Here is a 114,201-nt window from a genome sequence, read left to right as displayed (position 1 = left end):
TGGAGCTGGAGGAGGGCACCCGCTTCCAGGTGCTCTCGCCGATCGTGCGCGAGCGCAAGGGCGAGTTCGTCGACCTGTTCGCCGAACTCCAGTCCAAGGGCTACAGCCGGGCCCGGGTGGACGGCACGGTGATCCAGCTCACCGACCCGCCCAAGCTGAAGAAGCAGGAGAAGCACACGATCGAGGTGGTCATCGACCGCCTCACCGTGAAGTCCTCCGCCAAGCGCCGGTTGACCGACTCGGTGGAGACGGCGCTCGCGCTCGGCTCCGGCATGGTCATCCTGGACTTCGTCGACCTGCCCGAGGACGACGCGCACCGCGAGCGCATGTTCTCCGAGCACCTCTACTGCCCCTACGACGACCTGTCGTTCGAGGAGCTGGAACCGCGCTCGTTCTCGTTCAACTCGCCGTTCGGCGCCTGTCCCGACTGCACCGGCATCGGCACCCGCATGGAGGTCGACCCCGAGCTGGTCGTGCCCGACGGGCAGAAGTCGCTCGACGAGGGCGCGCTCGCGCCGTGGAACGTCGGACACGCGTCGGAATACTTCGGCCGGCTGGTCTCCTCGCTCGCCGAGGAGATGGGCTTTCGGACCGACATCCCCTGGGACGGGCTGCCGCAGCGGGCCAAGAAGGCGCTGCTCAACGGCCACAAGACGCAGATCCACGTCAAGTACCGCAACCGCTACGGGCGCGAGCGCTCCTACTACACCTCGTTCGAGGGCGCGCTGCCCTACATCGTGCGCCGGCACTCCGAGGCGGAGACCGACGTCAGTCGCGAGCGCTTCGAGGGCTTCATGCGCGAGGTGCCGTGTGCCACCTGCCACGGCGCCCGGCTCAAGCCGATCGTGCTCGCGGTGACCATCGCCGACAAGTCCATCGCCGACGTGGCGGGCATGTCGATCAGCGACTGCGCCGAGTTCCTGAGCCGGATCAAGCTCGTGGCGCGGGAGAAGAAGATCGCCGAGCGGGTGCTCAAGGAGGTCAACGAGCGGCTGCGCTTCCTGATCGACGTGGGCCTGGAATACCTCTCGCTGAGCCGCCCCGCGGCCACCCTGTCCGGTGGCGAGGCGCAGCGCATCCGGCTCGCCACCCAGATCGGCTCCGGTCTGGTCGGCGTGCTCTACGTGCTCGACGAGCCCTCCATCGGCCTGCACCAGCGCGACAACCACCGGCTGATCGAGACCCTGGTCCGGCTGCGCGACATGGGCAACACGCTGATCGTCGTCGAGCACGACGAGGACACCATCCGGGTCGCCGACTGGGTCGTCGACATCGGCCCCGGCGCCGGCGAGCACGGCGGCGAGGTGGTGCACTCGGGCACCTACAAGGACCTGCTCAAGAACAAACGCTCGGCCACCGGCGACTACCTCTCCGGCCGCAGGTCGATCCCCACCCCGACCGAGCGCCGGGTGCCGGACAAGAAGCGCCGGCTCGTGGTGCACGGCGCCCGGGAGAACAACCTGCGCGACGTCGCCGTGGGCTTCCCCCTCGGCGTGCTCACCGCGGTCACCGGCGTCTCCGGCTCGGGCAAGTCGACCCTGGTCAACGACATCCTGTACACGCACCTGGCGCGCGAGCTCAACGGCGCGCGCAGCGTGCCGGGCCGGCACACCCGGATCACCGGGACCGACCTGGTCGACAAGGTCGTGCACGTCGACCAGGGGCCGATCGGGCGCACCCCGCGCTCCAACCCGGCCACCTACACCGGCGTGTTCGACCACATGCGCAAGCTGTTCGCGGAGACCACCGAGGCCAAGGTGCGCGGCTACCTCCCGGGCCGGTTCTCGTTCAACGTCAAGGGTGGTCGCTGCGAGAACTGCTCGGGCGACGGCACGATCAAGATCGAGATGAACTTCCTCCCCGACGTATACGTGCCGTGCGAGGTCTGCCACGGCGCGCGCTACAACCGGGAGACCCTGGAGGTGCACTTCAAGGGCAAGAACATCTCCGAGGTGCTGGACATGCCGATCGAGGAGGCCCTGGCCTTCTTCGAGGCGGTCCCCGCGATCGCCCGGCACCTGCGCACGCTCAACGACGTCGGCCTGGGCTACGTGCGCCTGGGCCAGCCCGCCACCACGCTCTCCGGCGGCGAGGCGCAGCGCGTCAAGCTGGCCTCCGAGTTGCAGCGCCGCTCCAGCGGCAAGACGGTCTACGTCCTCGACGAGCCGACCACGGGTCTGCACTTCGAGGACATCAGCCGGCTGCTCGGCGTGCTGACCAGCCTGGTCGACAAGGGCAACACGGTGATCGTGATCGAGCACAACCTCGACGTGATCAAGACCGCCGACTGGGTCGTCGACCTCGGCCCCGAGGGCGGCAGCGGCGGCGGGCTCGTCATCGCCGAGGGCACCCCCGAGGAGGTCGCCGAGGTGGCGGGCAGCCACACCGGCAAGTTCCTCCAGGACGTGCTCCAGGACCGACGCTGACGCGAGTGGCGCGGGGGCCGGGTGCGAGGATTGACCGGTCTCACGGTGGCGCGGCCGACGCCCGGCCGCGCCACCGGCGCCACCCGTCCACAAGGAGATCCCGCATGACCGCGCAGCACCAGCCCCGGCCCGAGCACCCGTCCGACACCGCGGGCGAGCCCGGACCGGATCGGCGCACGCTGCTGCGCGGCGCCGCGGTGGTGGGCGCGGTCGGCGTCGCCGGCGTGGCCGTGACCGCCTGTGCGACGGACAACCAGCCCGCGACGCCGCACGAGAAGAAGCTGCTCGACGGCCCGGTCACGGTGGGCCGGGCCGAAGACGTGGTGGTCGGCAAGGGCAAGGTCTACACCGACACCTCGATCGTGGTCACCCAGCCGGCCAAGGACGATTACAAAGCGTTCGACGCCCGTTGTCCGCACCAGGGCTGTCTGGTCACCAAGGTCGACCAGGGTGTCATCCAGTGCCAGTGCCACGGCAGCCAGTTCTCGATGAACGACGGTTCGGTCGTGCGCCGACCCGCCAAGCGCGGCCTGACGCCGCTGCCGGTCACCGTCGCGAACGGCGAGATCGTGGTGGGTTGACCGCGAAAATCTGTTGGAGCCAGCACATAGGGTGGAGAAATGGACCCGTCGTCGTACCGGCCCGCGCCCGGCCAGATCCCGACGTCGCCCGGTGTGTACCGGTTCAGCGACGAGCACCGGCGCGTGGTCTACGTCGGCAAGGCGAAGAACCTGCGCGCCCGGCTCTCGTCCTACTTCCAGGACCTGGCCAACCTGCACCCCCGCACCCAGACCATGGTCACCACCGCCGCCTCGGTGGACTGGACCGTGGTCGGCACCGAGGTCGAGGCGCTCCAGCTCGAATACTCCTGGATCAAGGAGTTCGACCCGCGCTTCAACGTCAAGTACCGCGACGACAAGAGCTACCCCTCGCTCGCGGTGACGCTGAACGAGGAGTTCCCGCGCGCCCAGGTGATGCGCGGTCCGCACCGCAAGGGGGTGCGCTACTTCGGGCCGTACGGGCACGCGTGGGCCATCCGCGAGACGCTCGACCTGCTGCTTCGGGTCTTCCCGGTACGCACCTGCTCGGCCGGGGTGTTCAAGAACGCCCGCCAGGTGGGCCGACCCTGTCTGCTCGGCTACATCGGCAAGTGCGCGGCGCCGTGCACCGGCAAGATCTCCGCCGAGGACCACCGCGCGCTGGCCGAGGACTTCTGCGAGTTCATGGCCGGCCGCACCGGGCCCTACGTCAAGCGCGTCGAGCGCGAGATGAAGCAGGCCGCGCAGGCGATGGAATACGAGAAGGCGGCCCGGCTGCGCGACGACCTGGCCGCGCTCACCCGCGCCCTGGAGAAGAACGCGATCGTCTTCGGCGACGGCACCGACGCCGACGTGATCGCCCTCGCCGAGGACGAACTCGAGGTCGCCGTCCAGATCTTCCACGTGCGCGGCGGCCGGGTGCGCGGTCAGCGCGGCTGGGTCACCGAGCGGGTCGAGGACGTGGACACCGCCGACCTCGTCGAGCACTTCCTCCAACAGCTCTACGGCGAACAGCGCGGCGAGGCGGTGCCGCGCGAGGTGCTGGTGCCCGCGCTGCCCGCCGACACCGCCGCGCTGAGCGAATGGCTGTGCGAACTGCGCGGCGCCAAGGTCGAGTTGCGGGTCCCGCAGCGCGGCGACAAGAAGTCGCTCCAGGAGACCGTGCAACGCAACGCCGCCCAGGCGCTGAACCTGCACAAGCTGCGCCGGGCGGGCGATCTGACCGCCCGCTCGCTGGCGCTGCAACAGCTGGCCGAGGCACTGGAGATGGACACCGCGCCGCTGCGCATCGAGTGCTACGACATCTCGCACCTGCAGGGCACCGAGGTGGTCGCCTCGATGGTGGTCTTCGAGGACGGGCTGCCGCGCAAGAGCGAGTACCGGCGCTTCGCGATCAAGACCTTCGAGGGCCAGGACGACCCGCGCGCGATGCACGAGGTGCTGACCCGGCGCTTTCGGCGGTACAAGTCCGACCTGGCGCGGGACGCGGCCGGCGACGCCGCCGCGGAGGCGACGGACGCGCAGGGCGCCGACGGCGCGGAGCACACCGGGCCGATCGACCCCGAGACCGGCAAGCCGAAGCGGTTCGCGTATCCGCCGCAGCTGGTCGTGGTCGACGGTGGGCAACCCCAGGTCGCCGCCGCGATGCGGGCCCTGGAGGAGGCCGGCGTGGTGGACGTCACCGTGTGCGGCCTGGCCAAGCGGCTCGAAGAGGTCTGGGTCCCGGGGGAGGACGACCCGATCGTGCTCCCGCGCAGCAGCGGCGAGGCGCTGCTGATGCTCCAGCGCATCCGCGACGAGGCACACCGCTTCGCGATCACCTACCACCGCGCCAAACGCTCCAAGGCGATGACGGCGAGCGTGCTGGACGACATCCCGGGCCTGGGCGAGACCCGGCGCAAGGCGGTGCTCGCGCACTTCGGCTCGCTCAAGCGCCTGCGCGCGGCCCGGATCGAACAGATCACCGAGGTGCCCGGCATCGGTCGGGCCACCGCGGCGGCGATCGTGGCGGCGCTCGCCACGCGGGCGCCCGCGGCTCCCGCCGTGAACACCGCCACGGGCGAGATCATGGAAGACGACGACGTCGCCGGCGGCGTCGACGCCGGTAGCGGTGCCGAGGTCGACGACGGCGGCGAAGGCGGCGCCGACGACGGGGTCGGCGCGGCGGACGAGGCGGTCCCGGTTGTACCCCCGAGGCAGGAACCAGCAGGAGGAAGCGTTGAACTCGCCCAGCCGTAGGTGCGGCACGCACCGGGGGGACGCATGAGTACCGAGAACACGAACGACGAGGTCGAGGGCACCCCGGAGCTGGTGATCATCTCCGGCATGTCCGGCGCCGGTCGCAGCACCGCCGCCAAGGGCATGGAGGACCTCGGCTGGTTCGTGGTGGACAACCTGCCGCCGTCGCTGATCCCCGCCATGGTCGACCTCGGGGCCCGCACGCAAGGGGCGGTCGCGCGGATAGCGGTCGTCGTCGACGTGCGCGGACGCACCTTCTTCGACGACCTGCGCTCCGCGCTCGGCGAGCTGGACGCGTCCGGCGTGGTGCGTCGGATCGTCTTCCTGGAGGCATCCGACGACGTGCTGGTGCGCCGCTTCGAGGGGGTCCGCCGGCCGCACCCGCTCCAGGACGACGGCCGCATCCCCGACGGCATCGCCCGCGAGCGCGAACTGCTGCGCGAACTGCGCGGCGAGGCCGACCTGGTGATCGACACCTCCGACCTGAACGTGCACCAGCTGCGGGCCCGGATGGACGACCGGTTCGCCGGCTCCGGCGAGCCGCAGCTGCGCGCCACGGTGATGTCCTTCGGCTTCAAGTACGGCCTGCCCGTGGACGCCGACCTGGTGGTCGACTGCCGCTTCCTGCCCAACCCGCACTGGATTCCGGAACTGCGCCCGCACACCGGCATGGACGAGGCGGTCAGCCGCTACGTGTTCGACCAGCCCGGCGCGAAGGAGTTCCTGGACCGCTACGCCGAACTGCTGCACATCGTCACCGAGGGCTACCGGCGCGAGGGCAAGCGCTACGTCACGCTCGCGGTGGGCTGCACCGGCGGCAAGCACCGCAGCGTCGCGATGGCCGAGCGCCTCGCCCGCCGGCTCACCGAGGACGGCCTGGACACCGTGCTCGTGCACCGCGACATGGGCAGGGAATGAGCGGCCCCAAGGTGGTCGCCCTGGGCGGCGGACACGGGCTCTCCGCCTCGCTGGCGGCGCTGCGCCGGCTCACCGACGACCTGACGGCGATCGTCACGGTCGCCGACGACGGCGGCTCCAGCGGGCGGCTGCGCAAGGACCTGGGCGTATTGCCGCCGGGCGATCTGCGGATGGCGCTGGCCGCGCTGTGCGGCGACGACGAGTGGGGGGTGACCTGGAGTCGGGTCATCCAGCACCGGTTCCGCCGCGAGGGCGAACTGAACGGGCACGCGGTCGGCAACCTGCTCCTGGTCGGCCTGTGGGAACTGATGGACGACCCGATCGCGGCGCTGGACTGGATGGGCCGCCTCCTCGGCGCGCACGGGCGGGTGTTGCCGATGTCGGCGGTGCCGCTCGACATCGAGGCGGACGTCGCCGGGCACGATCCGGCCCACCCGGAGCGGGTGTCCACGGTGCGCGGGCAGGCGCAGGTCGCGATCACCCCGGGCGAGGTGCGCGGGATCCGGCTGCTCCCGGCCGATCCGCCGGCGGTGCCCGAGGCGGTCGCGGCGGTGCGTGACGCCGATTGGGTGGTTGTCGGGCCCGGTTCGTGGTTCACCTCGGTACTGCCCCACCTGCTCGTTCCCGAGTTGGCGGCGGCGCTGGTGGAGACCAAGGCCAGGCGGCTGCTGGCGCTGAATCTGGCCCCACAACCGGGTGAGACGGCGGGTTTCTCGCCGCAGCAGCACCTGGAGGTGCTGGCCGCGCACGCCCCGGGGTTGACCTTTGACATCGTCCTCGGCGACCGCGACCGTGTGGAGGACGTACCGGGCCTGGAACGGGCCACGGCGGCGCTCGGTGGACACATCCATCTGGCCCCCGTGTCGGCGGTCGACGGCTCGCCGCGACACGACCCCGAACGGTTGGCCTTGGCCTACGGCCGGATCTTCGTCGATCGTGAAAGGATCGCTCCATGGCGATGACGGCAGCAGTGAAGGACGAGCTCAGCCGCCTCCCGGTCACCCGGTCGTGCTGTCGCAAGGCGGAGGTCTCCGCCCTTTTGCGCTTCGCGGGCGGACTGCACATCGTGGGCGGGCGAATCGTCATCGAGGCGGAGCTGGACACGGCGATGGCCGCGCGCCGGCTGCGCAAGGACATCCTCGAGGTATACGGGCACAGCTCGGACCTGGTCGTGGTGGCCCCCGGCGGGCTGCGTCGCGGCAGCCGCTACGTGGTCCGGGTCGCGGTCGGCGGCGATCAACTGGCCCGCCAGACCGGGCTGCTGGACGCGCGCGGACGACCGGTACGCGGACTGCCGCCCCAGGTCGTCTCGGGTGCCACGTGCGACGCGGAGGCCGCCTGGCGCGGTGCGTTCCTGGCCCACGGCTCGCTCACCGAACCCGGCCGCTCCTCGGCTCTGGAGGTGACCTGCCCCGGCTCCGAGGCGGCGCTCGCCCTGGTCGGCGCGGCCCGTCGGCTGGGCCTGGCGGCCAAGTCGCGCGAGGTGCGCGGGGTGGACCGGGTGGTGGTGCGCGACGGCGACGCGATCGGTGCGCTGCTCACCCGGCTCGGCGCGCACGAGAGCGTGCTGGCCTGGGAGGAGCGGCGGATGCGCCGCGAGGTGCGGGCCACCGCGAACCGGCTGGCCAACTTCGACGACGCGAACCTGCGCCGCTCGGCCCGGGCGGCGGTGGCCGCGGGGGCACGGGTGCAGCGGGCGTTGGAGATCCTGGGCGAGGAGGTCCCGGAGCACCTGGCGGCGGCCGGCAAGCTGCGGCTCGACCACAAGCAGGCGTCCCTGGAGGAGCTGGGCGGGCTGGCCGAGCCGCCGCTGACCAAGGACGCGGTCGCGGGTCGGATCCGCCGCCTGCTGGCGATGGCCGACAAGCGCGCGGGCGAGCTGGGCATGCCCGGCACCGACGCCGGACTGTCCGTGGACATACTCGTGTCCTGAGCGCTCCCGGGGCCGGCGGCGCGCGGGCGGTGCGAACGGCGGGCCCGGCACGCGCGTCCGCCGCGTGAGCGAAAACCCATTCGAAGGCGTCGATGCGCGAGGCATAGGGTCTCGGGATCGGCGCCTTCGTCCGTTGCCGCGGAGGGAAGGCCGCGCACGCGAGGGAAGGAACCACCACCGTGGACGTCCGCACGATCGACGAAGACGAGATCATCCCGTGGACCGCCGCCGTCGGCGTCGGCTTTCTCCGAGTCCCCGACGACTCCAAGGAGAACCGCGAGAAGCGGTTGGCCCACTGGCGCGAGCGGGCCGACCTGGCCAGGACGCGCGGGGCCTTCGACGGAGATCGTTGTGTGGGCACCTTCCGCAGCTTCGCCACCGGGCTGACCGTGCCCGGCGGCGCGATCGTGCCGGTGTCGGCGATCACCAACGTGACCGTCTCGCCCACGCACCGCCGGCGCGGGCTGCTGACCGAGATGATGCGGCTCGACCTGGCGGACGCCGCCGCGCGCGGCGAGATGCTGGCCATCCTGATCGCCGCCGAGTACCGCATATACGGGCGGTTCGGCTTCGGGGTGGCCACCGAGTACCAAAAGTTCACGCTCGACATGCTGCGCACCGACTTCGCCCCCGACGCGCCGGTCGAGGAGGGCGGACGGGTCGAGCTGGTCACCCCCGAGGAGGTGGCCGAGCTGGGCCCGCCGCTGCACGAGGAGTTCCGCGGGCTGCGCGCGGGCGCGATCGGCCGCACGGCGCTGTGGTGGGGCAACTACACCGGTCTGAACCCGTCCCCCGTGAATCCGGCGCCGCCCCGTTTCCACGCGATCTACCGCGACCCGTCCGGCAAGGTCGCCGGCCTGGTCTCCTACCGCACCGACGACCACTGGGACGAGTTCGTACCCAAGGTGACGCTGACCGTGGACTCGCTGCTGGCGCTGACCCCGGCGGCCGAGTTCGCGCTGTGGCGGTTCTGCGCGAGCGTGGACTACGTGGAGAAGATCGAGGCCGCCGACCGCAGCCCCGACGAACTGCTGCCGATGCTGCTCACCGACGCCCGGGCGATCACCACGCAGACCCGCCGGGACTTCGTCTGGACCCGGATCCTGGACGCGCCCGCCGCGTTCTCCGCGCGCACCTACGGCGCCCGGGACCGGCTCGTGGTCGAGGTCTTCGACGATCTCGGGTACGCGGCCGGCCGGTTCGCGATCGACGGCGGACTCGACGGCGGCACGTGCGTGCCGACCGGGGAGCCGGCCGAGCTGGCCCTGGACGTGGCCACGCTCGGCGCGTTGTACCTGGGTTCGGGGTCGCCGGTGCGGCTGGCCGTGGCCGGGCGAATATCCGAATTGTCACCCGGTGCCGCCGAGCGGGCCGAGGCATTGTTGCGGACGCCGCGCGAGCCGTGGTGTCCCGACTGGTTCTGATCACATCGTGGAATCTTTGCGCGTAGCTTCGACCGAATATGACCGTCAGTCAGGTCTCGTGTACCACGCGGTAGGTGCCGTAGCATGCGCAACACCCGGGCGCAGGAGTCACGTTCCATCCCTCGGGTGGTGATTCCGCGCCTTACCCGTATGCACGCCTAACCCACGACTGGGGGGTCGATGAGGCGTCATCGTTCCACGGGCACCACCAAACGAGTTCGGCTGGCCACGACGGGGATCGCGGCGCTTTCGCTGGCGCTGGGTCTGTTGACCGCAGCGCCGGCGAGCACCGCGGCACCCGCCGCCGGCCCCGGCTCCTATCCCGAAGTGACCAGCGCACCACCGGAAGCGAAGCTTCCTCCGGCGGGCGACAACGGTCCGCAGTCCTACACGATCAAGGCCGACGCCGCACAGGTGAAGCAGATCTTCGACCTGGGCGTGGACCGACACGAGACGAAGGCCACCAAGGGCGCCGACGGCAAGGCCGAGCTGGAGGTGGTCCTGAGCGATGCCCAGGCCGCCAAGCTGCGTGCCGCCGGTCTCTCGGTGGAGGCGAAGTCCCAGGCGCAGAACCGCACGGCGGCTCCGGCCGCGGCGGGCGTCTTCCGCAAGTACAGCGGTCCCGGCGGCCTCGGCGCCGAACTGGTGCAACTCGCCAAGGACCACCCGGACATCGCCAAGACCGTCAGCATCGGCAAGACCGTGCTCGGGCAGGACATCCTCGCGGTCAAGGTGACCAAGAACGTCCGCACCAGCCCCGACGGGTCCAAGCCCGCCGTGTTGTACATGTCCAACCAGCACGCGCGCGAGTGGATCACGCCGGAGATGACCCGCCGGCTCCTGCACCACTTCGTGGACGGCTACGGCACCGACGCCGAGGCGACCCGACTGGTCGAGGACAACGAGCTGTGGTTCGTGATCTCGGCCAACCCCGACGGCTACGACTGGACCTTCCAGACCGGTCAGCGGTTGTGGCGCAAGAACCTGCGCGACAACAACGGCGACGGGGTGATCACCGCCGGCGACGGTGTCGACCTCAACCGCAACTTCGACTACAAGTGGGGCTACGACAACGAGGGCTCCTCGCCCGACCCGCTGAACGAGACCTACCGCGGCCCCGCCCCGTCCTCCGAGCCGGAGACCCGGGCGATGGAGGGCTTCGCCGGGCACATCAAGGCCAAGTTCGTGGTCAACTACCACTCCGCCGCGCAGCTGATCCTGTACGGGGTCGGCTCGCAGGTGGCCACGCCCAGCCCCGACGACGAGATCATGATCGCGCTCGCGGGCGACGACGCGCACCCGGCCGTCGCGGACTACGACCCGGACCTGTCGGCCGAGTTGTACGTGACCAACGGCGACACCGACGGGCAGATGAACGAGGCGTACAAGACGTTGTCGTTCACCCCGGAGATGTCCACGTGTGCCACGGCCGCCGGCTATCTGCCGGACGATCCGTACACGGTGGACAACTGCGGCGGCATCTTCAGCTTCCCGAACGACGAGACGCTGATCCAGATGGAGTACGCGAAGAACCAGGCGTTCGCGCTGTCGGTGGCCAAGTCGGCCAAGGACCCGGACGACCCGGTCTCCTCGGTCGGGCGCAAGGCCCCCGACCTGATCGCCGACCGGTTCGAGCACTCCTACGCCGAGGACCACGACGACCAGACCGTCGCGGTGATCGCCAAGCGCGCGCTGACCAACCGCAAGCTCAACTACCGCGTCAACGGCGGCCCGGCCAAGACCGCGGGCGTCAAGGAGTGGAAGGGCGGCAAGCGGTACGGCGAGCAGGGCTCGGCCTACTACGCCGAATACCGGGGCGACATCAAGAACGTGCGCACCGGTGACCGGGTCGAGGTGTGGTTCACCGGCGAGAAGCCCGGCACCGGCAAGGTGGAGAGCGATCGCTTCACCTTCACGGTGGAGAGCGGCATCGCCGAGAAGACCGAGACGCTGGTCCTGGCCAACGAGGACTACAAGGGCGTCAACCCGACCTACCCGCCGAACACCGTCGGTCCCAAGTACGCGCAGCAGTACGTGGACGCGCTGGCGGCCAACGGCATCAAGGCGGCCGTCTACGACGTCGACAAGCTCGGCGCACCGCACCACCTCGGTGTGCTCTCGCACTTCAAGGGGGTGTTCTGGTACCTCGGCGACAACCGACTGACCACGGACGCGGCCCACGAGAACACCGACGTCCAGGGCGAGATCTACAAGGATGCGCAGGTCACCCCGCTGGTGCAGGATCTGACCGTCAACGTGCGCGACTACCTCAACGAGGGCGGCAAGCTCGCCTACCTCGGCGAGACCGCGGGCTACTACGGTCCCCTGCGCAGCGCCGCGGGCGGTGGCATCTACTACGGCTTGAACGGGCACCCGGACCAGCCGTGCAAGGTCACCTCCGACCCGACCAGTGACTGTCTGATCGTCTCCGACGACTTCAGCCAGTACTGGTTGGGCGCCTTCGACCGGTCGGCGACCAACGGCGCCACCGGCGTGGTGGGTTCGGCCGCGCCGTTCGAGGGGATCGACAAGGCGCTCCCGGGCACCGCGTCCAACCCGCTGAACGAGGCGGGCGGGTTCCTGCCCACCAGCGCGATCCTGACGCCGGACAAGTTCCCGATGTTCGACAGCCGTTCGGTGGCGACCTACTCGGGCAACACGTCCGGGCCGTACTCGCCGGCCGAGGGCAAGTGGTACATCAACGGTCTGCACACGGACAACGCGTACAAGCGCCTCGTCCGCACGATCGACCTCACCTCCGTCACCGCGGCGGACGCGGCGAAGCTGACCGCGCAGTTCTCGTACAGCACCGAGGCCAACTGGGACCACGCGATCGTGGAGGCGCATACGGTCGGCGCCGACGACTGGACGACGCTGCCCGACCTGAACGGGAACAGCAGTACCAAGCCGCCTGCCTCGTGTGAGGACGGCAGCTTCGCGGGCACCCACCCGCAGCTGCGGCACTACCTGACGGTGACCACTCCCAAGTGCCTGAGCAACGGCACCACCGGATCGTGGAACTCCTTCACCGGCAACTCGCAGGGCTGGAAGCCGGTCGCGTTCGACCTGTCCGCGTACGCGGGCAAGAAGATCGAGGTCTCGATCTCGTACGTCAGCGACGCGAACACCGGCGGGACCGGCCTGTTCGTGGACGACACCAAGGTCGTCAAGACGTCGGGCGTGGTCGACGCCGAGGGCTTCGAGACCGGACTGGGCCCGTGGGCCCTGGCCGGCCCGCCGCCCGGCGACCCGGCGCTGGTCGGATTCACCCGCAGCCAGGCCGTGTTCGGCTCGTCGGTGATCGCCACCGACGACACCATGCTCGTCGGCTTCGGCCTGGAGCAGTTGGCCACGGCGGAGGACCGCAAGGTCTTCGTCGACCGCATCCTGCGGGAGCTGTACAAGTAGGCGCGAGCACGGGTGATCGACCCACCGGTGAAAACCGGTGGCCGTGATACCGGCCCCCGGCGGAGACTTCTCCGCCGGGGGCCATTAACGTCTCTGCGCACATGCGGGTTCCCGCATGTGCACTTCTTTCGGGGGGATTTCTTCGTGAGCAACAACGCGCCCGGGCCGTGGGGCCCGCAGCAGGGTCCCGGCCAGTGGCCGCAACAGCCGGGTCCGCCCTCACCGTTCGGTTCGGGCCCGTACGGCGGACCCCCGCCGCAGCCGCAGCCGCCCCGCACCGGCAACGCGGGCCTGGCCGTGCTGGCCGGGGTGGGAGCGATGCTGGTCGCCGCCGGGGTGTACGGCGTGATCGTCAAGTCGTTGGAGATCCAGAGCACCTGGTTCGGCGTGGGCGTCGCGGCGCTGATCGCGCTCGCGGTGGGCCGGGTCGGGGGCGCCAACCCGGTGCTTCCGGTGGTCGCCACGGTGCTGGCGCTGCTCGGGGTCGTCCTGGGCCAACTCACCGCGCTCACCTTGTCCGGTGCCGACGAACTGAACATCTCGGTGCTCGACGTGCTCACCGATTACGGCAGCGACCTCATGCGGGGCTGGAAGGACGGTCTGGAGTTCTTCGACTTCCTGGTCTTCGTGTTCGCCGGGGTCGCGGCCTTCGGCATCACGAAGTCGGTCGGGGAGAAGTAACCCGCCCGGGATCGCACACTGATCTGCTTTGCGATGATCCGTCCCGCTCTGGGCCCCTTACGCAGCAAGCCTGCGTGGAGGTGCCCGGGGCGTCACGGTAGGGTCGGACATGGCCGGGGATATCGCAGATTCCACTGACCATCTCCTCGGCCATTCACCATCAGGGCATTCGGCGTTCGACAGAGGAGATCGGTTCGTGACGATCCGGGTAGGCATCAACGGATTCGGCCGTATCGGCCGCAACTTCTTCCGCGCGGCGCTGGCCTCGGGCGCGGACTTCGAGATCGTCGGGGTCAACGACCTCACGAACATCGCGACCCTGGCCCACCTGCTGAAGTACGACAGCATCCTCGGCCGCATCGGCCAGGAGGTCACCCACACCGACGACGCGATCACCGTCGGCGACAAGACCTTCAAGGTCATCGCCGAGCGTGACCCAGCCGCACTGCCCTGGGGCGAGCTGGGTGTCGACATCGTGATCGAGTCCACCGGCATCTTCACGGACGCCGAGAAGGCCAAGAAGCACATCGAGGCCGGCGCGAAGAAGGTCATCATCTCGGCTCCGGCCAAGAATGAGGACGTCACGATCGTGATGGGCGTCAACCACGAGAAGTACGACGCCGCCGCGCACACGATCATCTCCAACGCCTCCTGCACGACCAACTGCGTCGCGCCGATGGCCAAGGTGCTCCTGGAGAACTTCGGCCTGGTCAAGGGCATGATGACCACGGTCCACGCCTACACGAACGACCAGGTCATCCTGGACTTCCCGCACTCGGACCTGCGTCGCGCCCGCGCCGCCGCCACCAACATCATCCCGACCTCCACCGGTGCCGCCAAGGCCACCGCGCTGGTCATCCCCGAGCTCAAGGGCAAGCTGGACGGCATCGCCATGCGCGTCCCGGTCCCCACCGGCTCGGTCACCGACCTGGTCGTCGAGCTCGAGCGCGAGGTCACCCGCGACGAGGTCAACGCCGCCTTCCAGAAGGCCGCCGAGGGCTCGCTCAAGGGCTACCTCACCTACACCGAGGACCCGATCGTCTCCTCCGACATCGTGACCGACCCGTCCTCGTGCACCTTCGACTCGGGCCTGACCATGGCCCAGGGCAAGCAGGTCAAGGTCGTCGGCTGGTACGACAACGAGTGGGGCTACAGCAACCGCCTGGTCGACCTGGTCGGCTACATCGGTGGTCAGCTCTGACGGACCGGCACACGTGCCGTTAGTCGACGCTTGACGATGCGGGCCCGGGTGACACGTCGTCACCCGGGCCCATCGTTTCCTCGACATCCGAGCACGACCATCCCCACCGTTTCTTCGACATCCGAGGACGAGTCGAACTTGAAGACCATCGACGACATCGACGTATCCGGTAAGCGCGTCCTGGTGCGCGCCGACCTCAACGTCCCGCTCGACGGCGGACGCATCACCGACGACGGCCGGATCCGGGCGAGCGTGCCGACCATCGAGGTGCTGCGTGCTCGCGGCGCCAAGGTGATCGTGTGCTCGCACCTGGGTCGGCCCAAGGGTGCCCCCGAGCCCGAGTACTCGCTCGCCCCCGTGGCCGCGCGGCTCGGCGAACTCCTGGGCGCCGACGTGGCGTTCGCGACCGACACGGTCGGCGACAGCGCCCGGGCGACGGTCGGCAAGCTCGCCGACGGCGAGGTCGCGCTCCTGGAGAACCTGCGCTTCAACCCGGGCGAGACGGCCAAGGACGACGCCGAGCGCGGGGCGTTCGCGGACCGGCTCGCCGACCTCGCCGAGGTGTACGTGGGCGACGGTTTCGGCGCGGTGCACCGGAAGCACGCGTCGGTGTACGACGTGCCGGCCCGGCTGCCGCACGCGGTCGGCGGCCTGATCGCCACCGAACTGGACGTGCTCAAGCGGCTCACCGACGACGTGCAGCGCCCGTACGCGGTGATCCTGGGCGGCTCGAAGGTCTCCGACAAGCTCGGCGTGATCGACAGCCTGCTGGAGCGGGCCGACCGCATCCTGGTCGGCGGCGGCATGGTGTTCACCTTCCTGGCCGCGCAGGGCCACGAGGTGGGCAAGTCGCTCCTGGAGCGGGACCAGATCGACCGGGTCCGCGAGTATCTGGCCCGGGCCGAGGCCAAGGGCGTGGAGTTCGTGCTGCCCGTCGACGTGATCGCGGCCACCGCGTTCGCCGCCGACGTGGACCACGCGGTGGTCTCCGTCGAGGCGATCCCGGCGGACCGGCTCGGCCTGGACATCGGCCCGGCGTCCGGCGAGCTGTTCGCCGACAAGCTGGCCGACGCGCAGACGGTGTTCTGGAACGGCCCGATGGGCGTGTTCGAGATGGAGCCGTACAGCCACGGCACCCGCGCGGTGGCCCAGGGGCTGATCGACTCCGACGCGTTCACCGTGGTCGGCGGCGGCGACTCGGCCGCGGCCGTGCGCACCCTCGGCTTCGACGAGAACGCCTTCGGCCACATCTCCACCGGTGGCGGCGCGAGTCTGGAATACCTCGAAGGCAAGTCCCTGCCCGGCCTCGAAGCCCTGGAGGGCTGAATCCGATGTCCGTCGTGAAGAACACCTCCGGTCGTATCCCGCTGATGGCGGGCAACTGGAAGATGAACCTCAACCACATCGAGGCCATCTCCCTGGTGCAAAAGCTCGCGTTCACCCTGAACGACAAGGACTTCGACCGGGTCGAGGTCGCGGTCCTGCCGCCGTTCACCGACCTGCGCTCGGTGCAGACCATGGTCGAGGCGGACAAGCTCCGCTTCACCTTCGGCGCCCAGGACATCTCGCAGCACGCGGGCGGCGCGTACACCGGCGAGATCGCCGGGTCGATGCTGGCCAAGCTCAACTGCACCTACGCGCTGGTCGGCCACTCCGAGCGGCGCCAGTACCACCACGAGGACGACGCGCTGGTCAACGCCAAGGCGCACGCCGCCTACGCGAGCGGCCTGGTGCCGATCGTGTGCGTCGGCGAGGGCCTGGACGTGCGCAAGGCCGGCGAGCACGTCGCGTACACGCTCGCCCAGGTCGAGGGCGCGCTCAAGGGCATCACCCCTGAGCAGGCCGAGTCCGTGGTGATCGCCTACGAGCCGGTCTGGGCGATCGGCACGGGCGAGGTGGCCACTCCGGAGAACGCGCAGGAGGTGTGCGCGGCGATTCGGGGCAAGCTCGCCGAGCTGTACTCCGCCGACCTGGCGGACCGGGTGCGGGTGCTGTACGGCGGCTCGATGAAGCCGAACAACGTGGCCGGCCTGATGGCGCAGGCCGACGTGGACGGCGGCCTGGTCGGCGGCGCCTGCCTCCTCGCGGAGGACTTCGCGCGGATCGTGCGCTACCAGGAGCAGTAGGACCAAGGGTGGTCGGTCGGGCCCGGGGCGTACGTCGCCCCGGGCCCGACGCGTGTCCGAGATTGTGCGCCGATCGGTCATCGGGGCCGGAACCACTCGTTCCTCATAAACCCGACGCGAGTATTTCCAACCCGCTTGCCCCTCCCATAACCGGTACCTGACGATAAGTCATCGCCAAGTGGCCGGTAGTCGCCCCTCTGCGGCGACTGTGGCCGGCTGCCCCCAGGGGGTGCGGGTGTCCTTTCCAGACATGTCCAGAACCGGGGATACCGGAGCCACACGGTATCTGTGTACGGGTGCGGAGATCGACGAGCGCTTCGCCGCGCGGGTGATCGAGGAATTGTGGGAAAACGCGCACCGGGACCGCGCGCCGTCCTACGGATACAACGAACAGGCGGTCCTGGAGCACGCGTTGGCCGCCCGCAGGCGGCGGATCCTGCGTGATGTGATCGCGTTTTTGGTGCCGGTGATGATGGCCCTGATCGGCTTCGGCGTCGCGGCCGGGCTGACCTGGCTGGCGCTGGTGCTCTTCTTCGGTCTGGTGACGGTGCGCAGCGGCGTCGTCGGCGGGGGCGGTGTACGCGACCTCCGGAGCCGGGCGGCGGCGCAGGTGTCGTGGATGGCGGCGCTGCTGTTCGGGCTGATGTTGTACCTGGTGGCGGGCGGGACCGGGGAGCCGCCGGACTTCACGATGATCGCGCTGACGGTGCTGCCCGCCTACGCCGTGGTGGTGTTCGTGGTGTGGATCGAGCGTATGCAGCAGCGCGCCACGGTGGTCTCGGACCTGGGCCCCGGGCGCACCTGGGTGCCGACGCCGCCGCCGGCCGGCCCGGCGCCGGTCGGCGGGGGCGGGACGTTACAGGGGGCGCTGACCGAGGTGTTGCCGCCGCGCCCGACACACGCCCCGGTCGACGTCGCCGAGCCGCCGGGATCGGTGGTGCCGCCGCCGATTCCCTCCGCCGTGCGCTACAGCGGCTACGTGCCGTTCGTCGGCGCGGGCGAGTTGGTGGAGAGCTGGACCTTCCCGGTCGAACTGCGTGGGGCCGAGCCCTCCGTGCTGGACGCACCGCGACCGCGTACCGCCGACAAGAACGGATACACCCCGTTCACCGTCGACGAGCTGACCGGTGCGATCTGCACCGCGTTCGAGGGGTTGTCCCGGTCCGAGGAGGGCCGACACCGGTTGACCGGGCTGAGTGTGCAGATGCACGAATTCAGCAGCGGTATCACCGGCGGCGCGGTGCCGCCGCCGGCCGAGGCGACCCGACGCTACCTGTGTGTGCGGGTGGGCACGTGGTCGCAGGAGGTGGTCGTCTCGGTACTGATCCGCTTCACCCTGGACGGCCGCATGTTGTACACCGAGCTGCACGAGTTGGTGCTGCCGCCGATCCGGCCCGACTTCCACGTCGCCGACGAGTGGCTGCACGCCGCCGACGCGGCCACCCTGTGGGGGGCGTTCGGCCACGCGCTCGTGGAGGCGCCGGGGCTGATGGCCTCGGCGGCGGGCCGGCTGATGCGGGTGTGGACCTCGTGGTGGCGCCGGGCCGGCAACCTGCGCGCGGCGCACGAGCGCACCGCCCGCAACCTGCCGGTGGACCGGGGCGCGCGGGCCTCGGTGCGCGAGTTGGGCGCGTCGGCGAACTACGCCACGTTCTTCCAGAACTCGGACGCGGAGAAATACCTCAAGCTGATCGAGCGCAAGTTCACCGTATTCGTGCTGGACTTCCTCCAGCGCAGGAACGTGGACGTCACCGAGTATCGGCAGCGCAACGAGCTGGTCCTCAACAACGGGATCATCCAGCACGTCTCGGGTGATCTCAACAACAGCGGCGCGATCGTCGCGGGCCGCGGCAACCAGGCGTCCGTGCGCGGTTCCGGCGGGGTCGGCACCGGCGCACGATCAACAGCGGGAGGTACCTCGTGAACGCCGCCGAACCGAACGTGACCGGGCCGGAGCCCGAGGACCCGGACGCGGACGAGCCGCGCAACGACGGGATCAGCCTGTCGGGCGGCCCGGTGACCAACACCGGCGCGATCGTGGCGGGCGGTGACAACCGGGTCACGGTGCGCCGCACGGGCGCGGTGCGCGGCACCCGGGACGCCGGGCGGGGACACCCGCTGACCAGCACGGGTGCGCTGGTCAGCGGCAGCGGCCACGAGGTGGAGCTGGAGGACACCGGCGACGTCGAGCCGGCCGACGCCGCGGCGGCAGACGTCGGGGAGGGGCGGTCGCCGGGGGAGCGGAGCGGGCCCGACCAGCCGTAATACTATGATCCGCCGGATTAGCCGAAGGGCCGCACGGCTCCCACTTGCGGGGCGCGGCAGCGTACTCTGTCCGGTGGCCGGGAATCTCCGGCCTCCGCGTTCCGCCAGAAGGAGTTGGGCCCGGCCGTGATCACCGGTTTCTCGATCGCCCTGATCGTCTTCAGCCTGCTCATGGTGCTGTTGGTGCTGCTGCACAAGGGCAAGGGCGGCGGCCTGTCGGACCTGTTCGGCGGCGGCATGTCCTCCTCGCTCGGCGGTTCCTCCGTCGTGGAGAAGAACCTCGACCGCATGACCATCATCGTCGGCGTGTGCTGGATCACGACGATCGTCGTACTCGGTCTGCTCCTGAAGCACTCGTACTGACGACTCGTATCGACAAACGCGTACCGACAGGGCCGGTTCGGCCGCTGTTTCCACCCGCGCGGTGGCCTTTCTGACGGACTGTCGGAAACGGTCGGAAAAGGGCCACCGCTCGGTTCAACCTTGCGCGAGGCGCACGTACACTGGACGCCAAGCCGCGCAACGGGGGCGCGACCTCAAGGACCAAGGGGAGTTTTTACCGTGGCAAGTGGCAACGCCATCCGTGGGAGTCGGGTCGGCGCCGGCCCGATGGGGGAGGCTGAGCGCGGCGAAGCAGCCCCACGTCTCCGTATTTCTTTCTGGTGCGCGAACAAGCACGAGACCCAGCCGAGCTTCGCGACCGACGCTCAGGTCCCCGAGACGTGGGACTGCCCCCGCTGCGGTCTGCCCGCCGGGCAGGACCAGCACAACCCGCCGGACGCCCCGCGTACCGAGCCCTACAAGACGCACCTCGCCTACGTGCGCGAGCGGCGCAGCGACGCGGACGGCGAGGCGATCCTCGCCGAGGCGCTGGCCAAGCTGCGCGGCGAACTCTGAGTCCGGTTCCGGGCTCGACGAGCGTGTACCCGTACGGTCGGCCCTGGCGCGTGTCTTCAGACCCGCGCCAGGGCCGCCGTCGGGGGAGCCGCCGGGAGTGACGACCCACCTTCGGGTGCCGTCGTGACTTCCGGCGGCTTTTTTGTGCGCCGTTCCGCGGGCGCCGCGCGGGCCGGGGGTCAGTCGCGGGCGGGAAGTGCCTCCTGGGGGACCGGGCGGTGTACGCGGCGACGGTCGGCCTGGTGCGGGAGCGGGCGGCGCCCGCCGTGTTCGATCCAGGCAGGCAACTCCTCGCCGGTGGCCGCGAGCCAGCGGTTGCGCACCGCGTCGGGGTCGGCGTGGTGGGCCCGCACGAGGGTGTCGCCGGCCAGGTCGGAGACGCGGTCCAGGTTGAGCGCGGTGCCCACGCCCAGGGCCGCGGCGAGCGGCGGCACCGCGTCGGCGGGCCGGCCGGCGGCGACCAGGACGATGCCGTACAGCGCGTAGGTGACCGGTACTTCGGGGCGGCGGGCCAGCACGGGGTCGGCCCGCACCCGTCTCGCCCGCAGCCGGACCGCCTCCTCCAGCGCGTCCACCGCCTCGTCGTGCGCGCCGGCGGCGCTGTGCAGCAGGCCCAGACTCTGTAGCGAGGCGGCGAGTTCGTCCTCGCGGCGCCCGGCGGGGGCGTGCTCCGCGTTCGCGTAGCCGCGGCGCACCTCGACCGCCTCGGTGGCCAGTGCGATCGCCTCGGGGCCGCGGCCGAGGCGGGCGAGCAGGGTGGCGTGCCGGAGCAGCACGGCGGCCTGCCGGGCCTCGGGCGGGCCGACCCCGAGCAGTCGTTCGGCCTCGGTGAACGCGGCCAGCGCGGGTTCGCTCGCGCCGCCGGCGGCGAGTCGGCCGGCGAGTTCGTCCAGGGACAGGGCGAGTTCGACCCGGTGCCGCTCGGGCGTGCGGGCCGCGAGGGTGCGGAAGAGCTGTACCGACTCGTGCAGCGCGCCGAGCGCGGCCGACTCGTCGCCGTGGTCGCCGAGTCGGGCCCCCAGCTCGCGCAGGGTCAACGCGAGCAGCGGGCGGTGCGCGCGGTGGTCGAACGCGGCCAGTCTGCGGGCGTGTTCGGCGGCGCTCGCGGCCACCTTCACCGCGTCCTCGGTGCGCGCGTCGGCGGCCAGTACGGCGGCGAACGCGCGCAGTCCGCCGACCAGGGCGGGCCCGTGCCGGCGGTGGTCCCTCGCGGCGAGCGCGCCCAACATCCGCACCGCGGCGCGGGCGGGCGCGGCGGCGTCGGCGTGCCGACCGGCGCGGGTCAACTGCCGTGCCTTCTCGGTCAACATCTCGGCCCGGGTCGCCTCGGCGTCGTCGGCCTCGGCCGGAGCGCCCGCGCCGCCCGGCGGATTCGATTCCGGTTCGGCCGGATCATGCCCCTCGGTCCGCCCGGGTGCGGCGAAGGACGGCGCGGCGGGCGGGGTTTCGGGCGTGGCGAGGCCCGGACACGGCGATTGCAGCTCGCGCCGGTGCCGGTATTCCTCCAGGTGACGCTCATGGCGTCGCAGCCATCCGAACCGCACGGGTCCCACCTCGCCTCTGGTCCCGAAGACCTCCGCGTGACGCTATCGCGAGCGGGCCGCCGACGGGGCCGAACGGGTACGGATCCGGCCACGAACACCTGACCGGGACGACGGCGGGATGTCCGCGGCATGCCGTTTTGCCCGGCCCGGTTCACTCCTTGGGCTCGGCTTTGCCAACTCGGGGGCGGATCCCGGGTGCTCGCGTCTCAAGATCGCTAATGTGTTCGAGTTCCATCGAAGTACGGGCGCGCCGCGCCCGACGCACAGGGGGTTCGATGCATCCGATCACACGCAGGACCTTGGGCGGGATCACGGCCGTGACGATCGGCGCGCTCGCGCTGGTCGCCTGCGACGCGGACGACAAGAAGAAGGGCACAACCGAGGCGGCCGACAGCACGCCCTCGACGGCACCGGTGGTCGCGCCGCCGCCCACCGGCAGCCCCGGCGGCTCCGGTGCGCCGGGCACCCAGGCGCCGAAGTCGACCAAGCCGTCGGCGAGTCGGTCCTCGGCGGGCGACCCGGGCGACGACTGCGGCCCGGCGCCGGCCACCAAGCCCGGACACCGGATCGTCTACCCGAACAAGGCACCCAGCAAGGACTCGTTGTACTACCGCAACACCAAGTTCGTGTGCGACCCCAACGACGGCCACTACGAGCCGGTCGGCGCCGAGCAGATACCGCTGCACTTCGCGCCGCAGGCCACGGGCACGCTGTCCGGCCCGGCTCCGTGGAAGGCGGAGTACCTCGGCCAGGTGTGGGACCACATCGACAAGTGCCTCACCCACCAGACCGACCCCGGACACGCGTGCTCGTCGTTCGGGGCCTACGAGGTCACCCTGAACGCCGCAGGCGAGATCAGCGACATCAGGGAGATCTTCCACTCCTGACCCGTCGGCAGTGCCGGACTCTCCCGCCGAGGGAGAGTCCGGCACCACCCCCGGGGCGGGCGGGGGTTCAGCGCCTCAGCCGGGCTCGGCTCGCCCGTCAGCCCTGCGAGCCGCCCAGTTGCAGGCCCGCCATCCGGGACCACTCGAACTCGGTCGTGCGCACCTTCGCCGCGAGTTCGTTCGGGAACTCCTCGTGCAGCGTCACGCCCGCCTTCACGATCGCCGCGCGGGCGATGTCGCGGTTGCGCACGACCTGGTCGCCCCAGGCCCCGTCGGTGCCGACGAGCACGATCCGGGTCGCGTCGCGGCCGACGTACTCGACGACCGCGTCGCCCCCGCCGCCGTGCGCGGCGGTGAAGCGCTCGATGTGTTTGGCGATCCTGCGCACCTGTCGCTCGACCCGCGCATCCGGGGAACCCGGTTCCGGCGTGGCCGTCGTGGTCTCGGTGTCCGTCATGGCGCCCACATTACCGACGGGGCGTCACCGGATCCGGCGCAATCGCGCGTGGTGCGGATCACGTCGCGACGCACCGACGGCGGCACGGCACGGGCGCCGCGCCGGAACCGGCTCAGAACAGCAGCGGGTCGACCGCGACCGCGACGAACAGCAGCGTCAGGTAGGTGATCGACCAGTGGAACAGCCGCATCTCCTTGAGCTTGGCGCCGGTCACCTCGGCCTTGGCCCGACGCTGCAGCCCGTGCGCCTCCCACAACCAGGCCGCCCCCAGCACCGCTGCGGCGATCGGGTACAGCGGCCCGGTGTCCGCGGCCGGCCACAGCAGCATCGACACCCCGACCATGACCCAGCTGTAGAGCACGATCTGGTTCGCGACGACCTTGTTGCCCGCGACCACCGGCAACATCGGCACACCGGCATTGGTGTAGTCGTCGGTGAACTTCATCGACAGCGGCCAATAATGCGGCGGGGTCCAGAAGAAGACCACCGCGAACAACACCACCGGCGCCCAGTCCAGCGAATTCGTGACCGCGGTCCAGCCGATCAACACCTGCATACAACCCGCGATACCGCCCCACACGATGTTCTGCGGCGTACGCCGCTTCAGCAACATCGTGTAGACGACGACGTAATAGAAGATCGCGAAGACGGAAAGCGCCGCCGACAGCGGATTGACCAGGAACCAGAACCACGCGGTGGAAATCACCCCGAGGATGCTCGCGAACACGATCGACTCGCGCGGCGACACCATTCCGGTGACCAGCGGTCGCCGTTCGGTGCGGTGCATCAGCCGGTCGATGTCCCGGTCGATGTACATGTTGAAGGCGTTGGCGCTGCCCGCCGAGAGGTAACCGCCGAAGACGACCAGCAACACCAGACCCAGATCCGGCAGCCCGTGCGCCGCGAGGAACATCACCGGAATCGTGCTGATCAGCAGCAGTTCGATGATGCGCGGCTTGGTGAGGGCCACGAATGCGAGAACCCGGGCCATCGGCGGGCGGGCGCCGGCGGGCGCATTTCCCACCAGCCCGGCCGGTCGGGATTCGACGGCTGTCACGAACACCCCATCAGCAGCGTTTTCGGCCGGGCCCGGGTGCCGCCCGGAAGCCGGTTTGCTCGTCAATACGTAAGCGGAAGGCAAGCGGTGTCGAGACGTCGAGGCCCGGACCCACTAGCAGGAAACTGTAGTCCCTCACCAGGGGCACGAAGCCTCCGGGGCATGCCCGCCGCACTGCCGGGTAGCCGACCGGAAGGTCGCCGCGTGCGCCGTCCCGTGCCCACCACGCGTCGTGCCTCGTCCCGCGTGTCCCCGCGGTCCGTTCGACCACGTGGACATCGGGGTGAACCACACGGTGAACGTCACCACCCGGGTGGCCGTCCTCCGAGCGAGGGAACATGCCGCCCCCGGTAGGCTCGGCCACGTGCCTGAGGCGCCGGGGCGAAGGTCCCGAGCCGGCCGCAACCATTCGGCCTATCCCGGAAGACCCCGGAAGGAGCCCTGACAAGGGTGAGCACCAAGCCGACCCCCGACAACAGCTCTCTCGACTGGAGCGACCTCGACAAGCGAGCCGTCGACACCGCTCGTGTGCTCGCGATGGACGCCGTTCAGAAGGTCGGTAACGGCCACCCCGGAACGGCCATGAGCCTGGCCCCGGCGGCCTACCTCATCTGGCAGAAGTTCCTGCGCCACGACCCGACCGACCCGGACTGGACCGGTCGCGACCGCTTCGTGTTGTCCCCGGGCCACACCAGCCTGACCCTGTACACCCAGCTCTACCTGTCGGGCTACGGCCTGACCCTGGACGACCTGAAGTCGTTCCGCACCTGGGGCAGCCGCACCCCCGGCCACCCCGAGCACGGCCACACCGCCGGCGTCGAGACCACCACCGGGCCGCTCGGCCAGGGCGTGGGCAACGCGGTCGGCATGGCGATGGCGGCCCGCTACGAGCGCGGCCTGTTCGACCCGGACGCGGCCCCCGGCACCTCCCCGTTCGACCACACCATCTGGGTGATCGCCTCCGACGGCGACCTGGAAGAGGGCATCTCCGCCGAGGCCAGCTCGCTCGCCGGGCACCAGAAGCTGGGCAACCTCGTCGTGCTCTACGACGACAACCACATCTCGATCGAGGGCGACACCGAGACCGCGTTCAGCGAGGACGTCCTCGCCCGCTACGCGGCCTACGGCTGGCACACCATCCGGGTCGAGCCGCAGGCCGACGGCGACATCGACGTCGTGGCGCTGCACGCGGCCCTGGAGGCGGGCAAGGCGGAGACCGGCCGACCGACCATGATCGCCGTGCGGACGATCATCGCCTGGCCCGCGCCGAACGCGCAGAACACCGGCAAGGCGCACGGCTCGGCGCTCGGCGCCGACGAGGTCGCGGCCACCAAGCGGGTGCTCGGCTTCGACCCGGAGCAGACCTTCGAGGTCGCCGACGAGGTGCTCGCGCACGCGCACCAGGTGGTCGACCGCGGCCGTGCGGCGCACGACGCGTGGAAGAGCGCGTTCGCCAAGTGGGCCGAGACCAACCCCGAGCGCGCCGCCGAGCACGCCCGCATCTCCGCCCGTCGGCTGCCCGACGGCTGGGAGAAGGCGCTGCCGGAGTTCGAGGCCGGCAAGCCCGTCGCCACCCGCAAGGCGTCCGGCAAGGTGCTCGCCGCCCTCGGCCCGGTCGTCCCCGAGCTGTGGGGCGGCTCGGCCGACCTGGCCGAGTCCAACAACACCACCATCGACGAGGGCAGTTCGTTCCTGCCCGACGGCAACCCCCTCAAGGGCGCGAACCCCTACGGGCGCACCGTGCACTGGGGCATCCGCGAGCACGCCATGGGCTCGACCATGAACGGCATCGCGCTGCACGGCGGGACCCGCATCTACGGCGGCACCTTCCTGGTGTTCAGCGACTACATGCGCCCGGCCGTCCGGCTCGCCGCGCTGATGAAGCTGCCCACCACCTACGTGTGGACGCACGACTCGATCGGTCTCGGCGAGGACGGCCCCACCCACCAGCCGATCGAGCACATCGCCGCGCTGCGCGCGATCCCGGGCCTGGACGTGGTCCGCCCCGGTGACGCCAACGAGGTCTCGGTGGCCTGGCGCAAGATCCTGGAGACCACCGACCGCCCGGCCGGCATCCTGCTCACCCGCCAGGACGTACCCACCTGGGACCGCACCGAGTTCGGCTCGGCCGAGGGCACCGCGCGCGGTGGCTACGTGCTCGCCGAGGCGTCCAGCGGCACCCCGCAGGTGATCTTGATCGGCACCGGTTCCGAGGTGCAGATCGCGGTCGCCGCGCGCGAGGTGCTGGAGGCCGAGGGCGTGCCCACCCGGGTCGTCTCGCTGCCCTGCCTGGAATGGTTCAACGAGCAGGACCAGGCGTACCGCGAGCAGGTGCTGCCGCCGTCGGTCAAGGCGCGCGTGTCGGTCGAGGCCGGCATCGCCCAGGGCTGGCGGGAGCTGGTCGGCGACGCGGGTCGGATCGTCTCGCTGGAGCACTTCGGCGCGTCCGCGGACTACAAGAAGCTGTTCGCCGAGTTCGGGCTGACCCACGAGGCCGTCGTTTCGGCCGCTCGGGAATCCCTGGCGCACGCCGGTAGCTGAAGATCATGTGACCCGGTGGGCGGTGTCGAGTGGGAACACCCGCCCGACACCGCCCACGCCGGGCGTAGATCCGCCGCCCACGACGCGGCCGGATCCGGCCGCGCACTCGATAAGGAGCAAAGTGTCATGACGGAATCCCTGCGTCGCCTGTCCGCCGAGGGCGTGGCCGTATGGCTCGACGACCTGAGCCGGACGCGGCTGGAGTCCGGCAACCTGCACCAACTCGTCCGCGACCGCGAGGTCGTCGGCGTGACCACCAACCCGGCGATCTTCCAGAAGGCGATCACCGGCAACGACGTCTACGACGCGCAGCTGCGCGACCTCGCGGTGCGCGGCGTGACCGTCGAAGAGGCCGTGCGGATGATCACCTCGGCCGACGTGCGCCAGGCGTGCGACGTGCTGCGCCCGGTCTACGACGCGACGAACGGTGTCGACGGCCGGGTGTCGATCGAGGTCGACCCGCGCCTCGCGCACAAGACCGAGCCGACCATCGCCGAGGCCCGCCAGCTGTGGTGGCTCGTCGACCGGCCGAACCTGTTCATCAAGATCCCCGCCACCAAGGCCGGTCTGCCCGCCATCGCGCAGACCCTCGCCGAGGGGATCAGCGTCAACGTCACGCTGATCTTCTCGCTGGCCCGCTACCGCGAGGTGATGGAGGCCTACGTCGAGGGCATCGAGCGCGCCCGCGCCGCCGGCCTGGACATCTCGAAGATCGAGTCGGTCGCGTCGTTCTTCGTCTCGCGCGTGGACACCGAGATCGACAAGCGGCTGGCCGCGCTCGGCACCGACGAGGCCAAGGCCGCGGCGGGCAAGGCCGCGGTGGCCAACGCGCGACTGGCCTACCAGGCGTACGAAGAGGTCTTCGGCACCGAGCGCTGGCAGGCCCTCGCCGCCGCCGGGGCCCGGCCGCAGCGCCCGCTGTGGGCCTCGACCGGCGTCAAGGACCCGGCGTACCGCGACACGATGTACGTGGACGACCTGGTCGTCAAGGGTGTGGTGAACACCATGCCCGAGGCCACCTTGAACGCGGTCGCCGACCACGGCGCGATCACCGGTGACACCGTGCACGGCACCTACGAGTCGGCGCAGGCCGACCTCGACGCGGTGGCCAAGCTCGGCGTCTCCTACGACGAGGTCGTCGACCTGCTGGAGGAGGAGGGCGTCGAGAAGTTCGAGACCTCCTGGAACGAGCTGCTCGCGTCCGTACAGGGCGAGCTGGACCGGCTCGCCAAGGGCTGACGCCCACCTCGTCGAACGGCCGTTGCACCCGGTCGGCCTCCCTCGCCGACCGGCGCAGTACCCGCTCGTCCCGCCACCGCCGCGTGTGACCCGTTCGGCGGCGGCGGGACGGGTAATCCACGCAATCAGGGCATGATTTCAGCACACTCCCACCCCATTAATAGGAGGGCTGACCGCCCGTGGTACACGCAAACGACGAACGCGTGACCGCAGGCGGCGTGGACGTCACCGTTTCCGGTGACCTCGTTCACTCCGCCGCAGTCGCCGAAGTCATCACCGCCTGCGTCGTGGACAAGGTGCCCGCGCGCCTGGCTGCCTCCGACGCCACCCTGTGGGGCCCGGACGCCGAGTCGCTGGCCGCGATCCGCCTGGGATGGGTGGACCTGCCCGCCTCCTCGCGCGCGCTGCTGCCGCAACTCGCCGAACTGCGCGAGCGGCTGGCCGCCGAGGGCCTGGACCACGTGGTCCTGGCCGGCATGGGCGGCTCCTCGCTGGCACCCGAGGTGATCACCGCCACCTACGGCAAGCCGCTCACCGTGCTCGACACCACCGACCCCGCCCAGGTCCGCCGCGCGCTCGGCGACGACCTGGAGCGCACCGTCGTGGTCGTCTCCAGCAAGAGCGGCGGCACCGTGGAGACCGACAGCCACCGCCGCGCGTTCGAACAGGCCTTCCTCGACGAGGGGTTGACCAACGACCAGCTCGCCGGGCGGATCGTGGTGGTGACCGACCCCGGCTCGCCGCTGGAGAACACCGCGCGCAACGCCGGCTACACCATCGTGCTCGCCGACCCCAACGTCGGCGGCCGCTACTCCGCGCTCACCGCGTTCGGACTGGTGCCCAGCGCACTGGCCGGCGTGGATGTGGAACGCCTGCTCGACGAGGCCGCGGCGCTGGCCCCGACGCTGGCCGGCGATCGGGACAACCCCGGCCTGCTGCTCGGCGCGGTGCTCGGGGCCGCCGCCAACCACGGCCGGGACAAGCTGGTCCTGGCCAACAGCGGCGACATCGTCGGATTCGGCGACTGGGCCGAGCAGTTGATCGCCGAATCCACCGGCAAGCAGGGTCGGGGCATCCTGCCCGTCGTGGTCGAGGGCCCGACCGCGCCCGGGTTCGACCACGCGAGCGGCCCCGACGCGGTGCGCGTGGTCATCGGCGCCGAGGACATCGAGCGCCTCGCCGCCGACCTGCGCGTGTCCGGCCCGCTGGGCGCGCAGTTGCTGCTGTGGGAGTACGCGACCGCGGTGGCCGGCCGGGTGCTCGGCATCGACCCGTTCGACCAGCCCAATGTGCAGGAGTCCAAGGACAACACCGGCGCGCTGCTCGAGCGCGCGGGCGACGACGGACCGCTGCCGGTGGGCACACCCGCCTTCGTCGACGGCGCGGTCGAAGTACACGGCGACGCCGAGCTGTTGGCCGGCGCGAGCGACCTGACCGGGGCGCTGCGCGCGCTGCTGGCCGCGGTGCCCGACAACGGCTACCTCGCGGTGATGGCCTACCTGGACCGGCTCGGCGACACCGACGCGCCCAAGCTGCGCCCGCTGCTCGCCGAGGCGCTGGACGGGCAGCAGGTCACCTTCGGCTGGGCACCTCGATTCCTGCACTCCACCGGCCAGTTCCACAAGGGGGGCCCCGCCGTCGGCGCCTTCCTCCAGATCACCGGCGCCAACACCGAGGACCTGGACGTCCCGGCCAAGCCGTACAGCTTCGGCCGCCTGCAACTGGCCCAGGCCCTCGGCGACCTCGGCGCGATCACCTCGCGCGAGCGCCCGGTCCTGCGCCTGCACCTGACCGACCGCGCGGCCGGACTCGGGCAACTGCTCGACGCCGCCCGCGCCCTCGCGGACGGAGCGGCTCGATGAGCCCCAAAGCCGGCAAGAGCAAGCCGGCCGTCTGGCCGGAGAACCCGCTGCGCGACCCCCAGGACCGCCGACTCCCGCGCATCGCGGGCCCGTCGGGCCTGGTCATCTTCGGCGTCACCGGCGACCTGTCCCGCAAGAAGCTGATGCCGGCGATCTACGACCTGGCCAACCGCGGCCTGCTGCCGCCGGGCTTCGCGCTGACCGGGTTCGCCCGGCGCGACTGGGAGAACCAGGACTTCGCCCAGGTGGTCTACGAGGCGGTCAAGGAACACGCCCGGACCCCCTTCCGGGAAGAGGTCTGGCAGCAGCTGTCCGAGGGATTCCGGTTCGTCCAGGGCGAGTTCGACGACGGCAAGGCGTTCGACCAGCTGCGCCAGACGATCGACGAGCTGGACGAGCAGCAGGGCACCCAGGGCAACCACGCGTTCTACCTGTCCGTGCCGCCGAAGGCCTTCCCCGAGGTGGTCCGCCAGCTCAAGGAGCACGGACTCGCCGACCCCAAGGCCGACTCGTGGCGCCGCGTGGTGATCGAGAAGCCGTTCGGGCACGACCTCAAGAGCGCGCGCGAGCTGAACAAGGTCGTCGACGAGGTCTTCCCGCCCGAGTCGGTCTTCCGCATCGACCACTACCTGGGCAAGGAGACCGTCCAGAACATCATGGCGTTGCGCTTCGCCAACACCATGTTCGAGCCGCTGTGGAACCGCTCCTACGTGGACCACGTACAGATCACCATGGCCGAGGACATCGGCATCGGCGGCCGGGCCGGGTACTACGACGGCATCGGCGCCGCGCGCGACGTGATCCAGAACCACCTGCTGCAACTGCTCGCGCTGACCGCGATGGAGGAGCCGGTGTCCTTCGACGCCGACGCCCTGGTGGCCGAGAAGCTGAAGGTGCTCGGCTCGGTCAAGCTGCCCGACGACCTCTCGCGCGGCACGGTGCGGGCCCAGTACACCCGCGGCTGGCAGGGCGGCGAGCTGGCCAAGGGCTACCTCGAAGAGGACGGCATCCCGCCGGACTCGCGCACCGACACCTACGCCGCGATCAAGCTGGAGATCGCCAACCGCCGCTGGGCGGGCGTGCCGTTCTACCTGCGCGCGGGCAAGCGCCTCGGCCGTCGGGTCACCGAGATCGCGGTGGTCTTCCAGCGTGCTCCGCACCTGCCGTTCGACGCCACCGCGACCGAGGAGCTGGGGCAGAACGCCCTGGTCATCCGGGTGCAGCCGGACGAGGGCATGACGGTGCGCTTCGGCTCCAAGGTGCCGGGCACCGCGATGGAGGTGCGCGACGTCAACATGGACTTCGCGTACGGCGAGTCGTTCACCGAGTCGAGCCCGGAGGCGTACGAGCGCCTGCTGCTCGACGTGCTGCTCGGCGACGCCCCGCTGTTCCCCCGGCACGAGGAGGTCGAGCTGTCCTGGAAGATCCTCGACCCGATCGAGGAGCACTGGGCACAGCACGGCAAGCCCGAGCCCTACGTGTCCGGGACCTGGGGTCCGGACGCGGCCGACGAGATGCTCGCACGTGACGGACGGAGCTGGCGCCGCCCATGATGATCGATCTGACGGACACCAAGTCGAGCAAGATCAATGCCGCGCTGGTCGAGGCCCGCCGAGGAATGGGCAGCCCCACCCTCGGCATGGTGCTCACCCTGGTCATCGTCACCGACGAGGCCAACCAGTACGACGCGATGAAGGCCGCGAGCACCGCCGCCCGCGAGCACCCCTCGCGGATCCTGGTGGTGATCGGCCGCCCGGGCGCGGAGATCGCGCCGCGCCTGGACGCCGAGGTCCGGGTCGGCGACTCGGGCGTGGGCGAGACCGTACTGCTGCGCATGCACGGCGAGTTGGCCAACCACGCCGAGTCGGTCGTGCTGCCGCTGCTGCTGCCGGACGCGCCGGTCGTGGTGTGGTGGCCGGGGCGCGCGCCGGAGGTGCCGAGCAAGGACCTCCTCGGCGCGCTGGCCACCCGCCGGGTGACCGACGCCGCCGCGCCGCCGCGCCGGGCCGATGTGCTGCGGCTGCGGGCGAGCGCGTACACGCCGGGGGACACCGACCTGGCCTGGACCCGCACCACGCCGTGGCGCAGCCTGCTGGCCGCGGCGCTCGACCAGAAGTACAGCCGGATCCTGAGCGCGAAGGTCGGCGCCAAGGCGGGCAACCCGAGCGCGGAACTGCTCGCGCTGTGGTTGACCGACCGCCTGGAGGTCGACGTGGAGCGGGTGGAGACCGGCGGCCCCGGGATCACCGCGGTGACGCTGGTGACCGAGGACGGCGAGATCGTGATCGACCGCCCCGACGGGATGATGGCGTCGCTGTCCTCGCCCGGCCAGCCGGACCGGGTGGTCGCGCTCAAGCGGCGCGAGGCCTCCGACCTGGTCGCCGAGGAGCTGCGCCGGCTGGACCCGGACGACGTGTACGCGGCGACGTTGGCGCGGGCCGCGTTGGAGGCGGCGCGGGTGCCGTCGGCGGCGTCGTTCACCGAGTCGCCCGTGTCGCAGACGCCGGTGAGCGACGTGGAGAAGGCCGAGGAGGGCGAGGCGCCGCTCCGGAAGGCGAAGAAGGAGGTCGGTACGGCTCCGCCGGTCAAGCGCACGTCGAGCGCGGCGGGGGCGAAGCGGCCCTCCGCGCGGGGGCGGGTGGCGGACGAGGGCGCGCCCGCCGCCGCGCCGAAGAACACGGCCGATCGGGCGCCTCGGAAGAAGAAGGGCGACGGCGCGTGAGCCCGCACGGCCCGGTTCGGGTGCACGCCGACACGGCGCTGCTTGCCAAGGCGGCGGCGACCGGGCTGATCCAGCGGGTCGCCGACGCGCAGGCCGAGTTCGACGTGGCGCACATCGTGCTCACCGGTGGCCGCAACGGCAACGCGTTGTTGCACGAGTTGTCGCTCACGCCCACGCTGGGCGCGATCGACTTCGACCGGCTGCACGTGTGGTGGGGCGACGAGCGGTTCCTGCCGGCGGGCCACGCCGACCGGAACGAGACGCAGGCGCGCGAGGCGTTGTTGGACACCGTCCCGGTGCTGCCGGAGCTGGTGCACCCGATGCCGGCCAGTGACGGTCCGGACGGGGACGACGTGGAGGCGGCGGCGGCGCGGTACGCCGCCGAACTGGCCACCGCCGCGCCCGAGGGCGCGCCGGTGCCGGCGTTCACCCTGGCCATGTTCGGGGTGGGCCCCGACACGCACGTCGCGTCGCTGTTCCCGGGCTTCGCGGCGACGGAGGAGACGGGGCGCACGGTGGTCGCGGTCCGCGAGGCCCCCAAGCCTCCGCCGACCCGGATCACCCTGACCTTCCCGGCGATCCGAGCCGCCCACGAGGTGTGGCTGCTCGCGGCGGGCGAGGACAAGGCCGACGCGGTGGCGGCGGCGCGGGCCTCCACCGACCCGACCAAGACCCCGGCGGCCGGCGCCTACGGGGCCGCGTCGACACTGTGGCTGCTGGACCGAGCGGCGGCGGCGAAGTTGGCGGAACACTAGCCGGACCTGCCGAAGTCGAAAGGGCGGGGCGGGAGCCGAATCGGCCCCCGCCCCGCCCTTTCGTCATGCACACCCATGCATCATACGTGTCGTATGATGCATGGTATGACGACAAAAGAGCGGGTTACGGTCACACTTCCTGCCGACTTGCTGGCGGCGGCGAAAGCCGCGTCCGCCGGCAACCTGTCCGCCTATGTCGAGCGTGCCCTGCGCTTCGAAGCCCTGCGTGAAGCCGGGGACGCGATAATTGCCTGGCGCGGCCGGGATGCCGACGACATCGAGGAGTTCGCCGACGTGTTCGGCGAGGAGATCGCGTGAACCTCGCACGTGGGCAGGTCTGGGAGATTCCCCTGGCCACCAAGGTCCGAGCCGTCGTGATCATCGAATCCGATGCCGCAATCCGCGCTTTGCCGGGAACTCTCGTCTGCATGATGATCGACCAAACCGGGGGCGCTCCCGACACGGTGGTCACCGTGCCGATCACCGAACCGATCGAGGGCGCAGCCGTCGCCGTCGACCTGGTGTCACTCACCGACAAGCGCATTCGTTCCGGCGCATTCCTGGGAACCGTCGACGCTGCCGTCATGACCCGCCTGTCCGCGGCCCTGCGCGTCGTGCTGGAACTCACCGACTGACCGGCGACCTTCCCCTCCGGAGGAGGAATCGCTGCGTGCCCCGACGGCGCCGTTGCCGTCGGGGCGACTGTCGACGGCCCGATCATCGCGCCGCCCGCCCGTGACACACGGTTACCTTCGCGGCCGGGGAGCAGGTGCGTCCGGCAACCGGGCGGTCTTGCTCAGGGGTCTCATGGGCGTCATTCGGGCGTGGGGTCGCGTTCGCGGGGATGCGGGTGTTCCGGTCGTGATTGCCGGGTACAGCAGATCGGGAAAGTTACGGGAGGGCCACACTGGGGGCCACGAGTGGGCCCGGAATCGGGACCACGCGAGGGATCGAAGGAGTGCGTGCGATGGCTACCACTCTGCAGGAGGACGACGCACAGGCCCATGTACACGGCGTGTGCTTCAAGACCGGCCCGCCGGCGCGGGTCGGGATCGAACTGGAATGGATCGTGCACGACGGCGCCGACGCCCATCGGGAGGTGGCGCCGGAGCGGCTGGACGAGGCCCTGGCCCCCCTGGAGGCGCAGGGGCTGCCGTTCGGCAGCAGATTGACCCGCGAGCCGGGTGGGCAGGTCGAACTGAGTTCACCGCCCGCCGACACGCTCGCCGGATGCGCCCGAGACCTCCGCGCCGACATGACGGCCCTGGAGCAGGCGCTGGCCGCCGGCGGACTCGTACTCGCGGGCCACGGCCTGGAGCCGTATCGAAACCCGGCACGCGTGCTGGACCATCCGCGCTATCGGGCGATGGAGGCGTACTTCGACCGGGACGGCTCCTGGGGCCGGATGATGATGCGCGGCACCGCGTCCGTGCAGGTCAACCTGGACGCGGGCGACGAGAGCGCGGGCCTTCGCGGCTATCGATCGCGCTGGGAGTTGACCCACCGGCTGGGCCCGGTACTGGTCGCCGCGTTCGCCAACTCACCGCTGTGGCAGGGCAAGCCGACCGGTTGGCGGTCCACCCGGCAACTGGTCTGGGCCCGGATGGACCCCGGCCGTACCCGGCCGCCCGGCCCGCCGCCGGGCATCGACGGCGACCCGCGCGCCGCGTGGGCGCGCTACGCGCTGGACGCGCCGCTGTTGTGCCTGCGCGGTGCCACGGCGGACGGCTGGAACGCCCCGGAGGGGTTGACCTTCCGCTCCTGGCTGCGCGGTGTACCCGGGATGCGGCCACCCACCCTCGACGACCTCGACTACCACCTGACCACCCTCTTCCCGCCGGTGCGTCCGCGTGGCTGGCTGGAGTTGCGGATGATCGACGCGCAGTGCGGCCGGGACTGGATCGTGCCCGCCGCGATGGCCGCCACCCTGCTGGACGACCCGGTCGCGGCCGAGGCGGCCTGGGCGGCGACCGAGCCGCTGTGCGCCGACGGCGAGACCGTACCGACCGAGGCGGTCTGGCGGCGCGCCGCCCGGATCGGCCCCGCCGACCCGGTGCTCGGCAAGGCGATCCTCGCCTGCTTCGCCGCCACCGAGAATGCGCTGGCCGACGCCGACGCGCCCGGCCCGGTCCGTGCGGCCGTCGCCGAATTCACCCGGCGCTACGCCGAACGGGGCCGATGTCCCGCCGACGATCTGCTCGAAAGGACCTGTCGATGACGTCGCTGAAGCCGTCGGAAACCTCGACATCCGCGAAATCGATAGCCGAGGCCGCGCTGGCGCGGGCCCGGCGCCGGACGCTGGCCCTGACCGAGTGTCTGACCGACGAGGAACTGATCGCCCAGCACTCCCCGTTGATGTCGCCGCTGGTCTGGGACCTGGCGCACATCGGAAACCAGGAGGAGTTGTGGCTGGTCCGCCGGGCCGGCGGCCGCCCGGCGCTGCGCCCGGACCTGGACGCGCTGTACGACGCGTTCCGCCACCCTCGCGCGAACCGGCCGGCCCTGCCGCTGCTCGCGCCCGATCCGGCCCGGGACTACGTCCGCGAGGTGCGGGCTCGGGCGCTGGAGGTGCTGGAGGGCGCCGACTTCGACCCCGATGGTGATCCGCTCCTGGCGCACGGGTTCGTGTTCGGCATGCTCGCCCAGCACGAGCAGCAGCACGACGAGACCATGCTCGCCACCCACCAGCTGCGCGCCGGACCGGCCGTCCTGGACGCCCCCGAACCGCCCGCCGCGCCGCCGGACGCGGCCGGGTTGCCGCGTGAAGTGCTGGTCGCGGCGGGGCCGTTCGAGATGGGCACCGACACCGACGGGTGGGCCCTGGACAACGAGCGGCCCGCGCACACCGTCGAGGTGGCGGCGTATTGGCTGGACACCGTGCCGGTGACGAACGCGGCCTATCTGGAGTTCATCGCCGACGGCGGATACGACCGGGACGAGTGCTGGACCCCGGAGGGGCGCCGGCATCGGGACGAAGCCGGGCTGCGCGCACCGCTGTTCTGGTGGCGCGACGGTGACACGTGGCTGCGCCGGCGGTTCGGCCGGACCGAGCCGGTGCCGCCGGACGAGCCGGTCGTGCACGTGTGCTGGTACGAGGCCGACGCCTACGCGCGCTGGGCCGGGCGGCGGTTGCCGAGCGAGGCCGAGTGGGAGAAGGCGGCGCGGCACGATCCGGCCGAGGGGCGGTCGCGGCGGTATCCGTGGGGCGACGCCGAGCCCACGCCCGAGCACGCCAACCTCGGCCAGCGGCATCTGCGGCCGGCGCCGGCCGGGGCGTATCCGGCGGGCGCCGCGCCTTCCGGGGCACGGCAGTTGCTCGGCGACGTCTGGGAGTGGACCGCCTCCGACTTCACCGCCTACCCCGGGTTCGCGGCGTTTCCCTATCGGGAGTATTCCGAGGTGTTCTTCGGGCCCGGCCACAAGGTGCTGCGCGGCGGCGCGTTCGGGGTGGACGAGGTGGTCGCCCGGGGCACGTTCCGCAACTGGGACCTGCCGATCCGGCGGCAGATCTTCGCCGGATTCCGCACCGCGCGCGACGCGGCGCCCGGGGAGGCGGGCTGATGTGCCGTCACCTGGCCTATCTGGGGCCGGAGATCCCGCTGGCGTCGGTGCTGGTGGAGCCGACGCGCGGGTTGTACGAGCAGTCCTGGGCGCCGCGCCGGCAGCGGTACGGGACGGTCAACGTCGACGGGTTCGGCTTCGGCTGGTATCCCGACGCGGGCCCGGACGCGGATCCGGCGGACGTCGAACCCGCCCGCTATCGGCGCGCGTTGCCGATCTGGGCCGACCCGAACCTGCCCGACCTGGCCCGGACCGTGCGCAGCGGGGCGTTCCTGGCCGCCGTGCGCAGCGCCACCGCCGGCACCAGTCAGGAGGAGGCGGCGGCCGCGCCGTACCGGGACGGCGTGTGGTTGTTCAGCCACAACGGCGCCGTCCCGGACTGGACCCGGCTGCCGGTCGGGCCCGCGCTCGATCAGGCCGCCCTGCTGGAGCTGGAGGCGCGCTGCGACTCGGCGCTGATCTGGGCCCTGCTCGCGCGCCGGCTGCGGCAGCGCGAGCCGGTCGGCGGCGCGCTGGTCGACGTGGTCCGGCGGATCGCCGAGGTGCGTCCGACGGCCCGGCTCAACCTCCTGCTCACCGACGGCCGGACCGTGTTCGCCACCCGCTACGCGGACACCCTCTGGTACCGCACCGGTCCCGGCCGGGTCCTGGTCGCCTCCGAGCCCGACGAGCACCCGGACGCGACCTGGGGCCCGTGGCAGGAGGTACCCGACCACTCCCTCCTCGTCGCCACCCGCGACGGCGTCCGCATCGCCCCGATCCGTCCCGTGCGACCCGTCGCCGCACGTCCGTCATCCGCACCACAGGAACGGCGTCCCATGAACAGCCGATTCACCCTCGACCACCGGCTGCCGGCCGACTACTTCGACACCACCCTGCGCGCCGACGTGCGCCACGGACTGACCGCGCCGAGCAAGTCGTTGCCGCCCAAGTGGTTCTACGACGCGCGCGGCAGCGAGTTGTTCGAGGAGATCACCCGGCTGCCCGAGTACTACCCGACCCGCGCCGAGCAGGAGATCCTGACCCGACGCGCCCCCGAGATCGCCGCAGCGACGCGGGCCCACTCGCTGATCGAATTGGGCTCGGGCTCGTCCCGCAAGACCCGGCTGCTCCTGGACGCGCTCACCGCGGCGGGCACGCTGGAGCGCTATGTGCCGCTGGATGTGAGCGATTCGGCGCTGGTCCAGGCCGGTGAGGCGCTGTGCCGCGACTATCCGGCGCTGCGGGTCGCGGCCACGGTCACCGACTTCGAACACGAACTCGCCCTGGCGGACGAGCCGGGCCCGCGCCTGCTCAGCTTCCTGGGCAGCACGCTCGGCAACCTCGACCCCGCCCAGCGCACGGCCTTCTACCGCATCCTGCGCCGCGCGCTGAGCGCCGACGACACCCTGCTGCTCGGGGTCGACATGGTCAAGGACCCGGCCGTGCTGGTCGCCGCCTACGACGACGCCCAGGGCGTCACGGCCGAGTTCAACAAGAACGTCCTGCACGTGCTCAACCGCGAACTCGACGCCGACTTCGACCCCGACGCCTACGACCACGTGGCGCTGTGGAACGCGGCCGAGGAGCGCATCGAGATGCACCTGCGCTCCAGGACCGACCAGACGGTCAAGATCCCGCCCCTGGACCTGTCCGTCGACTTTGCCCGGGGCGAACACCTGCGCACCGAGATCTCCACCAAATTCCGCCGCGAGCCACTGGAAGCCGAACTCGCCGAGGCCGGCTTCACGATCCGCCAGTGGTGGACCGACCCCCAACTCCGCTTCGCCCTCCTCCTGGCCGTCCCGAGCAGCTGACCCGGGCGACGCCGCCAGAGAACACCGAGACGGACCGGACCCCGCCGGGGTCCGGTCCGTCTCCACGGGTGCGGCGCTCAGTAGCTGGTGGCGACCGGCTCGCGGGCTTCGGTTTCGGGCTCGGCGGCGGCCTCCCGGGGCTCGTCGCCTCGGGTGCGGAGGGCGAAGAGGGCTCTTGTTGCGGTGACCGCGGTGAGGGCGGCGCCGAGCATGTGGGTGAGGACCATCCACTCGGGGAGGCCGTTGAAGTATTGGATGTAGCCGATCAGGCCCTGGGGGATCAGGACGGCGAGCAGCCACCACACGCGCGTTTGGGCGGCCCGGGGGGCGTCGGTGACGCGCAGGGCCAGGGCCAGGGCGACGGCCGCGCCCAGGAGGAGGAAGGCCAGGTCGGCGTGCAGCCAGGCGATCTGGTCGATGTCCACGTCGAAGCGCTTGGCCTTGAGGTCGCCCGCGTGCGGGCCGGAGCCGGTGACCACGGTGCCGATCACGATCAGGGCACCCGCCAGGCCGAGGGTGCCGTAGCCGAACCAGCGGATCTCGGGGCGGACCAGGAATCGGGCCGGCGCGTCGCCCTCGCCGGAGCGTTCGTACAGCGCCACCGCCGACGCGATCAGCAGCATCGACAGGAGCAGGTGGCTCGCCACCGCCATCGGGTGCAGGTCGGTGAGCACGGTGATGCCGCCGAGCAGGGCCTGGCCGACCACCGTGCCGATCTGGATCCAGGCCAGCGTGGTGATGTCCTTGCGGCGCACGGTCATCCGGTACGCCGCCACCACGCACGCCACCGCGATCGCGCCGACCACGTAGGTCAGCATGCGGTTGCCGAACTCGATGTACGCGTGGTGGCCGACCGCCTCGTGCGGCGTCCAGTTGCTCGTGTCGCTGTCGCATCGGGGCCAGGTGTCGCACCCCAGGCCCGAGTCGGTGAGTCGGACGAGACCGCCCGTGACGACGATGCCGATCTGCGCCACCAGGTTCGCGAGGAACACGCGGCGCGCGACGAGGGGGGAGACGGCCTGCAGACTCATGCGCGACATGCTACGTCGTGAACGAATTCACAAGCGCACCAGGGGTGTCGGTCGGGGCACGCGGCCGACCCCCTCCGGGCGTCACTCCCAGCGGAAGAAGCGCGCCGCCGCGCCGAGGCCCAAAACCGCCCAGACCGCCAGGATGGCCAGATCGCCCAGCGGCAGACCCGATCCGTCCCGGAGCACGTCGCGCAGCCCGTCCGACAGCGCCGAGATGGGCAGCAGCGCCAACGTGTGCTCGACCCCGGAGGGGAACTTGTCCAGCGGCACGATCACCCCGCCGCCGAGCAGCAGCAGGATGAACACCAGATTCGCGCCCGCCAGGGTCGCCTCGGCCCGCAGCGTGCCGGCCATCAGCAGGCCGAGCCCGGAGAACGCCGCCGTGCCCAGGAGCAGCAGCAGGATCACCCACACGGGGTTCCCGTGCGGCGACCAGCCCAGCCCGAAGGCGATCGCCGTGAGCAGCGCCACCTGGAGGATCTCCACCACCAGGACACACGCGGTCTTGGCCACCATCAGCCCCCACCGGGGCAGCGGGGTCGAGCCCAGCAGCTTGAGCACACCGTAGCGCCGCTCGAACCCGGTCGCGATCGCCTGCCCGGTGAACGCGGTCGACAACACCGCCAGCGCGAGCAGCCCCGGTGCCAGGAAGTCCACCCGGTCGCCGTCCCCGGTGTCCACGAGGTCGGCCGAGCTGAACACCACCAGCAGCAGCGTCGGAATGATCACCGTCAGCAACAGCTGCTCGCCGTTGCGCAACAACATCCGGGTCTCCAGGGCGCTCTGCGCCAGGATCATCCGCCCCAGTGGCGCCGCGCCCGGCGCGGGCGTGAACGTACCGCGCGTCTCATCCTGCGTCGTCGCAGCCTTCGCCACCGCGCTCAACTCCGCAGCTCCCGTCCGGTCAGCTCCATGAACACGTCCTCCAGGCTGCGCCGCTCCACCGTCAGCCGCTCCGGCATCACCCCGTGCTGCGCACACCAGGAGGTGACCGTGGCGAGCAGTTGCGGGTCTATCTCGCCCTCGATCCGGTACGCGCCGCGCGAGACCTCGAACGCCTTGGCGCCCTCGGGCAGCGCGTTCAGCAGCGAGCCCATGTCCAGACCGGGCGGGCCGGAAAAGCGCAGCGAGTTCTCCGCGCCGTCGTGGCACAGCGCCTCGGGCGAGCCGGACGCGATCACCCGGCCGCGGTCCACGATCGCCACCTCGTCGGCCAGCTTCTCGGCCTCGTCCATCAGGTGTGTGGTGAGCACCACGCTCACCCCGTCGGCGCGCAGCTCGCGCACCAGGTCCCAGGTGGCGTGCCGGGCGTGCGGGTCGAGGCCGGCGGTCGGCTCGTCCAGGAACACCAGTTCGGGGCGGCCGACCACGGCGAGCGCGAGCGCCAGGCGCTGCTGCTGGCCGCCGGACAGCCGGCGGTAGGTGGTGCGCCCGCACGAGCCCAGGCCCAGGCGTTCGATCAGCATCGCCACGTCCAGGGGGTGTGCGTGCAGTTTGGCGACGTGGCGCAACATCTCCTCGGCGCGCGCTCCCGAGTACACGCCCCCCGACTGCAACATCACCCCGATCCGGGGCCGCAGCGCGGCGGCGTCGCGCACCGGGTCCAGGTCGAGCACCCGGACCTCGCCCGCGTCGGCGCGCCGGTAGCCCTCGCAGATCTCGATCGTGCTGGTCTTGCCGGCGCCGTTGGGGCCGAGCACGGCGGTGACCCGGCCGCGTTCGACGGTGAGCGAGAGCCCGTCCACGGCGGTCTTGTCGCCGTAGCGCTTGACCAGGCCCGTGAGCGCGACTGCCGGCGACGAGGAGTCCATGACGAGTCAGTCTAGAAAGCCCCGGGCACCCCTCGTGCCGGGGCCGGCGAGAACGGCCGGAACACCGCGGGGCTGACGGGACGTCAGATGAATCCGCAGGTCGAACGCCATGCCGAGAGGAGTGTGATGTTAGGTACACCTAAGTGATGGACTCCACGCGGACGCCGTTTGGCCTGGCGCACTATTAACGCAACAATGGTGTTGTGGAAAACGCGCGGACGAGCGAAGAGGCACCGAGGCGGGCGACCGTCCCGGGTGCCGGCACGCCCGAACACGACGGCCACGAGGGCACCCGGCACCGGGTCACCCGGTCGATCGTCGAACACGGCCCGTCCACCGCGGCGGACCTGGCCGAGCGGCTGGAGCTGACCCCGGCGGGGGTGCGTCGGCACCTCGACGCACTGCTCGCCGAAGGTGTGCTGGTGGCCGGCGAGCAGCGCGTCTACGGGCGCCGGGGCCGGGGTCGTCCGGCCAAGCTGTTCGCGCTGACCGACGCCGGCCGCTCCGGTTTCCACCAGGAATACGACGAGCTTGCGGCCGAGGCGCTGAGCTTCGTGGCCGAACGGCTCGGCACCGAGGCGGTGGCAACTTTTGCCCGCGAGCGGCTTGCCGCCCGTGAGGAGAGGTATCGTCCCTCGGTCGAGTCCGCGCCCACCGGGGAGCGGGCCCGAGCGCTGGCCGAGGCGCTGTCCGCCGACGGGTATGCCGCGAGTGCGCGGCCCGCACCCGGCGGAGAGCAGCTCTGCCAGCACCACTGTCCGGTGGCGCACGTCGCCGAGCGGTTCCCACAGCTCTGCGAGGCCGAGGCCGAGGTGTTCGCGCGCCTTCTCGGCACGCACGTGCAACGGCTGGCGACCATCGCCCACGGCGACGGCGTCTGCACCACGCACGTTCCTGCTGTACAGGCTGAAACGGCCGGTCCGACCGGTCGCAGGACCGGCTCGTCCGGTCCGCCGGCCGCACCCCCCGTTTCGAAAACCAGCGAAGACCAGAATCCGCCGCGCCGGGGCCCCTCCCGTTCGCGGGAATCGACCGCCGCCGACCCGGCTTCCGGGAGGACTACTTCATGACCACCGACGCTCGCCCCGAGCTCGAGGGCCTGGGCACCTACGAGTACGGCTGGGCCGACTCGGACACCGCCGGCGCCTCCGCGCGCCGGGGCATCTCCGAGGAGGTCGTCGCCGACATCTCGGCGAAGAAGTCCGAGCCCGAGTGGATGTTGAAGCAGCGCATGAAGGGCCTTCGGCTCTTCGGCAAGAAGCCCATGCCGACGTGGGGCTCCGACCTCTCCGGCATCGACTTCGACAACATCAAGTACTTCGTCCGCTCCACGGAGAAGCAGGCCGCCTCGTGGGAGGACCTGCCCGAGGACATCAAGAACACCTACGACCGGCTCGGCATCCCGGAGGCGGAGAAGCAGCGCCTGGTCGCGGGCGTCGCCGCCCAGTACGAGTCCGAGGTCGTCTACCACCAGATCCGCGAGGACCTGGAGGAGCAGGGCGTCATCTTCCTGGACACCGACACCGGGCTGCGCGAGCACCCGGAGCTGTTCAAGGAATACTTCGGCTCGGTCATCCCGACCGGCGACAACAAGTTCTCCGCGCTGAACACCGCGGTGTGGTCGGGCGGCTCGTTCATCTACGTCCCGCCGGGCGTGCACGTGGAGATCCCGCTCCAGGCCTACTTCCGGATCAACACCGAGAACATGGGCCAGTTCGAGCGCACGCTGATCATCGCCGACGAGGGCTCCTACGTGCACTACGTCGAGGGCTGTACGGCGCCGATCTACAAGTCGGACTCGCTGCACTCGGCCGTGGTCGAGATCGTGGTCAAGAAGAACGCCCGGGTGCGCTACACGACCATCCAGAACTGGTCGAACAACGTGTACAACCTGGTGACCAAGCGCGCGGTGGCCCACGAGGGCGCCACGATGGAGTGGATCGACGGCAACATCGGTTCCAAGGTCACCATGAAGTACCCGGCCGTGTGGCTGCTCGGCGAGCACGCCAAGGGCGAGACGTTGTCGATCGCCTTCGCGGGCGAGGGCCAGCACCAGGACGCGGGTTCGAAGATGGTGCACTGCGCCCCGAACACCTCGTCCAACATCGTGTCCAAGTCGGTGGCGCGCGGCGGTGGCCGCACCTCCTACCGCGGCCTCGTGCAGATCGAGGAGGGCGCGCACGGCTCGACCTCGTCGGTCAAGTGCGACGCGCTGCTCGTGGACACGATCAGCCGCTCGGACACCTACCCGTACGTCGACGTCCGCGAGGACGACGTGTCGATGGGTCACGAGGCGACCGTCTCGAAGATCTCCGACGACCAGCTGTTCTACCTCATGAGCCGCGGCATGACCGAGGACGAGGCCATGGCGATGATCGTGCGCGGGTTCGTCGAGCCCATCGCGCGCGAACTGCCCATGGAGTACGCCCTCGAGTTGAACCGCCTGATCGAGCTTCAGATGGAAGGGGCTGTGGGCTAGTCCATGGCTGCGAACACCAACACTCCCGGTAGCACCACCGCCGGATCGATCGCCGTGCGCGAGGCCGGGGCCGAGAACGTGCTCGCCGGCCCCGGCACCGGCCGCTCGGTCGCCCAGCCCGCCGACGCCCGCCAGGTCGCCGCCGCGTCCTACGACGTGGCCGACTTCGCCGTGCCGACCGGCCGCGAGGAGGACTGGCGGTTCACCCCGCTGGCCCGCCTGCGCGGTCTGCACGACGGCACCGCGGCCGCGGCCGAGCGCGGCGAGGTCACCGTCTCGGTGACCGCCCCCGAGGGCGTCACCGTCGAGACGGTCGACCGCTCCGACGCGCGCATCGGTCGGGCCGGCAAACCCGTCGACCGGGTCGCGGCCCAGGCGTACAGCTCGTTCGAGAAGGCCACCCTCGTCGTGGTCGGCAAGGACACGCAGCTCGCCGAGCCGATCGTGATCGACCTGCGCGGCGCCGGCGGCACCGCGTTCGGGCACGTCGCGATCGAGGTCCAGCGGTTCGCCGAGGCGACCGTGGTGCTCGACCACTCCGGCTCCACGACCTACGCGCAAAACGTCGAGTTCATCGTCGGCGACGGCGCGAAGCTCAAGGTCGTCTCGATCCAGGACTGGGACGCCGAGTCGGTGCACGTGGGCGCGCACCTGGCCCGGGTGGGCCGGGACGCGTCCTTCACCTCCGTGGTGGTCACCCTCGGCGGCGACCTGGTCCGGCTCTTCCCGCGCGTGGTCTACGACGCCCCGGGCGGCGACGCCGAGCTGTACGGCGTGTACTTCGCCGACGCCGGCCAGCACCTCGAACACCGCCTGTTCGTCGACCACGACGTGCCGCAGTGCCGCAGCCTGGTCACCTACAAGGGGGCCCTGCAGGGCGCCGACGCGCACACCGTGTGGATCGGCGACGTGCTGATCCGCGCCGCGGCCGAGGGCACCGACACCTACGAGCTGAACCGCAACCTGGTGCTCACCGACGGCGCCCGCGCCGACTCGGTGCCCAACCTGGAGATCGAGACCGGCGAGATCGCCGGCGCCGGACACGCCAGCGCGACCGGCCGCTTCGACGACGAGCAGCTGTTCTACCTCCAGTCGCGCGGCATCCCGGCCGACGAGGCCCGCCGCCTGGTGGTGCGCGGCTTCTTCGCCGAGGTGATCGCCCGGGTCGGCATCGCCGACCTCCAGGAGCGGCTGATGAAGCAGATCGAGGCCCGCCTCGAGGGCGGCGCCCGATGAGCTACCTGAAGGCGTGTGCCGAGGGCGACCTGCACGAGGACACACCGCTGCGCGTCGTGCTCGACGACGTCCCGGTGACCCTCGTGCGCACCGAGGGCGACGTGTACGCGATCAACGACGTGTGCTCGCACGCCAACGTCTCGCTGTCCGAGGGCGAGGTCGAGGACTGCGCGATCGAGTGCTGGCTGCACGGCTCGCGCTTCGACCTGCGCACCGGTCGCCCCTCGGGCCCCCCGGCGAACCTGCCGGTCCCCGTATACCCCGTGAAGATCGACGGCGGCGCCGTCTACGTCGAAGTGAACCAGGAGTCCTGAGTCCGTTATGGCAACGCTTGAGATCCGCGACCTGCACGTCAGTGTGGACGCCGAGAACGGTCCGCGCGAGATCCTGCGCGGCGTCGACCTGACCGTGAAGCAGGGCGAGACCCACGCCATCATGGGCCCCAACGGCTCCGGCAAGTCGACGCTGGCGTACTCGGTCGCGGGACACCCGAAGTACCGCGTCACCGGCGGCAGTGTGCTGCTCGACGGCGCGGACGTGCTGTCCATGACCGTCGACGAGCGGGCCCGCGCCGGCCTGTTCCTGGCCATGCAGTACCCCGTCGAGGTCGCCGGCGTCTCGGTGTCCAACTTCCTGCGCACCGCCGCCACCGCCACCCGCGGCGAGGCCCCCAAGCTGCGGCTGTGGATCAAGGAGGTCAAGGAGGCCATGGAGCGCCTCCAGATGGACCCCTCCTTCGCCGAGCGCAACGTCAACGAGGGCTTCTCCGGCGGCGAGAAGAAGCGCCACGAGATCCTGCAACTGGAACTGCTGCGGCCGAAGATCGCGATCCTCGACGAGACCGACTCCGGTCTGGACGTCGACGCGCTGCGCGTGGTCTCCGAGGGCGTCAACCGCGTGCAGGCCACCGGGCAGATCGGCACCCTGCTGATCACCCACTACACCCGCATCCTGAAGTACATCAAGCCCGACCACGTGCATGTCTTCGCGGGCGGCCGGATCGTCGAGTCCGGCGGTGCCGAGCTCGCCGACAAGCTGGAGGACGAGGGCTACGAGGCGTACACCGGCAAGGGGGAGTCTGCATGACACTGCACCTGCCGGGGCTGCTCGACACGGACACGATCCGCAAGGATTTCCCGATCCTCGAACGGCTCCTGCACGACGACCGACCGCTCGTCTACCTCGACAACGCGGCGACGTCGCAGACCCCGCGTCAGGTGATCGACGCCATGACGCACTACTACGCGAGCAGCAACGCGAACGTGCACCGCGGCGTGCACGTGCTGGCCGAGGAGGCCACCGCGCTGTACGAGGGCGCGCGGGACAAGGTCGCGGCGTTCATCAACGCGCCCAGCCGGGACGAGATCGTCTTCACCAAGAACTCCTCCGAGGCGATCAACCTCGTCGCCAACATGCTGACCTGGGCGGACGAGCCGTTCAAGGTCGGTGTGGGCGCCGACGTGGTGATCACCGAGATGGAGCACCACTCGAACATCGTGCCGTGGCAGCTGCTCGCGCAGCGCACCGGCGCCCAGCTCAAGTGGTTCGGGCTCACCGACGACGGCCGGCTCGACCTGTCGAACATCGAGCAGGTGATCACCGAGGAGACCAAGGTCGTCTCGGTGGTGCACACCTCGAACATCCTCGGCACGGTCAACGACCTGGATCCGATCGTGCGCCGCGCGCACGACGTCGGCGCCCTGGTCGTGGTCGACGCGTCGCAGGCCGCGCCGCACATGGTGCTCGACGTACAGGCGCTCGGCGCCGACTTCGTCGCGTTCACCGGCCACAAGATGTGCGGCCCGACCGGGATCGGCGTGTTGTGGGGCCGGCTCGGTCTGCTGGAGGAGCTGCCGCCGTTCCTGGGCGGTGGCGAGATGATCGAGACCGTGACGATGAGCGCGTCCACGTACGCGCCCGCGCCGCACAAGTTCGAGGCCGGCACACCGCCGATCGCGGAGGCGGTCGGGCTCGGTGCGGCCATCGACTACCTGTCGGCGATCGGCATGGACCGGATCGCCGCGCACGAGCACGCGCTCACGGGATACGCGGTCGACGCGCTGAACAGCGTCGAGGGGCTGAAGATCATCGGCCCGGCCGACAACGTGGCGCGCGCGGCGGCGATCTCCTTCACCTTCGGCGACATCCACCCGCACGACGTGGGCCAGGTGCTCGACGAACAGGGCATCGCGGTCCGGGTGGGGCACCACTGCGCCCGTCCGGTCTGCCTGCGCTACGGCGTGCCGGCGACCACCCGCGCCTCGTTCTACCTGTACTCCACGCCGGCCGAGGTCGACGCGCTCGTGGCCGGGCTGGAACATGTCCGACAGTTTTTCGGTTAGTACGGGTTCGGCGGAGCAGGGGCGGGAGGCGAAGAGATGAAGCTCGACGGGATGTATCAGGAAATCATCCTGGATCACTACCGGCACCCCCACAACAAGGGGTTGCGGGATCCGTTCGACACCCAGGTCCACCACGTCAACCCGACCTGTGGGGACGAGGTCACGCTGCGCGTGAAGCTGGACGGCGAGAAGGTGCTCGACGTCAGCTACGAGGGCCAGGGCTGTTCGATCAGCCAGGCCAGCGCGTCGGTGATGACCGACCTGGTGATCGGGCACACGATCGAGGACGCGATGCACGCCGGGGACGAGTTCCTGGCGCTGATGCAGTCCAAGGGCCAGGGCGAGCCGGACGAGGACGTGCTGGAGGACGCCGTGGCGTTCGTCGGCGTCAGCAAGTATCCGGCGCGGGTGAAGTGCGCGCTCCTGGGGTGGATGGCCTTCAAGGACGCCACGGCGCAGGCGCTGCAGACGACGGAAGGGCAGAAATGACCGAGGCTCAGGCGGCCGGTGTGGCCACGCCGGAGGACGTCACCGAGGCGATGTACGACGTCGTCGACCCCGAGCTCGGGATCAACGTGGTCGATCTGGGGCTGGTGTACGGCGTGCATGTCGACGACGCGAACATCGCCACGATCGACATGACGTTGACCAGTGCGGCCTGTCCGCTCACGGATGTGATCGAGGATCAGACGCGGACCGCTACGGAGGGGATTGTGGCGGATATGCGGATCAACTGGGTCTGGATGCCGCCGTGGGGGCCGGACAAGATCACCGATGACGGGCGTGAGCAGTTGCGCGCGTTGGGGTTCAACCTGTAGCTCCTGGGCCGCTGGGCCCTTTTGGCCTCAAACGCCGGCCGGGCTGGTTGTGGTTGGGCCGGCCTGTGGATGAGGTGGCCTCAAGCGCCGGCCGGGCTGGGGCCTGCCGGCTTGGGGTTTTGGCCGGCGTTGGGTGTTGGTTGGCTGAGGTGGCCTCAAACGCCGGCCGGGCTGATTGGCCTCAAGCGCCGGCCGGGCTGATTGGCGCCGGCCGGGCTGTTTGGCTTTGGGCGTCGGCTGGGGTGGGTTTTCGGCTTTGGGTTTTGGCTGGTGTTGGGTGTGGGGTGGCGCCGGGCGGGCCTTTTGGGTTCGGCCGGCGCCGTTTGGGTTATGGGCGGGGTTGGGAGACGCCCAGGAGTTCGAGGATGTCTGTGTCGCCTCGTTGTTGCAGGTGGTGCAGGACGGCCTTGAGGTCGATGGCTGGGTCGAGGCCGATTCTGGCGCCCAGGAGTTCGGGGAGGTTCACCTGCTCCGGGACCGGGTCTACGCCGGTGTGGCGTAGGGCTCTTGCCCAGCGGGGGAGGCGGACCGTGGCGTCGCCGCGGACCAGGCGGGCCTCCAGGCGGCCCTGGTGGATCGACGAGATGAAGACCATGTCGCCTTCGTGTGCGGACAGGCCGGCCAGGATCGCGCGCAGGGACACCAGGTAGGGCGTGTCGGACCAGCGCAGTGCGGCGGGGCCGTGGCCGTGGTGCAGCCGGACCTGGCCGCCCGGGGTGACCCCGAGGGATTGGGCGAACGCCGCCGGCAGCTTGACCGGCTCGCCTTCGAGCATCGCGGTGGACACGTCCACCCGGAACGCCCACGCGCCGGTGTCCTCGCGGAAGCAGCCCGCGGTCCGGGACGGATCGCCGATCGGCGCCGACCGCCCCTTCTGGGCCGGCCGCTCCAGGGTGTCCGCCGAGCGGGACAACACCTGGCCGTTCTCCACCTGGAAGCCCTCCAGGCGGGCGATCCAGGCGGCCTGGAGCGGCGGGCGGATGCCCATCGCGGTCAGGTCCCGCTCCAGCGCGGCCAGCGGCACCGGGCCTCGGGCGCAGGCCGCGTCCAGGGTGGCCTGGGTACGGTCGGACAACTCGCCCAGCGGCGCGCTCGACAACCAGCCGTCGACCGAGGTGTGCAGGCCGAGCAGGCCGCGCAGGACCTGCCAGACCTGGATCTCCAGACCCGGCACGGTCTCGGTGTGCTTGGGGTGCAGCGTGCGCAGTTCGGACACCGTGGTCAGGACGCCGAGCCGGTCCCGGACGAAGCTCAGGTGCACCCGGACCGGCGCGCCGTCGGAGCGGCCGATGCGCTCGTCCAGGTTGCGCCGCAGGTCCCGCTCCAGGATCTTGACCTCGGCCGGCGAGGTGCCGAACTCGGCGGCCAGCGAATCCAGTTCGCGGGGTTCGTCGGTGAACAGCCGGTCCCGGGCGAGTACCCGGCGGCGCGGCTCGCTCGCCGGGAACCAGGTCGCCAGGACGATGACGAGGTCGCCACCGCCGGGCTCGCCGGCGCGCGACTGCGGCCGGTCGACGAGCATCGTGACGTCCTCGGCGGGCGCGGCCGGCAGCGTGCCGGGCACCATCTCGACGGTGGCCTCGGGGTCGGCCGCCTTCGCCTTCGTCCCCCGGTTGGTGTGCGGTACGGCGGACGGGTCCGGCGGCGCGGGCACGGACGGTACCTCCGCTGCGGGCGTCGGCGCGGAACGCGGCGGGTGGCTCGGTCGGGGCGGGATGCGCAGGCCCTCGGGGGTGCGCGGCGGGACCTCGCCGAACGCGTCCCGGCCGCCCTCCTCGTTCGGGTCGGCGCTCTCGGCGCTCTCGGCGCGCGACTCGGATCGGGTCGGCGGGGCCGTGCGCTTGCCCTTGCGGGTGAGTGCGGGGATCGGGACGTCGGCGACGGTCATCGGCGGCGTCTCGCCGAACGCGTCCACGCCGGGCGCCTCGTCGATCGTGGGCTCCTCCGCCGGCGGGACCGGGTGCGGCCGACGGTCCTCGGAGGTGTCCGTGGTGCGGATCTTCGGCACCGGCCTGGCGCCGGTCCGGGCGGCGGGCTCGGCGGCGGGCGCGTCGAGGTGGTGGGCGGCGACCTCGGGGAGGGGCTCCGTGCGGGCCTCGGCGGCCGACGTGCGCTCGGGGCGGGGCGCCGCGACGGAGGGCAGGCTCGCCCGGGTGGTCGGCGGGACCTCCCCGTAGGCGTCCCGGCCCGAGTCGGACGCATCGTCGTCGGAGTCGGCGGCATCGGCATCCGCTTCGGGCGCCTCGGCGGCGGCCGGCTCCGGCTCGGTCGCGACGGGGGCCGGCGGCAGTGCCAGCGACGCGCGCAGCCCGGACGGCACCTGCGTGAGCAGCGCGGTCAACGCGCTCCGCACCTCGTCCGTGGCGTCCTCCAGGCCGACCACGGCCGCGGTCTCCAGGGTGACCTGTGCGAGCTGCGCCATCAGCGGTACGTCCGGCGCCTGTTCGGCCAGCCAGCGCACCACGGTGCCCAGTTCGGCGGTCAACGGCTCGGGCAGCTTGACCGGACGCAGTTCCTCGTCGTCCAGGTCGCCCCACTCGTCCGGGTTGTCCCAGTCGCCGTCCTCCGGGGCGGGCGGGATCACGGTCGCCGCGGCGGGCGCCGGCTCCGGCTCGGGTTCCGGCTCGGCCTCGGGCTCCGGGTCGGCGGCCGGCTCGGGCATCGCCGCCGGGCTCGCCGCCATGCCGGACGCGTCGAACAGCGCGTCCACGTCGACCGATTCGTCGTCCTGCGGCAGCAGTCCCAGGACCTCCTCGAACAGCCGGGCCACCAGCGGCCGCACGGTCGAGGTGCCGATCTGGGTCCAGTCGCCGACCTCGCGCACCGTCGTGGTGAGCAGGTCCGCCCAGTCGGGGGTGCGCACCATCACGTTCGTCCGCGCGCCGTCGGGCCACTGGGACAGCCGGAAGCCGTTACGCGCCAACCAGGCCCCGGGCAGCAGGTCGCCCAGGCGCAGGTGCCGCAGCTCGGTGTAGGCGAGATCGGCGAGCCGTCCCGGCAGTTCGTCCCGGCCGAAGGTGTCGGCGGCACGCACCACCGGCACGCTCATCCACCACGCCGCGGGCAGATCGTCGTGCTCGAGGTAGTCGGCGACGAGTTCGGGCGCGACGAAGCGCAGGGCGGGTACGAAATCGGCCAGAGTGGCCTGGAGCCGGGGCTGCATGCAGGTCCTCCGTGACGCGGTCGGTAACCCCGACGTTAGTACCCCGGCCGGAAAGGTTCACCGGCTCCGGTGTGCGGTGTGGTGCGTGATGCGGCGCCTCGCCGCACCTCGCACCGGGAGCCGGTGGAACTCTCCGGTCGCGATCCCGACGGTCGGGTGGCGAGCCGGCACCGGGGGGTCCCGGGTCGTTGCCGTCTGTTTGCGGGACGAAACGGCGGTTCGGTTGGTTCCCCGAGCCGGGGTTCGAGCCGTGCGACGAGGGTCACGCGACGAGTTCGAGCCGGTGGCCCGGGGCGGCTGTCGTCGGGGATCGCTACCCCGCCGGCCCGGCCGGGAACCGCCCCTCGGGCATCGGGCGACGCCTTCCACCACCGTGTGCGCCGATCGAGCGCCGCCCGTGCGTCCATCGCCGGCCCGCGCCACGTTTCACCAGGGGGAAAGAAGTCGATCTCACCAACAGCGGAGACAAGGACGGCTAGTTTGGACAAAGGTCGCCGATGCCTCCGGCCGCCTCATCCGCGCCACCAGGGGAGACAGGGGGAGACGTGGGCGAAATCGCATCATCGCCGCGATTCGGGGAGTCTCCGGCCGGCCCGCTGTTGTTGTCGCTGCGTCTGTCGGCCACCGTCGAGGCCGTACCTCGCGCCCGACACGCGCTACGCGCGGTGCTGGCGGAGCGGGTTCCGCGCGCGCCCGTGGACACCCTCGAACTGCTGCTCTCCGAACTGGTGACCAACGCGGTCCAGCACTCGACGCGGGGGCGTACGGTCGCGGTCGCCGTGCTGCGTCGGGAGAACTCGATCCGGCTCGCGGTGGTGGACGACGACACGGCGCTTCCCGAAGCGGGGGGCGCGGTGGACCTGCTGGACGAGCATGGTCGCGGGTTGTTGCTCGTGGAGGCGATGGCCGAGGAGTGGGGGAGCTATCCGGTGCCGGATGGCAAGGTCGTGTGGTGTGACGTGAAGACGGTGGAGTGAGTCGGCTTCGGGTCGGGCGGTCTGGCGGTTGGGCGGGCGGTCGGTTTGTCGGCTGGGCGGTTGGGCGGTTGGGCGAAGGTGGGCGAGGGCGTACCCGGGTGTGGGTGGGTCGAACCAATAAGTGCAAAAAATGGCGCAATTGGCGTCTGCCGTGCACCCTGGCAGGAACGATTTCGGTCGCCTGTACACGTGTGCAAGGAGGATCCGTTGCGCGAACAGACCATCGGGGAACACCTCGACCGACTGGCCAGTCCCGACGTCCGGGTACGAGGGGCTGCCGCCGCGCTCCAGGCCGCGCAGGCCGCCGCGCTCGTCGAGCGGGCCGCGGCACTTGCCCTGCACACCACCGACGCCGAGGAGACGATGCGGGCGGCGCGGGCCGAGGCGGGGCGGATGCGGGAGCGGGCCATGCGCACGGGCCATGCGGCGCGGGAGGTTTCGGATCGGTCTGGGTCGGGGGTGGATTCCGCCGAAGTGCCTTTGCGGGTCGCGGCGTTGGCGGCGGATGTGATCGGGCTCGCGGGTACGGTGCGGGATGGGGCGGATGACGATGTGCTTCCGTATCTGGCTGCGGCTGCGGCCAGTGCGCGGGCTGCGCTCGAGGCTTCCGCCGCTTGGGTTTCGTTGCTTGGTGCCGATGGCGGGGGGCGGGATGTGCGGGTTCGGATGGAGCGGCATCTTTCGGCTGTCGCCGACGCGGAGGAGATCGTGGATCGGGCTCGGGCTGCGGCCTGAGGTTGGCCTCAAACGCCGGCCGGGCTGCTGAGGTTGGCCTCAAGCGTCAGTTGGGCTGAGGTGTGTTTGGCCGGCGCCGGGCTTTGGTTGGGTTGGGGTGGCCTCAAGCGCCGGCCGGGCTGATGTGTTCGGCCGGCGCCGGGCTTTGGTTGGGTTGGGGTGGCCTCAAGCGCCGGCCGGGCTGATGTGTTCGGCCGGCGCCGGGCTTTGGTTGGGTTGGGGTGGCCTCAAGCGCCGGCCGGGCTGATGTGTTCGGCCGGCGCCGGGCTTTGGTCGAGTTGAGGTGGCCTCAAGCGCTGGCCGGGCTGATGAGCGTTTGGCTGATGCCGGGGGTTGGTTGGGTTGGCGTCAAGCGCCGGCTGGGCTCCTGAGTTTGGCCTCAAGCGCCGGCCGGGCTGATGAGCGTTTGGCTGATGCCGGGGGTTGGTTGGGTTGGCGTCAAGCGGCGGCTGGGCTGAGGTGTGTGTGGCCGGCGTTGGTTGAGGTGGGGTGGCCTCGAGCGCCGGTCGGGCTGGAGTGTGTTCGGCTGGCGTTGGGCTTTGGCTGGGTTGGGGTGGTCTCAAGTGCCGGTCGGGCTGAGGTGTGTTGGGCTTGGCCGGCTTTGGTTAGGTGCGGCTGGTGAAGGTGTCGCATTTGGTGGGGTCGCCTGTGGTGTAGCCGGTTTGGAACCACTGTTGGCGTTGGGCTGCCGAGCCGTGGGTCCAGGTTTCCGGGGTTACTCGGCCCTGGAATTGCTGTTGGATGCGGTCGTCGCCTACCGCTGCCGCTGCGTCGAGGCCGTCGGCGATGTCCTGGGGGGTGAGGTTGGTGATCAGGGCTCCCGGGGGTGTGGTCGCGTGTTGGGCCCAGACGCCGGCGTAGCAGTCGGCCTGGAGTTCGAGGCGGACCGAGCCGCTCTGCGGGCCCTGGCGGTCGTTGCCGACCCTGGCCATCTGGCCGGTGAGGTCCTGGATGTGGTGGCCGTACTCGTGGGCCAGCACGTACGCCTCGGCGAACGGCCCGCCCCTGGCGCCGAATTTGGTGCGCAGCTCGTTGAAGAAGCCCAGGTCGATGTAGACCCTGCGGTCGCCGGGACAGTAGAAGGGGCCCACCGCCGAGGTGGCGCCGCCGCACGCGGTCGAGGTGCTGCCGGTGAAGAACCGGGTCGGCGCCGGCTTGTACGTCGCGCCCCGACGCCGGTACTCGTCCGTCCAGTACGCCTGCACGCTGTTCACGACCCCGACGATCCGGCAGTCGTCGCGCGCGTTGGCGTCGGTGCCCTTGCGGCACGAGTCCTGGAGCGCGCGATTGTCCGCCGGGACGGCGTTGCCCCCACCCCCGCCGCCGTCGCTCAGGCCGAGCTGGTTCGGGCTCAGGCCGAAGATCAGGCCGAGGACCACGGCGATCAGGCCCGCCGCGCCGCCGCCCACCGCGAGGCCGGGACGACGCAGCCCGCCGCCGCCCCCCGAGCCGCGCTCGTCCTCGATCTGGGACGTGTCCAGATCCGCATCGTCGTCGAACTGCATCGTGCGACCGCCAAGGCAACAGGGAATAGACGTCGGGTGACGGATATCCCTTTTCGCGGGTTTTATCGCGCCCGTCGTCTTCGCGCCGGGAGGATGCCCGGAAATTCGTTCCGACGGCTCCCGTAGACTCGTGGGCATGGTCGGTTTCCCTGGATATCCCCGCGAGCGGCCTTAGCGCGGTGCGGCTTCCCAGCGAGCCCCGCACGATCGTCCGTCTTCGTCAGTCCCCGACCGGGAGCCCAGTCCTTCATGATCAACGCAACCAACGTCGAACTGCGGGCCGGCGCCCGCATCCTCCTCGAGCCGGCCTCCTTCCGGGTCGCGGCCGGCGACCGGATCGGCCTGGTCGGCCGCAACGGTGCCGGCAAGACCACGCTCACCAAGACGCTGGCCGGGGAGACCCAGCCCGCGGCCGGGACCATCACCCGCACCGGCGAGGTCGGCTACCTGCCGCAGGACCCGCGCACCGGCGACCTGGACGTGCTGGCCCGGGACCGGATCCTGTCCGCGCGCGGCCTGGACGTCGCGCTCTCCGGGATGCGCGAGACCGAGGGCCTGATGGCCAGCGCCAGCGGCGAGACCGCGGCCAAGGCGATGCGCCGGTATTCGCGCCTGGAGACCGAGTTCCTGACCAAGGGCGGCTACGCGGCCGAGGCCGAGGCGGCCACCATCGCGGCCAGCCTCGGGCTGCCGGACCGGATCCTGGGCCAGGAGCTGCATACGCTCTCCGGTGGCCAGCGGCGCCGGGTCGAACTGGCCCGGATCCTGTTCTCCGACGCCGACACGCTGCTCCTCGACGAGCCCACCAACCACCTCGACGCCGACTCGATCGGTTGGCTGCGCGACTTCCTCAAGACGTACAAGGGCGGGTTCATCGTGATCAGCCACGATGTCGGCCTGATGGAGGCGTGCGTCAACAAGGTGTTCTACCTGGACGCCAACCGAACCACGATCGACATCTACAACGTCGGCTGGAACGCCTACAAGGTCCAGCGCGAGACCGACGAGCGCCGCCGCAAGCGCGAGCGGGCCAACGCCGAGAAGAAGGCCGACCAACTCTTCTCGCAGGCCGACAAGATGCGCGCCAAGGCGACCAAGACGGTGGCCGCGCAGAACATGGCCCGCCGGGCCGAGAAGCTGCTCTCCGGCCTGGAGAGCGAGCGCAAGTCGGACAAGGTCGCCAAGCTGCGCTTCCCCAAGCCCGCCCCCTGCGGCAAGACCCCGCTGATGGCGACCGGGCTGTCCAAGTCGTACGGCTCGCTGGAGATCTTCACCGACGTCGACCTGGCCATCGACAAGGGCTCGCGCGTGGTCATCCTGGGTCTCAACGGCGCGGGCAAGACCACGCTGCTTCGGCTGCTCGGCGGCGTCGAGGACCCGGACACCGGCAAGGTCGAGCCGGGCCACGGCCTGCAACTCGGTTACTACGCACAGGAACACGAGACGCTGGACCCGGAGCGCACGGTCCTGGAGAACATGCGCTCGTCCTCGCCCGACCTCGATCTGGTCGAGGTGCGCAAGGTGCTCGGCTCCTTCCTGTTCTCCGGCGACGACGTGGACAAGCCGGCCGGTGTGCTCTCCGGTGGCGAGAAGACCCGGCTCGCGCTCGCGACGCTCGTGGTCTCGAAGGCCAATGTGCTGCTCCTGGACGAGCCGACCAACAACCTCGACCCCGCCAGCCGCGCCGAGGTGCTGGACGCGCTGCGCACGTACGAGGGCGCCGTGGTGCTCGTCACCCACGACGAGGGCGCGGTGGAGGCGTTGCAGCCGGAGCGGATCATCCTGCTCCCGGACGGCGTCGAGGACCTGTGGAGCGAGGACTACGCCGACCTGGTCGCGCTCGCCTGACCATCCGGGCGGTGCGCCTCAGCTTCCGGGCGAGGCGGCCCGGGAGCCCCGAACGACCGACACCCCGTCGGGTTGCCTTCCTCGGCAACCCGGCGGGGTGATCGCTTTCGTCCCCCCGACAGGTTTTCCCCACGAAACCCTCACAAGGGGAAGCCATCCTTCCGGTCCGTACGTGACGCCGGTCACGAGGCTCGACGGCGACACAGAGCAAGGTCGCGAATCTCATGGGTGACCAGCGCCTTTGTCGGCGGACACAGGATTCGGTCAAGCATTCGGCAAAGGAAGGCGTGATTCCGCTCGGGTGATCTTTGTGTGCAAGAGGCCACGCGCCGCGATGATCAAGCCATCGGGCCTGGTGGAATCACTGGCCTTGCCATGCCCCAGGGGTGATCATGGGATTCCAGAGCGCACTTCCTATGAGGAGGCACGTGTGGCCGAGACTCTGAAGAAGGGCAGCCGGGTGACCGGTGCCGCGCGCGAGCAGCTCGCGGCTGACCTCAAGAAGAAGTACGACTCCGGTGCCAGCATCCGCGCCCTCGCGGAGGAGACGGGCCGTTCCTACGGCTTCGTGCACCGGATGCTCAGCGAGTCGGGAGTGACCCTCCGCGGCAGGGGTGGGGCAACACGGGGCAAGGCCAAGAGCGCCGCGTCGTCCTCGGCCTGAGACCGAGTCCCGGGGCAGTACGGCACCATCCGTCGAACGACCATGTGACCGACCGGTAACGTCGGACACGTGGTCGTTTGCCGGAAGCGACCCGAACACGGGAGGGACCGTGGACGTGGGCGCGAATCAGCTCGGCTCGAACGACGACACGAGTGGCAACACGAGTGGCAACACGAGTGACAACAGGGGCGGCACGGACAACAGCGGTCGCGGGGTCGGCGGTGCCGACAGCGCGGCAGGGCAGGGCCTTTCGGTCGTGATCGAAGGTACGTTCGCGGTGGTGAGCCTCACCAACCCCGATCGGCGCAACGCGCAGACTCCCGCGCTCTGGCGCGCGCTCGCCGCGGTCGGCCGCGACCTGCCCGGTGATGTCCGGGCCGTGCTGTTGCGCGCGGAGGGCGTCTCGTTCTCCGCGGGCCTGGATCGACGGATGTTCCCGGGTGGCGGGGGCATCCCGGGGGAATCGGACCTCGTCACGCTGGCCGGGGCGAGCGACGACGAACTCGACGCCACCATCGCCTCGTTCCAGGAGGCGTTCACCTGGTGGCGACGCCCGGACCTGATCACGGTAGCCGCTGTGCAGGGGCATGCCGTGGGGGCCGGGTTCCAACTGGCGCTGGCCTGCGACCTGCGGGTGTGCGCCGACGACGCGCGGTTCTCGATGCGCGAGACCGCGCTCGGCTTGGTCCCGGACCTGGCCGGGACGAAGCCGCTGACCGACCTGGTCGGCTATGCCCGGGCCCTGGAGATCTGCGTCACGGGCCGCTGGGTGGGGGCCGATGAGGCGGTCTCGATGGGACTGGCCACCCTCGCGGTGCCGCGCGAGGAGTTGGACGGTGCCGCACGCGACCTGATCGCGGCACTCCTCGCCGCACCGCGCGACGCGGTGATCGAGACGAAAGCCCTGCTCGCGGGCGCCGCGACGCGTGGCTACGACGAACAGCGCGCCGCCGAACGCGCCGCACAGGCCCGCCGCCTGCGGGACCTCGCGGGGGCGGGGGAGTAGGCCCGGCCGGCGGACCCCGATCGGTCGCGTCGTCCGGCGCCGCGGGCTCGTCGCGCCGGAGGAACGGGCCCGATGCACCTCGCGGCTGCTTTCCGGCGCGCCGGCGCACCGCGCCGGGTGGCGCGACCCGCTCCATCGGGGCCCGCCGGGCCCGATTCGGTGAGACGCGCGTCACACGCACCGCCGCCGGTGATCGACGCCCCGACGCGGGCCCGGGACTAAGCCGGCCCGTGTCGGTGTTCCCGTGTACGAAGTACTGAGGTTGACTCAGGAATTTGTTCGAGCATTCGGCTCGGGCAGGCGACACGTACGGGATGTACGGGGAACGAGGCGGGATGAGTGGCGGCGGCCCGATGGGGATGAACCTGCGCTCCTACACGCGCGACGCGTCCGTGGTGGAGCGAAAACTCGCGCCCGGCACGGTGCGCCGGGTGGGCGAGTTCGCGAAACCGTTCGCGCGGCAGATCACCGCGTACCTGGTCCTGGTGGTGATCGGCGCGGTGTTGACCATCGTGCCGCCGCTGCTCGCGCAGCGGATCGTGGACGAGGGTGTACTGAAGGGCGACGGTCACCTGGTGACCGTGCTCGCGATCGTGGTGGCGGGCGTCGCGCTGCTCGCCGCCGGGTTCGGCCTGGCCGAGCGGTGGTACTCGGCGCGGATCGGCGAGGGTTCGATCTACGCGCTGCGCAGCAAGGTGTTCGCGCACGTGCAGCGCCAGCCGATCGCGTTCTTCACCCGGACCCAGACCGGCGCGCTGATCTCGCGCCTGAACAACGACGTGCTGTCCGCGCAGCGCGCGTTCACCTCGACCCTGGCGGGCGTGGTGTCCAATCTGGTCAGCCTGGTCCTGGTGGCCGGGACGATGTTCTACCTCGCCTGGCAGATCACCCTGGTCTCGCTGGTACTGCTGCCGCTGTTCCTGCTGCCGGCCAAGTGGATCGGCCGCCGGTTGCAGGCGATGACCCGCGAACAGATGCAGTTGAACGCGGAGATGTCGACGGTGATGACCGAGCGGTTCAACGTCTCCGGCGCGACGCTGGCCAAGATCTTCGGCCGGCCCGAGGAGGAGGACGCGCTGTTCTCCGGGCGGGCCGCGCGGGTGCGCGACATCGGCATCCGGATCGCGTTGGTGAACCGGGTGTTCGCCACCGCGCTCACCCTGGTCGCCTCGCTCGCGACCGCGCTGGTGTACCTGATCGGCGGGCATCTCGCGGTGGACGGTCGGCTCACCGTGGGCACCCTGGTCGCGCTCACCGTGCTGCTCGGCCGGTTGTACGGGCCGCTGACCGCGCTGGCCAACGTGCGGGTGGACGTGATGACCGCGCTGGTCAGCTTCGAGCGGGTCTTCGAAGTCCTCGACCTGCCCGCGATGATCGCCGACAAGCCGGACGCGAAGCCGCTGCCGGCGGACGCGGCCACGGTGGAGTTCGACGCGGTCGGCTTCGCCTACCCGGGGGCCGACGAGGTCTCGCTGGCCTCGCTGGAGAGTGTCGCGGTGCTCGATCGGCGGCGCTCCGAACCGGTGTTGCACGACGTGTCGTTCCGGGCCGAGCCGGGTCAGCTGGTGGCCCTGGTCGGACCGTCGGGCGCGGGCAAGACCACGATCACCTCGCTGGTCGGCCGGCTCTACGACGCGACCGAGGGAACGGTACGGATCGGCGGACACGACGTGCGCGACGTCACCCTGGCCTCGGTGCGCGACACGGTCGGCGTGGTGACCCAGGACTCGCACATGTTCCACGACACGATCCGCGGCAACCTGCGCTACGCCAAGCCGGACGCGAGCGACGAGGAACTGTGGGCGGCGCTGCACGCGGCGAACATCGGCGACCTGGTCGAAGGGCTGCCGGACCGCCTGGAGACGGTGGTCGGCGAGCGCGGACACCGGTTGTCCGGCGGGGAGAAGCAGCGCCTGGCGATCGCCCGGCTGCTGCTCAAGTCGCCGCGTGTGGTGGTGCTCGACGAGGCCACCGCGCATCTGGACTCGGAGTCGGAGGCCGCCGTGCAGCGCGCGCTGGCCACCGCCCTGGTCGGCCGTACCGCGCTGGTGATCGCCCACCGCCTGTCCACCGTGCGCGACGCGGACCTGATCCTGGTGGTGGACGACGGCCGGATCGCCGAACGCGGCACGCACGCCGAGCTGTTGGCCCGGGACGGTCTGTACGCGGATCTGTATCACCGCCAGTTCCGGGACCGGGAAGAAGATCCGATCGATTCCGCGGTGCTCGCGAGTTGACCGACCGCAGCCCGGGGCGCCGGGTAGTGTGGTGATATTCCAAATGGTTGGCAAGAGGGGCTTTCCGGGTGCGTGTTCTCGTCGCCGGCGGCGGCATAGGTGGTCTTGCTGTGGCACTCAGCCTGCACGACGCGGGCATCACCGAGGTGACGGTGATCGACGCGGCACTGAGAATCCGGCCCCTGGGGCTCGGGATCAGCCTCCTGCCCCACGCGGTGCGCGAACTCGCCGAACTCGACCTCTACCATCCGATCGCCAACCTGGGCGTGCCGCTGTCCGGGGTGGCCTTCCCCGACCGCCGCGCGACCCGGGTGGTACTGGCCCCGCGCGGACAGCGGGCGGGCTTCCTGTGGCCGCATCTGTCCGTGCACCGGGGCGAGTTGCAGGTCGCGCTGCTGCGCGCGGTGTATCAGCGGCTCGGCCGCGCGGCGGTGCGTACCGGGTCCCGGCTGACCGGGTTCGACCAGGACGACGACGGGGTGACCGCGTACTTCGTGGACGGCGAGGGTCGGCCCTGGCAGGAGCGGGCCGACGTGCTGGTCGGCGCGGACGGGATCAACTCGGCGACGCGCGCGACGTTGTTGCCGGACGAGAGCGCGCCGACCGCCCAGCCGCGCATCCTGATGCGCGGCACCACGCGCTGCGCGCCGTACGCCGACGGGCACACCATGATCATGACCGCGCACGGCGAGGCGCGGTTCATGGCGCACCCGATCAAGCCGATCGATCCGCGCGACGGGTACACGCTCACCAACTGGCTCGCGGAGCTGCCCGATCGGCAGTCGGCGGGCGAACTCGGCGACACCGGCTGGAACGGCCCGGCGGACCTGCGCCGGCTGGCCCGGGTCTTCCGCGGCTGGAGCATCGCCGGGGCCGACATCGGGGCCATGGTCAGGTCGCCCACCGAGGCGTCCGGCTATCCACTGGTGACCCGACCGCCGCTGGACCAGTGGTCGTTCGGCCGGGTCACCCTGCTGGGCGACGCGGCCCACCCGATGTATCCGTACGTGCTCGGCGGCGCGTCCGAGTCGATCGTCGACGCGCGGGTGCTGGCCCGCTCGCTGGGCTCGTACCGGGACCCGGTCGAGGCGCTGGAGATGTACGAGCGGGCCCGGCTGCCGCTGAACAAGTGGCTGCAACTGATCGGCCACGGCCGGGTGCCGCGCGCCGAGGACGCGACCGGGCCGCTGACCGCCGCCGAGGAGATCGGCGGCATCATCGGCGCCTACGGCCACCTGCCCGGACACGACCCGGCATCACTGAACGAGCGGCCGTCGTACGGCCTGGCGAAGGTCTGAGCGAGGGCCGGCTTCACACCCCCGCGTCGGTGACCAGGACGTGTACCACCACACGTTGCCGGCCCGTACGCTCGCGTACCTCCGCGGTGACCGCCGTGCGCACCGCGCGGGCCACGTCCAGGACGCGGTGGTCGGCCGCGGCGCGGAACTGCACGTCCACGTGCAGGACTCCGTCGAGCACGCGCGTGGTCACCCCCGGGACCCGGCCCGGGAGCAGGCCGCCCGAGACCTGGGCGACCGCGTCGAGCAGACCCGGTTGCAGGTCCACCACGCCGGGGACGGCCAGCGCCGCGCCGCCGGCGGTGGTCCGGGCCAGTACGGACATCTCGCGGGACGCGCGCTGCGCCGGCTGCCTCATCGGTTCCCCTCCCGAGCGTCGGCGGCCGGTTCCAGGCCCACCACGTCCACGTCCACCTTCGCCACTTCCAGCCCCAGTCGCTCCATCGCGGCCCGGCGCACCCGCTCGCGCAGCCGATCGGCCAGCGCGTGGATCGGCTCGCCGTACGGCACGCCGACCGACAACCGCACCGTCACCGGACCCGGCACCGCCGCCCCCGCCCGATTCTCGAACGGCCGGATCCGGCAACTGCGGGCCTGCACGCCGGGCTCGGCGTCGGCCGCCGCGCGCAGCGTGCGCGCCGCGGCGGTCTCGGTCAGCGTCAACTGCTCGTCAGGCTCACCCAAGGGGAGTAGCCGACCGGTGTGCAACTCGGCCCGGACCAGGCGCATCACCCGAGTGCCCAGATCATCCGGCACCGGGACCGGCAACTCGGCCCACTCGCGGGTGACCTGGTCGAGCACCGAATGGTCGCGCAACACCGCCTGGCACTCCGGACACGAGCGCTCGTGCTCGTCCAGCGCGTCCGCGGCGGCGTGTTCGAGCACCGACTCCGGTTCGCGCCCGCAGGGCAGCAACTCCTCGTCCGGGTCGAAGTCCGCCGGCTCGCCGAAGCCCGGGATCGACCCCGGGTCCGAGTGCGGGATCGATCCCGATCCCGGGTCGGCGTCGAGGCTCGCGCCCGGCAACGCCCCGCGGGTCCCCGCGAGCAGTTCCGCCGCGGACGGCAGCCGCAGCGCGTCCGGGGCGTCGCCCGTCTCGTCGGTCACGTCCACGGTCGCATCGCCTCCGCCAGGGTCTGTCGTGCTCGGAAGATCCTGCCCCGCACCGCGTTCGTCCCGATCCCCACGGCCGCCGCGATCTCGTCGTAGCTCTGCCCGTGCATCTCGCGCAGTACCCAGCAGGCCCGCTGCTCCTCGGTCAGTGTGGTCATCGCCTCCTGCAGCGCCTTCAGTGCCGCCGATCCCTCCGCTCGTCGCTCCGGATTGTCCGCCATCTGCTCTATCGCCCGATCGGGTACCTGGTCCAGGCCGACCGTGGGCCGCCGGGTCCGGGCGATGTTCAGGGCGCGGTTCGTGACGATGCGATACATCCAGGTCAGGAACGACGAGTCGGCGCGGAACCCGGGCAATCGGCGCCACGCGCTGATGAACGCCTCCTGTACCGCGTCCTCCGCGTCGCCGGCGCTGCCCAGGATGCGCAGCGCGAGCGTGTACAGGGATCGCCCGTGCCGACGCATCAGCACCTCGAATGCCTCGGCGTCACCCTCTCGAGCGCGCACCACCAGGGTGCCCTCGTCGAGCTCGGCCTCGTCGGCCATCGGCTTCCCTCCTCGTCCCAACCCGGCGAACGGTACTGCGCTCGGGGGCGCAAGACGAGAACCGCCACCCGAACGGCGGTCCGCGCGTTGCGTACGTGCCCGCGACCGCCCCGGCGGGATAGCGTCGGATTCCGCGAAACATCCTCCGATCGACGCGTGACGTTCGCCCGGTGTGTGTGTCGTACAGGTGTGGTGAACCCGGCAAGGGGCACCGATGACAGGCGGGACCGAGTGGGGTTCCGGTCGCAGGGTTTCGGGCATTCGCAGCCAGTCGAGGAAGGAAGTGCGCCGATGGCGGACACAACGACCCAGGGCAAGACCGGCACGCAGGCGCTTCAGAAGGACGAAGAGCGTTCGGTGGGCAACGGCGCTCGCTCCACGGAGGTCGTCAAGCTGGCCACCGACAAGGGACGCACGTCGATCGCGGACGGCGTGGTGGCCAAGATCGCGGGCATCGCGGCCCGGCAGATCCCGGGCGTGTACGCGCTCGGCGGCGGCGCGGCCCGGGCATTCGGCGCCGTGCGTCAGCGCATTCCGGGGGGCAAGCCCAACGTGGCCCAGGGCGTCAGCGTCGAGGTGGGCGAGCGGCAGTGCGCCGTGGATCTCAACATCGTCGTGGATTACGGCGTGCCCATCGCCGAATTGGCGCAGGCCGTCCGGGAGAATGTCATCGACTCCGTCGAGCGGATGACCGCGCTCGAGGTGGTCGAGGTCAACATCGCGGTGGACGACATCCACATCGACTACGACGGCGACGACTCCAAGGAGCGCCAGCTTCAGTGACGCGTGCGCCCGGCGACGACGAGCGGCGACAACTGCTGCGCGAATACCGGGAATTCATCCGGGCGAGTCACCCCGATCGTGGGGGCGACCCAGCGGAGTTCGTCGCCGGGCTCGAACGTTTCAGGGCGCTGATCGACGCGGCGGGACCACCCGCGCCGATCCGTTCGGGGGCCGCGGCGGAGACTACGGTCTACCGCCGCGGCCGCTTGCCGGGCCGGCTCTGGCGGCAGTTGACGGAGCGTCATAGGCGGCGCAACAACCCGCGTGTCGAGTAGCGGGCGGGTGCGGCACCGATGGATTCCGGACAGCTCCGCGGCAGGAGACCTCCGCGGCATTCGGCCCGACAGGGGTCGGCAACTCGGCAACAACCAATGGTCGGTTCAGTGAGGAGTCGTTCGCCAATGACTACACCCATGGTCGGCCTGTTGGTCGGCATGGCCCTCGGCCTGGCCGCCGCGCTGGGCGGGTTCGGGGCCTTTCTCCTGGTCGCCGCCCTCGGGGTGGTCGGCTTCCTCGTCGGCCGCTTCCTGGACGGCGACCTGGATCTCGGCGAGCTGTTCAGCTCGCGCAATCGGCGCCGCTGATGCGCGCGGTACCGGCGGAGGGCCTGGCGCCGGCCGCGCACCGCGGAGTACTGCAGATCGGCGGACGGGTGGTGGAGAAGATCGCCGCGCGCGCGGCGCGTGAGGCCACCACCGAGGCTGCCCCGGACACCGTGCTGCGCGCCCCCAGGGCGGGCGCCACGATGCACCACGACCACGCGACGGTGAACCTCGACGTGGACGTGCCCTATCCCGGCCCGGTGGTCGAGATCGCCCGGACCATCCGGCAACGGGTGCGCGCCGACGTGGAGTACCTGACCGGGATGCCCGTGGTGCGGGTGGACGTGACGGTGGCCCGGTTGACCCGTGGGGGGCACGGCAAGAGGAGAGTGCAGTGAGCCTGGAGGCTTCGCCGGAGGCGCCGGCCGACGGCTCGACGGCCCTGGCGGCCGCCGACGACTGGGGCGACGGCGCGAAGGTGCGCCGGGCCTGGTCGACGCGGGGGCTGCCGGCCGCGCTGGTGGCGCTGCTCGTGTGCGGCATCGCGGGCACCGCGCTGTACATCGGCGTGACGGCCCGGATCGATCGGGCGCCGCGCTGGTCGCGCGACCTGTTGGAGCGGGCCCAGACGCATGTGTGGCGCGACGGCTGGACCATCGCCGCCGGGGCGATCGCCGCCGCGGTGGGCCTGTGGCTGATCGTGCTCGCGCTCACCCCCGGACGGCGTGCGCTGCTGCGACTGCGCTCGCCCGGCGGCGGGATGACCGTCTACATGACCCGGCGTACCGCCGCCTCGTTCCTGCGGCACACCGCGCTGGCCTCCTCGGGCGTGTTGGACGCGCGGGTGCGGATGGGGCGGCGCAAGGCGGTACTGCGGGTGGACTACCACTTCCGTGATCCGGACGATCTGCACGACGAGTTGATCGAACGCCTGGAGGAACGCGCGAACGCGCTCACGCTGGCCCGGGTGCCGCGCGTGGACCTGCGCCTTCAGCCCGTGAGCGGGAGGTGAGGCGATGATGCGCACGGTCTGCAACCGGATCCTGCTGTTCCTGGCCGGGCTGGTCCTGATCGTCGGCGGGCTCGCGGTCGCCGCGCGCGGGCGGGGCTGGTACCCCGACCTGCTGCACACCGCGGACAAGCCGTTCATCACCGCGAGTCAGGCCGAGCGGCTCACCGACCACGGCTGGTGGTGGTGGGTCGCCTTCGGCGTGCCGGGGTTGATCCTGGTGCTCGCGCTGTGGTGGTTGCTGGCGCAGGTGGGCCGGCGTCCGGTGCGGTCGGTGCGGGTGCACGACACGAGCGACCACGCCGGCGAGGGTCCGTCGGGGCTCGGCACCGGGTTCGGCATGGTCGGCGACGAGGCGGACACGCTGACCGTCTCGGGCAACGCGCTGGCCGACGCGATCGAGGACGACCTGGCCTACGTGGCGGGCGTCGAGCACGTCACCGCGCATCTGGTGCGCAGGCGGCACGGGCCCACGCTGCAGGTGCTGGTCCGGGCCGAGCCGGGGGCCGAACCGCGCGAACTGCTGGGCGCGGTGCGCGACCGGGTGTTGCCCAACGCGCGCGAGGCGGTGGGCCTGGAGACGCTGCCCACGGTGCTCACACTGCGGACGAGCCGAGGGCTGCCGAAGCGACACCTGGACTGACCGGGGCGCGGGCCGGGAACGCCACCCCCGGCCCACACCTCGGCTCGCGGGCGACCGCCGACTCGCCGGCTGTGTCCCGCGGATGCGGTTGCCTCCGGCTGAGGCGGGCTGCCTCTGGCCGATGCGGGCTGCCTCTGGCCGATGCGCCATCGTCGGCTCGTGTGCCGTGTTCGGCTGCGTGGCTCGGATTGCGTGCGGGGTCGGTTTCGGGTGCCGGCTTGGGCCCGCATGCCGCGTCGGGGCGGTGCGCTGTTCTCGGCTCGTGTGCCGCGTTTGGCTGTGCGGGCGGGATCTGGGTGTGGTGCCGGTTCGGGGTGGCGGCTGGGGCCTGTGGGTGCGTTGGGTCGGTGTGCTGTTTTCGGCTTGTGTGCCGTGTTCGGCTGTGTGGCTCGGATTTGCGTGCGGGGTCGGTTTTGGGTGCCGGCTTGGGGCCGCATGCCGCGTCGGGCCGGTGCGCTGTTTTCGGCTTGTGTGCCGTGTTCGGCTGCGCCGCCCGGATTTGCGTGCGGCCGGTTTCGGGTGCCGGCTTGGGCCCGCACGCCGCGTTGGGTCGGTGTGGTGTTTTCGGCTTGTGTGCCGTGTTTGGCTGTGCGGTTCGGGTTTGCGTGCGGGGTTGGTTTTGGGTGCCGGCTTGGGGTCGCATGCCGTGTCGGGGTGGTGTGCTGTTTTCGGCTGGCGTGACTCGTTTGGCTTGTGTGCGGCCTTCGGGGCATGTGTCGGGACGCCCGGGTCCGGGCGGCGGGTCGGCTCGTGCGTTGTTTTCGGACCGCGAGGCTTGCCCGGGTTGCGGCGCCGCCTCCGGGGCGGCGCCGCCGTCGGTCTGCGGGCTGCCTCCGGGCGGCGTGCCGCGTTGGGCTTCCGACGGGCCGCAGGCCGGTGTGTACGCCGCGGCGCCGGCTCGGGGTCAGAGGGAGCGGGCCAGGCCGCCGTCGATCGGGATCAGCAGGCCGCTCAGGTAGGACGCCGCCGGGGAGAGGGCGAAGGCGGCCACTCGGCCGAACTCCTCCGGGGCGCCGTAGCGGCCCAGCGGGATGGCCTCGCTCTGCCGGGCCCGGGTGGCCTCCGCGTCGCCGCTGAGGTCGTCCAGCTCGCGCACCCGGTCGGTGTCGATCCGGCCCGGCAGCAGGCCGAACACCCGGATGCCGCGCGGGCCCAGCTCGTCGGCGAGGGACTTGGCCACCCCGGCCAGGCCGGGCCGCAGGCCGTTGGAGATGCCGAGGCCGGGAACCGGCTGACGCGCCGACGAGGAGAGCACGAAGCCGATCGCGCCGCCCGCGTGCAGCGCCGCCGAGGTGGCCCGGGCCAGCCGTACCGCGCCCAGGAAGACCGACTCGAACGACTCCCGCCACTGATCGTCGTCGACCGCGTCGATCGTGCCGGCCGGCGGCCCGCCCACACTCACCAGCGCGCCGTCCAGCCGCTCGAAGCGAGCCAGCGCGGCGGCGACGAGGCGCTCGGCCGTGCCGCTGTCGCCGTTGTCGGCGGCGATGCCCAGCGCCCGCTCGGGACCGCCCAGCGCGGCGACGGCCTCCGCCGCGCGCTTTTCGTCCCGCCCGGAGGCCACCACCCGGGCGCCGTCGTCCACCAGCGCTCGGGCGGTGGCGAAGCCGAGGCCGCGGGTGCCGCCGGTGACCAGATACACACGATCGCGAAGTCCAAGATCCATGCCACCCATCCTGCCCGCTACCGGCCCCGGAGCCGGGTAAATGACAGGCCGTCGGCTCGGCGGGGTCGCTACCCTCGGTGCCATGACCGAACAGATCGACCTCGTGCGGAAGTGGATCGCGGCGGCCGAGGACGGCGTCACCGTGCTGACCGGGGCGGGCATCTCGACCGACTCCGGGATCCCCGACTACCGGGGGCCGCAGGGCGTGTGGACCAAGGATCCCGACGCCGAGAAGTTGGTCACCTACAGCTACTACATGGCCGACGAGGACATCCGCCGCCGCTCGTGGCTGCTGCGCCGGGACAATCCCGCGCGACTGGCCGGGCCTAACGCGGGACACGCCGCACTGGTCGCGCTGGAACGGGCCGGTCGGCTCAACGCGTTGATCACACAGAACGTGGACGGGCTGCACCGGCGGGCCGGGACCTCCCCGGAGAAGATCATCGAGCTGCACGGCACGATGTTCTACGTCCTGTGTACCGACTGCGACACGCGCACCACGCTGGACGCCGCCCTGGAGCGGGTCGAGATGGGCGAGGACGACCCGCGCTGCCTGCAGTGCGGCGGAATCCAGAAGACCGCGACGATCATGTTCGGCCAGGGGCTCGACCACGGGGTGCTGGAGCGGGCCGCGATCGCCGCACAGATCGGTGATCTGTTCCTGGCCGTCGGCACCTCGCTCCAGGTGGAGCCGGCCGCGTCGTTGTGCCGGGTGGCGCGGGATTCGGGAGCCCGCCTGGTGATCGTCAACGCGGGGGAGACGCCCTACGATTCGATCGCCGACGCGGTGATCCGGGAGCCGATCGGCGAGGTGTTGCCGGAGCTGGTCGAGGGGTTGTGAGCGGCGGGGAAGCCGGGGTCAGACCTTCGCGGCTTCCTCGTGCTCGTCCGCCGGGTCGGCCTCTTCGAGCGCGGCCAGTTCGGCCTCCAGCTCCCGGGCCTCGCTCCGGATCAGCTTCACGAACATCGCGAGCAGCGCGAACGCGAAGATCCACCACTGCACCGCGTAGGCCAGGTGCGGGCCCAGGTCCTCGTCGTCCGGCTCCGGGATCAGCGCGGGGGCCCTGGCTGGCATCGGGGTCTGCTCGGTGAGTTCGACGTAGCCGCCGAACAGCGGGTGCGGCACCTTCGGGCCCAGTTCGAAGCCGGAGATCCGCAACACCTGGCCCTCGATCGCCGTCTGGCCGCGGATGCCGGAGTCCTTGCGGGTCTCGTCCGGGCGCAGCCGGCCGGTCACCGTGACCTGGCCGGTCGGCGCCGGCGGTACGTCGGGTCGGTCGGCCGCCTGCGGCGGGTTCTTCACCCAGCCGCGGTCGACCAGGAGGGTGCGGCCGTCGGCGCCGACCAGCGGGGTGAGCACGTAGTAGCCGGGCACGCCGTCCTGGGACCGGTTGCGCACGAGCAGTTCGTGGTCGGTGTCGTACCTGCCGGTCAGCGTGACCCGGCGCCACTGGAGATCGCCCGGCAGCTTGTGGCCCACCGCGAGGATCTCCTCGGCGGGCGCGGGCTTGCGGTCGATGTTGGCACTGATCAGGTCGTTGTGCGCGACCTTGTTCTCGTGCCGGTGGAACTGCCAGAAGCCGAGCTCGACCATGATGGGGATCAGCACGGCGACGAGCAGCGCCATCGCGATCCAGCGCGGGGTCAGCAGGAAGCGGTACACACCGGCACGGTACCCCTCGTCGTGCGCGCCGCGTTTCGCCGGGTCGGGGTGGGGCCGCGGTTTCCGCCCTGTTCGGGGCGCGTCGGCGCGTCGTGTGATCTCGGTGCGTCGTGCCGGCGCCTCGTGTGCGTCGCCCTGTCGGGTCGTGCGCGTCGCCCGGCGCGGGGTCGGCGACGAAACGGGCGGGGTGTCCGGGTCGGCCGCCGGCCGGGGGTCCCCGCCGATAGGCTGCCCGCACGCCGTCTCCGGAAGCCTCGCCCGCAGGCCCCGACGGGCCACGGTGCGGACGCGGCATCGCGCCGCCGGCTCGGGAGACATCCAGCCTCGGGAGTCACACAGCATGGAAGGTCCCTCGCGCGATCCCGTGCCCGGGCGACGCGGCACCGCCGGTCACTGGGTCGGACTCATCGGGATCGCCGTCGTCGCGTTCGCCTCGATCGGCATGCTGGGGTGGATCGCCCCGCTGGTGGCGGGAGTTCGCACTCGTCGGCGCTGGGACTGGGTGGTCCTCACACTCAGCGTGGTGTTCCTGGTCCTGGCCTTCGTCTGTCTGATCGTGGGCAGCGAGACCGAGGACGAGAAGGCCGCGCGCGAGGCGGTGGGCGGACCCGCGCCGCAGACGATCCTGGACGACGTCGGGGCGATCATGCTGCTCGTGCTGATGGTGGCCGTGCCGGTCTGGTGGTGTGTGCGGTCGGCCCGGTGGGCGCGGGCGATGCGGGGGCAACTGCCGCCGCGGCAGGCCGGGTACGCGCCCTGGGCGGGGGCGCACGCGGGGGTGGGCCTCCCGCCGCAACCGGTGTCGCAGCCGTTGCCGCGACCGGTGGTGCCGGGCTACCCCCACCCCGGGCCGGCGATACGCCCGCACATCGCGCCGGTCGCGCCGCCCGCGGCCGGGCCGCCGCCCGCCGTCGACGATCCCGCCGCCCGGGCCCGGGCCCGGCTCCAGGGGCTCAGCGAACGGCTGCGCGAACAGGACGGCGGCAACCCCGGCGGGCCCCGATGAGTGCGCCGGGCCGGGTGATCGCGGAGCGCTACGAACTGTCCGCGGCGATCGGCCGAGGCGGCATGGGCCAGGTCTGGAAGGCGTACGACCGCACCCTCCAGCGCCGGGTCGCGGTCAAACTCCTGCGCACGGACCTCGTGGACACCGGCGGCGAGCGCGGCGCGATGGAACGCCGCTTCCTGCGCGAGTGCCGGGTCACCGCCGGCATCGACCACCCCGGTCTGGTCACCGTGTTCGACGGCGGCGCGGACGCGGGCGAGTTGTACCTGGTGATGCAACTGCTCGACGGCTGCGACCTGGCCGACCTGATCGCCGAGCACCGGCCGCTGCCGTGGGAGTGGGCGGTCGCGGTGGCCGCGCAGATCTGCTCGGTGCTGGCCGCCGTGCACGCGGTGCCGGTGGTGCACCGCGACCTGAAGCCGCGCAACGTGATGGTGCGGCGCGACGGCACGGTCAAGGTGCTCGACCTGGGCGTGGCCGCGGTGCTCGACCCGGAGTCGACCAAGCTCACCACGACCGGCGCGATGCCGGGTTCGCCCGCGTACATGGCGCCCGAACAGATGAACGGCATCGTCGAGCCGCGCACCGACCTGTACGCGCTGGGCTGCCTGCTGTACGAAATGCTGGTCGGCCGCGCGCCGTTCGCCGGGCCGACGATGGCCTCGGTGATGCTGGGGCACCTGAACACCGCACCCGAGCCGCCGAGCGCACGGCGGCCGGGGTTGCCCGCCGGCCTGGATCGGCTGGTCCTGGACCTGCTCGGCAAGCAGCCCGACCAGCGGCCGGCGAACGCGCAGGAGGTGTATCGGCGGCTGGCCCCGCTGCTGCCCGCGCCCACGGGTGACGCGAGCGCGGCGCTGGCCCCGACCGCGCCGATGGACCCGACCCGGCCGCTGCGCTTCCCGGCGGCGCCGCAACCGTTGCCGGGGGTGCCCGCGCCGGTGCACGCGCCGATCCCGGCCGCGCCGGCCGCGTCGTGGGGGATGAGCGCCGGGCCGGCCGCGTACGCGCCCAGGACGGATCCGGACTGGGCCGCGGTGCCCTCGGCGGCGCCGCCCACGCCGGATGTGGGCAGTGCACTCGACGAGGCCAACCGGCTGCTCGGCGAGGGTGCGCTGACCCAGGCGGTGGACGTGCTCGGCGCCGCCCTGCCGGTGGCCGTCGCCCGGCACGGTGAGCACGATCCGCTCGTCCTGGGCCTGCGCCAAGCGCTCGCCGACACGCTGCTCGCGGACCGGCAGTTCCGCCGCGCGCTGCCCGAACTGCGGTACATCGCGAGCGTGTTCGCGGCCACGGGTGGGCCGGCCGACGCGGAGGCGATGGAGTACGGCAGGCAGGTCGCCGCGTGCCTGGAGGAGTTGGGCGAACTGCCCGCCGCGCTCGGCGAGTACCGGCGCCTGCTCGACCTGCACCGTCGGGTCCCGGACGCCGACGTGTACCAGGGCTTCGACCTGCGCGAGCGCATCGGCCTGCTGCTCGCCGCGCTGGGCGACCCGTACCAGTCGGAGAGCGTGCTGGTCCCGCTGCTCGCCGAACTGGAGCACCGGTTGGGCCCGCAACACCCGCGTGTGGCCACGTTGCGGCAACACCTGGCCCGGATCCACGGTGCTTCGGGGTATCGCCGCCGCTGAGCGGTTGTCGAGCCGCCGCCGAGTCGCCGCGACGGGTCAGGCGGCGGCCGGCTCCACGTCGAGGACCACCTTGCCCGCGACGTGCCGGTCGAGGAGGGCCCGGGCGGCTTCGGCGACCCGCTCCCAGGAATCGCGCCGGTCCACCTCCGGGGCGAGCCGGCCCGCCGCCACGAAGTCCAGGAGGGTGGCCAGGTCCGGGCCGACGTCGTGCACGTCGCCGAATGTGCTCATGGTCTTGGCCGGCCCGAGGGAGAACAGCGAGTACGGCGCGAACACCGCCGGTTCGTCGGAGGCCCAGCCGATGTTCTGCACGCTTCCGCCCGGCGCGAGCAGGTCCCAGGCCGCGACCAGTTGCGGGCCGCCGACGGTGTCGAGGACGAGGTCCACCGGGCGGTCGATGCCGGCGAGGCCGACCACGACCTGGTGTGCGCCCAGTTCGGCCAGGCCGGCGGCGCGGGCCGGCGAGCCGACCGAGGCGATCACGTGGGCGCCGCCCAGGGCCGCGAGCTGGACCGCGTAGCGGCCGACGCCGCCGGCCGCGCCGGTGACCAGTACCCGTCGGCCCAGGACGGAGCGGGTGCGCAGGGTGCGCAGCGCGGTGATGCCGGCCATCGGCAGCGCGGCGGCGTCGGCGAGGTCGACCCCGGCGGGCACCTCGGCCACGGCGGTGGTGTCCACGACCATGCGCTCGGCCCAGGCGCCGGCGCCGAACGCGGCGACCTCGGCGCCCACGGCCGGCCCGGTGCCGTCCGCGGCGGCCCGTACGACGACACCGGCGGCGTCGTAGCCGTGCACGGTCCCGGCCGGAAGGCGTCCGGCGAACGCCACCTCACCGCGGTTGAGCGAGATGTGCCGGACGGCGATCACCAGTTGACGCGGTGCGGGGTGGGGTTCCGGGGCGGTCCCGAGACGGAGTGATCCCGAAGCGTCGGGATCGACGACGAGCGCGCGCATGACCATGAGTCCCCCTGAAGGCGTGGTGCGGCCGTGGATTTAACGGACCGTCGGTCCGCTTGTCCTCACGCTAATATGCGGACCGACGGTCCGTCCAGTCGGGAGATGCCGATGAGCGAACAGCGCGCCGAGCGCGCCGACGCGGCGCGTAACCGCCGTGCCGTGCTGCGCGCGACCGAGCAACTCCTGGCCGAGGGCGGCGGGGACCACGTGTCGCTCGACCGGGTCGCCGCGCTGGCCGGAGTCGGGAAGGGCACCGTGTTCCGGCGCTTCGGCAACCGCGCCGGGTTGTTGCAGGCGCTGCTGGAGGAGCGGTCCCGGGAGTTGCGCGACGCGGTCGGGAACGGCCCCCCGCCGCTGGGACCGGGCGCGCCCGCGCCGGAGCGCATGCTCGCCTTCCTCGACGCCCTCGGCGCGATCGCGGAGGGCAACGCCACCCTGCTGTCGGCGCACGGACAGGCCTGCGCCGAGGACCGGTACGGCGATCCCAGCTACCGCTTCTGGCACCACCACCTCGCCGCCCTGTTCACCGACGGCCGCCCCGACCTCGACGCCGACTTCCTGGCCCACGCCGTACTCGCGCTCTTCGACGGCGACCTGATCCGCCACACCACCCCACCCGACGACCCCCGCCACTTCACCCGCTCCGTCCAGGCGCTGGCCATGGCACTGCTGCGCCGGGGCTGAGGGACGCCACACCCCCGATCGCGCTCAACGTCCCACGGTGGTAGGGCGGTTCAGGGGCCGGTCCGCTCCGGCGGCGCGCCGGCTCGTGCGCGATCGGACGGCATCGCCCGCATCACGTCGTGGGGTCGCCGCGCGGCCGAGTCCGGTGCACGTGGCGGGTGTGGGGGCATATTTTCTGCCACTTGTCCGACATCGTGGTCTTCCGTAGCGGGCCGTCATGGGCGACCGTGGAGACATCGACGCGCGGAGGGGTGACGTGGCGATGGAGCTTCACGATGTGTCCCTGCCCTGGTTTGTGGTCGGTGTGGCCGGCGCGGTGTCGTCTTTGGCGCTGCCCTGGTTCCAGACCCGGACCTATCGTCGGGCGCGCGCGCTCGACTTCGACGAGTCGCGCTACGGCACCACGCCCGACACGGTCTTCCGGGTCCCGATCACGCCGCTGAAGGTCTACGCGGAGCCGGTCGCGGCGCGGGCGGTGGGGCTGCCGCTGGGTGTTGCCGGTGCGGTGTTGTTCCTGGTCTTCGGACTTTGGCCGTCGATGCTCACCTGGTCGGTGTGCGGTGGTGTGACGATCCTGCTCACCCCGGTGCGGCGCGCGCTCGGACTGCGGGTGACCCATCGGATCGCGCGGGATGTGCGGTTCCGCAACGGGCCGCTGCGCGATCGGGACGGCACGGTGATCGCCGAGCAGAGCTGGGCGCAGGTGGTGCGCACCTGGTATCGGCACGAGTACCGCGACCGGCCGCCGGGCGAGGACGACCTTTCTGTGGCGGTGCTCGGCAAGTTCTGGTGGCTGGCCGGACACCTGCTGTGCTGGCCGATCACCCTGCCGGGCACCCAGATCGTGCAGACCGCGATGTGCCAGAACCCGGCCTGGTCCCTCGGCCACGTGGGCGACGACGCGGGCGCGCCGTGGCTCGCCGATCTCGGCGAGGCGCGTACCCCTGTACAACGCAACGCGTCCGGAAAGGCTCGCCAGACCGCGCCGGACGGGTGACCGCCCCGGGTGATCGGCGCCACCCCCGGGTGCGGGCCGCCGGTTCCGGCTCCGCCGCGCCTACCGCTCACCCCAGCAGCGACTCCACCAGCGCTCGGACCGACAGTACGAACAGCCGGTCGCCGTCGGTGACGTTGTTCAGGCTGTCCGCCAGTTCCGGGTCGTCGTGGGCCAGCTCGGCTCGCCACTCGTCCACCGCCGGCGGCTCGGCCGCGCTGTTCTCCAGGGCGCGCTCCAGCATCACGAAGCCGGCGACCTGGTACTGCACCGCCTGGACCGCCTCGCCCGCCCTTGCGCCCCGCAGGCCGGCCGCCGTCATCTCGTGCACCAGCGCCTTGCGGGCGGGCAGCATCATCAGCGACTCCAGGCCGCGCTCGCGGACCAGGCCGACCAGGTGCGGGCGCTCCAGGATCATCCGCCGGGTCGATCGCGCGATCGACACCACCCGCTCGACCGGCGTGCTCCCGTCCACCGAGATCGCGCCCATCTCCGCGATCACCCGATCCACCAGTTGGTCGACCAGCACGTCGCGGTTGCCCACGTGCCAGTAGATCGAGGTGACCGCCACGCCCAACTCGGCGGCCAGTTTGCGCATGCTGAGGTTCTCGATACCGGATTCCATGACGAGACGCATGGCGGTGTCGAGCACGGTGTCTCGCGTGATCCTGTCCATCACGTCCCATTCTCGCGCCCCGGGCCGGTGGCCCGATACACGGTCAACCGGGCCGCAGGTCTTTACCTCGCCGACCCACCGGTGTAACAGTGTTACAGAGCAACCGGCACCACTGCGCACGAGATCGCGACAACGGGGGTCGACGACCCGCGCGCAGCCCTCGCACGAGCACCCGAGCACCGAGCACAGGCGCAGGCATAGGCGCAAGCGCAGGCACGAGCACACGCACGAGCGGAAGAGGTGAGGTACGTGGCACGCATTCGGTACGGCGCCCGGCCGGCGGAGGCGCTGAAGAAGTCCTCCCGGGAACGGTCCAGCCTTCCGGAGATCTGGTCCACGGGCGTGATGGCGATCTGGGAGACCGACCCCGAGGTGATCGCGGCCGTACTGCCGCCGCCGCTGGTGCCCGCCGACCGGCCGCTGGTCCGGGCGAACATCTCCGGCTGCGACATCAACGGCTACCCGCTCGGCGCGGGCGCGATCGCGGTGCGCTGCAAGCACGGCGACATCGAGGGCGACTACACGCTGACCATGCCGATGACCACCGAGCGTGCCGTGATCGGCGGCCGGGAGGTGTTCGGCGAGCCGAAGAAGCTGGCCGACGTCAAGGTCGAGCGCGACGGCGACTCCGTCGTGGCCACCGTGAACCGGATGGGCGTCACCTACATCGAGGTCCGCGGCACCATCGGCGAGGAACTGCCGCTGCCGGAGCCCCGGCAGACGCTGAGCTTCTACTACAAGTTCCTGCCCGCCGTGGACGGCGACGGCTTCGACGCCGACCCGCTCCTGGTCCACGTCACCCGCAACGAACGCACCCGCAGCGCACACGCCGTGACCGGCGAAGTGATCCTGCGCGACTCGGACTTCGACCCCGTCGCCGACCTCCCGGTCCGCAGGCTGATCTCGATCACCCTCAGCGAGCGCACCTCCGACCAGCAGGGCTTCGTCGCCGAGCGGGTCAAGGCCGACCTGGTGCTGCCGTACATCCACCAGCGCTACGACGACGTGCAGCAGATCACCGACGACCCGCCGCCCGCCGCGACGTAGCACCCCGCAGGCACGGCAACAGGCAGCGACGACAACAGACGACAAGGGAACGGGACACATGCTGCAGGAATTCGACGGCAGAGTCGCCGTCGTCACCGGCGCCGCGAGCGGCATCGGGCTCGCGATGGCCGAACGGTTCGCCGCCGAGGGCATGAAGGTCGTGCTCGGCGACATCGAACAGGGCGCGCTGGACAAGGCCGTCGCGCGGATCACCGACGCCGGCGGACAGGCGTTCGGACACGTGGTGGACGTGTCGGTGCGCGAATCCGTATTCGCGCTGGCCGACGCCGCGTTCGAACACTTCGGCGCGGTGGACGTGTTGTGCAACAACGCGGGGATCGGTTCCGGCTCCGAGGGCAAGATGTGGGAGCACGACCCCAAGGACTGGGACTGGTGCTTCGCCGTCAACGTGTTCGGCGTCTTCAACGGCATCCAGGCGTTCGTCCCGAGGATGCTCGCGCAGGACACCCCCGGGCACATCGTCAACACCTCCTCCGGCGACGGCGGCATCGCCCCGCTGCCGAACGCGTCGGTGTACGCCACGACCAAGGCCGCCGTGGTCACCATGACCGAGGCGTTGTACGCGCAACTGGGCCAGGTACAGGCCAAGTTGGGCGCGTCCGTGCTGTTCCCGGGACCGAAGATGTTGCGTACCGGCCTGTGGGAGTCGTACCGCAACCGGCCCGAGCGCTTCGCCAAGTCGGTGCCGCGCAAGACGCCCTACAACACGCTCGACGCGTGGGAGAAGGCGATGCGCGACGCGGGGCGGGAGATCGAGTTCACCCCGGTCGAGTCGGTCGCCGCCGACGTGCTCGACGGCATCCGCGAGAACCGGTTCTGGATCCTGCCCGCGAGCGAGCACAGCGACGCCCAGATCACCGCACGGTCGCGCAGCATGCTCGACCGCAGCAACCCCTCGTACCTCGAGACCTTCGTCCTGGACAAGTGAGCGACGATGACTGAGCAAGCGACGACCGAACTCACCACCCCCTACACGATCATCTCCTCGGACACCCACGCCGGGCTGCCCACCGAGCTGTATCGCGACTACCTCGCCGCGAAGCACCACGCGGCGTTCGACCAATTCATGTCCGAGCGCGAGGCGCAGCTCAAGGCGATCACCGATCTGGGCGTGCGCAACGAGGACTTCGCGGCGAACTGGTTCGAGACCAACGAGGAGGTGCTGCGCAGCGGTTGGGAAGTGGACCGGCGCGACCTGGAGTTGGACAAGGACGGCGTGGTCGGCGAGGTGATCTTCCCGGACGCCGACGCGGTCGAGTCGCGTACGTGTGTGCCGTTCGGCGCGGGCCTGGGCCTGTCCGGTGACCTGGATCCCGAACTGGGCCTGGCCGGCGCGCAGGCACACAACCGCTGGCTGGCCGAGTTGTGCAAGACCAGCCCGGAGCGGCGGCGCGGGGTCGCGCTGATCCCGATCACCGCGGCGTTGGACGACGTGCTCAAGGAGATCCGCCGGATCAAGGCCGACGGCCTGGGCGCGGTGATGATCCCGGCGATGTGGATGAACCAGACGCCGTACCACGACCGCAGGTACGACCCGGTGTGGGCGCTGTGCGAGGAGCTGGAGCTGCCGGTGGTCACCCACTCGGGTCCGGCCGACCGCGAGGCGTACGGGAACCACCTGGGCATCTACGTCACCGAGGTCACCTGGTGGCCGTCCCGGCCGCTGTGGTTCCTGCTGTGGTCCGGCGTGTTCGAGCGGTTCCCGAGGTTGCGGTTCGGGGTGACCGAGGCGGGCTGCTGGTGGGTGGGCAACCTGCTGTGGTTCACCGACCGACTGCTGCTCGGCTCGCGCGGCGCGGCCAAGTTGGCCGGGTTCGAGGAGATCAAGCTGCTCCCGAGCGAGTACTTCGACCGCAACTGCTTCATCGGCGCCTCGAACACCAAGCGCCGCGAGATCGGCATGCGCTACGAGATCGGCATCGGCAACATCTGCTGGGGTAACGATTTCCCGCATCCGGAAGGCACCTGGCCGGAGACGCTGAACATCCTGCGCAAGACGTTCTCCGACGTGCCGATCGCCGAGACGCGCGTGATGCTCGGCGAGGCGGTCGCGGATGTGTACGGCTTCGACCTGGCCGCGCTGAAGCCGCACGCCGAGCGGGTCGGGGTCACCCCCGCGACACTCGGCCAGGTGAACGCGGACGGTTCGGCGAAGGACCTGACGACCAAGTGGGCCGCCGCCGCCGAGATCGGCCGGCACTGGCTCACCGGACACGACACGGGCGCCGCGATCAACCCGAACGCGCCGGCCCAGGAGGTCTGATCCCCGATGACCGAGCGCACCACCCCGCCCGCCGTCCCGGGCGGCCCCCCGTTCACCGACCTGCCCGAGCGATACACGGTGATCTCGGCCGACTGCCACGGCGGCGGCGAGATCCACGGCTATCGCGACTACCTGCCGGCCCGCCTGCACGTCGAGTTCGACGCGTGGGTGGCCGGCTACGAGATCCCGTACCCGGACCTGAAGGGCGATCTGGGTCCGCGCAACTGGGACTCCGATCGACGGCTGCGCGACCTGGAGGCGGACGGGGTGGTCGCGGAGGTGATCTTCCCGAACACCGTGCCGCCGTTCTTCCCCAAGCCGTCGCTGACCGACCAGCCGCCCGCCGCGAACGCCGGTGACCTGGCGCTGCGTTGGGAGGGGCTGAAGGCGCACAACCGCTGGATGGTCGACTTCTGCGCGGCGGCTCCCGGACGCCGCGCGGGCATCGTCCAGATCATGCTGCACGACATCCCGGCGGCGGTGGAGGAGATCCGCTGGGCCAAGGAGGCGGGGCTCACCGGCGGCGTGCTGCTGCCCGGTACCCCGCCCGGCTCCGGCCTGGTGCCGATGTTCGACTACGCGCACTACGAGCCGCTGTGGCGGGTGTGCGAGGAGTTGGGCATGCCGCTCAACCACCACACCGGCTCGGCGGCGCCGCCGGCCGGGGACACCGACGTGGACAAGGTGGTGTTCCTGACCGAGGTGTCCTGGTGGGCGCATCGCGCGTTCACCCACCTGGTGGTCTCCGGCGCGATGGACCGCCACCCCGATCTCCAGTTCGTGTTCACCGAGCAGGGCACCGCCTGGATCCCGGAGGAGACCCGGCGGCTGGACTACTACTGGCATCGGATGAGCACCGCGGTCGGCTCCCAGGAGTACGAGTGGGGCAGCGAACTGGTCGGCCGGATGGCGCTCAAGCCCAGCGAGTACTGGGCTCGGCAGTGCCACGTCGGGGCCAGCTTCCAGCGTCCCGCCGAGGCCAAGCTGCGCTACCAGGTGGGCGTGGACCGGGTCATGTGGGGCAGCGACTACCCGCACAAGGAGGCCAGCCACCCGTTCAGTCGCGAGGCGCTCCAGCTCACCTACAACGGCATCGACCCGGTCGAGGTCGCGGCCATGGTCGGCGGCAACGCGGCGAAGCTGTACGGCTTCGACCTCGACGCGCTGGCCCCGATCGCGGCCCGGGTGGGCCCGAGGGTCGAACAGGTGTGGGCACCGCTCGCGCCGGAGGACATCCCGGTCGGCGCGGACAAGTGCCCGGCGTTCGTGGGGGTGACGGGCGTCAAGCCGTAAGGCCGGGTCACCTCGGTCGAGTGCGCCGGTGGCGGGAGTGGAACCCTCGTTCCGCTCCCGCCGCCGGGGGTGTGACGCCTTGCACAGGGCTTCGCGCCGGCGGGCGGGCGATTTTTCCGGTGAATCGTGTCGGCACGGCTTAGAGTCCGAGCCATGACTCGACCGGACTGGGCTCCAGAGCACATCGACATCACGCGCGCCAGCGTCGCCCGCGTCTACGACTACGCGCTCGGCGGCGCGCACAACTTCGCGGTCGACCGCGAGGCCGCGGAGCTGGTCACCCAGGCGATGCCCGAGTTGCGCGACGTGCTGCGCGGGAACCGGGTCTTCCTCACCCGCGCCGTCCACCACCTGTTGGACCTGGGCATCCGGCAGTTCCTCGATCTGGGCTCGGGCATCCCGACCGTGGGCAACGTGCACGAGATCGCGCACAAGGCCGACCCGGACGCGCGTGTGGTGTACGTGGACAACGACCCGGTCGCGGTCGCGCACAGCCAGCTGCTGCTCGCGGACAACCCGAACGCGACCGTGGTGGGAGCCGACCTGACCGATCCGGCCAAGGTGATCGACTCGCCCGAGGTGCGCAAGCTGATCGACTTCTCCCAGCCGGTCGGCGTGCTGATCGTGTCGGTGCTGCACTTCCTGCCGGACGAGGCGGACCCCGTCGGCGTGGTGCGCCAGTACATGGACGCCACCGTCCCCGGCAGCCACCTGGCCCTGTCCCACGCGCACCGCAGCGAGGAGCGCCCGGCCGGGATGGACCGCGCGCTCAGCGAGTACTCGTCCAACGTGCAGCAGATGCACGCCCGTTCGCACGACGAGATCCTGGCCGTCTTCGGCGGCCTGGAACTGCTGCCCGCCCGCCTGGTCCCGGTCGACGTGTGGGGTCCCGCGGGCCCGCTCGGCGACCCGGCCGTGAAGCTGCCTCAGCTGGCGGGCGTCGCGGTCAAGGCCTGAGCGGCCGGCACCGGGTTGTAGAACTCGCGCTGCCCGACCACCAGACCGTCCCGGAAGGTCAACACCGCGATGTAGGTGTTGGCGTAGGGCCGGTCCGTGGTCCGGGCCCGACCCGTCCCGGTGAACTCGACGATCACGGTGTCCGGGTCCACGCAGTCGTGGACCCGGGTCACCGTCAGGCTCAGCTCGAAGACGCCGAGCGCGATGGCGAGGTAGGTCTCCACCGCGGCCCGGCCCTCGATCCGCACCGGCGGCGCGGCGTAGGGAAATTCGAGCACAACGTCGGGGTGGTAGCAGGCCACCTGGGCGGCGCGATCGCCGGCGCCGACGGCGGCGAGCAGCCGTTCGGCGACGCGGGCGTGGTGCGCGCGGCGTGCCTCGGCCGGTTCGGTCGAATGCGTGGTCATGGCCGCACCCTGGCGCAGATCGGCCCGGGATGGAAGATCACGCCGCGGCGGGTTCACCGTCCGCGACGGGCACCGTGTTCGTCTCGGGCAGCAGGAGCAGGCAGGTCGCGCTGACCGTCGCCGCGCCCGCCAGATAGGCGGCGACGCCCCACGGTGTGCCGTCGCCGCGGGCCAGTTCGGTGGCCACCATCGGGGTCAGCGCGCCGCCGAGCACGCCGCCCAGGTTGTACGCGGTGGACGCGCCGGTACATCGCACCCGCGGCTCGAACAGCTCGGACAGGTACGCCCCGACGACCGAGAACATCGCCATGAACGCGACCAGCGTGCCCAGGCATCCCAGGGTCATCCACATCGGCTCGCCGGTGGCCAGCAGGCCGAGCATCGGGAACGCCCACAGGCCCATCCCCGCACAGCCCACCAGGCACATCGGCTTGCGCCCGTACCGGTCGCCCACCACGGCGAACAGCGGGGTGACCAGGGCCATCCCGGTCACCGCGATCATGATGCAGGCCAGCATCGTGGTGCGGCCCACCGTCGGCCGGTCGTCGGCGTACTGCAGGGACCACGTGGTGGTCAGGTAGAAGCCCACGTAGCCGCAGGCCAGCGCCCCCGCGGCGAGCAGGACCAGGCGCCAGTGCCCGCGCAGGACCTCGGCGACCGGACTCGCCGATGTCTCGTTGCCGGCCACCAGCGCCCGAAACGCGGGCGTCTCCTCGACCGAGGCGCGCAGCAGCAGCCCGCCGGCCGCAAGCACCCCGGCGAACAGGAACGGCACCCGCCAACCCCACGCGTGGAACTGCGCGTCGGTCAGCGACCCGGACAGGATCAGCATCAGCCCGTTGGCGAGCAGGAACCCGATCGAGGGGCCGGCCTGGGGGATCCCGGCCCACAACGCCCGCCGCCCCGGCGGTGCGTGCTCGGCGGCCAGCAACACCGCGCCGCCCCACTCGCCGCCCACGCCGAAGCCCTGGCAGAACCGCAACACCACCAGCAGGATCGGCGCGGCCACGCCGATCCGGTCGTAGGTCGGCAGCAGCCCGACCAGCACGGTGGCCACACCGGTCAGGACGAGCGACACCACCAGGACCGGCCGTCGCCCGCGCCGATCGCCCAGGCGCCCGAACACCACCGCACCCAGCGGGCGCGCGACGAACCCGACCGCGTAGGTCGCGAACGCCGCGAGGGTGCCGGCGATCGGCGAGAAGCCGGGAAAGAACAGCGGCCCGAGCACCAGGGCGGCGGCGGTGCCGTAGACGAAGAAGTCGTAGAACTCGATCGCGGTACCGACGAAGGACGCCGCCGCGATCCGGACCATGGAGACATTTCGAGTCACACCCCGCCCAACGACCGGGTGGGGACGTGGTCACCCACGCGGCGGTCACCCGTCCGGCGCGGTCGGGCGAGCCTTTCCGGACGCGTCGCGTTGTACAGGGGTTCGCGCTTCGCCGAGATCGGCGAGCCAGGGCGCGCCCGGGAGCACGCCGAATTCGTCGAAGGCCATGGGTGGGCAGGCTCTCCGCCGAGTTGGAAACCGCCCGACGCCGGGGGATGGACGCCGAGGCACGTTGCGACATGCTGGAACGGCAACTTGCCGCGCTGGAGCGGAATTGGCCGCGCCCGGCGGATCCGACCGGCGGGGCCCAACCCAAGATCCTGGTGGTCGACGACCAGCCGAACAACCTCTTGGCGCTGGAGGAGGTCGTTGCCGCGCCGGGTTATGACGTGGTCTCCGTCAGGTCGGGGCATGAGGCGCTCAAGGCCCTCCTCGAGCACGACGACTTCGCGGTGATCATCCTCGACGTCCAGATGCCGGGCATGGACGGGTACGAGACCGCGGCCCACATCAAACGACGGTCCCGAACGCGCGGCATCCCCATCATCTTCCTGACCGCGATGGGTCTCGATGCCGCACATTCGATCCGCGGCTACTCGGCGGGAGCTGTCGACTACATCGTCAAGCCCTTCGACCCGTGGGCGCTCCGGGCCAAAGTCGCCGTCTTCATCGAGATCCATCTCGAACGCCGCGAGCGCGGCACAGGCCTGTGACTCGGGGTACTTGAAGCGCAATCCGGAGAGGCTGCGGGTCGGAGGTGCGCGGTGTGTCGGGTGTGTGGGAGCGGTGGGGGCGCGGCGTCCCGTGTTGGTGAGGTTCAGCGTTTCGGGGTGGCTACTCGGGGTGGGGGGCGGGTGGGGTCGGGGGTGGGCCGGCGAGGATTTGGCGCCAGGTGGTGGGGGCCAGGGTGGATTGGGATTCCTGGTGGGTGATGCGGGTGAGGGTGTGTGCGGGGAACGTGAGGGCGGTGGTGGCGGACCACAGGGCGCCGGGGATTCGGCGGGGTTCCCGGCGCAGGCTCAGGGATTCCTCTGCGGTGTTGCGGTAGGGCTCGAGGCGTAGGGCGATGCGGAGGATTTCCTGTGCGGCCCGGCGGCGGCCGGCTCGGGCGGCGGTCCATACGCCCGCGTGGGCCTGGCGGGTGCGGACGTCGGGGCGGCCCCAGGGCATCGAGGGTGGCGTCTCGCCCCGGGAGACCGCGATCAGCGCGGCGACCAGGTCCGTGCCGCTCGCGGCGGCGTTGCCGGGCTCGGCCAGATGGGGGCGGACGTTCAGCCAGGCCGGGCCCGACGTGGTGCGCACGGCGTCCAGGGACAGGGCGCCGTGCCATCCGAGGTGGCCGCCGAGCATGGCCACCTGTTCGCGGATGTCGGGCGCGACCACGCTGCGCCGCACCGCCGGGCCGTGCAGGTGCTCGTACGCGTGCACCGCGACCAGTCGGCCGTGCTCGAACACCGCCTGGGCGGACAGGACCGGACCCGCCGCGGGCTCCTGCACCAGCACCCCGGCGCCGTCCACGAACGCGCCGGCGCGGTCCAATTCGTCGGCCAGGCGCAGCAGTTGTTCGCGCCGCTCGACCCGATGCGAGCCGAGCAGGGTCTTGACGTAGAGCGGCGGGTCGGCGACCTGGCGCAGTTCCTCGGCGGTGTGCACCACCACCGTCCCGGCCGGCTGCGGCATGCCGATCTCGGTCAGCGTGCTTGCCGCCGAGGCGCGGTCCGCGACGCGGCGCAGCGCGGCGAACGACGGTACGGCCAGGGCCACTCCGTGCGCGGTGATCCGCTCCGGGGCCCGGGCCAGCACCGCGACGTGTTCGTCGGTGGGCAGCAGCACGTCGTACGGCTCGGCCCCGAGCACCGCTTCCGCCCGAGCCAGCCAGGCCCACGGATCCGTGCCGAAGGCGGGCACCTCGTACACCCTCGCCACCGACCGGGGGCGACCCGGGATCGGCCGACCGGGCGGCGCCAACACCGCCGGCTCGTGCCCCGATCGCCCGACCGCCACCGCGATCTGACGTGACGTCACCCCGAAGCCGTCCCCTAGCAGCACGCGCACGGGGGTCATCCTGGCACACCCGCCCGCCGTCGGAGCGGGCGGAATTCGTCGGCTCGGGGCCGCATGTGGGGCGGTCGGGCGGAATAGGATGATGTGCATGTATCGCCAGGGTCGGATCACCGCGTCGACGTCGCCGCTCGCGGCGTTGCTCGCGCTGATCGGCCTCGGGCTGTTCGTGGAAGGGGCGTTGCCCGCCCTGGTCGCCGTCGCGATGACCGTCGTCCTCGCGCCGGCCGGTGCCGCCGCGGCCTGGGCGCCCTCCGCCGAGCGGCCGTTGTTGCGCCGACTGGCGACGGCTCGTGCGGATCGCGTCGTACCCGGGCACTAGCGTTTCCGGCAGTGACGACGTGAATCTGATCCGCGATCGGAAAAGGGCACCCCATGGCAACGAACAAGTTCGGCGCGACCTGTGCCACGTGCACGACCTATGTCAAAGCCGGCGACGGGCTGTTGGTCCGCCGGGACGGCAAGTGGGTTACGTACTGCGCCGATTGCGGCGAGCCGAAGCCCGCCGCACCGCCGCGCGGCAATCACGACGGCTGGCACCGGGGGCCGATGGCCGCGTTCGACGTGGAGACCTCCGGAGTCGATCCGCTCACCGATTTCATCGTCACCGCCGCCCTGGTGGACTCGACCGGCACCCGGTGGTCGTGGCTGATCGACCCGGGCGAGCGGGAGATTCCCGCCGAGGCGACCGCGATTCACGGGATCGACACCGCGCGCGCCCGGGCCGAGGGACGGCAACCCGCCCTGTGCCTGGCCGAGATCGGCGAGGCGATGGCCGAATACCTGGCCGCCGACACCCCGATCGCGATCTACAACGCGCCGTTCGACCTGACCATCCTGCAGGCCGAGCTGCACCGCCACAATCTGCCGCAACTCCCTTACACCGCACCGATCATCGACCCGCTGGTGATCGACAAGCAGCTCGACCGCTACCGCAAGGGCAAGCGCACCCTCGCGGCCACCAGCGCGTTCTACGAGGTGGTGCTCACCGACGCGCACACCGCCGACGGCGACGCGCTGGCCTGCCTGTTGCTCGCGCAGGATCTGGGCGCGCGTTTCCCGGAGTTGGCCGCCGACTCGCTGCGCACGCTGCACGAGAAGCAGGTGCAGTGGTACGCGGAGCAGGCGGCCTCGCTGCAGAGCTACTTCGACCGGCGCAACCCGGACGGCGGCGGCGCGGTCGTCGACCCGAACTGGCCGGTGATTCCCGGCGGTCCGGACGGGCCGGGCTCGCCGAGCCTGCCGGGCACCACCGGCGGATCGAGCGCGTGGCGGGCGGCGGACGCGGAGCCGAGCCTGTCCGGGTCGAGCGCGTGGCGACCGGACGCCGGGTCGGGCGGGTCGGTGTCGGGATCGGGATCGAGCGCATGGCGGCCGGAGGCGGGGGAGTAGCGGGCGGCGCGCGAAGCCGCCCGGCACCGTGCGCTACGCGGTCTCGAGCGCGCGCAGCCGGCCGTCGATCAGTTCCACCGCCCGATCCGCGTGCGGCAGGTGGCTGCGGTCGTGCGTGACCAGGACGGTGGCCGCGCCGCTCGTGCGGGTCAGGTCGGCGAGCAACGCCACGATCGCCGCGCCGCGCTCGTGGTCCAGCGCGCCGGTGGGTTCGTCGACCAGGAGCACGCTCGGCTCGTGCATCAGCGCGCGGGCGATGTTCACCCGCTGCCGCTGGCCGCCGGAGAGCCGGTGCGGGCGATGCTCCGCCCGGTCCGCGAGGCCGACCCGGTCGAGCAGTTCCAGCGCCCGGGCGCGGGCCTTGCGCGCACTGCCGCCGGCCAGGTGCGCCATCACCTGAAGCTGCTCGACACACGTCAACGAGGCGAGCAGGTTCGGCTGTTGGAACACGATCCCGATGGTGCTCCGGCGCAACCGGGCCCGCTCGGCCGGCCGCAGGGCCACCGCGTCCAGGCCGGCGATCGACACGCGGCCCGCGTCCGGGGTGGTCAGCGTCGCGGCGACGGCGAGCAGGCTCGACTTGCCGGACCCCGACGGTCCGACCACGGCGGTCAGTGTCCCGGGCGGCACCGCCAGCGAGACCCGGTCCAGCGCGGTCAGCCGACCGTCGCCGTCGGGATAGGTGAGCGTCACGTCGGCGAGCTCCAGGCCGGGGGACGGGTGCATGGCGGGCCTCTCGGGCGTGGGGGAATCGGGCTGCGGGGCCATGGCCGTGCGGTTCGTCGCCGTGCGGTTCATCCGCGGGTGGTTCATCGCCGTGCGGTTCATCGCCGTGCGGTTCATCGGGTACACCTCACCGGGTCCCGCCGAGCGCCGTGTGCGGGTCGACCGAGGTCACCCGACGCACCGCGAGCCCCGCGCCGACCATGCCGAGCAGGATCAACACCGCCCCCGGCAGGACCGTGGTCGAGGCGTCCACCACGTACGGCACCCCCGCCGGTGCGACCGCGCCGAACAGCGCGGCGACGCCGATGCCGACGGTGGTGCCCGCGAGCAGCACCAGGAATGCCTGGCCGAGCGCGTCGCGCAGCAGGTAGCCGGTGGGTGCGCCGAGCGCCTTGAGTACCGCCACGTCGCCCGCCCGCTGGATGGTCCAGACGGTGAAGAAAGCGCCCACCACGAGCGCCGAGATGGCGAACAGGAACCCGCGCATCAGTTGCAGCGAGCCGTTCTCGGCGGTGTACGACCCGATCGCCTTCCGCGCGTCGCCGATCGAGGTGCTGCGCGTGCCGATCGCCCGGTCCGCCGCCCCGGTGTGCCCGCCGGCCAGGTCGAGCACGATCACCGTCGCGTGCGGGCCGCCGCGCCGCGGTCCCGGGCGCAGCGGTTGCCAGTCGGCGAGGGTGGTCCACGCGACCGGCGCGTGGCTGTACGAGGATCCCGACACCACGGCGGCGACGGTCAGCACGGTGTCCGCGCCGACGGTCAGCCGGTCGCCGACGCGTACGCGCAGCTCGTCGGCCAGGTCCCGGGACAACACCACCGTCCCGGGGGTCAGCCCGGCGGGGGCCATCGGCCCGCCCGGCTCCACGCCGAACGCCGCCGCGGCGGTGGTCCGCGTACCGACCCCCAGCCGGGTCATCGCGATGCCGAGCGGCGCGGCCGAGCGCACCCCGGGCTCCTCGGCCCAGCGCTGCCACTGCGCCTGCTCCACGGTCGAGTCGGCGAACGAGACACCCTGTCCGGGGGCGGGCGCGGCGAACGCGAGCCGATCGGCCGGCAGCGCGTCGATCGCCGAGGTATTGGCCCGCCCCAGCCCCACGGTCAGCCCGGACACCAACCCGACCAGCGCGGTGACCAGCACCACGGTGACGATCATCAGGGCGAACCGCCCCCGGGCGAACACGAGGTCCCGCAACGCTACGAACACAACGCCAAGCCTGGTCGCCGGCGGCGTCCGCGTCATCGATCGGGTTGACCGGCCCCGGTCAACCTTTTGATCGATGGCTGCTCCACCCGCCCCGGTTAGCCTTGACCCGATATGTACGCCGGTATCCCGACCCCCGTCTCCGTGCCCCGCACGCTCCGCGCCTGTATGCACGCGCTGGTGGCGCTGCTGCTCGCGATGGCCGCGCTGCGCGCCCTCGTCGGCACCGACGCCTCCGCCGTACGGACCGCGCTGATCCCGGTCGCCGCCGCGGTCACGGCCGCGGTGTACGCGGTGGGCAACCTGACCCCCTGGGTGGGGCCGTCGCGGCGGGCCTCGGCGTGGTGGCTGGGCGCGCTGACGGTGTCCTGGTGCGGGTTGTACGCGCTCACGGCGGAGGGGATCTGGTTCGCCTTCCCGCTGTTCTTCCTGGTTCCGCACCTGCTGCCGGTACGGGTCGCGCTGCCCGCGGTGGGCGGGCTCGCGGTGATCGCCGTCGGAGGCTACGCGGCCCATCGCGGCGCGGTGTCGTTGGGCATGGTGCTCGGTCCGCTGCTGGGCGCGGCGGTCGCGGTGGCCACCGTGCTCGGCTACCAGGCGCTGCACCGGGAGAGCGAGGCGCGGCGCCGCCTCGTGGAGGACGTGGTCGCGGCCCGGGCCTCGCTCGCGGCGGCGGAGCGGCACGCGGGGGTGTTGGCGGAGCGGGAGCGGCTGGCCCGGGAGATCCACGACACGCTCGCGCAGGGCTTCAGCAGCATCCAGTTGCTGCTGCGCGCGGCCGAGCGGGCGCTGCCGGCGGATCCGACGGCGGCCGATCGGCACGTCCGGCTGGCGCGGGTCACCGCGACCGACAGCCTGGCGGAGGCGCGGCGGTTCGTCCGGGCGCTGGCGCCGCCGGAGTTGGACGACTCCTCGCTGCCGGCGGCACTGGAGCGGCTGTGCGCGCGGACGGCCGCCGAGGCGGACCTGGACGTGCGCTTCCACCGCACGGGGGAGGCGGCCGGGCTGCCGACGGCCGTCGAGGTGGCGCTGCTGCGGATCGCCCAGTCGGCGCTCGGGAACACGGTGCGGCACGCGGGCGCGTCCCGGGCCGAGGTGACGCTCAGCCACATGGAGGCGTCGGTGACGCTCGACGTGGTGGACGACGGACGCGGGTTCGATCCGGCGGCGCGCCCGGTCGGGGCGGATCGGGGCGGGACCGCCGGCACCGGGTTCGGGCTGGCGGCGATGCGGACTCGGGCGGCCGAACTGGGCGGAGCGCTGACGGTGGAGTCGGGTCCGGGCCAGGGGGCGGCGATCGCGGTGACGTTTCCGGTGCCGGCGGGCGAGCGGACGGGGGCTTTGCCAGCGCGTGCGGGGGAGGCCGGGGCCCTTCCGGTGCCTGAGACCGGGGGGTCCGGGATCGACGGGCCCGGGACCGTCCCGGCGCCGGCCAGGGATCGGCCGAGGACCTTGCCGGCGCCCGTGGACAGGGCCGCGCGGTGATCCGGTTGTTGCTGGCCGACGACCATCCCGTCGTGCGCGCCGGGCTGCGCGCCGTGCTGGCGGCTGAGCCGGACTTCGAGGTGGTGGGCGAGGCGGACACCGCCGAGCGCGCGGTGGAGTTGGCCGGCTCCCTCGTACCCGACGTGGTGCTGATGGACCTGCGCTTCGGCCCCGGCGCCATGCACGGCAACGCGGCCACGGCGGCCATCGCGGCGCTGCCCCGCGCTCCGCACGTCCTGGTGCTGACCACCTACGACACCGACGCGGACATCCTGGCCGCGGTCGAATCGGGTGCGCTGGGCTACCTGCTCAAGGACGCCCCGCCGGAGGAGCTGGCGGCGGCGGTACGAACGGCCGCCGCCGGCGAGTCGGCGCTCGCACCCCGGATCGCGGGCCGCCTGCTGAGCCGACTGCGCCGGCCGCAACCGGTGTTGAGCCCGAGGGAGATCGAGGTGCTGGGGCTGGTCGCGGAGGGGTTGTCGAACCTGGCGATCAGCAAGGCGCTGTTCCTGAGCCAGGCGACGGTCAAATCCCACCTGGTGCACATCTACGCGAAGCTGGAGGTCGACTCCCGAACGGCCGCCGTGGCCGCGGGGGTCCGGCGGGGACTGGTGAAGCGAGGGTGAAGCCCGCCCCCGGCACTCGCCGCCGAAACCCCCGCCCTAGGCGAATCGCGAACTGCGCACCGGACCCGGCGAGTCGACCCGGTCCCGGGTGCCCGTCAGCCAGGTGTCGGCGACGGTTCGGGTGAATGCGCCGAGCGCCTCGTCGGGGTCGGCCGGTGTCTCGCCGTCGCCCTCGTCGTCGGATGGCCCGGCGCGTAGTACCTCGGCCGCGTGGTCCGCTTCGGGGCGAGTGTCGACCCCGTCCCTCCCGCCGTCGTCCGGCTGTACGAACAGCTGTTCCTCCCAGGGTGCGTTGCCGTACTGGCGCAGCAGTCCCGAGACGTCCGCGGAGACCGGGGGCGGCTGTGTCCAGCAGGTGGCGTGCTCGTACAGGACCTGACCGGGCGCACGTTCGCGGAGCGCCGCGCCCGCCTCGGGGGCGAGATCCTCCAGGCGATACGCGACGACGAGGGTGTCCGGGCGGGTGGGTGTGTAGGGCACGGTGGGCACGCCCAGCAGGTCCGCGGCGGCGAGGCCCATGATGCGGCTGCCCCGGTCGTCGAGGAGGGACACCGTCGTGGGCGCCACGCCGGCCGCTTCGAGGACGAGCACGAGGCGGCGCAGGCCGTGCAGGCAGGACGTGTAGTCGTCCTGGTGCATCGCGTAGCGGCCGGTCATGCCGGCGGCGAAGCCGTACGGGGAGAGGGTGGCCAGTACGCCGCCGGTCAGCGCGAACTGCCAACCGCGCAGGTCGAGGTGGTCGAGGGAGCCGGCGCGCGAGGCGGCGTCGGCGCGGGTCAGCATGCGGGTGACGCGGCCGTACGCCCAAGCCCACCTGTCCTCGTCGGGCGCGGGCAGGGTGGCCGCGTGTCGGCGGGCGCGGGCGAGGTCGCCGCTCAGGATCGTGTTGTAGACGAGCAGGTAGCGCTCGGGCCAGGGGCGCAGCGCGGCCTCGTCGGCTTCGAGCAGGGCCACGGCCTCGCCGTGGCGTGCCTCCGCCTCGTACGCCGCCACCAACTCGTTGCGTACGCCCGCCGAGTCGGGCACCCGGCGGACCGCCTCGACGAGCGGGGGGATGGCGGCGAACGCGATGCCGCGCTCGATGCACGCGTATCCGAGGTCGTAGAGGTGCCGAGGGTTCGACGGCTGTGCGGCGGCCTGCCCGGCCGCCTCGGCCAGGTCCTCGAAACCGGCCAGTCGCGCCGCCTTCTCCAGCGCCCGTGCCAGTTCGCCGAGGGGGACGCCGGCCGCGACACCGCGCAAATCGCGGATCGCGCCCGGGACGTCACCCGCCTCCAGGCACTGCCACACCCGGTCGAGATCGTTGTCGGTGCTCATGGGAGAGGAGCCTTCAACACGGGGCGGGACCCGCACAACCGGATTAGCTGTGCCTGGAGGTGGGGCATCGGCCTCGGGGCGTTCGCGGCGGCGGGTCGGGGGTCGGCAGGTCGTAGGGTCTCGGCATGACCGTGCTGCACGTGAAGGGCCGCGTTCTGGTCGGCCCCGAGGATGTCCGTGACGAGATGTGGGTGATCGGCGGGCGGATCACCTTCGAGCGGCCGACGTCGCTCGCCGTCGACGCCACGTTGGAAGGGTGGGTACTGCCCGGCCTGGTCGACGCGCACTGCCATGTCGGGATCGACGCGCACGGCGCGGTCGACGCGCCGACCGCCGAGCGTCAGGCGATCACCGATCGGGACGCGGGCGCGCTGCTGCTGCGCGACGCGGGCTCGGCCGCCGACACCCGCTGGATCGACGGCCGCGAGGACCTGCCCCGGCTGATCCGCGCGGGGCGGCATCTGGCCCGGCCCAAGCGCTACATCCGCAACTACGCGCACGAGATCGAGCCGGGTGACCTGACCGCGTTCGTGATCCAGGAGGCCCGGCGCGGCGACGGCTGGGTCAAACTGGTCGGCGACTGGATCGACCGGGACACCGGGGACCTGGCGCCGCTGTGGCCCAAGGACGCGCTCCAGGAGGCGATCGCCGCCGCGCACGCCGAGGGGGCCCGGGTCACCGCGCACTGCTTCGCCGAGAACTCGCTCCCGGACCTGGTGGAGGCGGGCATCGACTGCATCGAACACGCCACCGGATTGACCGAGGACCTGATCCCGCTGTTCGCCGAGCGGGGCGTGGCGATCGTGCCGACCCTGGTCAACATCGCCACCTTCCCCGGGATCGCCGACCAGGCGGGCGCCAAGTTCCCGACCTACGCCGCGCACATGCGCGCGCTGCACGCCAACCGCTATGCCACGGTGCGGGCCGCCTACGACGCGGGCATCCCGATCTTCGTGGGCACCGACGCGGGCGGCTCGCTGCCGCACGGCCTGGTCGCCGACGAGGTCGCGGAATTGGTCGCGGCCGGCATCCCGGCCCGCGACGCGCTGTCCGCCGCGTGCTGGTCCGCCCGCCGCTGGCTCGGCCGGGACGCGATCGCCGAGGGCGCGTCGGCCGACGTGGTGGTGTATTCGGCCGATCCGCGCGCCGATGTGGGGGTATTGGCCGACCCGCGCGCCGTGGTGCTGCGGGGCACGGTGATGCCGCGCTGACCGCTTCGCGGCGGGATCAGTCCGCGAAGGGCCGCAGGACGCCGTCGGGCTTCGACCGGGCATGCGCGGCGTACTCCCCGAAGGACAGGTTCGCGATTCCCAGGTTGGCCTGCACGTCGTGCACGGCGGCCGGCTCGGTTCGGAACTCGCGTAGGGGCGGGTCGTCGACCGGATCCGGGTTCTCGTCCTCGGGCCAGGTGTCGAGGGCGAGCAGTGCGCGGTCGGTGGAGCGCATCGTGTGCCGGTCGGCGACGAACACCACGAACTCGTTCTCGCCCCGGCGGACCGCGGCGACGATGTCGTCGGGCTCGGCGTCCGCCCAGACGGGATCCTCGACGAGGAGCAGGCCCACGTTGAACTCCCCGTCCCGCCCCTGGGGTTGGGACAACTCCGCGAGCACGGCGGCCCAGCCCGCGTCGTCGGTGTAGTCGGTCCTGATCACCACGGCGGTGAACTCGTCGTGCTCCTCGATCGGGGGCAACACGCCGATCTCCTCTCGGTAGTCCTCGCCCGACCCTGGCACTCGCCGCCGACATCCCGCGGGCCGGGCCGAAATCCACCCCGCGCGGGGCCGCCGGAGTGACCCGGCGACACTCCGCCCCCGCCCGGTCGTTGAACGCGGTGTCCGTCGACGTGGTTCGACGGGCGCGGCGTCGGGGCGTGGGACCTCGGGGCCGGCGCAGCGAAAGGCAGCCCCCGTGCGAGGTTCGGCCCTGATCGCCCCCAACCCCGATCCGCACCACCGCCGCCCGTTCGGCATGGTGCCCCTGCCCTACCCGGTGACCGACGCCCCCGGCCCCACTCCCGCCACACCCCTCGCCCTCCCACCGGTGACCAGGCTCGACGCGCCGGAGCCCTGGTATCGCGCCGAAGGGCGTTGACCTACACGCGGTGGGCGCTGTCCGGGTGGGACTCGTATTCGGTCGGGTCGCCCCTGAAGGTGATGGTGCCCCGGCTGAGGGCGTAGACGACCTCGGCGCGGCGCAGGGCCTCGCCCGTGTGTTGTTCGACCAGGATCACCGTGCGCTCGGCCGTGGCGAGGCCGGCCACCACGTCGTACAGGTGGGCCGCCACGCGGGGGGCCAGGCCCTGGCTGAGTTCGTCCAGGAGCAGGAGCCTGGCGGGGGCGAGCAGGGCCCGGCTCACCGCGAGCATCTGCTGCTCGCCGCCGGAGAGCGTGCCGGCCCGTTGCCTCAGCCGATCATCCAGCACCGGGAACGCGGTCAGGGCCGGCGTCACGTCGCGGCCGTCGGCGAACAGGCGCAGGTTGTCGGCCACGCTCAGGCCGGCGAACACCCCGCCCCGCTCCGGGATCAGGGTCAGGCCGGCGCGGGCGCGGCGGTCGGCGGGCCAGGCGGTGATGTCCACGCCGTCCCAGGTGATCGTGCCGGCGGTGGGCCGGACCAGTCCGGCCAGCGTGTCGAGGAGGGTGCTGCGGCCCGAGCCGTTGCGGCCGACCAGGGCGGTGAGGGCGCCGGCGGGGACGTCCAGGTCGACGCCGTGCAGCGCCTCGATCGGGCCGTGCCGGACCCGAAGTCCTGCGACCGACAGGGTGATCGGCATCAGAGGTACACCTCCCGGGCCCGCGCGTCGCGGCGGATCGCGTCCGGGGTGCCGGCCGCGACGATCCGGCCCGTGGCCATCACGTGCACCGTGTCGGCCACCCCGAACACCAGGTCCATGTCGTGTTCGACCAGCAGGATCGCCAGGCCGTCGGCGGCCAACGCGCGCAGTTCGACGCGCAGCCGCTCGGTCTGCGCGTCGTCGAGCCCGCTGGCCGGCTCGTCCAGGAGCAGCACCGACGGGGACGCCGCGAGCGCGCGGGCCAGTTCGACCATCCGCAGTGACCCGGCCGGGAGTTCGCCGGCCGGGGTGTACGCGTGTTCGGTGAGCGCGAGCCGGTCCAGTGCCGCCTCCACCGCGTCCCGGGTGCGTCCTCGGGCGGGATCCGGCAGGCCGAGCAGGCGGGCCGGGGCGGAGGATCCGGACCGGTTCTCCGCGGCCACCCGCAGGTTGTCCACCACCGTCAGACTGGGGAAGACCGACACCGTCTGGAACGTCCGGGCCAGCCCGAGCCGGGCCCTGCGGTGCGCGGGCAGCCGGGTCACGTCGCGCGCGCCCATGTACACCCGTCCGGCGTCGACCCGCCCACCCGCCAGGCAGTCGAACAGGGTGCTCTTGCCCGCCCCGTTCGGCCCGATCACCGCCGTCACCACGCCCGGCGGCACGGTCAGGTCGACCCCGTCCACGGCCCGCAGCCCCCCGAACCGGCGGACCACACCCTCGGCCCGCAGCGCGCTCACCCGCCCACCTCCGCCCGGCCCGACCGCACCCGCTCGCGCAGGGTGCGGCCCAGCGGGCTGAGCCGGACCGGTGGCGGCGGCGCGGCGGGCACCGGCGCCGGCCCCGCGGCCAGGCGCAGGAGCGTCGCCGAGACGCCGCCGGGCATCCGGGACAGCAGCACCGCCAGGCCGCCGATCACGATCGTGGACATGCCCGCCGTGGTGGCCGCGTCCAGGGCGACCACCAGGCCGGCGGCCAACACCGCGCCGGCCGCGCTGTCCACGCCGAACACCACCACCGCGGCGAACCAGATCAGGCCGAGCACCGGATCGAAGGCCGCCGCGTCGAAGGCCCGTCCGCCCATCCCGAGCAGCGCGCCGCCGAGCCCGGCCACGCCGGCGCTGACCGCGAAGACGAAGACCTTGGCCGAGGAGACGTCCACGCCGGCCGCCGCCGCGCCGCGCTCGTGGTCGCGCACCGCGACCAGCATCCGGCCGAGCCGGCTCACGTGCAGCCGGCGGACCACCAGGAGCACCAGTACGAGGCAGGCCAACTCCAGGGCGTAGAAGGAGCGTTCGCCGTCGAACGGCCACGGGTGGTCGAGCGCGAGGTCGGTGGTGAAGCGCGGCTGGGCGAAGACGAACCGGCTGACCACCGCGGCCACCGCGAACGTGGTCAGCGCCAGGGTCAGCCCGCGCCGCCGGATCGCCGGCCACCCGGTCAGCAGGCCCACCGGCACCACCAGCAGCGCGGCCAGGAACAGCGCGAGCAGGGCCGGGACACCCCGGCCGGCCAGCTGCGCCGCGAACAACGCGCCGAGTCCGGCGAAGCCGGCCTGGCCGAGCGAGATCTGGCCGGCGTATCCGGTGAGCATCACCAGCGACACGAACACGATCGCCATCGCCGGCACCTGCTGCGCGACCCGCAGGTGTTCCGCGCCCAGCGCGAGCGGCGCCGCGGCGACCGCGACGAACGGTACCCACCAGCCCACCGGCGCGCTCTCCCCATGCCCGGTCCCTATCCGGGCGCCGGCCGCGCGTTGCGGGTCGGGGCCGCCGACCTCGACCATGCGGGGCAGTACCAGGAGCGCGACCAGCATCACCACCACGAACAGGTTCGCCTGGAGCGCCTGGATCAGCCCCCACGAGTCGAGTTCGAGCCGGGACAACTCGCTCTGCCCCACCCCGATCGCCAGCGCCGCCAGGATCGCCACCGGCAGACTGGCCAGCCGGGCCACCACCGCGACCCCGATCGTCTCCAGGACGAGCAGGGTCAGTCCGTACGGATCCAGCCGCAGGTGCGGCGCGAGCAATACGCCGGTCAGCCCCGCCAGCATCGACCCGAAGGCCCACCCGGCCGCGGCGACGCGGTCGGCCGGCACCCCGGACAACTCCGCCAGGGCCCGCCGGTCCACCACCGCGCGCAGCCGCACCCCGAAGCGGGTGAACCGGGTGACGACGGCGACCAGGGCGGCGACCGCGGCCACCACGCCCAGTTCGACCAGCGTCCCCTTCGCGACCGACGTGTCGCCGGGCAGGGCGACCGCGCCCGTCGGCACGATCGAGGGCGGGTCGAGCCGGGCCTGCGTACCCCAGGCCAGCGTGGCCACGCCGACCAGGAGCACGAACACGCCCAGCGAGGCGACCAGCATCCGGGCCGGACCGGCCCCCTCGCGGTGCAGCCCGCGAAAGACGAAGCGCTCCAGGACCAGGCCGAGCGCCGGCGCCACCACGCCCACGTCGAGCAGCACCGCCGCCCACAGCGGCCAGCCCCACACGCGCACCTGCTGCCAGACGAGGTAGGCCACGATCATCGCGAGCGCGCCGAAGGACAGGTTGAACACGCCGGTGGCCCGGTAGGAGGTGATCATCCCGACCGCCGCGAGCGCCGCGATCGCGCCCACGCCCAGGCCGGCGAGCGCCAGTTCGACGGTGAGCACGGCGCTCAGCCGTCGGCGCCGGGCGCGCTCGGCCCGTCGGTCCCGACATCGCCCCCGGAGGCCCAGCCCGACCGCTCACCGGTCTCCCGGAGACCGTGCCGCTCATCGGCCACACCGGACTCCCGCACCCCCGGCCGCTCACCGACCGCACCGCGAAGACCCGAACCCGCCGCCGCGTCGGCCGGACCGGGATCGCACACCCGGCACGGCCGCAAATCCCGGTCCCGCACCGCCGCCGCGTCCACCGGCCTCACCCCGTTCTTGCCCCGCACCAGCGAGCACCCGCTCCGGTGATAGCGCGCCCCGCCCGGGACCGTCACCCACGCCGCCCCGGCACCCACCTCCACCACCGCCTCGGTCGGCTCCGGCTCGACCAGCAGCTCGTACAGCCGGCCCATCATCCGCCGCAACTCCGCGTTCTCGACGCTCGTATCGGCGGGGGCCTGCGCCGCCCCGCGCCGGGTTCCCACCACGAGTACCGCGCCGGCGACGATCAGCGCCGCGCCCGGAATGGTGGCCGACGCCAGGTAGGGCAGTTGGCGCGCCTCGTACCGTTCACCCGACACGCCGTACCACCCCACCGCGCACAGCAGCGCCCCGCACAACGCGACGAGCCAGCCGCCGTGCGTGCGCGCCAACCGCCGCAAACCCTCGATGGCCGGGGCCGCGGCGGCCGTACGCTGTCTTTCGGCAAGGGAGTTCGCCTTTCCCGTGGAACCTGCCGAGTTCGTCGAACCTGCCATATGGTCCACCCGTCGAATCCGCCCGATTGCGTATCGGTGCCTCAGCGTAGTTCGCCGGGATCTGGTCATACGGCCCGGAACACGATTGGATACCGAGTCGCGCATGGCAACATGACTTGCCGGTAACCCAGGTACTACCTGGCTACATCAACAGCAACAGGACGCCGGGCAACCGGCGGAACGGGTGGTGAACGCACGTGAGCGTGGACTTGATCAACGAGCGGGCCAAGCAGAACGGCACCGGTGTGGGTCGGCGCAAGGGCGCGCGCCGTGCGCTGCTGGCCCTGCCGCTGGTGGCGGTGCTGGTGATGTCCGGGTGTAGCAGTGACGACAAGGACGACAAGAAGGACAGCAAGTCGTCGCAGTCGGCGAGCGCGCCGGCGGCCGGCCAGCCGAGCACGCCCACCGCGCCGGGAACCACCGCGGCCTCCTCGCCCGCCGCCTCGGGCGGCAGCACCGGCGCCCCGGCGACCGGCGGCGGCGGCTCGACCACGTTGACCGGCGAGGAGAAGAAGGTCGCCGACAACTGGGACAAGCTGTTCGACAACACTCAGCCGCTCGACGCGCGCAAGGCGGTCCTGGAGAACGCGGACAAGATGGGCGCGCTCGTCGAGACGCTCGCCAACGACCCGCTGGCCAAGTCGGTCACCTCCAAGACCACCGCGGTGAAGATCAACGGGGACACCGCCGACGTCACGTTCGACATCCTGCTCGCCGGCGCCCCCGCGCTGCCCGGCCAAAACGGCAAGGCGGTCAAGCAGGACGGCACCTGGAAGGTCAGCCTGGGCACCGTCTGCACGCTGGTCGGCGCGCTCAAGCCGGGCACCGTCGCCCCGGGTTGCCCGACGGCCTGACGCCCCACTCCGCACGGGCGGGTTCCCCGCCGGCCCCGGGTCACCGAGGAGCACGCATGCATCGTCGTATCCACGGGCGGCGCATGCCGTGCGCCTCGGTGGCCCTGGTGCTGTCCGGCGTGTTGTGCGCGGTCGCCGCACTGACCGGGTGCGGTTCGCGGCTGCCGGAGAGCGACTTCCGCGAGGAGCGTGGCCCGGCACCCGCGTCCGCCGGCGCGGTGCCGAACACCAACACCGCGTCCGACGTGGGCGTCACGCCCACCGAGATCACCGTGGGCATGATCGACACCGTCCAGGGGGTGCTCGGCAACGAGACCTTCTCCGGGCCGATGTACGGCGCCCAGGCCTATTTCAAGGCGCTCAACGACCGCGGTGGGGTGAACGGGCGCCGGGTGAAGGTGTCCGCCTGCGACGACAACGGCTACGGCGTGGCCAACCAGCGCTGTGCCCGCCGACTGGTCGAGGACGACAAGGTGTTCGCCTTCGCGGGCAACAGCATCTACAGCTACAACGCCGCCCAGTACGTCAGCGACAAGGGCGTGCCCGACGTCGGCGGGCAGCCGATCGGGACCGCGTACGAGACGTACCCGCACCTGTACTCGATCTACGGATCGCGCGCGCCGCGCGACGGCAAGGTGGGCTGGGACGGCCGGCTGTACGCGAGCACCGAGGTCTACCGCTACTTCAAGGAGAAGCTCGGCGCCCGCACCGCCGCCGTGGTGTCGTACAACCAGGCCGACTCCGCGCGCTACGCGCAGACCGTCGCCGACGGGCTGCGCGCCGAGGGCTACACGGTCGTCGAAAAGCAGGTCGACTTCGCGCTGCCGAACTTCGCCGCCGCGGTGGTGGACATGCGCAGCAAGGGCGTCGACATCGTCTTCGACGCGGTGGACACGCGCGGCAACGTCGAACTGTGCAAGGCGATGGACGGCAGCGACCTGCGGGTGACCGCCAAGGTGACCAACGTACAGAACTGGAACGCGCGCGTCGGCGAGGACTTCAAAGCGTCCCCGACCTGCCGCAACAGCATCTACGCGACCGGGAACAGCCGCGGCTACACGGACACCGGGCAGCCCGCGGTGGCCGAGTTCCGGGCCGCGATGAAGAAGTACTTCCCCGACCGGGAGGACAAGCTCTCCCAGTGGGAACTGGAGGGCTGGGCCTCGGCGATGTGGCTCACCGACGCGATCGCCTCGTGCGGCGCCAAGGTCACCCGGACCTGCGTCGAGGGCTTCGTCAACCGCCCCGAGGGCTACGACGCGCACGGCCTGCTGATCCCGGTCGACTTCAAGACCGAACCGGTCGACCGCGTCGCCGCGCCCACCCGCACCTGCTTCGACGTGGCCCGCTGGCAGGACGGCGCCCCGGGCGGCTGGATCGCCCAGGTGCCGGACATGACCACGAACTGCTTCGACGTACCGTCCCTGCCGTACAAACCGTGAGCCCGGATCCGGCCCAACGCCCTTCGGCGCGATACCGGGGCTCCGGCGCGACAAGCGTGTTCACGCACCGCCCTGCAAAGCGCATGGTGATGGACGCCGGCTCGTACGTCTTGGCGTACGACTTCGACGCCTGAAACGCGACGCGCGCGGAAGCCGATCGGCTTCCGCGCGCGTGGGTCGGGCGTGGGTCAGTCGGCGTCCAGGGCGCTGGGGAGGCGGGGTGGGCAGCCGTTGGTGTATGAGGCGTTGTACTCGAAGTGCCATTCCTCGTTGTCGTACATCCGGCACCACCCGTACTTGCTGCCCTTGGCCTGGAGCCAGGCCTGGGCGTTGGCCGGGTAGATGTCCACCGCGACGCCCTGGACGTGCATCGACTTCTCCGGCGGCAGCACCCAGTGCAGTGCCGCCTCGCGCGAGCCGACCTCGGCGATCTTCTCGTCCAGGAGCCGCTGCTGGTGTGCCCAGCCGCGTTTGCCGGAGTTCAGGTTCAGCTTGATGCCCTCGGCCGCCATCGCCTGGTCGATCTTCTTCCACGCGGCGTACGCGGCCGGGGTGAGCGCCTTCGGGTCCTTCGGCGCGTCCTTGTCGTTCGCCGGCGCCTTGGCGGTGCTCGACGCGGTCGCTTTCGGCGGCTTGGTCGTCGCCGACGTGGTGCTCGACGGGGAGCCGGAGGAGGGCGCGTTCGTGGGGGCTGTCTGGGTGTTCGGGGCCTGTTCGGGGTTCGACGTCACCTGCACGCCCACCGAGTCGGCCCGGTCCTTCTTGTCGTCGTCGCCACCGCCGAGGAACAACACCGCGCCGACCCCGGCCCCGCCGAGGATCAGCGCACCCGCCAGGCTCCAGGCCACCAGCTTGCCGCGTCGGCGCCGTGCCGGCTCCGGTTCGGCCGCGGGGGCCGGCCGGGGCGGCTCGGCGACGGGCGCGGCCGAGCCGACGGGCGGCTGCTCACGCGTGTACCAGTCGGCCGGAACCGGCGTGGTCTCCGCGTCGAACCTGCCCGGCGTACCGGGTATGCCGGGGCCGCCGGGCGGCTGAGATCCGGGTGGACCGGCCGCGTGCCCCGAGCCCGAGCTGTGCTGTTCCCACGAGGTGTCCAGGAAGTGCGCTCCGTCGGGTGTGCCCCCTTCGTCGGGCTGTGGTTCTCCGCTGCCCGCTGCGTGTCTCACTGGTGAAGCCTCCTCGTAGTGAGCCTGGATCCTCTCGCGGATCACGCGCGCCGAGCGAGCCACGGTTGTCCCGACCTGTGTGGGATACACCACTGCAACCGTTCCGGCGTTCGGCTCGTAGCCTGGGGAGCACCGGTCGGAGCAACCCGCGTAACCTGGGAAGCTTGCCGCAAGGAGACTGGCCGCATCGAGAAGAGGGGTCGAAGGTGAGCACGCACCACCGCACCGGAGGACTCGTCGACGGTTTCGGTCGCATCGCGACCGATCTGCGGGTGTCGCTGACCGACCGCTGCAACCTGCGGTGCACGTACTGCATGCCCGAAGAGGGGCTGGACTGGCTGGCCAAACCCGAGCTGCTGACCGGCGAGGAGATCTCCCGCCTGGTACGGATCGCGGTGACCATCCTCGGTGTGCGCGAGGTCCGCTTCACCGGCGGCGAGCCGCTGCTGCGCCGCGAGCTGGTCGACATCGTCCGCGAGGCCGCCGCCCTGGAGCCGCGCCCGACGTTGTCCGTCACCACCAACGGAATCGGCCTGGCCCGCCTGGCGCCCACGCTGCGCGAGGTCGGCCTGGACCGGGTCAACGTCTCGCTCGACACCCTCGACCCGGCCCGGTTCAAGGCGATGACGCGCCGCGACCGGCACGCCGACGTGGTGGCCGGGCTGGCCGCCGCGGTGGACGCCGGGCTCGGTCCGGTCAAGGTCAACACCGTGCTGATGCGCGGAGTGAACGACGACGAGGCCGCCGCGCTGCTCGCGTGGTGCCTGGAGCGCGGCTACGAGCTGCGCTTCATCGAGCAGATGCCGCTGGACGCGCAGCACGGCTGGCAGCGCTCGGAGATGATCACCGCCGGGGAGATCCTGACCGCGCTGCGCGCGGCGTTCCGGCTCGACCCCGAGTCCGGGCGTGGCAGCGACCCCGCCGAGCGCTGGCTCGTGGACGGCGGCCCGGGCACGGTGGGCGTGATCGGCTCGGTCACCCGCCCGTTCTGCGAGGCGTGCGACCGGACCCGGCTGACCGCTGACGGGCAGATCCGCAATTGCCTGTTCGCGCGCGAGGAGTCCGATTTGCGCGCGGCGTTGCGCGGCGGTGCGGACGACGCGGAGATCGCCGACCGCTGGCGCGCCGCGATGTGGACGAAGAAGGCCGGCGCCGGTATCGACGACCCGGAGTTCCTCCAGCCCGACCGACCGATGTCGGCGATCGGCGGCTGACCCACCGGCGTCGTCGGACGGCGACGCGCTCTCGCGCGACGCGTCTCAGGACGGTTCGTGGGCCGATCCGCCCGGGGACTCCGGCTCGTGCCAATCGGCGAACGCCACCGTGTCCTTGAGGAATCCGCGAATCCCCAGAAACTCGGCCAAATGCTCACGGTGCTCGTCGCACGCGAGCCACGTCTTGCGCCGTTCCGGGGTGTGCAGCTTGGGGTTGTTCCAAGCCAGAACCCACCGGGCGTCGGCGCGGCAACCCTTCGCCGAACAGATCGGTCGACCGGGATCGGCGGGGGTGGGAAACATGCCCACCAGTGTCGCAGACGAGGCCGTTCACCCCATCGCGGTGCCTGTCACCAGGAACTGACCCTGTGTCAGGCACCAACCGGAGCGCTGCTCTCAGTAAGCAACGGGCTGGTGCGGTACCGCCGTGCGGATCCACCTGCGGACCGGCGAAAGACCCCGGACACGGGCGATGCCGGGCAGCCACGGGGGGAGCCGCCCGGCATCGCGTCGGTCGCTCCGACGGGGGATACGGAGCACGTTTCGAAGTATGGCACGTCCGGCCGGCGGTTGAAGCACCAACCCGCGTAGCGCTTGCCGCTAATTTTTGACGCTGTGCGAAGGGGCATCCTCCGGGTCACCGATGTGGCCCCGATCGGCAGCCTCGGGGTCACCGTGTGTATCCGAATTGGTGTGCGACAAAAGGTCGGTCGGTTCCGCGCCGGCCGCCGGCGGGGTCCCGACGGTCGTCGTCCACGAGTCCTCGGAGTGTGTGTGCAACGTCTCCCGCTCGGCGCTCGTGAGCACCGCGCCGGGCGGCGGCTCCAGCGCCTTGGGCGGCAGCGGGGGTACGAACTGCGCCTGCACCGGCGCGTTCGACGTGGGCTCGCGACCCGCGTTGGCCAGCACCACCGCGATGTAGGGCAGGAACAGCGCGCCGGCGACCAATATCCACCGCCACGGCGACGGGGTGAACACCGCCGCCACGAAGCACACGGTGCGGATCGACATCGAGATCACGTACCGGCGTTGGCGCCCGGCCACGTCCTCGGTCAGCCCCTTGCGCGCGCCACTGATCTGGAACACCGCGCCCTTGGTGTTTTTCACGGTCCCACCGTCTCCGCCCATGTGACCACACACTCGTCCGCATCTTCACGGTACGCCCGCGTGTGCCCCACACCGAGAGCGGGGGCGGGAGCTTTGCCGTCAGCTGACCCGAGTGGGGGATGCGGAGCGACCCGAGTGGGGGATGCGCCGGGCCGGTCAGTCGCGCGGGTCCAGATACCGCGGCGGCACCGCCGGGACCAGCCAGACGCCGTTGTCCGAGCGGCGGAACACATGCCCGTCGGCGACCATGCGCTCGGCCCGCACCGCGAACACCACGGGCCGACCGCGCCGCGCGCCCACCCGGCGCGCCGTCTCCACGTCGACGGACAGGTGTACGTCGTGCCGATCCATCGGCCGCAGCCCCTCGGCCAGGATCGCGGCCACACTCCGGGGGCTCGTCCCGTGGAAGAGCACGGCGGGCGGCACCGCCTCGGCCAGCCCCAGGTCCACCGCGACGGTATGCCCCTGACTGGCCCGGATCCGGGTCCCGTCCGCCGAGAACGCGAACCGCCGTTTGTCGTTCTCCGCGACCACCCGTTCGAGCTGCGCGCGCGACAACCCCACCCCGCGCGCGGCACAGGCCGCGAGCAACACATCCACCTCGACCCACCCGGCCTCGTCCAGGACGATCCCGAGCCGCTCGGGCTGATGCCGCAGATGCCGGGAGAGATACTTCGAAATCTTGACGATGTTCATGATGAACCCCAACAAAACCACGAAGCCCCACCCGAGCACACCGATTTTCCTTGGACAGGCAAACCCGCGGCTGCCCCTGCGGCCCGAGCCGAATATCCAGCCCGTCCGGCGTTTGAGGACACCGGGCCGGAGGCCACCGGCAAACGGCAGCCTCCGGCGCCGGCGGCGCCAAAACCCCTCAGCCGTCCGGCGCTTGAGGACAGGCAGGGTCGTCCCGTCCGGCTACTGCGCCCGACTCGGCGACGACATGTTGAAGTCCCGCACGCGCAGCGCCGGCATCGCCGCCCGCGTGAACCAGTCACCCCACTCGCGCGGATACGTACGCTCGGTCCGCCCCGCCTCGACGGCCCGCCCCAACACGTCCACCGGCGACTCGTTGAAGCGGAAGTTGTTCACCGCCCCGACCACCTCGCCACCCTCCACCAGGTACACCCCGTCCCGGGTCAACCCCGTGAGCAGCAGCGTCTGCGGATCCACCTCGCGGATATACCAGAGGCACGTCAGCAGCAGCCCACGCTCCGTCGACGCGACCATCTGCGCCAACGTCCGCCCGCCGGCCGGCGCGTCCAGGATCAGGTTGTCGATCTCCGGCGCGACCGCGAGCCCCGTCAGCTCGGCGGTGTGCCGATTGGTCCCCAGCGCGGTGAGCACGCCGTCGGTGACCCAGTTCGTGCGCTCCAGCGGCAGCCCGTTGTCGAACACCGACGCCGTGTCGCTCGACGCGTGCGCGATGGTGAACGGCGCGCTCTCCAGGCCCGGGTGGTTCGGGTCGCTGAACAGGGTCAGCGGCAAGTCGGTGAGCCGGTCGCCGACCCGCGTGCCGCCGCCCGGCTTGCTGAAGACCGTACGGCCCTCGTGCGCGTCCCGCGCGCCGCTCTGCCAGTACATGTAGACCATCAGGTCCGCGACCGCCGACGGCGGCAGCAGGGTCTCGTAGCGGCCCGCCGGCAGGTCGATCGTGCGGGTCGCCCAGGACAACCGCTCGGCGAGGTCCGCGTCCAGCGCCGCCAGGTCCACGTCCCGGAAGTCGCGGGTCGGCGTGCCGCCCCACGCGGACCGGGTCAGGTCGCCCGACTTGGCGTTCAACTCGACGTGCCCGGTGGGCTGGTCGTGCCGGCGGCGCAGCCCGGCGGAGGTGCCCACGTAGCTGGAGGTCAGCTGGTGCGAGGCGAACCCGTACAGCAGCCGGTCCGCCTCCCGGGCCCGCCCGAACGCGGCGCCCAGCTCCGGCGCGAAGTCCGCGAACACGCCGATGGACGTCTGCGCCGGCGCCTCGGTGAAGCCGCCGTCCGGGCCGCCCGAGGCCCCCAGGAGCGGTCGCGCGTCCTCGGCCGGACCGGCATCCCGAGCCGCCGCCTCTGCGGCCCGTACCAGGTCCTCCAGCCGATCCACCGTCACGCCGCTGCGCGAGACCGTCCCGGACGCGGTGCCCTCGGTGCCCGCGACCGTGGCCACCACGGTCACCCGCCGACCCCGCGTCTCACCGTTGGTGGTCAGCGCGTTGCCCGCCCAGCGCAGGTTCGCCGCCGAGGTCTCCTCGGCGATCACCACGCAGCCGTCCGCCTTCGACAGCGCCAGCGCCCGCTCGACCGTCTCGTCCGGCCGCGTCACCACGGTCTGCCCGCCGCTCATCGACCCGCCTCCTGAACCGTGTTGAGGACCTTCACGCCGCGGAACAGCGCCGACGGACACCCGTGGCTGACCGCCGCGACCTGCCCGGGTTGCGCCTTGCCGCAGTTGAAGGCGCCGCCGAGGACGTAGGTACCGGGACCACCGACCGCCTCCATCGAGCCCCAGAAGTCGGTCGTGGTGGCCTGGTAGGCGAAGTCCTTGACCTGCCCGACGATCCGGCCGTCCTCGATCAGGTAGGCCCGCTGGCCGGTGAACTGGAAGTTGTACCGCTGCATGTCGATCGACCACGACTTGTCGCCGACGATGTACAGGCCGCGGTGCACCCGGCCGATCAGCTCGGCGGTGGACAGGTCGTCCGCACCCGGCTGCAGCGAGACGTTGGCCATGCGCTGCACCGGGACGTGCCCGGGGGAGTCGGCGAAGGCACAGCCGTTGGAGCGGCCGAGCCCCTGCATCAGCGCCATCCGCCGGTCCAGCTGATAGCCGGTCAGCACGCCGTCGGTGACCAGGTCCCAGCTCTGCGTCGCCACGCCCTCGTCGTCGAAGCCGATGGTGGCCAGGCCGTGTTGCACGGTGCGGTCGCCGGTGACGTGCATCACCGGCGAGCCGTACTTGAGCTTGTTCAGCTGGTCGAAGGTGGCGAACGAGGTGCCCGCGTAGGCGGCCTCGTAGCCGAGCGCGCGGTCCAGCTCGGTGGCGTGCCCGATCGACTCGTGGATGGTCAGCCACAGGTTGCTCGGGTCGATCACCAGGTCGTATTCGCCGGCCTCGACGCTCGGCGCCTTGACCCGCTCGGCGAGCAGGCCCGGCAGCGACGCCAGCTCCTCGTCCCAGTCCCAGCCCACGCCCTTGACGTACTCCCAGCCCCTGCCGACCGGCGGTGCGATGGTGCGCATCGTCTCGTAGGCGCCCGACTCGCGGTCCACCGCGATCACGGTCAGCTGGGGGTGTATCCGCACCCGCTGCTGCGTGGTCGTGGTGCCGGCCGAGTCGGCGTAGAACTTGTTCTCCTGGACCACCATGCAGGTGGCGTCCACGTGGTCCACGCCGTCGGCGGCGAGCAGTTCGCGGCTCCACCTCGCCAACAGGCCGATCCGCTCGGCCTCGGGCACGTCGAACGGGTTGATCCGGTACGCCGAGATCCAGGTCTCGTCGGCGTGTACCGGCTCCTCCGCCAGCGCCACCGTCTCGCCCGCGCCGGCCGCCTCGCTCACCGAGCGGGACACGCGCGCGACCGCGACCGCCTGCTCGGCGACGTACGCCGCCGCCTCGGGGGTCAGATCCACCCCCGCCGCGAAGCCCCACGCCCCGTCGTGCACGACCCGGACCGCGAAGCCCACGTCGGTGGTGTCCACGGACGAGTCGGTGCGTCCGTCGCGCAGCCGGAAGGACGCGTCTCGTACGCGCTCGAAGCGGAAGTCCGCGTGTTCGGCGCCCAGTTCCCCGGCTCGGGACAGGGCCGCGGCGGCCAGTTCCCGAAGGGGATAGGCGAGGAACGTCGGATCGATCTCGTTGGGCACCCATTCCTCCATACGTTCGGCCTGTCGGCTCGCGTCGTTCAGTCAACCAGACACGCCGTCGCCGGCATTCCGGTCTCCCGGAAGGACCGGTCGTGTGCTCGGACGGGTCTTGCGCCGGGGCAACCGGAACGAAACATGCCGGAGACAGGCCGGCCGGATTCCGTCGGTGCCCAGGCGGTGGAGGAGATCGTTCCGTTTTCCGTGGGTCTTGTCGGGTTCCCACAACGAACCGTCCGGGGACGCTGTCCCGGACCGGATTCCCCTTACCCCGGGGTAGCCCGATAGCGTCATCGTGACGCGAGACGAGGTATGCCCGGGCGCCACCCGGGGCGTGCGCGAGCACGGCCGAGGACGGTCGAGGAACAGTCGGCGATATTCGGGGATACCCCGGAACATCCCAGAACAGAGGAGTGATCCGTTGAGCCGGTCCGTACTGGTCACGGGAGGAAACCGGGGCATCGGCCTGGCCATCGCCCGGGCCTTCGCCGCCGACGGCGACAAGGTCGCGATCACGTATCGCTCCGGTGAGCCCCCGGAGGGGCTGCTCGGCGTGCGGTGCGACATCACCGACGGCGAGCAGGTCGAGCAGGCGTTCAAGGAGGTCGAGGCCGCGCACGGCCCGGTCGAGGTGCTGATCGCCAATGCCGGCATCACCCGGGACACACTCCTGCTCCGGATGAGCGAGGAGGACTTCACCAGCGTCGTCGACACCAACCTCACCGGCACGTTCCGCGTGGTCAAGCGGGCGAGCAAGGGCATGCTGCGGGCCCGCAAGGGACGCATCGTGCTGATCTCGTCGGTGGTCGGGCTGTCCGGTTCGCCGGGGCAGGCCAACTACGCGGCCTCCAAGGCCGGCCTGGTCGGCTTCGCCCGTTCGATCGCCCGCGAGCTGGGCTCGCGCAACATCACCGCGAACGTGGTGGCGCCGGGCTTCGTGGACACCGCGATGACCGAGGTGCTGGGCGAGGAGCGCAAGGCGCAGATCCTCAAGGAGATCCCGCTGGCGCGCTACGCCGACGTGGACGAGGTGGCCGGCGTGGTCAGGTTCCTCACCTCCGACGCCGCGTCGTACATCACCGGAGCCGTCATCCCTGTGGACGGCGGACTTGGAATGGGGCACTGAACTCATGGGCGACCTGCTTGCGGGCAAGCGCATTCTCGTCACCGGCGTCATCACCGACGCCTCTCTCGGCTTCCACGTCGCCAAGCGGGCCCAGGAGGAGGGCGCCGAGGTCGTACTGACCGGATTCGGCCGGCTCTCGCTGGTCAACCGCATCGCGAATCGGCTGCCGAAGCCGGCCCCGGTGATCGAGTTGGACGTGACGAACGCCGAGCACCTCGCGGCGCTCGCGGACAACGTACGCGCGCACGTGCCGGCCCTGGACGGCGTCGTGCACTCGATCGCGTTCGGCCCGAAGGACGCCCTCGGCGGCAACTTCCTCAACACCGAGTGGCCCGACGTGGCCACCGCGGTGGAGGTCTCGGCGTACTCGCTGAAGTCGCTGACGATGGCCTGCCTGCCGCTCATGGAGGCGAACGAGGGGCGCGGCGGCTCGGTCGTCGGCCTCGACTTCGACGCGCAGGTGGCGTGGCCGGGCTACGACTGGATGGGTGTGGCCAAGGCCGCGCTCGAGTCGACCTCGCGCTACCTGGCCAAGTACCTGGGCGAGAAGAACATCAGGGTCAACCTGATCTCGTCGGGCCCGGTCAAGACGATGGCCGCGAACAGCATCCCGGGCTTCGAGAAGTTCGAGGGCGTCTGGAACGAGAAGGCCCCGCTGGGCTGGGACCTGCGCGACTCGGACCCGGCCGCGCGCGGCGTGTGCGCGCTGCTGTCCGACTGGTTCCCGAAGACCACGGGCGAGGTCATCCACGTCGACGGCGGCCTGCACGCAATGGGCGCGTAGCGCGAGACGTCCGACGCAGCCCGATCGCCCGGCCGAACAGGTCGGGGGGTCGGGCTGCGTCGTTGTGGGCCGCGGGCCGCGGCGTTGTTCGCGGACGTCGGGGCCGAGGGGGCGAGTGGGCCGAAAGCCTCGCTCAACCGGTCGCGGCGGCGATCGTCGCCGCGATGCCGATCAGGACCGTGATCAGCAGCATGATGCCCAGGATGCCGCCGAGTTGTCTGGCGGAGGACTTGTTCGGGTCCGGCGGCGCCAGCACCGTCTGCCGGATCCCGTCGTCGCCGGACTCGGCGGCCTTGCGGGCCAGGATCTCGTTGCGCGCGTCGGACCGCGCGACTTCCTCCGCGTGTGTGCGCTCCTCGCGGGCCTTGCGGGCCGCCATCGCCCGCTCGTACCGCGCCTTCGAGGATTCGCCGGATGTAGCAGCCATGCGGACGAGTTTCGCAGACCGGCACCACCGGTCCGGCGGAGGGTGAGCCCGACACCCGACCCGCCACCCGTTCGCTGTGGGTACGCCCCGGTGCCGGGTGGCCCGTGCGTTCGGATCCCCGTCCCGGGAACTCCGGCCGTCCGTCCGGGCGTTGTGCACACGTGTAGGTCCCCCGCACGAGCGACACCTCCCTCGGAAGATCGTTTCGGTATTGCCGCAGGTCACGGGGGTGTCCGGAGAGCGTTCCCCTTACACGTATCCCGGTATGCCCCGAGTGATCACCATGGCCCTCCTTCTCAGGGGTAGGGCCAGCCCTACTACGCAGGTGTGTCTGCCCCCCCGGCCAAGACACCGGTCCGCAGGATGTGGGGCCCGGTCGCCCGCCAATAGCGTTTCCGTGTCGAGGAAAACCTTCGGCAGCGGAGAACATAGGAGCGGGGACCATGGCATCCAGGCGCAATTTGGCCGCCTCGATCGGTGGCTGGAGTGCACAGCATCGGAAAACGGCGGTATTCGGGTGGCTGCTGTTCGTGGTCCTCGCCGTGGTGATCGGCGGTATGAGCGGGACGGACAAGATCACCAAGGCCGAGCGCGGCGTGGGGGAGTCGGGTCGCGCGGCACGCATCATCGACGACGCGGGCATCAGTGAGCCCGCCGGCGAGATGATCCTGGTCCGCAGCGACAAGCTCGTCGCGCAGGACCCGAAGTTCCGCGCCGCCGTGGACGACGTGATCAACCGCGTCAACGCCACGCAGATCAAGGACAAGGGCCCCGCCACCCAGCACCTGCGTTCTCCATACGCCGGACAGGGCGGCATCTCCTCCGACAAGCACTCGGCGCTGATCCAGTTCGACATGGCCGGGGACAGCGAGAAGGCCGTCGACAACATCCAGCCGGTCCTGGACGCGGTGGCCGCGGCCCGCGGCGCGCACTCGGACGTGGTCATCGAGCAGTTCGGTGACGCCAGCGGCGACAAGTGGTTCAAGGACACCATCGCCAAGGACTTCACCCGCGCCGAATGGACCGCCGTCCCGCTCGCGCTCGGCATCCTGCTCGTCGCGTTCGGCGCCGTGGTCGCCGCACTGCTGCCGGTGGCCCTCGCACTCACCGCGTTCATCGCCGCGGGCGGTCTGCTCGCGCTGAGCAGCCACCTGATGCCGGTGGGCGAGAACGCGCAGTCGGTGATGCTGCTGATCGGCCTGGCCGTCGGTGTCGACTACTGCATGTTCTACCTGCGCCGGGAGCGGGAGGAGCGGGCCAAGGGCCGCGACCCCGAGACCGCGCTGCGGATCGCCGCCGCCACCTCCGGCCGGTCGGTGCTCATCTCCGGCATCACCGTGATCGTCGCGATGGCCGGCATGTTGCTCTCCGGTCTGAGCGAGTTCGAGTCGATGGCCTCCGCGACCATCCTGGTCGTGCTCACCGCGGTGCTCGGTTCGCTCACCGTGCTGCCCGCGCTGCTGTCGATGCTCGGCGACAAGGTGGACTTCGGCAAGATCCCCGGGCTGGCCAAGATGCGTCGCCCCACCGGCGGCAGCAAGGTCTGGGGCAAGATCCTGGGCGTGGTGCTCACCCGTCCCCGGGCCACCGCGGTGCTCGCCGGCGGTCTGCTGATCGCGCTGACCATCCCGGTGGTGGGCATGAAGACCGCCCAGCTGCCGCTCGACAAGGAACTGCCCACCGACCTGTCCATCGTGCAGACCTACCAGCACATCGAGAAGGCCTTCCCCGGCGGCCCGGCGCCCGCCCAGGTCGTGGTCAAGACCAAGAACCCCGACGACCCGAAGCTGGCCGCGACCTGGGACAACTTCCGCCGCGCCGCGATCGCCACCGGCAAGATGCACGAGCCGATCGAGGTCGAGCGCCAGGGCACCACCAACATCTTCAAGATCTCCGTACCGCTCGCCGGCGGCGGGCTCGACAAGACCAGCAACGACGCCCTGTCCACACTGCGGGACAAGGTCGTCCCGGAGACCCTGAACAAGGTCGACGGCATCCAGGACGCCCCGGTCACCGGCAACACCGCGGGCAACAAGGACTTCAACGACAAGCTCGGCGCGGCCCGCCTGCCGATCTTCGCCTTCGTGCTCGGCTTCGCGTTCCTGCTCATGCTGGTGTCGTTCCGCTCGATCGCCATCGCGGCCACCGCGATCGTGCTCAACCTGCTGTCGGTGGGCGCCGCGTACGGTGTGATGACGCTGGTCTTCCAGCACGGCTACGGCGACTTCCTGATCGGCACCGACGCACCGGGGGCGGTCGTCTCCTGGATCCCGATGTTCCTGTTCGTGATCCTGTTCGGCCTGTCGATGGACTACCACGTGTTCGTGGTCTCCCGGATCCGTGAGGCCTACGACAAGGGCATGAACACCAAGGACGCCGTGTCGCACGGGATCCGCACCACCGCCGGTGTGGTGACCAGCGCGGCGACGATCATGGTCGCGGTGTTCGCGGTCTTCGGCACCCTGTCGATGCAGTCGATGAAGCAGTTCGGTGTCGGCCTGGCGGTCGCGGTCCTGCTCGACGCCACGATCATCCGCGGTCTGCTGCTGCCGGCCGTGATGAGCCTGCTCGGCGACCACAACTGGTACCTGCCGCGCTGGCTGAACTGGCTGCCGCAGATGGACCACGGCGACGAGGCGGTCGACGTGCCGGCCCCGGCCGCCGAGCCGGTTCCGGCCTACGCCGGGGCGAACGGTTACCCGGCGCCCGGCTACGAGCCGGCGTACCCGGGGACCGGATACGACGAGAACGTGTCCTCCTCGCGGCGGATCCCCCGGCCGCCGACCGGCTGATCGAAGGTCGGGTCACCACCGGCACCACGCCGATGGTGACCCGACCACCCGCCACCTCCGGCGAAAGCACGGGTCGGGACCGGATACTCGGTCCCGACCCGTCGTGCGTGTCGGCGCCACCCGCCCGATTCGGCCGGCGCGGAAAACGGAAGCACCGACCCGCAGTGCACAACGGCCGATGTCTGAGAGGCTGAACCCATGGCATCCCACCGACAGCGCAATCTTGTGGTGATGAGGCACGCGAAGGCCGAGTGGCCCGACGGGCCGGACCACGAGCGACCCCTCGCCGAACGCGGCCGCAAGGACGCCGCCGAGACCGGGCACCGGCTGCTCGCCGGCGGCATCACTCCGGATCTGGTGGTGTGCTCCCCCGCGGTGCGCACCCGCGAGACCTGGCGGCTGGTCGGCAAGGTCTACGACCACAAGCCGCACACCGTCTACGACGAGCGGGTCTACGAGGCGAGCGCGCAAGCGCTCCTGTACCTCGTGCAGGAGACCCCCGACGAGGTCGACACGCTGCTGCTGATCGGGCACAACCCGGGAGTGGCCACGCTGGTCAACGCGTTGGCCGGCAGCGGTGAGGACGACACGCTCGTGCGGCTGCGGGAGAAGTACCCGACCTCGGCGGTGGCCGTACTCAGCCTGCACACCCCCTGGTCCGACCTCCAGGAACGCTCGGCCCACCTGACCAGATTCACCACCCCGGCCGGCTGAGCACCGCAACGCCGGACCGGTCCCCGGCCGGTCCGGCACCGCGTTGCCACATGTGACCCGCTCGGCCGGGTTTGGCCCATGAGCCTACGGCCGGCCCGGGCGGCGACCACGACCCGGTTCGGCATATCCAGCCCGTCCGGCGTTTGAGGACAAGCTTTTCAGCCCGTCCGGCGTTTGAGGACGGCCCACCCGGCTCGGGAAGAGCCAGGCACGCGGTCGGCCCGACCCGGCCGGCCGTACGGCGCTATGCGTCGGCTGCGTCGGCCGCCTCGATCTCGTCCCGCGTGACCCCGAGCAGGAACAACACGGTGTCCAGAAACGGCACATTGACCGCCGTGTCCGCGGCCTCCCGAACCACCGGCTTCGCGTTGAACGCCACCCCGAGCCCCGCGGCATTGAGCATGTCCAGGTCGTTCGCCCCGTCGCCGATCGCGACGGTCGCCGTCAACGGCACCCCCGCCTCCGCCGCGAAGCCGCGCAACAACCGCGCCTTGCCCGCCCGGTCGACGATCTCGCCCACCACCCGCCCGGTGAGCTTGCCGTCGACCACCTCCAAGGTGTTCGCCGCGCTGTAGTCCAGCCCCAGCTTCTCCACCAGCCCGTCGGTGACCTGGGTGAATCCGCCCGAGACGATGCCGACCTTGTAGCCGAGCCGCTTCAGCGTCCGCACCAGCGTGCGCGCCCCGCGGGTGAGGACGACCTGCTCGCGCACCCGGTCGATGGCGCTCTCGTCCAGCCCCGCCAGCAGCGCCACCCGGGCCCGCAGCGACTCGGCGAAGTCCAGTTCGCCGCGCATCGCGGCGGAGGTGACCTCGGCCACCTCGTCCAGACAGCCCGCATGCTCGGCGAGCAGTTCGATCACCTCGCCCTGGATCAGGGTCGAGTC

The 114,201-nt window shown here is 71.7% G+C and carries 105 protein-coding genes and 3 pseudogenes (2 of these 108 cut by a window edge); 74 read left to right on the top strand and 34 right to left on the bottom strand.

The genetic code is table 11. The features are described 5' to 3' along the window. From uvrA to ACMXN5_RS08230, 16 genes are all read left to right on the top strand, one after another. Positions 1-2,426 carry the 3' portion of an excinuclease ABC subunit UvrA gene (uvrA, locus tag ACMXN5_RS08305; RefSeq protein WP_439674711.1) on the top strand. It extends 421 nt beyond the left edge of the window, so only the last 2,426 of its 2,847 coding nucleotides appear in the window; its start codon lies off the left edge, out of view; the stop codon is at positions 2,424-2,426. A gap of 104 nt (positions 2,427-2,530) precedes the next feature. After that, entirely contained in the window at positions 2,531-3,007 is a 477-nt protein-coding gene (locus tag ACMXN5_RS08300) for a Rieske (2Fe-2S) protein (protein ID WP_439674710.1), read from the top strand. A 39-nt stretch (positions 3,008-3,046) separates the two neighbouring features. Then, the gene (uvrC, locus tag ACMXN5_RS08295; protein ID WP_439674709.1) at positions 3,047-5,203 is read left to right on the top strand and encodes an excinuclease ABC subunit UvrC; all 2,157 of its coding nucleotides are present in this window, start codon (positions 3,047-3,049) and stop codon (positions 5,201-5,203) included. Positions 5,204-5,227: 24 nt separating this feature from the next. Next, the gene (gene rapZ / locus ACMXN5_RS08290; RefSeq protein WP_380011315.1) at positions 5,228-6,121 is read left to right on the top strand and encodes an RNase adapter RapZ; all 894 of its coding nucleotides are present in this window, start codon (positions 5,228-5,230) and stop codon (positions 6,119-6,121) included. After that, positions 6,118-7,083, top strand: a complete 966-nt coding sequence (locus tag ACMXN5_RS08285) for a gluconeogenesis factor YvcK family protein (protein ID WP_439674708.1) — start codon at positions 6,118-6,120, stop codon at positions 7,081-7,083. Before rapZ ends, ACMXN5_RS08285 begins: the two co-directional genes overlap by 4 nt. Next, positions 7,074-8,054, top strand: coding sequence for a DNA-binding protein WhiA (gene whiA, locus ACMXN5_RS08280; protein ID WP_020553580.1), 981 nt, complete (start codon positions 7,074-7,076; stop codon positions 8,052-8,054). The genes ACMXN5_RS08285 and whiA overlap by 10 nt, the downstream gene beginning before the upstream one ends. Before the next feature lie 179 nt (positions 8,055-8,233). Further along, entirely contained in the window at positions 8,234-9,478 is a 1,245-nt protein-coding gene (locus tag ACMXN5_RS08275; protein ID WP_439674707.1) for a GNAT family N-acetyltransferase, read from the top strand. A 180-nt stretch (positions 9,479-9,658) separates the two neighbouring features. Then, positions 9,659-12,886 carry a M14 family zinc carboxypeptidase gene (locus tag ACMXN5_RS08270; protein ID WP_439674706.1) on the top strand — a complete coding sequence of 1,076 codons (3,228 nt, stop codon included), beginning with the start codon at positions 9,659-9,661 and terminating at the stop codon, positions 12,884-12,886. A 144-nt stretch (positions 12,887-13,030) separates the two neighbouring features. Continuing rightward, a complete protein-coding gene (locus tag ACMXN5_RS08265) occupies positions 13,031-13,567 on the top strand; it encodes a hypothetical protein (protein WP_439674705.1) in 537 nt (178 codons plus the stop codon). A 196-nt stretch (positions 13,568-13,763) separates the two neighbouring features. Beyond that, a complete protein-coding gene (gene gap / locus ACMXN5_RS08260; RefSeq protein WP_439674704.1) occupies positions 13,764-14,768 on the top strand; it encodes a type I glyceraldehyde-3-phosphate dehydrogenase in 1,005 nt (334 codons plus the stop codon). A 138-nt stretch (positions 14,769-14,906) separates the two neighbouring features. Further along, positions 14,907-16,094, top strand: a complete 1,188-nt coding sequence (locus tag ACMXN5_RS08255) for a phosphoglycerate kinase (RefSeq protein ID WP_439674703.1) — start codon at positions 14,907-14,909, stop codon at positions 16,092-16,094. A 5-nt stretch (positions 16,095-16,099) separates the two neighbouring features. Continuing rightward, a complete protein-coding gene (tpiA, locus tag ACMXN5_RS08250) occupies positions 16,100-16,894 on the top strand; it encodes a triose-phosphate isomerase (protein WP_439674702.1) in 795 nt (264 codons plus the stop codon). 250 nt (positions 16,895-17,144) lie between these two features. Further along, a complete protein-coding gene (locus tag ACMXN5_RS08245) occupies positions 17,145-18,818 on the top strand; it encodes a hypothetical protein (protein WP_439674701.1) in 1,674 nt (557 codons plus the stop codon). Continuing rightward, a complete protein-coding gene (locus ACMXN5_RS08240; protein WP_439674700.1) occupies positions 18,815-19,159 on the top strand; it encodes a hypothetical protein in 345 nt (114 codons plus the stop codon). Before ACMXN5_RS08245 ends, ACMXN5_RS08240 begins: the two co-directional genes overlap by 4 nt. A 126-nt stretch (positions 19,160-19,285) precedes the next feature. Beyond that, positions 19,286-19,522 (top strand): preprotein translocase subunit SecG, encoded by a 237-nt coding sequence (secG, locus tag ACMXN5_RS08235; RefSeq protein ID WP_380011290.1) that lies wholly within the window; start codon positions 19,286-19,288, stop codon positions 19,520-19,522. A gap of 198 nt (positions 19,523-19,720) precedes the next feature. Further along, a complete protein-coding gene (locus ACMXN5_RS08230; protein ID WP_040877318.1) occupies positions 19,721-20,056 on the top strand; it encodes an RNA polymerase-binding protein RbpA in 336 nt (111 codons plus the stop codon). Between the two features lie 179 nt (positions 20,057-20,235). Here ACMXN5_RS08230 and ACMXN5_RS08225 read toward each other — a convergent pair whose 3' ends face one another. Next, positions 20,236-21,600 (bottom strand): hypothetical protein, encoded by a 1,365-nt coding sequence (locus tag ACMXN5_RS08225; protein ID WP_439674699.1) that lies wholly within the window; start codon positions 21,598-21,600, stop codon positions 20,236-20,238. A gap of 275 nt (positions 21,601-21,875) precedes the next feature. Between ACMXN5_RS08225 and ACMXN5_RS08220 the strand changes: the two genes are divergently transcribed. Continuing rightward, positions 21,876-22,487, top strand: coding sequence for a hypothetical protein (locus ACMXN5_RS08220; protein ID WP_439674698.1), 612 nt, complete (start codon positions 21,876-21,878; stop codon positions 22,485-22,487). 97 nt (positions 22,488-22,584) lie between these two features. Here ACMXN5_RS08220 and ACMXN5_RS08215 read toward each other — a convergent pair whose 3' ends face one another. Together ACMXN5_RS08215 and ACMXN5_RS08210 are read right to left on the bottom strand one after the other, a co-directional pair. Then, a complete protein-coding gene (locus ACMXN5_RS08215) occupies positions 22,585-22,944 on the bottom strand; it encodes a hypothetical protein (protein WP_439674697.1) in 360 nt (119 codons plus the stop codon). A 112-nt stretch (positions 22,945-23,056) separates the two neighbouring features. Beyond that, positions 23,057-24,007, bottom strand: a complete 951-nt coding sequence (locus ACMXN5_RS08210) for a heme o synthase (RefSeq protein WP_439674696.1) — start codon at positions 24,005-24,007, stop codon at positions 23,057-23,059. Positions 24,008-24,451: 444 nt separating this feature from the next. On the opposite strand from ACMXN5_RS08210, the gene tkt reads away from it, so the two are divergent. The 12 genes and pseudogenes from tkt to egtD all read left to right on the top strand — a co-directional run bounded on the left by tkt (position 24,452) and on the right by egtD (position 38,477). Next, a complete protein-coding gene (gene tkt, locus ACMXN5_RS08205; RefSeq protein ID WP_439674695.1) occupies positions 24,452-26,542 on the top strand; it encodes a transketolase in 2,091 nt (696 codons plus the stop codon). Positions 26,543-26,668: 126 nt separating this feature from the next. Then, positions 26,669-27,781, top strand: coding sequence for a transaldolase (gene tal / locus ACMXN5_RS08200; protein ID WP_439674694.1), 1,113 nt, complete (start codon positions 26,669-26,671; stop codon positions 27,779-27,781). A gap of 179 nt (positions 27,782-27,960) precedes the next feature. Then, positions 27,961-29,643 carry a glucose-6-phosphate isomerase gene (locus ACMXN5_RS08195; protein WP_439674693.1) on the top strand — a complete coding sequence of 561 codons (1,683 nt, stop codon included), beginning with the start codon at positions 27,961-27,963 and terminating at the stop codon, positions 29,641-29,643. Then, entirely contained in the window at positions 29,640-31,196 is a 1,557-nt protein-coding gene (gene zwf, locus ACMXN5_RS08190) for a glucose-6-phosphate dehydrogenase (protein ID WP_439674692.1), read from the top strand. Before ACMXN5_RS08195 ends, zwf begins: the two co-directional genes overlap by 4 nt. Next, positions 31,193-32,365, top strand: coding sequence for a glucose-6-phosphate dehydrogenase assembly protein OpcA (gene opcA / locus ACMXN5_RS08185; RefSeq protein WP_439674691.1), 1,173 nt, complete (start codon positions 31,193-31,195; stop codon positions 32,363-32,365). Before zwf ends, opcA begins: the two co-directional genes overlap by 4 nt. After that, positions 32,362-33,120 (top strand): 6-phosphogluconolactonase, encoded by a 759-nt coding sequence (gene pgl / locus ACMXN5_RS08180; RefSeq protein WP_439674690.1) that lies wholly within the window; start codon positions 32,362-32,364, stop codon positions 33,118-33,120. Before opcA ends, pgl begins: the two co-directional genes overlap by 4 nt. A 105-nt stretch (positions 33,121-33,225) precedes the next feature. After that, positions 33,226-33,438, top strand: coding sequence for a type II toxin-antitoxin system CcdA family antitoxin (locus ACMXN5_RS08175; RefSeq protein ID WP_439674689.1), 213 nt, complete (start codon positions 33,226-33,228; stop codon positions 33,436-33,438). Continuing rightward, positions 33,435-33,755, top strand: a complete 321-nt coding sequence (locus tag ACMXN5_RS08170) for a type II toxin-antitoxin system PemK/MazF family toxin (RefSeq protein ID WP_439674688.1) — start codon at positions 33,435-33,437, stop codon at positions 33,753-33,755. The genes ACMXN5_RS08175 and ACMXN5_RS08170 overlap by 4 nt, the downstream gene beginning before the upstream one ends. 332 nt (positions 33,756-34,087) lie before the next feature. Further along, positions 34,088-35,338, top strand: a complete 1,251-nt coding sequence (gene egtA, locus ACMXN5_RS08165) for an ergothioneine biosynthesis glutamate--cysteine ligase EgtA (protein ID WP_439674687.1) — start codon at positions 34,088-34,090, stop codon at positions 35,336-35,338. After that, positions 35,335-36,681 (top strand): ergothioneine biosynthesis protein EgtB, encoded by a 1,347-nt coding sequence (gene egtB / locus ACMXN5_RS08160; RefSeq protein WP_439674686.1) that lies wholly within the window; start codon positions 35,335-35,337, stop codon positions 36,679-36,681. The genes egtA and egtB overlap by 4 nt, the downstream gene beginning before the upstream one ends. Continuing rightward, positions 36,681-37,382: pseudogene (gene egtC / locus ACMXN5_RS08155) on the top strand (ergothioneine biosynthesis protein EgtC); the annotation flags it as partial. The gene egtB and the pseudogene egtC, both read left to right, overlap by 1 nt. Before the next feature lie 117 nt (positions 37,383-37,499). Further along, positions 37,500-38,477 carry an L-histidine N(alpha)-methyltransferase gene (gene egtD, locus ACMXN5_RS08150; protein WP_439677971.1) on the top strand — a complete coding sequence of 326 codons (978 nt, stop codon included), beginning with the start codon at positions 37,500-37,502 and terminating at the stop codon, positions 38,475-38,477. A gap of 77 nt (positions 38,478-38,554) precedes the next feature. On the opposite strand, the gene ACMXN5_RS08145 is transcribed toward egtD, so the two are convergent. The 3 genes from ACMXN5_RS08145 to ACMXN5_RS08135 form a co-directional block, all read right to left on the bottom strand. After that, a complete protein-coding gene (locus ACMXN5_RS08145; protein WP_439674685.1) occupies positions 38,555-39,508 on the bottom strand; it encodes a COX15/CtaA family protein in 954 nt (317 codons plus the stop codon). Positions 39,509-39,589: 81 nt separating this feature from the next. Next, complete coding sequence (locus tag ACMXN5_RS08140; RefSeq protein ID WP_126641407.1) at positions 39,590-40,306, bottom strand: ABC transporter permease; 717 nt, start codon at positions 40,304-40,306, stop codon at positions 39,590-39,592. An 83-nt stretch (positions 40,307-40,389) separates the two neighbouring features. Then, positions 40,390-41,319, bottom strand: a complete 930-nt coding sequence (locus tag ACMXN5_RS08135) for an ABC transporter ATP-binding protein (protein WP_126641319.1) — start codon at positions 41,317-41,319, stop codon at positions 40,390-40,392. Positions 41,320-41,522: 203 nt separating this feature from the next. On the opposite strand from ACMXN5_RS08135, the gene ACMXN5_RS08130 reads away from it, so the two are divergent. From ACMXN5_RS08130 to ACMXN5_RS08095, 8 genes are read left to right on the top strand one after another with little or no spacing between them, the layout of a single operon-like run. Then, entirely contained in the window at positions 41,523-42,389 is an 867-nt protein-coding gene (locus ACMXN5_RS08130) for a helix-turn-helix transcriptional regulator (RefSeq protein WP_439674684.1), read from the top strand. Continuing rightward, a complete protein-coding gene (gene sufB / locus ACMXN5_RS08125) occupies positions 42,386-43,798 on the top strand; it encodes a Fe-S cluster assembly protein SufB (RefSeq protein ID WP_078977698.1) in 1,413 nt (470 codons plus the stop codon). Before ACMXN5_RS08130 ends, sufB begins: the two co-directional genes overlap by 4 nt. Positions 43,799-43,801: 3 nt before the next feature. Further along, positions 43,802-45,034, top strand: coding sequence for a Fe-S cluster assembly protein SufD (gene sufD / locus ACMXN5_RS08120; RefSeq protein ID WP_439674683.1), 1,233 nt, complete (start codon positions 43,802-43,804; stop codon positions 45,032-45,034). After that, the gene (locus ACMXN5_RS08115) at positions 45,031-45,348 is read left to right on the top strand and encodes a non-heme iron oxygenase ferredoxin subunit (RefSeq protein ID WP_078977699.1); all 318 of its coding nucleotides are present in this window, start codon (positions 45,031-45,033) and stop codon (positions 45,346-45,348) included. The genes sufD and ACMXN5_RS08115 overlap by 4 nt, the downstream gene beginning before the upstream one ends. A gap of 7 nt (positions 45,349-45,355) precedes the next feature. Continuing rightward, the gene (gene sufC / locus ACMXN5_RS08110) at positions 45,356-46,120 is read left to right on the top strand and encodes a Fe-S cluster assembly ATPase SufC (RefSeq protein WP_395788838.1); all 765 of its coding nucleotides are present in this window, start codon (positions 45,356-45,358) and stop codon (positions 46,118-46,120) included. Further along, a complete protein-coding gene (locus ACMXN5_RS08105; protein ID WP_439674682.1) occupies positions 46,117-47,376 on the top strand; it encodes a cysteine desulfurase in 1,260 nt (419 codons plus the stop codon). Before sufC ends, ACMXN5_RS08105 begins: the two co-directional genes overlap by 4 nt. A gap of 36 nt (positions 47,377-47,412) precedes the next feature. After that, complete coding sequence (gene sufU, locus ACMXN5_RS08100; protein ID WP_396005721.1) at positions 47,413-47,865, top strand: Fe-S cluster assembly sulfur transfer protein SufU; 453 nt, start codon at positions 47,413-47,415, stop codon at positions 47,863-47,865. Continuing rightward, positions 47,862-48,194: a metal-sulfur cluster assembly factor gene (locus ACMXN5_RS08095; protein ID WP_395788834.1), complete on the top strand. Its 333-nt coding sequence runs from the start codon at positions 47,862-47,864 to the stop codon at positions 48,192-48,194. The genes sufU and ACMXN5_RS08095 overlap by 4 nt, the downstream gene beginning before the upstream one ends. Before the next feature lie 328 nt (positions 48,195-48,522). Here ACMXN5_RS08095 and ACMXN5_RS08090 read toward each other — a convergent pair whose 3' ends face one another. Continuing rightward, the gene (locus ACMXN5_RS08090; protein ID WP_439674681.1) at positions 48,523-51,357 is read right to left on the bottom strand and encodes a hypothetical protein; all 2,835 of its coding nucleotides are present in this window, start codon (positions 51,355-51,357) and stop codon (positions 48,523-48,525) included. 545 nt (positions 51,358-51,902) lie between these two features. On the opposite strand from ACMXN5_RS08090, the gene ACMXN5_RS08085 reads away from it, so the two are divergent. Both ACMXN5_RS08085 and ACMXN5_RS08080 read left to right on the top strand, forming a co-directional pair. Next, positions 51,903-52,334: an ATP-binding protein gene (locus ACMXN5_RS08085; RefSeq protein ID WP_439674680.1), complete on the top strand. Its 432-nt coding sequence runs from the start codon at positions 51,903-51,905 to the stop codon at positions 52,332-52,334. 207 nt (positions 52,335-52,541) lie between these two features. Next, positions 52,542-53,069 carry a hypothetical protein gene (locus tag ACMXN5_RS08080; RefSeq protein ID WP_439674679.1) on the top strand — a complete coding sequence of 176 codons (528 nt, stop codon included), beginning with the start codon at positions 52,542-52,544 and terminating at the stop codon, positions 53,067-53,069. A gap of 605 nt (positions 53,070-53,674) precedes the next feature. Here the strand turns inward: ACMXN5_RS08080 and ypfJ are convergent. Further along, positions 53,675-54,574: a KPN_02809 family neutral zinc metallopeptidase gene (gene ypfJ, locus ACMXN5_RS08075; protein ID WP_439674678.1), complete on the bottom strand. Its 900-nt coding sequence runs from the start codon at positions 54,572-54,574 to the stop codon at positions 53,675-53,677. A 249-nt stretch (positions 54,575-54,823) separates the two neighbouring features. Here ypfJ and ACMXN5_RS08070 point away from each other — a divergent pair, with 249 nt between their 5' ends. The 5 genes from ACMXN5_RS08070 (at position 54,824) to ACMXN5_RS08050 (ending at position 61,627) form a co-directional block, all read left to right on the top strand. After that, complete coding sequence (locus tag ACMXN5_RS08070) at positions 54,824-56,422, top strand: ABC-F family ATP-binding cassette domain-containing protein (protein WP_439674677.1); 1,599 nt, start codon at positions 54,824-54,826, stop codon at positions 56,420-56,422. A gap of 430 nt (positions 56,423-56,852) precedes the next feature. Next, positions 56,853-57,086 (top strand): helix-turn-helix domain-containing protein, encoded by a 234-nt coding sequence (locus ACMXN5_RS08065; RefSeq protein WP_395788824.1) that lies wholly within the window; start codon positions 56,853-56,855, stop codon positions 57,084-57,086. Between the two features lie 256 nt (positions 57,087-57,342). Then, on the top strand, positions 57,343-58,092 hold the full coding sequence (locus tag ACMXN5_RS08060) for an enoyl-CoA hydratase/isomerase family protein (RefSeq protein WP_439674676.1): 750 nt from the start codon (positions 57,343-57,345) through the stop codon (positions 58,090-58,092). 335 nt (positions 58,093-58,427) lie between these two features. Next, positions 58,428-60,329 (top strand): ABC transporter ATP-binding protein, encoded by a 1,902-nt coding sequence (locus ACMXN5_RS08055; protein ID WP_439674675.1) that lies wholly within the window; start codon positions 58,428-58,430, stop codon positions 60,327-60,329. A gap of 68 nt (positions 60,330-60,397) precedes the next feature. Next, complete coding sequence (locus tag ACMXN5_RS08050) at positions 60,398-61,627, top strand: FAD-dependent monooxygenase (protein WP_439674674.1); 1,230 nt, start codon at positions 60,398-60,400, stop codon at positions 61,625-61,627. A gap of 13 nt (positions 61,628-61,640) precedes the next feature. Here ACMXN5_RS08050 and ACMXN5_RS08045 read toward each other — a convergent pair whose 3' ends face one another. Genes ACMXN5_RS08045 through ACMXN5_RS08035 form a run of 3 tightly spaced genes read right to left on the bottom strand, consistent with a single transcriptional unit; the run spans position 61,641 to position 63,285 of the window. Next, positions 61,641-61,985: an Asp23/Gls24 family envelope stress response protein gene (locus tag ACMXN5_RS08045; RefSeq protein WP_395788818.1), complete on the bottom strand. Its 345-nt coding sequence runs from the start codon at positions 61,983-61,985 to the stop codon at positions 61,641-61,643. Then, entirely contained in the window at positions 61,982-62,740 is a 759-nt protein-coding gene (locus tag ACMXN5_RS08040) for an Asp23/Gls24 family envelope stress response protein (RefSeq protein ID WP_439674673.1), read from the bottom strand. Before ACMXN5_RS08040 ends, ACMXN5_RS08045 begins: the two co-directional genes overlap by 4 nt. Continuing rightward, complete coding sequence (locus ACMXN5_RS08035; RefSeq protein ID WP_078977714.1) at positions 62,731-63,285, bottom strand: RNA polymerase sigma factor; 555 nt, start codon at positions 63,283-63,285, stop codon at positions 62,731-62,733. Before ACMXN5_RS08035 ends, ACMXN5_RS08040 begins: the two co-directional genes overlap by 10 nt. A 291-nt stretch (positions 63,286-63,576) precedes the next feature. Here ACMXN5_RS08035 and ACMXN5_RS08030 point away from each other — a divergent pair, with 291 nt between their 5' ends. The 6 genes from ACMXN5_RS08030 (at position 63,577) to ACMXN5_RS08005 (ending at position 66,262) form a co-directional block, all read left to right on the top strand. Next, the gene (locus ACMXN5_RS08030; RefSeq protein ID WP_380011195.1) at positions 63,577-64,068 is read left to right on the top strand and encodes an Asp23/Gls24 family envelope stress response protein; all 492 of its coding nucleotides are present in this window, start codon (positions 63,577-63,579) and stop codon (positions 64,066-64,068) included. Continuing rightward, positions 64,065-64,343 (top strand): hypothetical protein, encoded by a 279-nt coding sequence (locus tag ACMXN5_RS08025; RefSeq protein WP_126641335.1) that lies wholly within the window; start codon positions 64,065-64,067, stop codon positions 64,341-64,343. The genes ACMXN5_RS08030 and ACMXN5_RS08025 overlap by 4 nt, the downstream gene beginning before the upstream one ends. Positions 64,344-64,469: 126 nt before the next feature. Further along, positions 64,470-64,652, top strand: coding sequence for a hypothetical protein (locus ACMXN5_RS08020; protein ID WP_078977717.1), 183 nt, complete (start codon positions 64,470-64,472; stop codon positions 64,650-64,652). Beyond that, a complete protein-coding gene (locus tag ACMXN5_RS08015) occupies positions 64,652-65,008 on the top strand; it encodes an Asp23/Gls24 family envelope stress response protein (protein WP_126641336.1) in 357 nt (118 codons plus the stop codon). Before ACMXN5_RS08020 ends, ACMXN5_RS08015 begins: the two co-directional genes overlap by 1 nt. Next, complete coding sequence (locus tag ACMXN5_RS08010; RefSeq protein ID WP_395788812.1) at positions 65,005-65,622, top strand: DUF6286 domain-containing protein; 618 nt, start codon at positions 65,005-65,007, stop codon at positions 65,620-65,622. Before ACMXN5_RS08015 ends, ACMXN5_RS08010 begins: the two co-directional genes overlap by 4 nt. Before the next feature lie 4 nt (positions 65,623-65,626). Beyond that, complete coding sequence (locus ACMXN5_RS08005; protein ID WP_395788810.1) at positions 65,627-66,262, top strand: hypothetical protein; 636 nt, start codon at positions 65,627-65,629, stop codon at positions 66,260-66,262. Positions 66,263-67,166: 904 nt separating this feature from the next. Here ACMXN5_RS08005 and ACMXN5_RS08000 read toward each other — a convergent pair. Next, positions 67,167-67,928 carry an SDR family oxidoreductase gene (locus ACMXN5_RS08000; protein ID WP_439674672.1) on the bottom strand — a complete coding sequence of 254 codons (762 nt, stop codon included), beginning with the start codon at positions 67,926-67,928 and terminating at the stop codon, positions 67,167-67,169. An 82-nt stretch (positions 67,929-68,010) separates the two neighbouring features. On the opposite strand from ACMXN5_RS08000, the gene ACMXN5_RS07995 reads away from it, so the two are divergent. Further along, positions 68,011-68,769, top strand: coding sequence for an SIR2 family NAD-dependent protein deacylase (locus ACMXN5_RS07995; protein ID WP_395788806.1), 759 nt, complete (start codon positions 68,011-68,013; stop codon positions 68,767-68,769). 18 nt (positions 68,770-68,787) lie between these two features. On the opposite strand, the gene ACMXN5_RS07990 is transcribed toward ACMXN5_RS07995, so the two are convergent. Next, entirely contained in the window at positions 68,788-69,591 is an 804-nt protein-coding gene (locus tag ACMXN5_RS07990) for an SURF1 family cytochrome oxidase biogenesis protein (protein ID WP_439674671.1), read from the bottom strand. Positions 69,592-69,931: 340 nt separating this feature from the next. Here ACMXN5_RS07990 and ACMXN5_RS07985 point away from each other — a divergent pair, with 340 nt between their 5' ends. Together ACMXN5_RS07985 and ACMXN5_RS07980 are read left to right on the top strand one after the other, a co-directional pair. Further along, positions 69,932-70,597 (top strand): hypothetical protein, encoded by a 666-nt coding sequence (locus ACMXN5_RS07985; protein ID WP_439674670.1) that lies wholly within the window; start codon positions 69,932-69,934, stop codon positions 70,595-70,597. After that, a complete protein-coding gene (locus tag ACMXN5_RS07980) occupies positions 70,594-72,228 on the top strand; it encodes a protein kinase domain-containing protein (protein ID WP_439674669.1) in 1,635 nt (544 codons plus the stop codon). The genes ACMXN5_RS07985 and ACMXN5_RS07980 overlap by 4 nt, the downstream gene beginning before the upstream one ends. 36 nt (positions 72,229-72,264) lie before the next feature. On the opposite strand, the gene ACMXN5_RS07975 is transcribed toward ACMXN5_RS07980, so the two are convergent. Further along, the gene (locus ACMXN5_RS07975; RefSeq protein ID WP_439674668.1) at positions 72,265-73,182 is read right to left on the bottom strand and encodes a zinc-binding dehydrogenase; all 918 of its coding nucleotides are present in this window, start codon (positions 73,180-73,182) and stop codon (positions 72,265-72,267) included. Positions 73,183-73,293: 111 nt separating this feature from the next. Here ACMXN5_RS07975 and ACMXN5_RS07970 point away from each other — a divergent pair, with 111 nt between their 5' ends. Continuing rightward, complete coding sequence (locus ACMXN5_RS07970; protein ID WP_439674667.1) at positions 73,294-73,869, top strand: TetR/AcrR family transcriptional regulator; 576 nt, start codon at positions 73,294-73,296, stop codon at positions 73,867-73,869. A 262-nt stretch (positions 73,870-74,131) separates the two neighbouring features. Next, complete coding sequence (locus ACMXN5_RS07965) at positions 74,132-74,866, top strand: hypothetical protein (RefSeq protein ID WP_439674666.1); 735 nt, start codon at positions 74,132-74,134, stop codon at positions 74,864-74,866. A 67-nt stretch (positions 74,867-74,933) separates the two neighbouring features. Here the strand turns inward: ACMXN5_RS07965 and ACMXN5_RS07960 are convergent, their stop codons facing one another. Beyond that, complete coding sequence (locus tag ACMXN5_RS07960) at positions 74,934-75,539, bottom strand: TetR/AcrR family transcriptional regulator (RefSeq protein ID WP_380011137.1); 606 nt, start codon at positions 75,537-75,539, stop codon at positions 74,934-74,936. 249 nt (positions 75,540-75,788) lie between these two features. Between ACMXN5_RS07960 and ACMXN5_RS07955 the strand changes: the two genes are divergently transcribed. The 5 genes from ACMXN5_RS07955 to ACMXN5_RS07935 all read left to right on the top strand — a co-directional run bounded on the left by ACMXN5_RS07955 (position 75,789) and on the right by ACMXN5_RS07935 (position 81,120). Next, complete coding sequence (locus ACMXN5_RS07955) at positions 75,789-76,586, top strand: acetoacetate decarboxylase family protein (RefSeq protein WP_439674665.1); 798 nt, start codon at positions 75,789-75,791, stop codon at positions 76,584-76,586. 58 nt (positions 76,587-76,644) lie between these two features. After that, positions 76,645-77,535, top strand: a complete 891-nt coding sequence (locus tag ACMXN5_RS07950; protein ID WP_439674664.1) for an SDR family NAD(P)-dependent oxidoreductase — start codon at positions 76,645-76,647, stop codon at positions 77,533-77,535. Positions 77,536-77,541: 6 nt separating this feature from the next. Beyond that, entirely contained in the window at positions 77,542-78,870 is a 1,329-nt protein-coding gene (locus ACMXN5_RS07945) for an amidohydrolase family protein (RefSeq protein WP_439674663.1), read from the top strand. A 6-nt stretch (positions 78,871-78,876) separates the two neighbouring features. Continuing rightward, positions 78,877-80,163: an amidohydrolase family protein gene (locus ACMXN5_RS07940; RefSeq protein WP_439674662.1), complete on the top strand. Its 1,287-nt coding sequence runs from the start codon at positions 78,877-78,879 to the stop codon at positions 80,161-80,163. 153 nt (positions 80,164-80,316) lie between these two features. Then, positions 80,317-81,120, top strand: coding sequence for an SAM-dependent methyltransferase (locus ACMXN5_RS07935; RefSeq protein ID WP_439674661.1), 804 nt, complete (start codon positions 80,317-80,319; stop codon positions 81,118-81,120). On the opposite strand, the gene ACMXN5_RS07930 is transcribed toward ACMXN5_RS07935, so the two are convergent. Both ACMXN5_RS07930 and ACMXN5_RS07925 read right to left on the bottom strand, forming a co-directional pair. Then, entirely contained in the window at positions 81,090-81,527 is a 438-nt protein-coding gene (locus tag ACMXN5_RS07930) for a nuclear transport factor 2 family protein (RefSeq protein WP_439674660.1), read from the bottom strand. The two genes, ACMXN5_RS07935 and ACMXN5_RS07930, sit on opposite strands and share 31 nt — an antisense overlap. Before the next feature lie 37 nt (positions 81,528-81,564). Next, positions 81,565-82,842, bottom strand: a complete 1,278-nt coding sequence (locus ACMXN5_RS07925; RefSeq protein WP_395788784.1) for an MFS transporter — start codon at positions 82,840-82,842, stop codon at positions 81,565-81,567. Between the two features lie 128 nt (positions 82,843-82,970). Here ACMXN5_RS07925 and ACMXN5_RS07920 point away from each other — a divergent pair. After that, positions 82,971-83,573, top strand: a pseudogene (locus tag ACMXN5_RS07920) (response regulator); the annotation flags it as partial. Positions 83,574-83,694: 121 nt separating this feature from the next. Here ACMXN5_RS07920 and ACMXN5_RS07915 read toward each other — a convergent pair. Beyond that, positions 83,695-84,915, bottom strand: a complete 1,221-nt coding sequence (locus tag ACMXN5_RS07915) for a hypothetical protein (protein WP_439674659.1) — start codon at positions 84,913-84,915, stop codon at positions 83,695-83,697. Between the two features lie 97 nt (positions 84,916-85,012). Here ACMXN5_RS07915 and ACMXN5_RS07910 point away from each other — a divergent pair, with 97 nt between their 5' ends. Both ACMXN5_RS07910 and ACMXN5_RS07905 read left to right on the top strand, forming a co-directional pair. Next, positions 85,013-85,243 carry a hypothetical protein gene (locus ACMXN5_RS07910; RefSeq protein ID WP_439674658.1) on the top strand — a complete coding sequence of 77 codons (231 nt, stop codon included), beginning with the start codon at positions 85,013-85,015 and terminating at the stop codon, positions 85,241-85,243. Between the two features lie 53 nt (positions 85,244-85,296). After that, a complete protein-coding gene (locus ACMXN5_RS07905) occupies positions 85,297-86,313 on the top strand; it encodes an exonuclease domain-containing protein (RefSeq protein ID WP_439674657.1) in 1,017 nt (338 codons plus the stop codon). A gap of 33 nt (positions 86,314-86,346) precedes the next feature. On the opposite strand, the gene ACMXN5_RS07900 is transcribed toward ACMXN5_RS07905, so the two are convergent. Both ACMXN5_RS07900 and ACMXN5_RS07895 read right to left on the bottom strand, forming a co-directional pair. Continuing rightward, on the bottom strand, positions 86,347-87,039 hold the full coding sequence (locus ACMXN5_RS07900; RefSeq protein ID WP_439677970.1) for an ABC transporter ATP-binding protein: 693 nt from the start codon (positions 87,037-87,039) through the stop codon (positions 86,347-86,349). Between the two features lie 127 nt (positions 87,040-87,166). Continuing rightward, positions 87,167-88,243, bottom strand: a complete 1,077-nt coding sequence (locus ACMXN5_RS07895) for an ABC transporter permease (RefSeq protein ID WP_439674656.1) — start codon at positions 88,241-88,243, stop codon at positions 87,167-87,169. Positions 88,244-88,354: 111 nt separating this feature from the next. Here ACMXN5_RS07895 and ACMXN5_RS07890 point away from each other — a divergent pair, with 111 nt between their 5' ends. Both ACMXN5_RS07890 and ACMXN5_RS07885 read left to right on the top strand, forming a co-directional pair. After that, positions 88,355-89,725, top strand: a complete 1,371-nt coding sequence (locus ACMXN5_RS07890) for a sensor histidine kinase (protein WP_439674655.1) — start codon at positions 88,355-88,357, stop codon at positions 89,723-89,725. After that, the gene (locus ACMXN5_RS07885) at positions 89,722-90,351 is read left to right on the top strand and encodes a response regulator (RefSeq protein ID WP_395788774.1); all 630 of its coding nucleotides are present in this window, start codon (positions 89,722-89,724) and stop codon (positions 90,349-90,351) included. Before ACMXN5_RS07890 ends, ACMXN5_RS07885 begins: the two co-directional genes overlap by 4 nt. 36 nt (positions 90,352-90,387) lie before the next feature. Here ACMXN5_RS07885 and ACMXN5_RS07880 read toward each other — a convergent pair whose 3' ends face one another. Further along, on the bottom strand, positions 90,388-91,668 hold the full coding sequence (locus tag ACMXN5_RS07880) for a hypothetical protein (protein ID WP_439674654.1): 1,281 nt from the start codon (positions 91,666-91,668) through the stop codon (positions 90,388-90,390). Between the two features lie 125 nt (positions 91,669-91,793). Between ACMXN5_RS07880 and ACMXN5_RS07875 the strand changes: the two genes are divergently transcribed. After that, positions 91,794-92,879 (top strand): amidohydrolase family protein, encoded by a 1,086-nt coding sequence (locus ACMXN5_RS07875; RefSeq protein WP_439674653.1) that lies wholly within the window; start codon positions 91,794-91,796, stop codon positions 92,877-92,879. Between the two features lie 16 nt (positions 92,880-92,895). On the opposite strand, the gene ACMXN5_RS07870 is transcribed toward ACMXN5_RS07875, so the two are convergent. Next, complete coding sequence (locus ACMXN5_RS07870) at positions 92,896-93,363, bottom strand: DUF6924 domain-containing protein (protein ID WP_439674652.1); 468 nt, start codon at positions 93,361-93,363, stop codon at positions 92,896-92,898. Positions 93,364-93,577: 214 nt separating this feature from the next. Between ACMXN5_RS07870 and ACMXN5_RS07865 the strand changes: the two genes are divergently transcribed. Continuing rightward, positions 93,578-93,760, top strand: coding sequence for a hypothetical protein (locus ACMXN5_RS07865; RefSeq protein WP_439674651.1), 183 nt, complete (start codon positions 93,578-93,580; stop codon positions 93,758-93,760). A 1-nt stretch (position 93,761) separates the two neighbouring features. On the opposite strand, the gene ACMXN5_RS07860 is transcribed toward ACMXN5_RS07865, so the two are convergent. Genes ACMXN5_RS07860 through ACMXN5_RS07845 form a run of 4 tightly spaced genes read right to left on the bottom strand, consistent with a single transcriptional unit; the run spans position 93,762 to position 97,739 of the window. Beyond that, positions 93,762-94,442 (bottom strand): ABC transporter ATP-binding protein, encoded by a 681-nt coding sequence (locus tag ACMXN5_RS07860; RefSeq protein WP_439674650.1) that lies wholly within the window; start codon positions 94,440-94,442, stop codon positions 93,762-93,764. Beyond that, positions 94,442-95,182, bottom strand: coding sequence for an ABC transporter ATP-binding protein (locus ACMXN5_RS07855; protein ID WP_439674649.1), 741 nt, complete (start codon positions 95,180-95,182; stop codon positions 94,442-94,444). The genes ACMXN5_RS07860 and ACMXN5_RS07855 overlap by 1 nt, the downstream gene beginning before the upstream one ends. Next, positions 95,179-97,101: a branched-chain amino acid ABC transporter permease gene (locus tag ACMXN5_RS07850; protein ID WP_439674648.1), complete on the bottom strand. Its 1,923-nt coding sequence runs from the start codon at positions 97,099-97,101 to the stop codon at positions 95,179-95,181. Before ACMXN5_RS07850 ends, ACMXN5_RS07855 begins: the two co-directional genes overlap by 4 nt. Before the next feature lie 5 nt (positions 97,102-97,106). Beyond that, positions 97,107-97,739, bottom strand: coding sequence for a hypothetical protein (locus ACMXN5_RS07845; RefSeq protein ID WP_439674647.1), 633 nt, complete (start codon positions 97,737-97,739; stop codon positions 97,107-97,109). A 302-nt stretch (positions 97,740-98,041) separates the two neighbouring features. On the opposite strand from ACMXN5_RS07845, the gene ACMXN5_RS07840 reads away from it, so the two are divergent. Beyond that, positions 98,042-98,698 (top strand): hypothetical protein, encoded by a 657-nt coding sequence (locus tag ACMXN5_RS07840; RefSeq protein WP_439674646.1) that lies wholly within the window; start codon positions 98,042-98,044, stop codon positions 98,696-98,698. A 56-nt stretch (positions 98,699-98,754) separates the two neighbouring features. After that, positions 98,755-100,140: an ABC transporter substrate-binding protein gene (locus ACMXN5_RS07835; protein ID WP_439674645.1), complete on the top strand. Its 1,386-nt coding sequence runs from the start codon at positions 98,755-98,757 to the stop codon at positions 100,138-100,140. Positions 100,141-100,328: 188 nt separating this feature from the next. Here the strand turns inward: ACMXN5_RS07835 and ACMXN5_RS07830 are convergent, their stop codons facing one another. Further along, on the bottom strand, positions 100,329-101,306 hold the full coding sequence (locus ACMXN5_RS07830) for a D-alanyl-D-alanine carboxypeptidase family protein (protein ID WP_439674644.1): 978 nt from the start codon (positions 101,304-101,306) through the stop codon (positions 100,329-100,331). 206 nt (positions 101,307-101,512) lie between these two features. On the opposite strand from ACMXN5_RS07830, the gene moaA reads away from it, so the two are divergent. Continuing rightward, a complete protein-coding gene (gene moaA / locus ACMXN5_RS07825) occupies positions 101,513-102,520 on the top strand; it encodes a GTP 3',8-cyclase MoaA (protein ID WP_439674643.1) in 1,008 nt (335 codons plus the stop codon). Between the two features lie 45 nt (positions 102,521-102,565). Here the strand turns inward: moaA and ACMXN5_RS07820 are convergent, their stop codons facing one another. From ACMXN5_RS07820 to ACMXN5_RS07800, 5 genes and pseudogenes are all read right to left on the bottom strand, one after another. After that, the gene (locus tag ACMXN5_RS07820) at positions 102,566-102,823 is read right to left on the bottom strand and encodes a hypothetical protein (RefSeq protein WP_439674642.1); all 258 of its coding nucleotides are present in this window, start codon (positions 102,821-102,823) and stop codon (positions 102,566-102,568) included. Positions 102,824-103,342: 519 nt separating this feature from the next. After that, positions 103,343-103,648: pseudogene (locus ACMXN5_RS07815) on the bottom strand (DUF3099 domain-containing protein); the annotation flags it as partial. Positions 103,649-103,783: 135 nt separating this feature from the next. Then, positions 103,784-104,323, bottom strand: coding sequence for an RNA 2'-phosphotransferase (locus ACMXN5_RS07810; protein WP_439674641.1), 540 nt, complete (start codon positions 104,321-104,323; stop codon positions 103,784-103,786). A 222-nt stretch (positions 104,324-104,545) separates the two neighbouring features. Then, the gene (locus tag ACMXN5_RS07805) at positions 104,546-105,955 is read right to left on the bottom strand and encodes a metallopeptidase TldD-related protein (protein ID WP_439674640.1); all 1,410 of its coding nucleotides are present in this window, start codon (positions 105,953-105,955) and stop codon (positions 104,546-104,548) included. Next, positions 105,952-107,475: a TldD/PmbA family protein gene (locus tag ACMXN5_RS07800; protein ID WP_395788744.1), complete on the bottom strand. Its 1,524-nt coding sequence runs from the start codon at positions 107,473-107,475 to the stop codon at positions 105,952-105,954. Before ACMXN5_RS07800 ends, ACMXN5_RS07805 begins: the two co-directional genes overlap by 4 nt. 418 nt (positions 107,476-107,893) lie before the next feature. Between ACMXN5_RS07800 and fabG the strand changes: the two genes are divergently transcribed. Together fabG and fabI are read left to right on the top strand one after the other, a co-directional pair. Further along, a complete protein-coding gene (fabG, locus tag ACMXN5_RS07795) occupies positions 107,894-108,598 on the top strand; it encodes a 3-oxoacyl-[acyl-carrier-protein] reductase (protein WP_078977744.1) in 705 nt (234 codons plus the stop codon). 4 nt (positions 108,599-108,602) lie between these two features. Beyond that, positions 108,603-109,382, top strand: a complete 780-nt coding sequence (fabI, locus tag ACMXN5_RS07790) for an enoyl-ACP reductase FabI (RefSeq protein WP_439674639.1) — start codon at positions 108,603-108,605, stop codon at positions 109,380-109,382. A gap of 133 nt (positions 109,383-109,515) precedes the next feature. Here the strand turns inward: fabI and ACMXN5_RS07785 are convergent, their stop codons facing one another. Next, positions 109,516-109,809, bottom strand: coding sequence for a hypothetical protein (locus ACMXN5_RS07785; protein ID WP_126641373.1), 294 nt, complete (start codon positions 109,807-109,809; stop codon positions 109,516-109,518). 443 nt (positions 109,810-110,252) lie between these two features. Here ACMXN5_RS07785 and ACMXN5_RS07780 point away from each other — a divergent pair, with 443 nt between their 5' ends. Next, entirely contained in the window at positions 110,253-112,601 is a 2,349-nt protein-coding gene (locus ACMXN5_RS07780; protein WP_439674638.1) for an MMPL family transporter, read from the top strand. 198 nt (positions 112,602-112,799) lie between these two features. Further along, on the top strand, positions 112,800-113,315 hold the full coding sequence (locus ACMXN5_RS07775; protein ID WP_078977748.1) for a SixA phosphatase family protein: 516 nt from the start codon (positions 112,800-112,802) through the stop codon (positions 113,313-113,315). Positions 113,316-113,559: 244 nt separating this feature from the next. Here ACMXN5_RS07775 and serB read toward each other — a convergent pair whose 3' ends face one another. Beyond that, positions 113,560-114,201, bottom strand: the 3' portion of a protein-coding gene (gene serB, locus ACMXN5_RS07770; protein ID WP_439674637.1) for a phosphoserine phosphatase SerB. The gene runs 543 nt beyond the window's last position; the window shows 642 of its 1,185 coding nt (coding positions 544-1,185); the start codon falls outside the window, past its right edge; the stop codon is at positions 113,560-113,562.

This window comes from Embleya australiensis (genome assembly GCF_051903075.1).
Lineage (GTDB): Bacteria > Actinomycetota > Actinomycetes > Streptomycetales > Streptomycetaceae > Embleya.
Note: the sequence above shows the minus strand (reverse complement) of the source record. Positions and strands in the feature narration are given on the sequence as shown.

Excerpts from the sequence above, each read along its gene's own strand:
- ACMXN5_RS08300 (WP_439674710.1), top strand. The coding sequence starts at position 2,531 with ATGACCGCGCAGCACCAGCCCCGGCCCGAGCACCCGTCCGACACCGCG.
- uvrC (WP_439674709.1), top strand. The coding sequence starts at position 3,047 with ATGGACCCGTCGTCGTACCGGCCCGCGCCCGGCCAGATCCCGACGTCG.
- rapZ (WP_380011315.1), top strand. The coding sequence starts at position 5,228 with ATGAGTACCGAGAACACGAACGACGAGGTCGAGGGCACCCCGGAGCTG.
- ACMXN5_RS08285 (WP_439674708.1), top strand. The coding sequence starts at position 6,118 with ATGAGCGGCCCCAAGGTGGTCGCCCTGGGCGGCGGACACGGGCTCTCC.
- whiA (WP_020553580.1), top strand. The coding sequence starts at position 7,074 with ATGGCGATGACGGCAGCAGTGAAGGACGAGCTCAGCCGCCTCCCGGTC.
- ACMXN5_RS08270 (WP_439674706.1), top strand. The coding sequence starts at position 9,659 with ATGAGGCGTCATCGTTCCACGGGCACCACCAAACGAGTTCGGCTGGCC.
- tpiA (WP_439674702.1), top strand. The coding sequence starts at position 16,100 with ATGTCCGTCGTGAAGAACACCTCCGGTCGTATCCCGCTGATGGCGGGC.
- ACMXN5_RS08245 (WP_439674701.1), top strand. The coding sequence starts at position 17,145 with ATGTCCAGAACCGGGGATACCGGAGCCACACGGTATCTGTGTACGGGT.
- ACMXN5_RS08220 (WP_439674698.1), top strand. The coding sequence starts at position 21,876 with ATGCATCCGATCACACGCAGGACCTTGGGCGGGATCACGGCCGTGACG.
- ACMXN5_RS08215 (WP_439674697.1), bottom strand. The coding sequence starts at position 22,944 with ATGACGGACACCGAGACCACGACGGCCACGCCGGAACCGGGTTCCCCG.
- tal (WP_439674694.1), top strand. The coding sequence starts at position 26,669 with ATGACGGAATCCCTGCGTCGCCTGTCCGCCGAGGGCGTGGCCGTATGG.
- zwf (WP_439674692.1), top strand. The coding sequence starts at position 29,640 with ATGAGCCCCAAAGCCGGCAAGAGCAAGCCGGCCGTCTGGCCGGAGAAC.
- opcA (WP_439674691.1), top strand. The coding sequence starts at position 31,193 with ATGATGATCGATCTGACGGACACCAAGTCGAGCAAGATCAATGCCGCG.
- ACMXN5_RS08175 (WP_439674689.1), top strand. The coding sequence starts at position 33,226 with ATGACGACAAAAGAGCGGGTTACGGTCACACTTCCTGCCGACTTGCTG.
- egtA (WP_439674687.1), top strand. The coding sequence starts at position 34,088 with ATGGCTACCACTCTGCAGGAGGACGACGCACAGGCCCATGTACACGGC.
- egtB (WP_439674686.1), top strand. The coding sequence starts at position 35,335 with ATGACGTCGCTGAAGCCGTCGGAAACCTCGACATCCGCGAAATCGATA.
- egtD (WP_439677971.1), top strand. The coding sequence starts at position 37,500 with ATGAACAGCCGATTCACCCTCGACCACCGGCTGCCGGCCGACTACTTC.
- ACMXN5_RS08145 (WP_439674685.1), bottom strand. The coding sequence starts at position 39,508 with ATGAGTCTGCAGGCCGTCTCCCCCCTCGTCGCGCGCCGCGTGTTCCTC.
- ACMXN5_RS08140 (WP_126641407.1), bottom strand. The coding sequence starts at position 40,306 with ATGATCCTGGCGCAGAGCGCCCTGGAGACCCGGATGTTGTTGCGCAAC.
- ACMXN5_RS08135 (WP_126641319.1), bottom strand. The coding sequence starts at position 41,319 with ATGGACTCCTCGTCGCCGGCAGTCGCGCTCACGGGCCTGGTCAAGCGC.
- sufB (WP_078977698.1), top strand. The coding sequence starts at position 42,386 with ATGACCACCGACGCTCGCCCCGAGCTCGAGGGCCTGGGCACCTACGAG.
- sufD (WP_439674683.1), top strand. The coding sequence starts at position 43,802 with ATGGCTGCGAACACCAACACTCCCGGTAGCACCACCGCCGGATCGATC.
- ACMXN5_RS08115 (WP_078977699.1), top strand. The coding sequence starts at position 45,031 with ATGAGCTACCTGAAGGCGTGTGCCGAGGGCGACCTGCACGAGGACACA.
- sufC (WP_395788838.1), top strand. The coding sequence starts at position 45,356 with ATGGCAACGCTTGAGATCCGCGACCTGCACGTCAGTGTGGACGCCGAG.
- ACMXN5_RS08105 (WP_439674682.1), top strand. The coding sequence starts at position 46,117 with ATGACACTGCACCTGCCGGGGCTGCTCGACACGGACACGATCCGCAAG.
- sufU (WP_396005721.1), top strand. The coding sequence starts at position 47,413 with ATGAAGCTCGACGGGATGTATCAGGAAATCATCCTGGATCACTACCGG.
- ACMXN5_RS08095 (WP_395788834.1), top strand. The coding sequence starts at position 47,862 with ATGACCGAGGCTCAGGCGGCCGGTGTGGCCACGCCGGAGGACGTCACC.
- ACMXN5_RS08090 (WP_439674681.1), bottom strand. The coding sequence starts at position 51,357 with ATGCAGCCCCGGCTCCAGGCCACTCTGGCCGATTTCGTACCCGCCCTG.
- ypfJ (WP_439674678.1), bottom strand. The coding sequence starts at position 54,574 with ATGCAGTTCGACGACGATGCGGATCTGGACACGTCCCAGATCGAGGAC.
- ACMXN5_RS08070 (WP_439674677.1), top strand. The coding sequence starts at position 54,824 with ATGATCAACGCAACCAACGTCGAACTGCGGGCCGGCGCCCGCATCCTC.
- ACMXN5_RS08055 (WP_439674675.1), top strand. The coding sequence starts at position 58,428 with ATGAGTGGCGGCGGCCCGATGGGGATGAACCTGCGCTCCTACACGCGC.
- ACMXN5_RS08045 (WP_395788818.1), bottom strand. The coding sequence starts at position 61,985 with ATGAGGCAGCCGGCGCAGCGCGCGTCCCGCGAGATGTCCGTACTGGCC.
- ACMXN5_RS08035 (WP_078977714.1), bottom strand. The coding sequence starts at position 63,285 with ATGGCCGACGAGGCCGAGCTCGACGAGGGCACCCTGGTGGTGCGCGCT.
- ACMXN5_RS08030 (WP_380011195.1), top strand. The coding sequence starts at position 63,577 with ATGGCGGACACAACGACCCAGGGCAAGACCGGCACGCAGGCGCTTCAG.
- ACMXN5_RS08020 (WP_078977717.1), top strand. The coding sequence starts at position 64,470 with ATGACTACACCCATGGTCGGCCTGTTGGTCGGCATGGCCCTCGGCCTG.
- ACMXN5_RS08015 (WP_126641336.1), top strand. The coding sequence starts at position 64,652 with ATGCGCGCGGTACCGGCGGAGGGCCTGGCGCCGGCCGCGCACCGCGGA.
- ACMXN5_RS08005 (WP_395788810.1), top strand. The coding sequence starts at position 65,627 with ATGATGCGCACGGTCTGCAACCGGATCCTGCTGTTCCTGGCCGGGCTG.
- ACMXN5_RS08000 (WP_439674672.1), bottom strand. The coding sequence starts at position 67,928 with ATGGATCTTGGACTTCGCGATCGTGTGTATCTGGTCACCGGCGGCACC.
- ACMXN5_RS07995 (WP_395788806.1), top strand. The coding sequence starts at position 68,011 with ATGACCGAACAGATCGACCTCGTGCGGAAGTGGATCGCGGCGGCCGAG.
- ACMXN5_RS07985 (WP_439674670.1), top strand. The coding sequence starts at position 69,932 with ATGGAAGGTCCCTCGCGCGATCCCGTGCCCGGGCGACGCGGCACCGCC.
- ACMXN5_RS07980 (WP_439674669.1), top strand. The coding sequence starts at position 70,594 with ATGAGTGCGCCGGGCCGGGTGATCGCGGAGCGCTACGAACTGTCCGCG.
- ACMXN5_RS07975 (WP_439674668.1), bottom strand. The coding sequence starts at position 73,182 with ATGCGCGCGCTCGTCGTCGATCCCGACGCTTCGGGATCACTCCGTCTC.
- ACMXN5_RS07970 (WP_439674667.1), top strand. The coding sequence starts at position 73,294 with ATGAGCGAACAGCGCGCCGAGCGCGCCGACGCGGCGCGTAACCGCCGT.
- ACMXN5_RS07965 (WP_439674666.1), top strand. The coding sequence starts at position 74,132 with ATGGAGCTTCACGATGTGTCCCTGCCCTGGTTTGTGGTCGGTGTGGCC.
- ACMXN5_RS07960 (WP_380011137.1), bottom strand. The coding sequence starts at position 75,539 with ATGGACAGGATCACGCGAGACACCGTGCTCGACACCGCCATGCGTCTC.
- ACMXN5_RS07950 (WP_439674664.1), top strand. The coding sequence starts at position 76,645 with ATGCTGCAGGAATTCGACGGCAGAGTCGCCGTCGTCACCGGCGCCGCG.
- ACMXN5_RS07945 (WP_439674663.1), top strand. The coding sequence starts at position 77,542 with ATGACTGAGCAAGCGACGACCGAACTCACCACCCCCTACACGATCATC.
- ACMXN5_RS07940 (WP_439674662.1), top strand. The coding sequence starts at position 78,877 with ATGACCGAGCGCACCACCCCGCCCGCCGTCCCGGGCGGCCCCCCGTTC.
- ACMXN5_RS07935 (WP_439674661.1), top strand. The coding sequence starts at position 80,317 with ATGACTCGACCGGACTGGGCTCCAGAGCACATCGACATCACGCGCGCC.
- ACMXN5_RS07930 (WP_439674660.1), bottom strand. The coding sequence starts at position 81,527 with ATGACCACGCATTCGACCGAACCGGCCGAGGCACGCCGCGCGCACCAC.
- ACMXN5_RS07925 (WP_395788784.1), bottom strand. The coding sequence starts at position 82,842 with ATGGTCCGGATCGCGGCGGCGTCCTTCGTCGGTACCGCGATCGAGTTC.
- ACMXN5_RS07910 (WP_439674658.1), top strand. The coding sequence starts at position 85,013 with ATGTATCGCCAGGGTCGGATCACCGCGTCGACGTCGCCGCTCGCGGCG.
- ACMXN5_RS07905 (WP_439674657.1), top strand. The coding sequence starts at position 85,297 with ATGGCAACGAACAAGTTCGGCGCGACCTGTGCCACGTGCACGACCTAT.
- ACMXN5_RS07900 (WP_439677970.1), bottom strand. The coding sequence starts at position 87,039 with ATGCACCCGTCCCCCGGCCTGGAGCTCGCCGACGTGACGCTCACCTAT.
- ACMXN5_RS07890 (WP_439674655.1), top strand. The coding sequence starts at position 88,355 with ATGTACGCCGGTATCCCGACCCCCGTCTCCGTGCCCCGCACGCTCCGC.
- ACMXN5_RS07880 (WP_439674654.1), bottom strand. The coding sequence starts at position 91,668 with ATGAGCACCGACAACGATCTCGACCGGGTGTGGCAGTGCCTGGAGGCG.
- ACMXN5_RS07875 (WP_439674653.1), top strand. The coding sequence starts at position 91,794 with ATGACCGTGCTGCACGTGAAGGGCCGCGTTCTGGTCGGCCCCGAGGAT.
- ACMXN5_RS07860 (WP_439674650.1), bottom strand. The coding sequence starts at position 94,442 with ATGCCGATCACCCTGTCGGTCGCAGGACTTCGGGTCCGGCACGGCCCG.
- ACMXN5_RS07835 (WP_439674645.1), top strand. The coding sequence starts at position 98,755 with ATGCATCGTCGTATCCACGGGCGGCGCATGCCGTGCGCCTCGGTGGCC.
- ACMXN5_RS07820 (WP_439674642.1), bottom strand. The coding sequence starts at position 102,823 with ATGTTTCCCACCCCCGCCGATCCCGGTCGACCGATCTGTTCGGCGAAG.
- ACMXN5_RS07810 (WP_439674641.1), bottom strand. The coding sequence starts at position 104,323 with ATGAACATCGTCAAGATTTCGAAGTATCTCTCCCGGCATCTGCGGCAT.
- ACMXN5_RS07805 (WP_439674640.1), bottom strand. The coding sequence starts at position 105,955 with ATGAGCGGCGGGCAGACCGTGGTGACGCGGCCGGACGAGACGGTCGAG.
- fabI (WP_439674639.1), top strand. The coding sequence starts at position 108,603 with ATGGGCGACCTGCTTGCGGGCAAGCGCATTCTCGTCACCGGCGTCATC.
- ACMXN5_RS07785 (WP_126641373.1), bottom strand. The coding sequence starts at position 109,809 with ATGGCTGCTACATCCGGCGAATCCTCGAAGGCGCGGTACGAGCGGGCG.
- ACMXN5_RS07780 (WP_439674638.1), top strand. The coding sequence starts at position 110,253 with ATGGCATCCAGGCGCAATTTGGCCGCCTCGATCGGTGGCTGGAGTGCA.
- ACMXN5_RS07775 (WP_078977748.1), top strand. The coding sequence starts at position 112,800 with ATGGCATCCCACCGACAGCGCAATCTTGTGGTGATGAGGCACGCGAAG.